Here is a 114,832-nt window from a genome sequence, read left to right as displayed (position 1 = left end):
ACATTGCCCAGTTACAGGCCAGCCACAGTTATGCTCAGCCGCTGGTGACTCGCGTCGAAGGCAACGGGCATTTTTACCCGGCAGAGAGTTATCATCAGAACTTTTTGACCGACCACCCTGATTCCATGTACATCATGATTAACGACCAACCGAAAATAAAACAGCTCGAGCATTTATTCCCGGCGCGTTACAGCCAGCAGCCGGTATTGGTGAAACAGTAGCGACGGAATTATTTTTCGAAGCGTTGGTAAAGGTAATCCACCAGGAGCATAGATACGGGGATATAGATGAGAATGATTTCCAGGGAAATATCATTCATTGAATCAATTTGAGAGCACAGATAACCCAATGGGAAACATGACAAAAATGTTATGGCTTGCAGTGCCAAATAAATCCTCTGGTGTTTGATAATCCGTTTATGCTGCCTTGGCATGATTGTTAACATTTTATTTGTTAGCCTGTTTTTTAGGTGAATATATAATGTTCAATCGTTAGTGAAAGTATTTTTTCTTTTTTAGGTTTTTTTAAATTTAATAAACACCTATTTCTTAAATGCTGGATTAACAAAGTTATAGAGTTTATATGCCAGATTAAAGGACCAAAATCACAAAATTTAGTCACGGCAGGCGGCAACGATCACATAGCTGAAGGATGCAGGGTCTATACTGGGTGACGACGAGCTGCCGGGATGATGATGCGCGCTCTTGAAGCGCGAACGAAATACGGCGATAATCTGCCGTATCAGCAGTACTAAACAGATTTCGAATGGATCCCTTTCTCGTCGGGCTAACGACGCGGGAGGGATTTTTTTTTGCCAGCGCCTGTGTGATTTTTCAACAGGCGAAACGTTGAAATATGAGGGTTTACTATGAGTACCTTAGGCCACCAGCCCGATAATTCTTTAGTGTCCAATGCCTTTGGTTTCCTGCGCTTTCCGCTGAACTTTATGCCTTACGACAGCGATGCAGAGTGGGTCATCACCGGCATTCCATTTGATATGGCAACCTCCGGCCGTGCCGGTGGCCGTCATGGCCCCGCGGCGATCCGTCAGGTTTCCACCAACCTGGCTTGGGAAGGCAACCGCTGGCCGTGGAACTTTGACCTGCGCGATCGTCTGAACGTGGTCGACTGCGGTGACATTGTGTTCAACTTTGGCGACGCTCAGAGCATGAGCGACAACCTGCAGGCGCACGCAGAAAAACTGCTGGCGGCCGGCAAGCGCATGCTCTCATTCGGCGGTGACCACTTTGTTACTTTGCCGCTGCTGCGCGCACACGCCAAACATTTCGGCAAAATGGCGCTGGTGCACTTCGATGCCCATACCGACACCTACGCGAACGGCAGCCAATATGACCACGGCACCATGTTCTTCCATGCGCCGAACGAAGGCCTGATCGATCCAAAACATTCGGTGCAGATCGGCATTCGTACCGAATACGATCATGACAACGGCTTCACGGTATTGGACGCTGCGCAGGTTAACGATCGTAGCGCGGACGATCTGCTGGCCCAGATCAAACAGATCGTCGGCGATATGCCGGTGTACCTGACCTTCGACATTGACTGCCTGGATCCGGCATTCGCACCGGGCACCGGCACACCGGTGATCGGCGGCCTGACTTCCGATCGTGCACTGAAACTGGTACGCGGCATGCAGTCACTGAACATCGTCGGCATGGATGTGGTGGAAGTGGCTCCGGCCTATGATCAGTCCGAGATCACCGCGCTGGCCGCAGCGACCCTGGGTCTGGAAATGCTGTATCTGCAGGCAGCAAAAAAACAGGCCTAAATATACCCGTCGTCTTTCAAGCTGCAGCGTTGTTACCTGCACTCATTCACCTCAGTCACTTACTTGAGTAAGCTCCTGAGGATGAATGAGCTGGGCGCCTAGCTGCAACTTGAAATCCATAGGGTATAGCGGGTGATGAATTTAGAATGGAAAATATAGTCTAAAACACTCTATTCACCGTTCGTTACCGCACTATGAAAATGCCTGTATCTGTTGCCTTGAAGGTCTATAATCCGGGCTTACGGAGAGAATATGTTGACCAAACAATCTACACGTCTTAACAAATATATAAGCGAGAGCGGTATCTGCTCGCGCCGTGATGCCGATCGTTATATCGAACAAGGCAATGTTTTTATCAATGGCAAGCGCGTGACGCTTGGCGATCAGGTGTTTCCAGGCGACGTCGTCAAGGTCAACGGTCAGCTGATTGAACCGCGCAACGAAGACAATCTGATCTTTATTGCGCTGAACAAGCCAGTCGGTATCGTCAGCACCACGGAAGAAGGCGAGAAAGACAACATTGTCGATTTCGTTAACCACAGTACCCGTATCTTCCCGATCGGGCGGTTGGATAAAGACTCACAGGGCCTGATCTTCCTCACCAACCACGGCGATCTGGTGAACAAAATCTTGCGGGCGGGAAACGACCACGAGAAAGAATATCTGGTCACGGTCAACAAGCCGGTGACCGACGATTTCATCCGTGGCCTCGGTGCCGGTGTGCCGATGCTGGGTACCGTGACCAAAAAATGCAAGGTGAAGAAAGAAGCGCCCTTTGTGTTTCGTATCGTGCTGGTTCAGGGGCTTAACCGTCAGATCCGCCGTATGTGTGAGCATTTCGGCTATGAGGTGACCAAGCTGGAGCGTACCCGCATTATGAATGTGGGCATGGCCGGGTTGCCGCCGGGAGAATGGCGCGATTTAACCGACGATGAGTTGGTCGAACTGTTCAAATTGATCGAGGGTTCATCTTCAGAAGCCAAACCGACCAAGAAAGCCAAACCAGCAGTGAAAAAACCTGCCGCCAGCGCACCGAAAAGCGCCGAAAAGCCCAGCGGTAACTCGGCTGCACGCAAGCGTTTTGCCCAGCCGGGCCGTAAGAAGAAAGGGCGCTAAGCCGCAGTAACATGAATATGAGTTGGGGCGCATTATGCGCCCCTCTTGTTTTATGCCCGCTTTGCCTCACGCGTCATCAGCATCCGGCTGAACAGTACGGCACCCGCCAACAGTGTCACTCCCTGCGACACGATCAGCACCGTAAACCCCGAAGACACCTTACCTTGGCTGGCCATCACCATGCCCATGATCATCGGCACAAACGCCGAGAACATATTGCCGACACCGTTAATCAGCCCATAGGCGCTGCCGACGGCCTGCGGCTGTGCATAATGCTGCAGCAGGGTAGGGATCGCGGCACCCTGAGCGCCCCAACAGGCATTGGCCGCCAGCAGGAAAAAGGCAATCCAGCCGAGCTGATGGCTGTGCATCACGCCATAGATGCACAGTGCCGTGGCCGCACCACCAAAGGCGAAAATCAGCGGTGCCTGATAAGGGCGAATGCGATCGAGCAGTACGCCGCCAAGGTATTTTGAGCCGATGCTGACAATAAACGGCAGCGAGGCCATCCAGCCCATCTGTTTGATGGAAAAACCTTTCTCGTCGGTCAGGTAGGCCGGCAACCAGGAGCTGGATCCCCACAGGTAGCTGAGGGTGGCGATCTCGATCAGCATGATCCAGCCGAGCATCGGGGTACGCCAGGCCAGAGCGAAGGTTTGCCAGACGCGGCTCATTATCGGCCGTGGGTCGAGGGTGCGCGAAGGCTGGGTGGCGGGATGGATAAACAGCCGTACCAATGCCAGCCCCAGCAGCAGGTTGATCAGCGCCAGCAGATAGAAAGAGGTGGCCCAGCCGAAGTGCGCCATCAGGAAACTCACCAGCGGAAAGCCAATCACCAGCCCCAGCGAGACGCCCAGGGTGCTGACCGCATTGGGTTTGCCGCGCTCATCGGCGGCGAAGTGATCGCCGATATACATGGTTTTCAGCGAGAATAACGGCCCTTCACTGACACCCAATAGTGCGCGCACCGCAAATAACAGCAGTACCGAACCGGCCAGCGGCGAGGCGGCGGTGAGCAGCGCCCACAGCACAATACTCAACGTCAGCGCGCGGCGATACCCCATCAGGGTTTCCAGGAACGGCGTTAGCAGCATGGCGGAAAGTCCGTAACCGAGCAAAAACACCGTCATCAGCATGCCCTGATGTGCGCGACTGTTGCCGAGCTGAAAGTGCTGCAGAAAGTCGGGGTTGACCAGCATCACGGCGATATTGACCCGATCGGCATAGGCGATGACGATCAGAAACAGCAGGGCCACGACCCCGGACCAGCGTTGACGTTGTTGCACCATGGGCTCCATGTGCGCTCCTTTAGCGGGCGATGAAAGAATTCAGGCAGCAGAAAACTAACCCGCTGATTTCACAGAGCTGAAAAGCGGGATTGAGCGGGCTGAATGTAAATTTATTGTTATTTAAAAGGGTGTTTTAATCAGTGAGAGGGAACTTGTACTCTCATTAAGCCAGCCAGATCAACGTGTTTTCACCCATGATTTCGTGATGCAACGCACAACTTTCATAGGTTTTTCATCTCGGTGCATTTTTTCGTGATCCTCCCCGCATTTGTCATGTTTAAACAACTTTCCATTAACAATTGCCGCTTTGCTCTCTTGACGAAAGTTTCGCCATACTTATAGTGGCTGTATTAAATAAGAAACTGAGTTTCATATATGAAACAATCAGATAGAGGACAGAAGCAATGAGCTGGAAGAAAGTGTGTGAAGTGTCTCAGGTGAAAGAAGATTTTCCTTTCTCCGCCAACGTGGAAGGGAAAGAAGTCGGGGTGTATCTGATCGACGGCAACTATTACGCGCTGGAAGACGTCTGCCCACATGCCTATGCCTTGCTCAGCCAGGGGTTTGTTGATGACGGTAAGGTCGAGTGTCCGTTGCACGAAGCATTGTTCGACGTACGTACCGGCCAGTGCCTGCGTGAGCCAGGCGGTCGCGATCTGCAAACCTATGCCACCCGGGTGATCGACAATCAAATCCAAATCACCTTTATTGCGGAGGAGTAATCATGCAGCACATCACCGATTTCAATCCCTGGCTGCCGGACACCCAACAGGTGATCCCGGCGCGCGAAGGCGGCAACGGTCAGATCCATCAACCTGGTCAATTCCAAAACGTCATCTGGCAGAACCGTGCCCGGGTGCCGGACGGTTTTGAGAGCGCGCTGGTGGCGGCGTTGGAAGAGATCTTCGATCAGGGCGCGGAAGAGCTGGAGCAGATCGTCAGTGCGCTAAATCAGCGCCGCCTGTTTGATCGCAATGGCCAGCCGTGGAATGAGACGGCGTTCCGCGAGTTCCTGCACGTTAACGGTTTCTGATCCACACCCGGGAGAAGACAATGACAGCAAACACAACATCCTCCGCACAGGCCTTACAGGATTATCTCGATCAGGGGCTGCGTGGCATGTGGTATCCGGTGCTGGCCAGTTGGGAAATTGGCAATAACCCGGTCGGCATTACGCGCCTGGAGCAGCAGATCGTGGTGTGGCGTGATGGTGAAGGCGCGATCCATGCGCTGGAAGATCGCTGCCCGCACCGCGGGGCACGGCTTTCCATGGGCTGGAACCTGGGCGATCGCATTGCCTGCTGGTATCACGGCGTGGAAGTGGGCGGTGACGGTACGGTTAAAGACGTACCGGCGGTTGATCGTTGCCCGCTGGTGGGGCAGAAATGCCTGCGTTCCTATCCGGCCAAAGAGGCCTACGGCGCGGTGTTTCTCTATTTCGGCGTGACCGCAGATGAAGAGCCGGCCGAGCTGACCTTCCCGCCGGAACTGGCGGACGAAGCGTCCTACAGCAACTTCCTGTGTACCGCCAGTTGGGACTGCAATTATCAGTACGCGTTGGAAAACGTGATGGACCCGATGCACGGCACCTACCTGCATTCTTCTTCGCATTCAATGGCGGAAGGGGATCGCAAGGCAGACATGGCGCTGGAGCCGACCGACAGCGGTTTCATCTTTAAGAAGAATGGTCAGATCGGCGTTAACTTTGACTGGGTAGAATTTGGCAGCAGCGGTGCCTACTGGATGCGTCTGTCGATCCCGTACAAAAAACGTTTCGGACCGGGCGGCCACTTCTGGATCATCGGCATGGTGGTACCTGAAGACAAGGATCACTGCCGGGTGTTCTTCTGGCGTATCCGCCAGGTAAAAGACTGGCAGCGTGACATGTGGCGCTTTATGTACCGCAATCGCCTGGAGTCGCTGCACTGGGATGTTCTGGAGCAGGATCGCATCGTGCTGGAAAACATGGCACCGAACGCACGTGGTCGTGAATATTTGTATCAGCATGACGTCGGGCTATCCCGCCTGCGCCGCATGATGCAAAAAGAAGCACAGAAACAGCTGGCGCAGCTCAGTGAACAGGAGGCGGCACAGTGAATGGCCTGCTGACAGGGAAACGGATTGTGGTGACCGGCGCGGCGCGTGGGCTGGGGCGTAGTTTCGCCGCCGCCATTGCTGCCGCCGGTGCCAGCGTGGTGATGTGCGATATTCTGGCGGATGAACTGGCGGACGGCGCCGCCAGCCTGCGTGAGCAGGGGGCACAGGTTGAAAGCCAGGTGATCGATCTGGCCGATCCGGCCTCGATCAGCGCTGCGTTTAACGCCATAGCCGAAGGTGGGGCGATCGACGGGTTGGTGAACAACGCGGCCCTGGCCACCGGCGTGGGTGGCAAAACCATGATGGAATACGATATCGATCTGTGGGATCGAGTAATGCAGGTCAACGTGCGTGGCACCTGGCTGGTGAGCCAGGCGGCGGTACCGCTGCTGGCACAAAACCCGCATGCCAAGATCGTTAACGTGGCTTCGGATACTGCACTGTGGGGCGCACCGCGCTTAATGGCCTATGTGGCCAGCAAAGGGGCGATTATCTCGATGACCCGTTCGATGGCGCGGGAACTGGGCCCGCAGGGGATCTGCGTTAACGCCATTGCCCCGGGCCTGACGCGGGTGGAGGCCACCGAATATGTGCCTGCCGAGCGTCATCAGCTGTATGAGCAGGGCCGGGCACTGGCCGGGGCTCAGCATCCTGACGACGTCAACGGGACGGTGCTCTACCTGTTGTCACCGCTGGCGAACTTCGTGACCGGTCAACTGTTGCCGGTTAACGGCGGTTTCGTCTTTAACTAATCTACCTTTTAGCCAGGAGCAGCACATGGCAGACGACCAAGGGTGTAAATATCTGATCCCAGGACTGGATCGCGGATTGCAACTGTTGCTGGCGTTTGGCGAGCAGCACAAGGAAATGACCTTTGCCCAATTGCATCGCCTGGTCGACATGCCAAAAGCTACCGCCTATCGCGTGGTGCAGACGCTGGAGCATCTGGGTTTTCTGGAGCGTAACCCACGCACCAACACCTTCTCGCTGGGCATCAAGGTGCTGCGTCTCGGCTTCGAATATATTGCCTCGCTGGACGTGGCGCAGGCCGGTCAGCCGGTAATAGAACAACTGCGCGATCGCAGCCAATGCAGCAGTCATCTGGCGATCCGTGATGGGCGCGACGTGATCTACATCGCCCGCGTCAGCGCCGCCGGTTCGCAAATCAACCAGGTTAGTGTCGGCACTCGCCTGCCGGTACACCAAACTTCGCTTGGCCGCATGCTATTGACCAGTGCCACCCGCGAAGAGTTTGAGCTGCTGTATCCGCAGGAACAACTGCCGGGTAGTGGCCCAGGTACACCGGCAGATCGCGAAACGCTGTGGCAGATGGTGCAGCAGGACAAGGCGCGGGGCTATGTGATCGGCGAGTCGTTTTTCCGCCACGGTATCTCTTCCATCGTCTATCCGATCTTCAACCGCGAGCAGCGGGTTGAGGCAGTGATCAGCATTATGGTGCCGTCCGATGAGATCCCGAAAGCGGATCGCGAGCGGTTACGCATGGAGGTGCGGGACGCCGCGGTGAAAATCTCCGGCTTCCTGGGTGCACCGCCGCAGGCTAACGCCGGTTAACTTATTTCCCAGGGGCGCGACAGGCGGCCCCCGCATTAATCGGGACGAATAGAGTCGTCCCCTACCAATGACTCAGGCAGGGATAAGGCCCATGGCAAACAGGGGCCCGGGTTTGTCATGCCTGAAAAACGCATTCAGCGAGAACGTGAGGCACAATTAATGAGCGTAATCGGAATCGAAAAACTGGAATTTGGCGTCGAAGATCTGCCAACTTGCGAAAAGTTCATGCAGGACTTCGGCCTGCAGGCGGCGCAACAGCACTGGGGCGAAACCCAGCGTGAATTCACTACTCTGAGCGGGGCGCGCGTGGTGCTGCATCCATTGCAGAGCGAGGCATTACCGACGGCATTTGAGGGCGGCTCGACGCTGCGTCGCATGACCTGGGGCGTTGGCAGCCCGGCCGAATTGGCGGCGTTGCAGCCCTTGTTGGCGCAGATGCCAGGCTTCCGTCAGGTAGGCGAAGAGCTGGAGTGTCTCGATCCGAACGGTATGACGGTGCGCTTTAGCGTTAGCCAGCAGCGTGAAGTCGATTTACCGGTGTCGCCGATCAACCAGTGGGGCGACGTGCGCCGCATCGATCAGCCAAGTCCGGTGTATGCGCAGGCGCAACCGATCAATATCGGCCACGTGGTGTTCTTCGTCGAAGATCTGGCCGCGACCGAGCGCTTTTATTGTGAAGTGCTGGGGTTCCAGGTGTCGGACCGCTATATCGACCGAGCGGTATTCCTGCGTACTCAGGCTCGCGGCGGCCATCACAACCTGTTCCTGCTGAAATTACCTAATCGCCCACGGGGCCTGAATCACGTGGCCTTTACCGTACGCGACATCCACGAAGTGATCGGCGGTGGCATCGCCATGAACAAAGAGCACTGGAGCACCTTTATCGGCCCCGGTCGCCACCCAATCTCCTCGGCCTATTTCTGGTACGTCAACAGCCCGACCGGCGGGGCGTTTGAATACTACACCAACGACGATTACCTGACCGAAAACTGGCAGCCCCGCGAGCTGGAACACTCACTGGTGTCGTTCACCGAGTGGGCGGTGGAAGGGGGGATCGACCACGACACGCGCCGCCAGCATAAAAAGCCGGAGGCGTTATGAGCCAGCCACAACCGGCAGGCATCCTGATTATCGGCGGCGGTCAGGCCGGCGGTTGGGCGGCGAAAACGCTGCGTGACCGGGGCTACACCGGCAAGCTGACGGTGGTCAGTGACGAGCCCTATGACTTTTATGAACGTCCACCGCTTTCCAAGGCGGCGTTACTGGACGGCAATGCGCCGCTCAGCCGACTGTTCAGTGAACAGGTGGTGGACGGGCTGAACATTGATTGGTGCCGCCCACTGCGTGCCGAAGCCATTGATGCACAGCAACAAATTGTCAGCCTTAGCGATGGCCGACAGTTGCAGTTTGATCAACTGTTGATCGCCACCGGTGGGCGACCGCGTTTGCCGGATGCTCGCTGGGCCAGTCACCCACGGGTGATGACGCTGCGCTCCTGGGATGATGCGACCCGACTGCGCCAGGCGCTGCAGGGTTGCCATAAGCTGGCCATCGTCGGTGGCGGCTGGATCGGCCTGGAAATTGCCGCCTCGGCACGGCGCATTGGCGCTGAGGTCAGGGTATTCGAGCGCCAGCCCGCACTGTGCATGCGCAGCGTCGGCGCGGACGTTTCCCAGGCATTGCTCGAACTTCATCAGCAGCAGGGCGTGACGGTGCATTGCGGCTGTGGTGACATTCAACTGGAAGATCGTGACGGCAGCGCCTGGATCGGCAGCGACATCAGCGATCCTCAGCCGTTTGATCTGGTGGTGGTGGGGATCGGCGTGGAGTTGAATCTGGAACTGGCGCACGGTGCCGGGCTGAAGGTGGACGCCGGTATCGTGGTTGACGGTCAGGGGCGTACCAGCCACCCGGCGATCTTCGCCGCCGGTGACGTCGCGCGCCATCCGACGCTGGGCCTTTGCCTGCAATCCTGGGCCTACGCGCAGAATCAGGCGATCAGCACTGCCTGCGCGATGCTGGATGCCTTCGCCTCTCCTTACGATGACGTGGCCTGGCTGTGGTCGGATCAATACGACGCCAATATCCAGATCCTCGGCGTACCGACCGGCGGTGTGCATCACATAGTGCGGCGTACACCGCAGTCACAGGTGTTCTTTACGCTGAATGCCGATCGTCAGTTGGTGCAGATGGTGGCGTTTAACGACGCGCGCACCATCAAGCTGGGCAAACGCTGGCTGGCCAGCGGACGAGTGTTGGAACCGCAGCAGTTGGCGGACGCAGAGTTTTCTTTGATGGCGTTGAAATAACGCCCGTAACCTCGGGAGCGTTTCATGACTACGCAAGAGATTGACGCCCGTGCTGAACGGGTGGGGGACGCCGTTGCCGAAAATCCGCAGCAGCGGGTTCGCTGGTCGGTGCCTATCGCGCTGTTTGCCTGTGTGCTGCTGGCGTTTTTCGACAAGATCAGCATCGCGGCACTGTTTTCCGATAGTGAATTCCAGCAGGCGCTGGGCATCAGTTTTGACCCGGCGCGACTGGGCTTGCTGATGAGCGCGTTTTTGTTCTCGTACGGCATTTCTTCGATGCTGTTGAGCGGCATTGGCGACCGGCTGAACCCGGTAAAAGTCTTGATCGGCATGATGGTGGTGTGGGGCGTGTTGATGGTGCTGATGGGCCTGGCCCGTTCTTATCACACCATGATGACGCTGCGCATTTTACTCGGCATTGCCGAAGGCCCGCTGTTACCGATGGCCTACGCCATTATCCGCCAGGCCTTCCCGCAGCGGTTGCAGGCGCGTGCCACCATGCTGTGGCTGCTCGGTACCCCGCTGGGTGCGGCGCTCGGCTTCCCGGTCACGCTGTATATCCTCAACACCTTTGACTGGCAAACCACCTTCTTCTTTATGGCGTTCCTGACGTTGCCGGTGATGCTGTTGGTGTTGTTTGGCATGCGCCATCTGAACGTGTCGCGTCCGGCTGCCGTTGCCGTTTCACCTCCGGCAGTCGCCGAACGCAAGCAGCATCGCCATGAGCTGCTGCGCAACCCGAATTTCTGGATGATTTGCCTGTTTAACATCGCCTTCCTGACCTACCTGTGGGGCATGAACGGCTGGCTGCCCAGCTACCTGATCAAGGGCAAAGGCATTCACCTGGAACACGCCGGTTACCTGTCATCGCTGCCGTTTATCGCCATGCTGCTGGGCGAAGTGCTCGGGGCCTGGCTGTCGGACAAACTGGATCGCCGTGCGCTGGCCTGCTTTATCTCGCTGTGCGGCGCCGGGCTGGGGTTGGCCGTGGTGCTGCATATGCAGGGGACCTACAGCGTGATCGCTGCCATGGCCTTCAGCACCTTTATGTGGGGGGCCGGTGCGCCGAACGTATTTGCCCTGTTGGCGAAGGCCACCAGCAGCAAGGTCAGCGCCACCGCCGGCGGTATTTTTAACGGATTAGGTAATTTTGCCGGTGCACTGGCACCGGTGCTGATGGGGGCGCTGATCGCCGCCACCGGCAACATGGATAACGGCTTGCTGTTCCTGGTGGTGATGGCCTTTATCGGCTGCATCATTCTGCTGCCGTTGCTGAAGAAATATTGATATCCCATTGATTCACAGAGGAGTACCAACATGTCCCAGGTTGAGAAACAAGCTGCCGTCAAGCCGCAGGATCAGTCGATAGAGAATTGGGTGGAATCACGTATCGCCCGTTTTGAAGGCCGCAAATATGACTGGAATGCGTTGAAGTTCCAGGCCGATTACGACCCGAAATACCGCCGCGCGCAGATGCGTTACATCGGCACCGGGGCTACCGGGGTGGTTAATGACACCAACACCATTCCGGCGGGTAATTTCACCTTCTCCACCATGGTGCTGCCGTCGAAATGCGAAGGCCCGTTGCACCTGCACGACGATGTGGAAGAGGTGTTCTTTATGCTGAAGGGCAGCATCACGCTGATGATCCAGGACGGCACGGAGTACTACGAAACCAAGCTGAAAGAGCGCGATCTGATTTCGGTTCCGGCCGGGGTCTACCGTGGGTTGTTTAACCACGGTGAGGAAGAGGCGCTGATGTGCGTGATGCTCGGCACCGCCAAACCGGAAACGCCGACCTACCCGGCGGATCACCCCTTGTCCAAAGTGAAGCGCAACTGATGAACGGCCTGGTTCAACGTCAGCAGGCGCGCTGCGGGGGTTACACCCTGAGCTGGCGCGAAGCGGGGCACGGCCGCCCGGTGGTGTTGCTGCACGGCATCAGCTCCGGTTCGGCCTCGTGGATCAAGCAGTTTAACGATCGCGGGTTGGCCGACGGCCACCGCCTGCTGGCCTGGGATGCCCCGGGCTACGGCGGCAGCCTGCCGCTGACGGTGAGCCGGCCGGACGCCGCCGCTTATGCTGCTGCTCTGGCGGCGCTGGTGGCCGAATTGCAGCTGGAGCAACCGCTGATTGTCGGCCATTCGCTCGGCGCATTGATCGGCAGTGCCTATGCCGCCGCGCATCCTGATGGGTTATGTGGGCTGGTGCTGGCGGATCCGGCTCAGGGTTATGCCACTGCGTCGGAAGAAAAACGCCAGCAGGTTTATGGCCAGCGCAAACAGATGATTGAAAAGCTGGGGCCGCAGGGCTATGGCGAACAGCGGGCGGCTGCGCTGTTGCGTGATGGCGCAGATCCGCAGGATATCGCCTGGGTACGCAACGGTATGCAGCAGCTGGATCCAGAAGGTTTTCTCAGCGCGGCGTGGATGCTGGCCAATGACGATATCGGCTGCCATCTGGCGCAGTACCGTGGCCCGCTGCAGGTGTGGTGCGGTGACTGCGACCGGATCACGCCGCCTGAAGCGGCGGCAATACTGGCGCAACAGCAGGACGCGCCCCTGCGGCTGATTGAGCAGGCAGGGCACGCCAGCTATCTCGACGCGCCGGTGCAATTTAACCGTTATCTGCAGGATTTTACGGGAGCAATCCAATCATGAATTTTCAGCTTGAGCAACGGATCGCGGTAGTCACCGGCGGTTCGTCGGGCATCGGTTTTGAGACCCTGCGCCTGCTGTTGGCGGAGGGGGCAAAGGTGGCCTTTTGCGGCCGCGACCCGGACAAACTGGCGGGAGCCGAAGCCGGCCTGCGTAATGAGTTTCCACAGGCGGAGATCCTGGCGCTGTGCTGCGACGTGCTGGACGAGGCACAGGTGACACAGTTTGCCGCTCAGGTGACGGCACACTTCGGCGGGGTGGATCTGTTGATCAACAACGCCGGTCAGGGGTTCGTCGCGCATTTTGAGCATACGCCACGTGCGGCCTGGCTGCATGAAGCGGAGCTGAAGCTGTTCGGCGTGATTAACCCGGTGCAGGCGTTTCTGCCGGCGCTGGAACGTTCGGATATCGCTTCAATTACCTGCGTGAACTCGCTGCTGGCCTTGCAGCCGGAAGAACACATGATCGCCACCTCGGCGGCACGCGCCGCACTGCTCAACATGACGCTGACATTGTCGAAAGAGCTGGTGGGCAAAGGGATCCGTGTCAATTCGATCCTGCTGGGCATGGTGGAGTCCGGCCAGTGGCGACGCCGTTTCGACGAGCGCAGCGATAAGGATCAAAGCTGGGAGCAGTGGACGGCGGCGATTGCCGAACGTCGCGGCATCCCGATGAAACGCCTCGGTAAACCGCAGGAGCCGGCGCAGGCGCTGTTGTTCCTGGCTTCTCCCCTGGCGTCCTTTACTACCGGTGCGGCGCTCGACGTCTCCGGTGGCTTTAACCGCCATCTTTAACCGCAGGGGCTGAAAAGATGAAGAAGATCATGATGATTGGCTACGGCGCAATGGCCAGAGAAGTGCTTTCCCGCCTGCCGGATGGGGTGAGCGTGGGCTGGATCGTGGCGCGTGCGGCTCATCATGCAGCGATTGTCAGCGCCTTTGGTGGTCAGGTGCAGGCGTTAACCCATCCGGATCAGTGTGCTGAGCAGCCGGATCTGGTGCTGGAATGTGCCAGCCAGCAGGCGGTGGTGGAATTTGGTAAGGCGGTGGTAACGCGTGGCTGGCCGTTGGCGGTGATCTCCACCGGCGCGCTGGCGGATGCGGCACTGCAACAGCGGTTGCAGCAGGCCTGTCGGCAGCATCAGGGTCAGTTGATCATTTTGTCCGGTGCGGTGGCGGGGATGGATGGGCTGGCGTCGGCGCGCGAAGGCGGGCTGGACAGCGTTACCTATCAGGCCTGTAAAAGTCCGGCAAGCTGGCGCGGCAGTATGGCAGAGCAACTGATTGACCTCGATGCCGTGAACGAGGCGCAGGTATTTTTTGAAGGGTCGGCGCGCGAGGCGGCACGCTTGTTCCCGGCCAACGCCAACGTGGCGGCGACCATTGCGCTCAACGGGTTGGGGATGGACGCCACCCAGGTGCGATTGCTGGTCGATCCCGCCACCCGACGTAATACCCACCGGCTGCAGGTGTGCGGCAATTTCGGTGAATTTCAGATTGAGCTGAGCGGTAATCCGCTGGCGAGCAATCCCAAGACATCAACCCTGGCGGCGCTGAGCGCGGTACAAGCCTGCCGCCGTCTGATCGACGGTGGTTTTATTGCCTGAACGGCAGGAGCGAGCATGGAAAGGTTAAAGATTTTTGTGGCTGGGCGCTGGTGCGAAGGGCGCGGCGATGAGATGACCTCGGTGTTTCCGGCCGATGGCAGCGTCAATGCGCGGCTGCGTGCCGCCAGCGTTGAAGATGTCAATGATGCGGTAGCCGCGGCGGAACGCGCCTGGCGTGCGCCCGAGTGGCGTGGGCTGGTACCGCATCAGCGCGCCAGCATTCTGTACCGCGTCAGTAACCTGATTATGGCGCAGCAGGCAGAGTTGGCGCAGTTGCAGACCCGCGACAACGGCAAACCGCTGGCGGAAACGCGTGGGCTGGTGGCCAGTGCGGCGGCGACCGCCCGTTACTTTGCTGCCGCCTGCGAAGTGCTGGAGGGCGAACTGCCGACCCAGCGCAGCGCCGAGGTGATGACGCTGAGCCAGTATCAACCGCTGGGGGTGATCGCAGCGATTACGCCGTGGAACTCCCCGATTGCCAGCGAAATGCAAAAGGTGGCCCCGGCACTGGCGGCGGGCAACGCGGTGATCCTCAAACCGGCCGAAGCCACACCGTTGATGGCGCTCAAACTGGCGGAGCTGTTTGAACAGGCGGGGCTGCCTGCCGGGCTGCTCAGCGTGTTGCCGGGCAAAGGCTCGGTGATTGGTGAAGCGCTGGCTCGTCACCCGTTGGTGAAAAAGATTTCCTTTACCGGTGGCACCAATACCGGCCGCCATCTGGCACACATTGCCGCCGAGAAGCTGATCCCCACCTCGCTGGAACTGGGCGGCAAGTCGCCGACCATCGTGCTGGAAGACGCGGATTTGGAACAGGCGGCACGCGGTATCTGTTACGGCATTTTCAGCTCTGCCGGTCAGGCCTGTATCGCCGGTTCGCGGCTGTTTGTGCACCGTTCTCTGTACCAGCCGTTGCTGACGCGCCTGAGTGAGCTGGCGGCCGGGTTGCGGGTCGGTAATCCACTGACGCCGGGTGTGCATCTCGGTCCGCTGATTAACCAAAAGCATCGCCAAAGCGTGGCGGATTACGTGGCGCTGGCGCAGCAGGAAGGGGGGCGGGTAGTGATTGGCGGAGAAGCCCCGGCCGATCCGCTGCTGGCGCAGGGCAGCTATTACCTGCCGACGATAATCGAAGGGTTGAGCAACAGCGCCCGCGCCTGTCAGGAAGAGATTTTTGGCCCGGTGCTGGTGGTGCTGCCGTTTGACGATGAGCAGCAGTTGATTGAACAGGCGAATGACTCGGTATACGGGCTGGCGGCCGGTATCTGGAGCCGTGATTTCCCACGGGCCATGGCGCTGGCGGAGCAATTGGAAACCGGCACGGTGTGGATCAACACCTACAAAACATTTTCTATTTCTACGCCTTTCGGCGGTTTCAAAGAAAGCGGTCTGGGCCGCGAAAAGGGCCTGCACGGCATCAAAGCCTACATGCAGCAAAAAAGCCTGTACCTGGCGCTTAGCCATCAGGTGAATCGCTGGAGCGATTAGCTTTGGTCGACGGTGCGTACCCCTACAACGAACACAATAAGAAGGCAGATGATGAGCGATAAAATAACGGTTGGCGAGGCGATAGCCCGGACTCTGGAACAGTATGAAGTGTCGGCGATGTACGGCATCATTTCGATTCATAATCTGCCGATTGCCGATGCGGTGGGGCAACGTGGCAACATTCGCTTCGTGCCGGCGCGCGGTGAAGCGGGGGCGGTGACCATGGCCGATGCCCACGGCCGTTTCTCCGGTCTGGGCGTGGCCTTGACCAGTACCGGCGCAGGTGCCGGCAATGCGGTCGGCGCGATGATCGAAGCGCTGAACGCCAACACGCCGCTGCTGCACATTACCGGTCAGGTGGAAAAAGCCTATCTGGATGCCGACGCCGGGTTCATTCATGAAACCCGCGATCAATTGGGTTTCCTGCGCGCCTGCTCCAAACGCGCTTATCGGGTTAACTCTGCGGAACAGGCCGTGGCGGTGATCCAACGGGCCATTCTCGACGCGCAGACGGTGCCTTGCGGCCCGGTGGCGGTAGAGATCCCGATCGATATTCAAAGCAGCCTGGTCTCCAGCGCGGTGCTGAGCCAGCCGGTGGCCCCTGCGCCGCTGCCGCCGGCCAGTGACGACGCGGTTGAGCGGTTGTATCAGCGACTGAAACAGGCCAAACGCCCACTGCTGTGGTTGGGCGGCGGTGCGCTGGCCTGCGGCGATGCGGTACGTAAACTGGCGGATGCCGGTGTGGCGGTGATCTCCAGCACCCACGGACGCGGCATTCTGCCGGATAGCCACCCGCGCAGCCTGCGTGCATTCCATAATTCACCGAGCATTGAGGCGATCTTGACGCAGTGCGATCTGACGCTGGTGGCCGGTTCGCGCCTGCGCAGCAATGAAACCCGTACCTGGACGCTGCCGCTGCCGCGCCCATTGGTGCAGATTGATATTGATCCGGCGGCGGCCAATCGCAACTATCTGGCCGACGAACAAATCAACGGTGACTGTGGCGCTTTGCTTAACGCACTGGCGGCACGACTGAGCTCAGGTGAGAAGGTCAGTGCCGAGTGGGATGCCAAGATTGTCGCTGCGGTGCAGCAGGCGGAAAGTGCGCTGCGCCAGCAGTCGGGAGAATATGCCAAATTGAACGACGCCATTGCCGCCGCGCTGCCGCAGGATGGGCTGCTGGTGCGTGATATCACCGTCTCCGGCAGCGTCTGGGGCAGTCGTTTATTCCGGGCTATTTCTCCGCTATGCAACATTCACTCGCTGGCCGGGGCGATTGGCATGGGCTTGCCGATGGCGATCGGTACCGCGATCGCTAACCCGCAGCGCAAGGTGGTCGGGTTGGTGGGTGACGGCGGGCTGGCGTTAGGCCTGGGCGAACTGGCGACGATGGCGCAGGAGCAGGCCAATATCACTTTGCTGATCATGAACGACGGTGGCTACGGCGTGATGCGCGGCATTCAGGATAAATACTTTGCCGGTCGTCAGTACTATAACGAACTGCACACTCCATCCTTTACGCTGGTGGCCGAAGCCATGGGGCTGAAAGCCTGGAAGGTCGACAGCGCAGCACAGTTCAGCGGCGTGTTGGCGGAGGCGATTAACTATCCGGGGCCGTCGGTGGTGGAGGTGGATATGAACAGTATCGGGCCGCTGACCTTCGCCGGGCCACCGCAAAAGTCTTTGTACTAAGCCGTGACAGGTTGAACGGCACCTTACTCAGTCGAGGTGTCGTTCAAAGGTAATCAATTTTTATTAAAAATCCCCAGGGCGTCGACTATCAGTGAAATGGATACTCGAAGCCCAATAATAGCAAGAACCAGCGTGACCAAGTCCACGTAGCTGGTCGCCGGTTGTAATATTTTTAATGATGATTTAACGCCAATAAAATAACAGCCTGGCATCCAGACAATGGAAATTAACGAGTATCTTGCTTTATTCATGAGTTGACGCCTTAATCGCCCCCATTGAGCGAGGGGGCATATACAGAGAAATATTACCAGCGGCATTGCCCATTTACGCTATTTGGGGAGCGGTTACCCGCTAGTGCATCTCTGTTATTATTGTTGTTATTTCTATATGGGCTTTTATCAGGGCAACCGAGACTTGCCGTCGCAGCCCCCGCAACGGCAAAGCCAATCATCGTCCATGGCCCACCAGCCATACCTGTTAGCGCGCCAGTGATGATGCCAACGCCAACATCATTTGCGCATGTTTTTGGGGCTCCGCCTCCGTTGCGGCCATTATTCCGACTTCTTCTTCCGCCATTATCGCTACGGTCACCGCCATTATTTCCACGACCGCCAGATATTTGATCGAGTAAAGATGTATCAATGATTTTCATAAATAACTCCATTCCATAGTGTTGTTTTATGTCCATAAGGAGGCTTAGTATTATATTGTTTTCAGAATACTTTCAATGCTGCATAGGTGAGTTTTCGTTAAAGATCACAAAAAATAAATGGTTATTATGTGTTGCTATAAGTTGTTCTGTTTATATAAGTCTATAAGTAGAGTTGAGTGGTTTTTAAAACTGGATTTAATATTAATACGTTTTTTTATTTTCTGAAAACGGCACCTTAATCAGTGAGAAACCCACTTTGGGGTGCCGTTGTTCGGTAGGGCAATGAGGGTTACTTGCCTGCCGCGATGCGGTCGCGAATGTGCTGCGCACGCGCTTCGGAGGCTGGGTGGTCGTCGAACATGCTGCTCTGACGACCGGCTTCCATTTTCGCCAGTTTTTCAAAGCTGGTGACCAGGCCGTTCGGATCGATGCCGCGTTGTTTCATCAGATCGAACGAGTAGTCATCGGCTTCACTTTCCTGCTTCTGGGAGAACTGGGCATTCACCAGTTTTTCGCCCATGTCCGCCAGTTGTGACTGCGACAGCGAACCTATGATGCCACCGGTTGAGGCCGCAGCGGTACGCAACGCCACGGTGCCGTAAGCCACCTGCATGGCTTTACGCGTATGCCCCAGTGCCACGTGGCCCATTTCATGGCCCAGCACGCCTTCCACTTCATTGTCGGTCATCATGTCCATCAGCCCGCTGTAAACGCGGATACAGCCGTTAGCCATTGCCCAGGCATTCACGTCTTTAGTGACGTAAACCTTGTAGTTGGCCGGCGTGCCGTTGATATTATCCCCCAGTGCGGCAGAGATTTTGTTCAGGCGCTTGGCATAGGTACTGTCAGCCGGCGCGATTTGTGCCTTGCTGTCCATCTCTGCACAGGATTTATCACTCAGGGTTTTTACGTCGTCATTGCTTAATGTCGCCGCCTGAAACGCCTGTGCACCAGACTGCATCAGGGTATCGGTATTCAGGTTTTGACAGCCGCTTACCAAAGTGGCAATGCTTAATGCAATCAAAGAGGTACGAATTTTCATAAAGCCATCTTCCTGTGATAGTAACAAGGGGGGAGTGCCATTTTAAATTAGAGAAAACTTGCCGCCTGAGACTAGTGTACGCTGGCCATTGGGAAAATAGTGTTATTCCGAAAAAACGACCAATTGTGCTAATAAGTTGTGAACTCGCTCTCATTTGGCATTAGGGATTGCCGTTTTAATGCTGAGTCTGAGAAAATAGAAAACTTGACCGATTTTTTAATCCGACCTGGAGTAAAACATGTCCTCTCGTAAAGAGCTTGCCAACGCCATCCGCGCACTCAGCATGGACGCCGTACAAAAAGCAAATTCCGGCCACCCGGGTGCACCTATGGGCATGGCGGACATCGCCGAAGTCCTGTGGCGTGACTACATGAACCACAACCCGACCAACCCGCACTGGGCTGACCGTGACCGCTTCGTCCTTTCCAACGGCCACGGCTCCATGCTGATTTACAGCCTGTTGCACCTCACCGGTTACGACCTGCCGATGAGCGAGCTGGAAAACTTCCGCCAGCTGCACTCCAAAACCCCGGGTCACCCGGAATACGGCTACACCCCGGGCGTGGAAACCACCACCGGCCCACTGGGTCAGGGCATCGCCAACGCCGTCGGTTTCGCCATTGCCGAACGTACCCTGGGCGCGCAGTTCAACCGCCCTGGCCATGACGTGGTCGACCACCACACCTACGCCTTTATGGGCGACGGCTGCATGATGGAAGGCATCTCCCACGAAGTCTGTTCACTGGCCGGTACCCTCAAGCTCGGCAAACTGACCGCGTTCTACGATGACAACGGCATCTCCATTGACGGTCACGTCGAAGGCTGGTTCACCGACGATACCGCCGAGCGCTTTGAAGCTTACGGCTGGCACGTGGTGCGTCACGTTGACGGTCACAACCCGGACGCCATCAAGGCCGCGATTGAAGAAGCCCGCAAGGTCACCGACAAGCCGTCGCTGCTGATGTGCAAAACCGTGATTGGTTTTGGTTCCCCGAACAAGGCCGGTACCCACGACGTGCACGGCGCGGCACTGGGTGCCGCCGAAGTGGCTGCCACCCGTGAAGCCCTGGGCTGGAAATACGCCGCCTTCGAAATCCCGCAGGACATCTATGCCCAGTGGGACGCCAAAGAAGCCGGTAAAGCCAAAGAAGCGGCCTGGAACGACAAGTTCGCCGCCTACGCCAAAGCCTTCCCGGAACTGGCTGCCGAGTTCAAACGCCGTGTGAACGGTGAACTGCCGGCCAACTGGAAAGCTGACGCCAAAGCCTTCGTTGAAAAACTGCAGGCCAACCCGGCCAACATCGCCAGCCGCAAGGCCTCGCAGAACGCGCTGGAAACCTTCGGCAAGGTGCTGCCTGAATTCCTCGGCGGCTCCGCTGACCTGGCACCGAGCAACCTGACCCTATGGTCCGGCTCCAAGCCGCTGAATGAAGACCTGGCGGGTAACTACATCCACTACGGCGTGCGCGAGTTCGGCATGACCGCCATCACCAACGGCATCGCGCTGCACGGCGGCTTCCTGCCGTACTCGGCGACCTTCCTGATGTTCGTGGAGTACGCCCGTAATGCGGTGCGTATGGCGGCGCTGATGAAAATCCGCAACGTGTTTGTCTACACCCATGACTCCATCGGTCTGGGCGAAGACGGCCCGACGCACCAGCCGGTTGAGCAGATTGCCAGCCTGCGCGTGACCCCGAACATGAGCACCTGGCGTCCGTGTGACCAGGTGGAATCGGCGATTGCCTGGCAGTACGGCATCGAGCGCAACGACGGCCCGACCACGCTGATTTTCTCGCGTCAGAACCTGACCCAGCAGCCACGTACCGCAGAGCAACTGGCTAACGCCTACCGTGGCGGTTACGTGCTGAAGGATTGTGCCGGTACGCCGGACGTGATCCTGATTGCCACCGGTTCGGAAGTGGGCATCACCGTGGAAGCGGCAGACCAGCTGACCGCAGCGGGCACCAAGGTGCGCGTGGTCTCCATGCCGTCTACCGATGCATTCGACAAGCAGGATGCGGCCTACCGTGAATCCGTGCTGCCAGCGGCGGTAAGCGCCCGTGTGGCCGTGGAAGCGGGTATCGCAGACTACTGGTACAAGTATGTGGGCCTGAACGGCGCCATCGTGGGCATGACCAGCTTCGGCGAGTCAGCCCCGGCGGAGCAGCTGTTCAAAGAGTTTGGTTTCACCGTGGAAAACGTGGTGGCCAAGGCGCAGGCACTGCTGAAATAGTCATTCCCTCTCCTTTGGGAGAGGGTAGGGTGAGGGGAAACAGGCAGAACAGAGGCTAAAGCCCCTCACCCCGGCCCTCTCCCCCTGGAGAGGGTGACGCCCATCAGCCCGGCAAATTGCCGGGTTTTTTATTGCCTAAAAATCGGCCAACCTCACAAAACCCGAAGATAAAAAATCAACGGCGTTGCTTAGGAACACTTATTAACTATATGTTAATTTTTAGTTTCTTAAATGTAACCAGGAGTTGATCATGTTGACAAGAATCGGCGCGTCGGTGGTGGCGATGGCGGTACTGGGTGCAGTGCCTGCTTACGCTGAATTTCCGGCCGGCTATCCAGCCGACTATCAGAAAATTGTGGACGGCGCGAAGAAAGAGGGCAAGGTGGTGGTGTACTCCACTACCGATACCAAGGCTGCCGGCCCGCTGATCCAGGGGTTCGAAGCGCAGTATCCGGGCGTGAAGGTCGAATACAACGACATGAACAGCACCGAGCTGTACAACCGGTATATCAGCGAACAGGCGGCGGGTGGCACCAGCGGCGACGTGGTATGGAGTTCGTCAATGGACACCGCGCTGAAGCTGGCGACCGACTATGCGCAGGAATACGCTTCGCCGGAGCAGGGTCAACTGCCCAAGTGGGCGGTATGGAAAGAGAAAGCCTACGGTACCACCTACGAGCCGGTAGTTTTCATCTATAACAAACGGCTGATCCCGCAGGGGGATGTGCCGGACTCGCACGCCGCGCTGGCCAAGCTGATCGCCAGCCAGACCGACAAATTCAAAAAGAAAGTCACCACCTATGACATTGAAAAGTCAGGGCTGGGTTTCATGCTGTCGGTGCAGGACTTCAAGGCCGATCCTAACTATTTCGCCACGCTGGCTGAGGTCGCCAAAGGCGGTCTGGCGGTGCAATCCTCCACCGGTACCATGATGGAAAGGGTGTCATCCGGTGAGAACCTGATTGGTTTCAATATCCTGGGCTCCTACGCCGAGGCCCGCGCCAAAACCGATCCTTCACTGGGTATCTCTTATCCGAAGGATTACACCCTGGTGCTGTCGCGCGTGTCCTTTATCAGCAAAGAGGCGGCCAACGCCAATGCGGCAAAACTGTGGCTTAACTATGTGCTGTCGGAAAAGGGTCAGAGCATTCTTGCCAACCAGGCCGACATTCCTTCGATTCGCAATGATATTGAAGGCAAAAACGACATTGAAGGCATGACCAAAATGCTTGGCAATGCGTTGAAACCGATCCCGGTAGATGAAAGCCTGCTGGAGTATCTGCAACCGGCCAAACGCCTGGATTACATCAAGCAGTGGCGTACCGCCGCCGCTAAATAACACAGGATCCGGACGCGCGTCTGCCATTGTGGCGCGCGCCCTTTGGTCGTCGTCGTTTACAACCATCGGGATATATTATGGAAGCATGGCGCAGAAAGTGGCAGAGCCTGCCGCGTGGCTTGGTGGTGCTGATAACCGCGCTGGTTATCTATGTACCGTTGTCGTTTATCGTGATTCAAAGTTTCCTCTCCGCTCCCTTTTTTTCCCCCTCCAAGGTCTTCAGCCTTGAGGCGTTCCAGTTTATTTTCACCGATCCGGACTTTTACAAAGCGCTGAAAAGCGGGTTTATTCTGGCTTTCGGCCTGGTGGTGATCGCCATTCCGCTAGGGGGTATTCTGGCCTTTTTGATGGTCAGAACCGATTTGCCGGGCCGGCGTTTTATTGAGCCGCTGATCCTGGTGCCGATCTTTGTCTCGCCGATGGTTCTGGGCTTTGGCTACGTGGTGGCCGCCGGGCCGGTCGGCTTCTTTTCGCTGTGGGCGGAAGCGCTGTTCGGCTTTGTGCCGTGGAATATCTACTCGATGGCCAGCATCGTGGTGATCGCCGGGTTGACGCACGTACCGCACGCCTATCTTTATATTTCCTCGGCCTTGCGCAGCGTCGGTTCTGACGTGGAAGAGGCTGCACGAACGGCGGGGGCTTCGCCTTTGCAGGTGATGACCGCGGTCAGTTTGCCGATGGTGCGACCGTCGATTTTGTACGCCGGGGTACTGCTGTTTTTCCTCGGGCTGGAAGTGTTTGGCCTGATGTTGGTGCTGGGCGATCCGGAAGGCAACCTGGTGCTGGCGACCTACCTGTGTCAACTGACCAATAAGCTGGGCACGCCGTCTTACCATCTGATGGCGGCGGTGGCGGTGGTGCTGATCTGCATCACCATACCGCTGGTGATGTTACAGCGCCGTCTGATGCGCACCGCTAACCGCTTCGTCACCGTCAAGGGCAAGGCGTCGCAGGCGCGGGCGCTGCCGCTGGGTAAATGGCGTTGGGTTGCCGGTGCAGTAGTGGTGTTCTGGCTGACGGTGACCATCGGCGTACCGCTGGTAGGGGTAGTACTGCGCGCCTTTATCTCCAACTGGGGCGTGGGCGTTTCAATCTGGGACGAGCTGTCGCTCAATACCTTCCGCACCATTTGGCAGCAGCCGAACCTGCTGCGGGCGATCGTCAACTCGATGGCGATTGGGGTGTTCGGCGGCGCGCTGGCGGTGGTTTGCTACCTGTTTATCGGCATTGCCATGCACCGCAAACCCGACGGTGCCACCCGATTCCTCGATTACAGCGTACTGGTGCCGCGTGCGGTGCCCGGCCTGCTGGCGGGGCTGGCGTTCCTGTGGGTGTTCCTGTTCCTGCCGATGTGGCTGGATAAGTCTTTGAAAGAGGGCTGGTTGTCGGCGTTGCCGGTGGCCGAATGGCTGCGGGAGCACCTGATCGTCTGGTTGCGGTCTTTGCGCAGCACCATCTTCAGCGTCTGGCTGGCTTACACCGTAGTGTGGATGGCTTATGGCCTGCGGCTGATCTCTTCGACGCTGCTGCAGGTGGGCCCGGAGCTGGAAGAAGCAGCGCGCAGCGCTGGCGCGACCCGGGGACAGATCACCCGTCACGTCACCATTCCGCTATCGCGTTACGGCCTGATTGGCTCGTGGCTGCTGATGTTCCTGATTTTCGAACGTGAGTATTCCACCGGGGTGTATCTGTTGTCTCCGGGTACCGAAACCATAGGCTCGATGCTGGTTTCCCTGTGGGCGGCGGGCGCCATTGATATCGTTGCCGCGCTCTCGTTTATTAACATCCTGCTGGTGGTGTTGGGTCTGGGTATCGCCCTGCGCTTTGGAGTGAAATTACATGATTGAACTTTCGGTAGAAAACCTGCATTTGACCTACGGCGACAACCCGGTGTTGAAGGGGGTCTCGATGGACTTAAAGCGCGGCGAGGTGGTTTCACTGTTGGGGCCGTCGGGCAGCGGTAAAACCACGCTGCTGCGTGCGGTCGCCGGGCTGGAGAAACCGACCCAGGGGCGCATTATCATCGGCAGCAATACCGTTTACGACGGCAGCGCGCGCAGCGAAATCCCGGCGGAAGAGCGCAATCTGGGGCTGGTGTTTCAGTCTTACGCGCTGTGGCCGCATAAAACCGTGTTTGAAAACGTCGCCTACCCGCTGAAATTACGCAAGGTCGCCTCGGCGGAAATCAACCAGCGGGTACAGGGCGTGCTGGACCAGCTTGGGCTGGGACATTTGGGCAAGCGTCACCCGCACCAGTTGTCCGGTGGTCAGCAGCAGCGCGTGGCGATTGGCCGGGCGCTGGTGTACAACCCGCCGGTGATCCTGCTGGATGAGCCCTTGTCGAACCTCGACGCCAAGCTGCGTGAAGAGGCGCGGGTGTTCCTGCGTGAGCTGATTATCAAGCTGGGGCTTTCGGCACTGATGGTCACTCACGACCAGAACGAGGCGATGGCGATCTCCGATCGCATCCTGTTGCTCAACAACGGAAAAATCGAACAACAGGGCACGCCGCAGGAAATGTACGGTTCGCCGTCGACCCTGTTTACCGCCGAGTTTATGGGCAGCAATAACCGTCTGCACGGCAAGATCAGCGAGGTGAGTGAGGGTAAAGCGCGTATCGAAGGCAAAGACTGGACGCTGTGGGGCATGGCGGGCGCAGGGGTAAAAGTCGGCGAAGAAGCCACGGCGGTGATCCGTGTAGAGCGCGTGCGGCTGGGGGATAATCCGCAGGGCAATCAGCTTGAGTTGCCGCTGTTGACCAGCATGTATCTCGGCGATCGTTGGGAATACCTGTTCCGTACCGTAGCCGAGGATTTTGTGGTACGCGCTTATGGCACTGAAGTGCGTGGTCAAACCCTGTGTCGGCTTTCCCTGCCGGCCGAGCACCTGTGGATTTTTCCTAAAATTTAAGGCTGCGAGCCTGGTTATTGTCAAAATATCTGGCGCACGACCAAGGATTGGCTATGAAAAAGTGTGCGCCAGATCATCTTATTCTCGCAAAGTGTCGTTCCGTTGTCGGGCAGGCTGCCGCACCTGTTCCTTTTGCTAAAACTTTGGTTTATGCTCGGCTGAAGCGTTTCAGTTGTGACGGTGTTCAACAGAAACGGCGGAGTGAGACCGGAGAAACAGCGCCGGACCGAAGGAATAATGTGATGTGCCGATTCACAGCAGGTGGTGCGCTAAAGTACTCTATGCGGGTTAGCTTGGTAACCAGTCAGCGCCCTCTTGAACACGGTGATTATGCCCGGTGAGAGAAGGCCCTTTTTCAGGAGCAGCATGACAATCCGCATAGCGATAAACGGCTTTGGCCGCATAGGCCGCAGCGTTTTACGCGCACTGTATGAATCGGGACGAAGAGCGGAAATTTCCGTGGTGGCGATCAACGAATTGGCGAATGCCGAGGGGATGGCCCACCTGCTGAAATACGACTCCAGCCATGGCCGCTTTGCCTGGGATGTCCGCCAGGAATGCGACATGCTAACCGTCGGGGACGATACCATTCGTTTGTTGCATCAGCCGGCGGTGGAACAGCTTCCCTGGGGCGAGCTGGGCGTCGACGTGGTGCTGGATTGCAGCGGTGTGTACGGCAGCCGGGCGGATGGCGAAGCCCATCTGGCGGCGGGGGCGAAAAAAGTGTTGTTCGCCCACCCTGGCGGTAACGATCTGGATGCTACTATTGTGTTTGGGGTCAACCATCAGACGCTACTGGCAGAACACCGCATTGTTTCCAATGCGTCATGCACCACCAACTGCATTATTCCGGTGATCAAGCTGCTGGACGATGCCTACAGCATCGAATCGGGCACCCTGACCACCATTCACTCTTCGATGAACGATCAGCCGGTGATAGACGCCTATCATCAGGATTTGCGGCGTACCCGCGCGGCGAGCCAGTCGATTATTCCGGTCGACACCAAGCTGGCCGCGGGCATTACCCGTATCTTCCCGCAGTTTTGCGATCGTTTCGAAGCGATTTCGGTGCGCGTGCCAACCATCAACGTGACGGCCATCGATCTCAGCGTCAGCGTTAGCTCGGCGGTGAAGGTGACAGAGGTCAACCAGCTGTTGCAAATGGCCGCACGGGGATCATTTCGTGGTATAGTTGACTATACGGAACTACCATTAGTCTCGATCGATTTTAACCATGACCCGCACAGCGCTATCGTCGACGGTACGCAGACCCGGGTCAGCGGTCAGCACCTGATCAAGACCTTGGTCTGGTGTGATAATGAATGGGGCTTTGCCAACCGGATGTTGGATACAACACGGGCAATGGCCGCTAGCGGTTTCTAGTACGGCGGCATTGGCATGACCGATGCGCCGCCCAGGCAACTTTATAGTTTATAGAGAATCAACCAAGAGGGTTCACCATGTCTGTAATTAACATGTCCGATCTGGATCTGGCCGGTAAACGCGTTCTGATCCGCTCCGATCTGAACGTTCCAGTGAAAGACGGTAAAGTGACTTCCGATGCACGTATCCGTGCCTCCCTGCCGACTATTGAAGCTGCGCTGAAACAAGGCGCCCGCGTGATGGTAACTTCCCACCTGGGTCGTCCTACCGAAGGCGAGTACAACGAAGAATTCTCCCTGCTGCCTGTTGTCAACTATCTGAAAGACCACCTGAAAGCTCCGGTTCGTCTGGCTAAAGACTACCTGGAAGGTGTTGACGTTGCAGAAGGTGAACTGGTCGTGCTGGAAAACGTCCGTTTCAACAAGGGCGAGAAAAAAGACGACGAAACCCTGTCCAGGAAATATGCGGCGCTGTGTGACGTGTACGTGATGGACGCCTTCGGTACTGCACACCGTGCGCAGGCATCCACTCATGGCGTGGGCAAGTTTGCTCCTGTCGCCTGTGCGGGCCCGCTGCTGTCAGCAGAACTGGAAGCCCTGGGCAAAGCGCTGAAAAGCCCGGCTCGTCCGATGGTTGCCGTGGTGGGCGGTTCGAAGGTTTCTACCAAATTTGATGTGCTGAACTCGCTGGTGAAAATCGCCGATACGGTGATCGTGGGCGGCGGTATCGCCAACACCTTCGTGGCTATCGATAACAACGTTGGTAAATCCCTGTACGAACCTGACTTCGTCGATGCAGCGAGAAAACTGCGTGACGAGTTTAAAATTCCGGTTCCTACCGATTCTCGCGTAGGCACGGAGTTCTCTGAAACTGCCCCTGCTACCTTGAAAAAAGTCAGCGAAGTGAAAGATGATGAAGAGATCATGGACTTCGGTGACGAAACCGCGCTGGCTATGGCCAAGTTGCTGAAAGAAGCCAAAACCATTCTGTGGAATGGCCCGGTTGGCGTATTCGAGTTCCCTAACTTCCGCCGGGGCACCGAAATTGTCGCACGCGCTATCGCAGAGAGTGATGCATTCTCTATCGCTGGTGGTGGTGATACGCTAGCGGCTATCGATCTGTTCGGTATTGAAGATAAAATCTCTTATATCTCTACCGGCGGCGGTGCTTTCCTGGAATTTGTGGAAGGTAAAGCGTTACCGGCAGTAGTCATGCTGGAAGAGCGCGCCAAGCAGTAATTCAGACAGCGGGAGGCGAAAGTCGCCCGTTTATTTTATACCGCGCGGCTTAGGCGGCGCGGCATGAAAAAATCGATTTACATCCATCTACGGCCGACGAAACAGGACAAAGTAACATGTCTAAAATTTTTGATTTCGTAAAACCGGGTGTCATCACTGGTGATGACGTTCAGAAAGTATTCGCAGTAGCTAAAGAGAACAACTTTGCTCTGCCAGCAGTGAACTGTGTAGGTACCGACTCTATCAACGCCGTGCTGGAAACAGCCGCGAAGGTACGTGCTCCGGTTATCGTTCAGTTCTCTAACGGCGGTGCCGCGTTTATCGCCGGCAAAGGCGTGAAGACTGACGTTCCACAGGGTGCAGCAATTCTGGGCGCTATCTCCGGTGCACACCATGTTCACCAGATGGCTGAGCATTACGGCGTGCCGGTTATTCTGCACACCGACCACTGCGCGAAGAAACTGCTGCCATGGCTTGACGGCCTGTTGGACGCTGGCGAGAAGTATTTCGCGACTACCGGCAAACCACTGTTCTCTTCCCACATGATCGACCTGTCTGAAGAGTCTCTGGAAGAAAACATCGAGATTTGCAGCAAATACCTGACTCGCATGGCGAAAATCGGTATGACCCTGGAAATCGAACTGGGCTGCACCGGCGGTGAAGAAGATGGCGTGGACAACAGCCATATGGACGCATCCTCCCTGTACACTCAGCCAGAAGACGTGGCCTACGCTTACGAAAAACTGAATGCGATCAGCCCACGCTTCACTATCGCGGCGTCCTTCGGTAACGTGCACGGCGTTTACAAGCCAGGCAACGTGAAACTGACCCCGACTATTCTGCGTGATTCTCAGGACTATGTTTCCAAGAAATATAACCTGCCGCACAACAGCCTGAACTTCGTGTTCCACGGCGGTTCTGGTTCTAGCGATGCAGAGATCAAAGAGTCCGTAGGTTACGGCGTGATCAAAATGAACATCGATACCGATACCCAATGGGCAACCTGGGACGGCATCCTGCAGTACTACAAAAAGAACGAAGGCTATCTGCAAGGCCAACTGGGTAACCCAGAAGGTGCTGACAAGCCGAACAAGAAATACTACGACCCACGCGTATGGTTGCGTTCAGCCCAGACTTCGATGATTACTCGTCTGGAACAGGCTTTCAAAGATCTGAACGCAGTAGACGTTCTGTAATCTCGGTTAGCTGCTGATATCAAGGCTCCCCTCGGGGAGCCTTTTTCGTTTCTAGCTCAGCAGGCTGGCGCCAACGTTAATTGACAGCCCCAGGATCACCAGGTTGAAGACAAAGGAAATCACCGATTGTAGCAGGGCGATTTTGCGCACTTCGGCCGCGCCGACCGCCACGTCGGCGGTTTGCGACGCCACGGCAATGGTGAACGAGAAATAGGCGAAGTCCCAATAGGTCGGTTCTTTGAGATCGCCGGGAAACAGCAACGGCAGCGGATCTTGCTGTGCGTCCTGACGATAAAATTGATGAGCATAGTGCATGGTGAATGCGGTGGGCAGCAGTAGCCAGGACACCACCAGCGTGGCACCGGTCAGCACCAGATGCAGCGTTTTCAGCGAGTCGCTGACCTGCTTGGCGGTACTCAGCTCGAACAGAATCGACAGAATGCTCACCAGACAGCCGATGCTGACCAGCGCCAGCACCATGCTGGCACTTTCATCCTGCCTGCGGGCGAGCTGGCGGATGTGCTTCGGCGTACTGATCAGCATCAGCCGCCAGAGAGACAACAGATAAATCCAGGCCAACATGTTCCAGCCGAGCATCAATCGTTGCAATTCATTGAGCCGGTGCGGCAGCAGCAGATAACACAGGATACCCGCAGCGACGGAAAGCAGCAGCCTGGGGCGGACCTGCCAATAGTGTTTAATCGATGAGGAAATGTGCATAACGAGCGAAGTTCCTTATCCTGATAAAGGTGATAGCGCTGTGTTCAGCATAGAGGAAGTTCGGCTATTTTTACCGCTTACGGTTGGCATGCTGCGGAAATGTTAGTTAACCTAGGGCGGTGGTTTCCGACTGACGCCCTATGTCAGTCTTTTTTGCGAGTTTATCCCCTTAGGGAAAAGTTAGGACGACACGAATGAAAGATCTGAACGTAGTAGACGGCATCAACGGTGCCGGTAACTGGCTGGTGCAGAACCAGGATTTATTGATTAAGTATGCGGTGAACATCGTCGCGGCGATCGTTATTTTCATCATTGGTTCGATCATTGCCCGTATAGTCAGCAATGCGGTAAACCGGGTGATGAAGCTGCGCGGCATCGATGCCACGGTAGCGGATTTCCTGTCGGCCATGGCGCGTTACGGCATTCTGGCCTTCACCTTTATCGCTGTACTGGGGCGCGTTGGCGTACAGACCACCTCAGTGATCGCCGTGCTGGGTGCCGCCGGTTTGGCCGTCGGTTTGGCGCTGCAGGGCTCGCTGTCCAACTTCGCCGCAGGCGTGTTGCTGGTGGCCTTCCGTCCACTGCGTGCCGGTGAGTATGTTGATCTGGGCGGCGTAGCCGGTACCGTGGATCAGGTGCAGATTTTTTCCACCACGCTGCGCACCGCAGACAACAAAACCATCGTGGTACCGAACGGTAAAATCATCGCCGGTAACATCATCAACTATTCCCGCGAGCCGAACCGCCGTGTGGATATCGTGGTCGGCGTGGCTTATAACGCCGATATCGATGTGGTGAAAAAGGTACTGGGCGATGTGATCGCCGCCGACAAGCGCATCATGCACGCCAAAGGCGTGACCGTGCGTCTGAACGAGATGGCGCCTTCTTCACTGAACTTCGTGACCCGCTCCTGGACCACCAATGCCGAGTACTGGAACGTGTACTTCGATCTGATGGAGAACTTCAAGCGCGCGCTGGATGCCAACAACATCGGTATTCCGTTCCCGCAGATGGACGTTCATCTGTATCGCAACGATGCGACCACCGCGAAAGCGGAATAACGAACAGGGGCCCAGGCCCCTTTTTTATTGCCGGCCGAGACGACATCACTGAGATGGGTCTCGGCTTTTTTATTGGGTCAGTTGGGTCATGCAGAGTCAGCCGCAGGTGCCCGACGATTCAAACTGAGGCGGTAGAGCAGGAAGATGGCGGCAGAGCCCACCAACACCGGCAGCGCCAGCCAGATAAAGAACACTTCAGAGGAACCCGCAGCGGCAATCATCCAGGCTCCGAGCATCGAACCGACGATGGAACCGAAGCGGCCGCTGGCCATCGCCCAGCTTACCCCGGTGACGCGAGCCGCAGTGGGGTAGATAGTGGCGGAAACCAGATTCAAACCGTTCTGTGCACCAGCCACGCCGAAACCGATGAGGAACACGGTGGCGGCCAGCGTATAGACATCACCCATTAAATAGCCGGTGGCACCGACAACCAGCGCTGCACCCAGGTAGGACAGGGCCAGCACCCGGTAAGGCCCAACGCGGTCCATCAGCAGCGCCATCAGGATTGCCCCGAGAGTGCCGCCCAGTGGCACCATCGCCCCAATGCGTGATGCGTGGACGATATCGTAACCGGCATCCTTGAGAATGCTCGGCAGCCAACTGGTGAGTTGGTAAAACACGAACAGCGAGCAGAAGAAGGCCAGCCACAGCAGCAGGGTACGCACCGCGCGGCCTTCGATGAACAGGTGCGATATCGGCGATCTGACCTGCGTTGGGCGCTCGTCATCAATAATCGCCACGCCGGCCCAGCTTTTACCAGTAATGCGTTCGACCACCAGACGTAACCTATCGGCATGTTTTGGGCTGGAAGTCATAAAGCGCACGGACTCGGGCATCTGCCAGGCCAGCAATGGCAGCAGCAACAACGGCACAATACCACCGAGCATCAGTACGCCACGCCAGCCGAACGCCGGGATAATCTGCCCGGCAAGCAGACCGCCCAGAGCCAGACCGGCGGTGAAACCGCTCCAACTCAGAGTGACCATGATCATCCGCCGACGTGCCGGGGAGTACTCCGAACTGAGGGTGATACAGGTGGGCATTGCGCCACCCAAACCGATGCCAGTGATTAAACGCAGCAGGGTCAGCGACTCGATGGAATAGGTATAGGCCGAGGCCAGGGTACCCCCGCCAAAGATCAGTATCGAGACCAGCAGCACGCGTTTGCGGCCAATGGCATCGGCGACCGGACCGAAGATCAGACTGCCGATTAACAGGCCCAGCAACCCCGCGCCGAAGGCAGGAGATAACTGTGCAGGCAGCAGGCCCCACTCTTCACGCAGGGCAGGGGCAATGTAACCAATGACGGCGGTATCAAAACCGTCCAACAGGACGATAAGAAAGCACAGGCTGAGGATCAGGATCTGGTAAGGCGAGATCTTCGCGTTATCGATGATCTCACTGATACGAGCGGTGTTTTGGCTCATGGAGGTTCCACTTGAATAGACGAGTGTGGAGCTGGCTGGAGGGCAATGTAGGCGTCAGGTTCTTGCTGAAACGGGCCTGATCCAAAGCCGCTTTGGCTTGCATGGCGTAGAACCCCGAGTATACACCAGAGCCTGGGGCTTGCGGGGGGATGCCGTGAGGGAGATGTTGATGAGTTTTTCAATGGTAAGAAGCTTAACCGCTATCTCCATCGTTTCCGCATCTTCGATGCTCATACTCAGGGACCGGCGCTACTGGGAATAATGTTCCTGAAAAAACCAGGAGGATGGCGTCTTGGCCACCTCCTGGCGTTTCTAAAATGCTGATATTTAGCTTACGAATTTGCTGAAAACGACGGTAAAACATCCTCAATCAGTTCCTGTAACACCTCTTTCGCCGGGCGCTTGCTTGGCTTGAGATTCAGCGCGATATGAGATACGCCAACGCTCTCCTGCTGCTTCCAGTATTCCATCAGGGTGTTTCGGCCCGCGCTCATGAATACATTATTGAACAGGCGTAAAGGTTCATCCGGGTTTTCACTTAAATCCAGGAAGTTCGAATAGCCAAACGGATGCCATGTCTTGCCATCTCCAAGTTCGGCAATTTCATTCACGATATCACCCGAGCGTTTAGGATCAACGCCATGCCAAATCCAGGCATCAGATTGATTGGCGAACCAGGACATCTCCTGACGGGCACGGCCAATGGTGATCATTGGCAGGCGTGGAACGGTCGGTTTTGGCACTAAATCAATCCCGCCGTTGAAGTTGCCGTAATATTCTGTCGAGCCTTTGGGGAAACTGTTTTCAGTCAGCAGACGAACAACATCCCATGCTTCTCTGAAACGATCGGCTCGATTGTTAAATTCATAACCAAAGGCTGGATACTCAACCGGACGGTCACCACTCGACATTCCCAGAAGAAAGCGCCCACCTGACAGACGATCCACACTCGCCGCCTGCTTGGCGGTAAGCACAGGATTACGCAGTGGAGATACAATCCCGGCACTGCCTAATGCGATATTTTTGGTGATCGCAGCGAGGTAGCCTAAATCTACCATCGGATCATAGACCTGACCGACATCACCAAAATTAGGATCGTAGAAAGGAACATCGCGTACCCACAAGGCAGAAATCCCACCCTCATCGGCCATTTGCGCTAATTCGCGGTGATCGTCCATATTTGGAATCGGGCCTTCAGGATATCCTTTAAAGGGGGCAATAAGACCAAAGGTCAGTTTACCCGGCTGAAATACACGTTTGAAAGCAGTATGTTGTTGGAGGTGCAGCGGCAGTGTAAGTTTTGACATATTAATACCTGCTAATTAGTTTAATTAAGTCTGTCGCAACACAATAAAACAAAAATTCGGGAATGTGCTTCCCATATGACGGGACGGAATTGCTCAGAAGGATTTTAAATAAAGGCAGCTCGCTATATGAACGGGTTTGGTATATTGATAATTAAAGATAATTTTGGTGTGTTGCACGCAGGTGTTACTATCAGAATTAATATAAACATGTCATTAATGCTGGCGCAGTTAAATAAAAAACAAGTATGTAATCAACGCCCTTTCCAGGGGACGCCGTTGCTTTGCCAGTCTTCCGCAATCATGTCAACAAAACCACGAATTCTTGGGGATAAATGGCGTTTACTGGGGTAAATAATTCTTACTGGCTCAGGTTCCGTTTTATACTCGGTGAGAATGGCTGTCAGTTCCCCCTTTTCGAGAGACTGAAATACCAGGTAGTCAGGAAGCTGTATGATACCAAAGCCGGAGATAGCGGAGGAGAGCATGGCCTCTGAACTGTCGATATCCATACGGCCTGGGCCGTCGTAAATGAAATACCCCTCTGGTGTCTGATAGCGCCATGAACGACGTTTTTCAGCACTGCGTAAGAAGATGATGTCGTGTCTGGAGAGATCTTCCGGCACAACAGGCACACCGTGCAGGGAAAGGTATTCCGGCGAAGCGCAGGTGACCATGTGCTGAGTGGCGATAGTTCTGGTCAGTATCCGCGAGTCATCTTTCGGCTCTCCAATGCGGATGGCAATATCGAATCCTTCCTCGATCAGGTCAACATAGCGATCGGTAAAAACGATATATGCCCGCAACTCAGGCCACTTTTTCAAAAAACTGTCGATAACAGGAAGTATGTGACGCTGTCCCAGCGATAATGGTGCCGTCAGGCGAAGCGTTCCAGTGGGCTTTTCCCTGCGCAGAGCCATGGTTGCATCAACTTCCTCCAGGTCTTCCAGTATTTGCTTACAGCGATCGTACATAATCCGCCCCTCTTCCGTCAGACTGAGCTGACGAGTGGTCCGGTTAAGTAATCTCACGCCCAATTGTGCCTCCAGGCGTGTAATGCTTTTGCCGATAGCTGAACGAGAAAGACCAACGCTTGGCGTGGCACGGGTGTAACTCCCGGCGTCAACGGCTGCGACGAAGGCCGCAATATCACCAATACGATTCAGTTCCATCATTTTACTCTTTGAGTGAAAGCCTGTGTTTCCCGTGATATGGGAAGCACATTCCCCAAATTATCGATTAATCTTCGCATTAGCTTAACAACATGTCGTTAATAGGGCAGTTTTATTTTTGTAGCTCTGCTCCAGGTACATCAATGCCGTTTCTACCGCGTTCAGAACGGGCTGGCATTATGGGCTTTGATCGGCTCTTGGCTGACAGGATGAACAAAATGCAGCTCACTGGCGTGCAGCATCAGCCGCGGGGTCTGTTCGGTACCCGGCAGCAGGCGACCGCCATACAGGTCGCAGCCCAAAATAGGGTGGCCCAACTGCTGGCAGTGGATGCGCAGTTGATGGGTACGCCCGGTTTCCGGGGTTAGCTGTACCCGCGTCAATGGCAGTGATCTCCCGTCTTCCAACTCGTGGTAAAAGCGTTCAATGACCCGATAGCCAGAGCGAGCTGGCTTGCCGTGGATGGCGCAAATCGACATCAGCGGGAACAGCGCCGGATCTTTGGCAATCGCTGCGTCTATCACCCCTTCGTTGTCGTCCAGATGCCCACACAGCAGTGCGCTGTACACTTTGGTCACTGTGCGCTGGCTGAACTGTTGGCAGAGGGCGGCATTGATAGCCTTATTGCGGGCAATCACCATCAGCCCGGAAGTGCCGAAATCCAGGCGGTGGATCAAAGTACAGCCGGGGAATTGCTGTACCAGCCGATGATGCACCGAATCGAGATTTTGCGGATTCTTCCCCGACAGGCTGAGTAACCCGGTGGGCTTGTTGATCAGCACCAGACTCTCGTCCTGATAGAGGATCTCGATCTGGTCATGGCACGGTGGGGCAATAAAGGTATCGATAATCTTGGACATCAGGCCAACCAGAGGGAGAGTGGGTGCGGATGATAACGAATTTTAAACCGACAGGCGAATGACGACCCTGTATCGTTCAAAACCGCCTGTGGGCAGCTTGCTGTCATAAGCTGGCGTTGTGACGAAAGCATTATGCCAACAATTTTAGAGCCAGAAGGGTTATCCCAATTCTCTGTTTCATTTGATTAAATTTGCCGGTTGTCGTTTCCGGGATATGCGCAGGGCATCAACCACCAATGAAAACGCGGGGGAGACTTGCTTGCGACTGGGGTAGTAGAGGTAGTATCCGGGAAAAGGCTGACACCAGGCTTCGAGGACACGGAGCAGCCGGCCCTCTCTGATGTGTGAGCCAAACTCTTCTTCCGGAAGAAAAGCAATGCCCAAGCCTGCCAGCGCCGCATCGACAATATGTTCGGATGTATTGAACGTAAGCTGTCCGCTCACCCGCACATTCAGATCGCCCCCATCCTGATCGAAATCCCAGACGTAGAGCCCGCCAGATCGGACCATGCGCTGATTAATGCATTGATGTTGCGTCAGTTCATGAGGCGTTTGCGGGATGGGATAACGTGAGAAATAGTCCGGCGAGGCGACGGCCGCCATGCGTAATTTCGGGCCGATGGGCAGGGCAATCATATCCTTATCGATGGTATCTCCCAGGCGAACCCCGGCATCAAAACGGTCGGCGACGATATCGCGGAAGCCGTGGTTAGCATCGAACTCGATACGGATATCCGGGTATTCATGCAGCAGCGGCGTCAGCTTTGGCAACAGTGTGGTGCGCAGGACATCCGGGCCGCAGGTGATTCGCACGGTGCCTGCGGGTTTATCGCGCAGCTCCGTGAGCATATCCAGCTCAGCTTCAATCTCGTCGAAGCGATTACCGATAGCCTGCAAGAGACGTTCTCCGGCAACCGTAGGCGAGACGCTTCGGGTGGTTCGGGTGAGCAGGCGGATCTGCATACGCTCTTCCAGGGCTGAAATTGCCTGGCTGAGAGCCGGTTGCGTCACACCCATATGAGCCGCTGCACGCGTAAAGCTCCCTTCACGGGCCACGGTAACGAAATAAAGCAGGTCATTCAGGTTACGTTTCATTAGCGAGGCCCTCAGGATTAATAACCACAGCTTATAAGCCCATTAAGTATTCATTAGCTAGTCAGGCTACACCTGTCGTGTGAAAATTTCAGTAAGAGATAACTCTGGCGATAAACAACTATCGCTCTTCATTCTTGATACACATTTTGAGTCGCTATTCCCGTGAATAGCGTCGGCCCCCGGCTTGCCTGCATTTGGCCAGGGGAGCGTCAGAGAGGTTGATTATGTCCACATTGAGCCGTGAAACACCGCATAACCAAGAGCGCGCATGCTGGAGCGGCGTTTTTGCCATGACCCTGTGTGTGTTTGTGCTGATTGCATCGGAATTTATGCCGGTCAGCTTGCTGACACCCATTACCAGGGACCTGGGCGTGACTGAGGGCTTGGCAGGGCAGGGCATTGCCATTTCTGGGGGGCTGGCGCTATTGACCAGCCTGACCATGTCCAGCGTTGTCGGAAATCTGAACCGTAAAGTTCTTCTGTTGGGGATGACGGTTCTGATGGCAATGTCGGGGATGATTATCTCCCTGTCCTCCAGCTACCTGGTCTATATGGTGGGGCGAGCGCTGATTGGTATCGCTATCGGGGGATTCTGGTCGATGTCCGCTGCGACCGCCATTCGCCTGGTCCCTCAGCGTCTGGTGCCACGCGCTTTAGCCATTTTTAACGGCGGTAATGCGCTGGCTACCGTTGTGGCAGCCCCTTTGGGTAGCTATCTGGGGGCAACCATCGGCTGGCGCGGGGCCTTTTTCTGCCTGTTGCCGGTGGCGATAGTGGCCTTCATCTGGCAGTGGTTCAGCCTGCCTTCAATGGAAGCCGATAAAGGCCGCCAGTCATCCGGCTCGATTTTCCGTCTGTTCAGCTACCCCGGTGTACCTACTGGCCTGTTGGCTTGTGGACTGTTCTTCATGGGCCAGTTCGCGCTATTTACCTACCTACGCCCGTTCCTTGAGACGGTGACCCGAGTCGATGTCAGCACCTTAACCCTCATTCTGCTCATCATTGGCGTGGCGGGTTTTATTGGCACGCTGGTCATTGGCGCATTTTTGAAAGCCGGGTTTTACCCGACACTGATTGCCATTCCTCTGCTGATGGCGAGCATTGCCGGGATGTTGATCCTGGTCGGGCACAGCGTTTGGGTAGTTGCCCCCTTGCTGGGTATCTGGGGACTGATTGCGACAGCCGCGCCAACCGGGTGGTGGGCATGGGTCGCACGAACGCTGCCGAATGATGCGGAGGCGGGGGGCGGGCTGATGGTGGCAGCCATTCAGCTTGCCATAGCACTGGGATCCACCGCCGGTGGCTTTGCATTTGACCATCTCGGCTGGCAAAGCACATTTGCCCTGAGCGGCGGGTTGCTTCTCATCGCGGCCGCACTGACCTTTCTCACCGCACGTCAAAAACACAACACACATTAGAGGATTAGCTTCATGAAAAATATGACCCTGGCGCTGGGGCTGTTAATCAGCTCGTTCGCCGCCACTGCTGCCGATATGTCCAATGGCGCGGACAACTTCTACCAAAGCGATAAGGTCATACTGGAAAAAGTGACCTTCAAAAATCAGTACCAGATGAACGTTGTCGGCAATCTGTTTATTCCGAAAGAGATCAACCGTCATGTGAAAAATCCGGCGATCGTTATTGGCCATCCGATGGGCGCAGTGAAAGAGCAGAGTTCAAACCTGTACGCGCAAAAACTGGCGGAGCAGGGGTTTGTGACGCTGGCGATTGATCTGTCATTTTGGGGGGAAAGTGAAGGTAAACCGAGGCACTTAATCTCGCCGGAAATCTATGCTGACGACGTCAGCGCGGCAGTCGATTACCTGAGCACGCAGCCGTATGTGGATCCAGAGAAAATCGGTGTGTTGGGTATTTGCGGCAGTGGCAGTTTTGTTATTAGCGCCGCCAAAATAGACCCTCGCATGAAAGCGATCGCCACGGTCAGCATGTACGATATGGGCTCAGCTTTCCGTAATGGACTGAACCATTCTCAGTCGTTAGCACAACGCCAGGCCTTTATTAAGTCTGCCATCGAACAGCGATTTGCCGAATTTAAAGGCGGCGCTACGGTTTACATCCCTGGAACGGTTAATAAGCTGGATGATTCTACACCGGCAATCCAGCGTGAATTCTTTGACTTCTACCGGACTGAGCGCGGCGGCTACACGCCTAAGGGCGATAAAGAGGAACTGACTACGAAGCCTGTGTTGAGCAGCATCGGCAAGTTTATGAATTTCTATCCGTTCAATGATATTGAAACCATTTCACCACGCCCAATGCTGTTTATTACTGGCGACCAGGCACATTCGAAAGAATTCAGTGAAGATGCGTATAAACGCGCCGGGCAGCCGAAGGAACTGTTTGTGGTTCCAGGGGCTGGCCATGTCGATCTGTATGACCGCACTGACCTGATCCCTTTTGCTAAGCTGACATCGTTCTTCAAGACTAACCTGAAATAATGACAAAAGCCGCGCCCGAAAAGGCGCGGCATATTTCGGAGGAGACGGAATGAATAAACCGTGCTTTCTGTTACTTTGCCTGGTCGCGAATGGCCTGTTTCCCGTTTATGCCATTACCCCAGGTCAGACGGAAAAGGAAAACCCTATGACAATCAATATGAGTATCAATCAGCAGACATACGAAATTTCGTTATCGGATACAGCGGCGGCCAAGGCTTTTGTTGAACAACTCCCTCTGACGCTGAACATGGAAGAGCTTAACGGCAATGAGAAATTTGCCGATCTCGCTCATAGCTTACCCACCCGCCAGAGCAGACCGGGTGCCCTCCATGCAGGGGATCTGATGCTCTACGGCCACCAGACCCTGGTACTTTTCTACGAAACGTTTCAGACATCCTACAGCTACACCCCCATTGGCAAGGTTATTGCGCCAGAGGGGCTGAAAAAGGCGGTAGGTGATAAAAACATTGCCGTGCACTTTTACCGCGATTAGAGAGTGTTAAGCCCCGAAAACCATCATGGGGTCCCGGCCAATCTACTGCCCATAGTAAGCATTCTTGCCGTGCTTACGCAGGTAGTGTTTGTCCAGCAGCGCGGGCTGCATGCTGCCGATGCCCGGCGTCAGCTGACGCGAGAAAATCCCCATATAGGCAATTTCTTCCAGCACCACCGCGTTGTGCACCGCGCTGTGTGCGTCCTTGCCCCAGGCAAAGGGACCGTGTGAGTTGACCAGCACCGCCGGAATGGCGTTCGGGCTGATGCCACGGCGACGGAAGGTATCGATAATCACCTTGCCGGTCTCCAGTTCGTAATCATGCTCAATCTCGGCCTCGGTCATTAGCCGGGTGCAGGGAATGGCACCGTAGAAGTAGTCGGCGTGGGTGGTGCCCCAGGCGGGGATGTCCAGCCCGGCCTGCGCCCAGATGGTGGCGTGGCGCGAATGGGTGTGCACGATGCCGCCAATATCGGCAAATTCGCGGTACAGCGCCAGGTGGGTGGCGGTGTCCGAAGAGGGTTTTTTGCTGCCCTCGACGGTTTGCCCACTGGCAAGGTCGACCACCACCATGTCCCCGGCCGCCATGTGTTCATATTCCACGCCGGAAGGTTTGATTACTACCAGCCCGCGTTCGCGATCCACCGCGCTGACGTTGCCCCAGGTGAAAGTCACCAGATTGTGGCGCGGCAGGTCGAGGTTGGCTTCCAGTACCTGTTGCTTCAGTTGCGGCAGCGTTAGCATGTCATACCCCCTTGTTGCATTTTTTGTTCGATCCAACGGCGTGCCTGAACGATTTCGGCCACCGGCTCTTCGGCTTTTTCTGTCCACATTTCAATCAGGAAAGCGCCGCGATAGTTAAGCTGTTTCAGCGTGCGGAACACGGCGACAAAGTCGACACAGCCTTCGCCAAAGGGCACATCGCGGAACTGTCCCGGCGAGCTTTCGGTGACCGGATAGGTGTCTTTCAGATGGATGGCGGCAATGCGATCAATACCCAGCGCCAGCTCCTGCGCCACGTCATTGCCCCAGGCGCTGAGATTGCCGACGTCCGGATAGACCGTGAACCACGGCGATGCCAGGCAGGCGTCCCAGGCTTTCCACTTGCTGATCGAGTTTATAAAAGCGGTGTCCATGATTTCCACTGCCAGCATCACCTGGGCGGCGGCGGCGCGTTCGACCGCCCATTGCATGCCTTCGGTAAAGCGGGCGAGGGTGCTTTCGTCCTGCTGCTCGTAATAAACGTCATAACCGGCGAGCTGGATGGTGCGGATACCCACGTCCTTTGCCAGTTGAATCGCCTGTTCCATCACCTCGAAGGCGCGCTGGCGCAGCGCATCGTCATGGCTGCCGAACGGAAAGCGCCGGTGGCCGGACAGGCACATCGACGGGATGCTGATGCCGGTTTCCAGCATGGCGCTGACCAGCGACAGCCGCTGTTCCTTGCTCCAGCTCAGGCGTGCCAGCCGTTCGTCACTTTCATCCACCGACATTTCGACAAAATCAAAACCGCAGGCCTTGGCCAGTGCCAGCCGCTCGGGCCAGGTCAGGTGTTTCGGCAAGGCTTTTTCATAGATTCCCAACGGGTGCTGGCGCATATCAACTTCTCCAGATGTCATCAATGACGGTGCGGAACTGACCGGCGGCGGCCAGCGGATCGTCGGCCTCCGCCAGCGCCCGGCCGACGATAAAGGCGGTGACGGCGATGTCTTTAAACAGCGGTAAATCGGTCGGTGTGATGCCACCGGTGACCGACAGCTCAATACCCAGATCCGACAGGGCTTTCATCAGATCCAAATCTTGTTGGCTCCAGGTTTGCCCGCTGGCCTGCGCGTCGCGGCCACGGTGGTAGATCGCCTGGCGGATACCGAGTTCGCGCCACTGCCGGGCGTCGTCCAGCGTCCAGCGGCCGAACAGCTCAATCTGGATCTCCCCCTGGTGTTGTTGCGCCACTTCCAGCGCACTGGCCATGGTGGCTAACGGGGCGGCGCAGATCACCGTCATCCAGTTGGCACCGTGGCTGAAGGCCTGCTGCGCCAGCGTGCCGCCGGCATCGGCTACTTTCAGGTCGGCCACCAGAGTATGTTGCGGGCAGCGTTCACGCAGCGCGCTCACCGCCTGAATACCGGCGCTGATGCATAAAATGGTACCGGCCTCGATGATGTCGACGTGCGGTTGCAGGCGGTCTGCCGTCTGCAGGGCGGCGTCCAGCCGGGTGTGATCGAGCGCCAGTTGCAGGCGCGGTTTATTGCTCATAGAGCCTCCTGACCGGGTTGATTGAGCGTTTGCAGCGTTGCTACCAGCGCCTGATAACGCTGATATTTTTTACCGTAAGCCTCTGCGGCGGCGGCATCCGGCAGCACCCGTTTGATGCGCGGTGCCAACGCCCGCTGGGCAGCGGTGAAATCGCTGAAGGCGCCGCTGCCGACCATCGCTGCCATGGCCGCACCCAGGCAGCCGGTTTCTTCCACCTGCGGCAGTTCCACCGGCAGGCCGCTGACGTCGGCGAACATTTGCATCCAGGGAGCGGATTTGGTCGGGCCACCGGTGACGCGCAGAGCGGTGGCCGCAGGGAAGCGTTGCCGCATGCGGGTAAGGTGGGTCATATGGCAGAACACCACGCCTTCGTAAATTGCCTGCACCAGATGTTCGCGCTGGTGGAAGGCCTGCAGACCGTGGAAGCTGGCGCTCAGGCCCAGCCCGGCGTTGGAGCCGTACAGGAAGGGAACAAACAGCAGGCTGCTGTCGGCCTTCGGCAGCGTTGCCACCCAGTCGTTGAGCTGGGCGTAGTCCTGCAAGCCCCATTGGCGGCAGAACCATTCCAGGTTGGCGGCCGAGGTCGGGCTGGCTTCGTGCATAATGTATTGACCGGCTTCAGCGTGGCGGCCATAGACAAACGGGTAGTCGAACCCTTCGGTGATTTTGTCGGTAATGCCGCTGGTGACCGACCAGGTGCCCATCACCGCGTTGAGCCGCGTTTCGTCCCGCAACCCAGCACACAGAGCGGTGGACACCACGTCGAACAGCCCGCCGACTACCGGCGTACCCGCCAGCAGCCCGGTTGCCGCCGCAGCGGCCGCGTTAACTCGCCCGGCGATCTCGGCCGAACCCACTATCGGTGGCAGTGCCGGCATGATGTCGCCGATGCCCAGCAACTGTGCCAGCGCCGGGTCATAGCGGCCAGCGGCCATCTGGTACAGGTTGGATTCGGAGATATTGGTTTCTTCACAGGCCAGCTCGCCGGTCAGGCAGTAGCGCAGGTAATCGTGCGCCATCAGCACGCTGCCAATCTGGCGATAACGTTCCGGCTGATGCTGCCGAACCCAACGCAGTAACGACACCGGGTGACCGGTCCACAGCGTTTGCCGGGTCTGCGGATACAGCGCTTGCGGCACGCCCTGTTTTTGCCATTCCTGCACCAGCGTCAGCGCACGCTGATCGGAAGACAGCATGGCGTTGCCCAGCGGCAGCCCCTGCTTGTCCAGCAGAAACGCGCCTTTGCCCTGCGCCGAGATGCCGACCGCCTGAATATCTCCGGCGGCAATCTGGTTGCGGGTCAGCAGCTCACGGATCACCTCGGCAGCGGTGTGCCACAGCGCAGGCATCTCCCGTTCCGCCCAGCCGGGCTGGGGCGAGATAATCTCCAGGTTGCGGCGAGCGATACCCAGCTCAGCGCCCTGACGGTCATACAGCCCGGCCTTGATAAAGGTGCCGCCGCAGTCCAGTCCCAGCCAATAGTCCATTATTCGGCCCTCGCACTTTGGTCGCATTTGTTCGGCAGCATCAGCGCCAGCACCGAGGCGATGGCCAGCGATACCGCCAGGCTGTAAACGCCGACGTCCTTGCTGAACAGGCTGATCAATACCCCGACCATATAGGGGCCACAGAAGCCACCCAGATTACCCAGCGCGTTGATCACACCGCGTGCGCCACCGGCGACTTCGGCGTTGAACAGTTTGGGTGGAATGGTCCAGAACACCCCGGCTGCCGCCTGGATGAATACGCCGCAGCCGACCAGCGCGGCATAGGACCACCAGATGTGATCCTTCAACAGCACTGATAGCGCCATACAGATGGCGAAGCAGGCCAGCGGCAGTGCGACGAAGATTTTGCGTTTACCGGTACGATCAGAAAGTGAGGAAATCACCAGCATGCCGAAGATGGCGCCGATATAAGGCAGGATCGCCAACATCCCCACCTGCTCCATATTGCCGTTGGTCAGCCCCTTGAGGATGGTGGGCAGCCACAGGGTGTAGCCATAAATCCCGGTTTGGTAGAAGAAGTTCACCAGGATCAGTTGCCACATGATCTTGTCGCCCAGTACCCGGCGCAGCGAGGCGTTGCGCACCGTTTTGCCTTTGATCAGCAGTTGTTCGTCATGCAGCGTTTTAATCAGGTAGTCTTTTTCCGCTGCTGAAATCCACCTGGCCTCCTGCGGGCGGTTGCTGATGGTGAAATACCACAGCACCATCACCACCAGCGACAGCGCGCCTTCCACCAGGAACAGCATGCGCCAGTCCCAGACGGTGATGATCCAGCCGGACAGCGGGGCGGTGAGAATACCGGCAATCGGCACGAACATGATGACGATGGCATTGGCGCGCCCGCGTTCCTTGTCCGGGAACCAGTTGCTGATCATGGTCAGTACCACCGGCAGCATGCCGCCCTCGGAGACGCCCAGGGCAAAGCGCAGGAACAGCAGTTGGTATTGGTTACTGACCAGCCCGGTCAGCACCGAAATGATCGCCCAGGCCAGCAGCGACCAGCCGATGAATTTTTTGCCGTTGCCGTACACCGCCAGCTTGCCGCCGGGCACCTGCAGGAACAGATAACCGATAAAGAAGATGCCGCCAGCCAGTCCGGCCATCGAGGCGGTGATACCCAGCTCGGCATCCATGCCGCCGGGCATGGCGAAGGCGATATTCACCCGGTCCATATAGGAAATGATGCAGGTAATCAGGATCGGCGGTACGATCCGCAACCAGCGTAATTTAGGGATCGCCTGGCTTTGAGTGACAGAAACAGAGGCAGTGTTCATATGTACACCTGTAGAGTCAGATTTTATTGTTTTGGTGGTTTAAGGCGTAGGGGCGCCCGCAACGGCCCGCAGGCCGATGTTTTTTTATCTTTAATTTCTTTGCTGTCGGTTAGGCGCTAAATAATTCCAGCGGTATTTTCACCACCACTTTACGAATAGCGCCGGGCTGTTGATTAATGCAGGCCGGGCGATGAACGTCCTGCGGGAAAAATACCGCAAAGTTACCGGGCTGCATGGTTAACCAGGATTCATCCGCGACCTCCTGATAAAAAATGATGTCGCGCTGCGCCAGTAACTCCTGGTGGATCAGGTTATCGCCGCGATCGGCCGCTACGCCGATCAATTCGGTGCCGCTGACCAGAAACTGCACGTCGACATTTTTGCGGTGCACTTCGGGCCGCAGATCGCCCGGCTGCTGGGTGTGCAGATCCAGCACCTGCACCACGTAGCCAGTGGCGGGATCCTGATAGCGTCCGGCGGGCAGGGCGCCAAAGTCGGTGCTTTGCAAATAGGCGATGGCGCTAGCCACCGGTGCCGGATACTGCTCCGGTGAGGTATGGGCGATATGGCCGAAGATCATGGTTATTCTCCTGTTACAGCGCCTGAATGCGCGCCCAGATGCGCTCATCCACCGGGATGCCGTCACGCATGTTTTCTGCATGAATGCGCGGGAATTTATGGCCCGGCAGGCGGATAGCCACCTCCGGGTTATCGCGTTCGGCGCTGGTGATATAGTCCATGATGCGCTGCAGTTTTGCATCGCGAGTGGCACCGTCGATCAGCCGTTCGATCTCAATGGCGATAAACACCTGCGACACGCCGTACTCATCGCGGTTGTCTTCGGTCACTTCCGCCACCGAAGAGCCGCCGGACAGCAGGGTGGCAATCATATCCAGCACGATAGACAGCGCCGATCCTTTCCAGTAGCCCATCGGCAGAATGCGCCGGTTTTCTTCAATGGTGGCGGGATCGCGCGTCAACTGTCCGTCGTTGTCAAAGCCGCCGTCCACCGGCAGGGTTTTGCCCGCCAGCCGGTTCAGCTCCAGCGCGCCATAGGAGAACATCGACATCGACATATCCACCATGGTGATTGGGTTGCCCGGTACCGCCACGATCAACGGGTTGGTGCCGATACGGCAGTCTTTGGCCCCCCAGGGCGGCATCACGGCTGCCGAATTGGTCCAGCAAATGCCGATATACCCTTTCTCCGCCGCTTGCCAGCCGTAGCCGCCACCGCGCATCCAATGGTTGGCGTTACGCAGGGCCACCAGGCCGATGCCGTGACTGTCGGCTAACTGCATGGCGCGATCCATCATTTTGCGGGCGGTGAGGTTACCGATGCCCTGATGGGCGTCCCACTGCTCAATGGCACCCAGCGACAGCAGCTTGCTGGGTTCGGCGTCCGGCACGATATCACCCGCGTCCAACTGCTGGATAAAGCGTGGGAAACGGTTAACGCCGTGGGAGTAAACGCCGCTGGCGGAGGTGTCGGCGAACATACCGGCACAGTCATCGGCGGTGGCTTCGGCCACGCCCCGCGCCAGAAGTACGCGTTTGAATTGCTGTTTCAGATCGGGGTAACTCACTCTCATGCTGATTCTCCGCTACGGCGCATTTGTTTGTTTTATGTTCTTTAAATTTCATTATGCGAAATTGCATTTCAAATAAATGCTATACCTGCGGTTAGATGAAGTCAAAGTGAGGGGGGAGAAAGTTATTTATATAAAACAGTGTGTTAAATTAACTTGGTGAATTTGTGATCGGCGGCACGTTTTGGCCTGCTGGTGCGTTTCAGACGTGGCAAAGCAGAGCGGAACAGGCCCGCTCTGCGATCTTCATTTTTGCCCATTATCCGCGAGTATTCAGCACCATGCGGTATAACGAGGTGGTGGCGGTAATGTATAACTCATTGCCGTCCGGCCCGCCGAAGGTGCAGTTAGAGACGCGTTCCGGCAGATTGATTTTACCGAGCTGTTTACCCTGGCTGTCGAAGATCAGCACCCCGTCGGCACAGCTGCAAAACAGGTTTCCGGCCCTGTCGACACAAAAACCGTCCGGGAAACCGGGCGCAACCTGGGCGAAACGCCGACCGGCTTCCAGTTCACGTCCGTTGACCTGATACACCCGCAGTTCACTGCGCCCGAGGGTCGGGAAATCGACGATCGACATGTCTGCCACATACAGCAGCGACTCATCCGGTGAGAACGCCAGGCCGTTCGGCCGCTGTAGATCGCTGGCGGCAATGTTCAGCGAGCCGTCGCGCGGATCAAAACAGTACAGGTAGCAGCCGATCACCTGGCTTTCCGACTTGTAACCCTCTTCATCACCGGTAATGCCATAGGGCGGATCGCTAAACCAAAGGGTGCCGTCGGAGCGAACCGCCAGGTCATTGGGGGAGTTGAAACGCTTGCCATCCACCCGATCGACCAGCATCTGTACCTCGCCGTTACTTTCGGTGCGGCTGACGCCGCGCCGCCCGTGCTCGCAACTGACCACCCGACCTTCGGCGTCGCGCGCATTGCCATTGGCGTAGTGCGACGGGGAGCGCCACAGGCTCAGTTCCCCCTGTCGTGACCAGCGGAACATGCGGTTGCCCTTCACATCGCTGAACACCACCGCATCCTGCTGCGGCAGCCATACCGGCCCCTCGGCCCAAATGGCCGGTGAGCACAGGCGTTCAAGCGGGTGGTCCGCCATCAGTTCATTCATGCTGACCTCCGCTTACTTCACGCCCCAAATGGCTTTGTAGTGGCCCTGATAATCATTCTGCGGGTCATACAGATTGCTGCTGCCACCGTCGGCAGTGATATTGTCGCGGGTCACCAGATGCGCCGGGGTAACGTAGCCGGAAGGCGATTGTTTGGCGAAGGCGCGGTTGAACTCGTCCAGCAGCTGCCAGCCGTGCAGTTTGAGCGGTTCCGGTACCGTGGCCGACTGGCTGCCCCCGGAACGGATGCGCTGGTAGGCAGAAATAGAGCCGTCGCCGGCGGAGATGCTGTAGGGCGCATTCTTGCCGCCTTTACCGGCGGTTTTCAGCGCCGGTGCCATGAAATCAAAATACAGATCGTTGATGGCCAGCGCGTACTGGAACTGGTCGCCGTATTTTTGCAGCAGGCTGAAGGTCATGGTTGGCATGCGGTTGGCGGTATCGGCCAGCGGGGTGTCAATAAACTCGACCACCTTGCAGCCGCTGCATTTACCTATTTCCTCTTTCATCACATTGGCCTTGTCCAACGCGATTTGGTACAGCGAATCGGTAAAGATCAGCACGCTGGCCTTGCCGCCGGACTGCACCACCGCATATTGGGCAGCTATGCGCGCCACTTCGTTGGAGTCGGAGGTGACATTGTAAAACACGTTGTACTTGGCGATCGGTCCCGGCTCAGGCACCGCATGCCAGGCGGTCAGCACTATTCCTTGCTGGATGGCTTTCTTCAGCGGGATCTTGGCCACGTTCGGGTTCCAGCCGCCGATGACGATGCCGTCCGGCTTCTGGGCAATCGCCTGGTTCAGCGACGCCAGCTGATCTTTTACCGAGCCGCCGCCGTCCAGGGTTTCCAATTTCCAGCCGGCCGCTTTCGCCGCTTCACTCAGCCCTTCCTGCACTCCCTGCACACCGCCGTTTTTCATGTCCGAAGCGATAAAGATGATTTTCTTGTTGGCCTGTAGCTTCGGTCCGCTGGTCGGCCCGTCCCATTGGGTCACGCTGGCAGTGGCCTTGGTGACCGCCGCCGTGGCTTGATCAAGATAGGCATCGGCCCAGGCGGATGAGGCTGCGCCGGCCAGCAGTAGGGTAGTCGGTAATATCCAAAGACGTTTCATAGGGTGAACTCCTGGTTAAGGATTGATCGCTTTTTGGTTATTTTTATCAGCCGGAGTGGCTGGGATGCGTTGTACCGCTTTTTGGTTGAGTAACCGGCGGCGCTGGGCATAACCCGCCAGGGTGATCGACAGCAACAGCGTCGCGCCGTTAAACAGCGGTTCGACCCAGAAATCGCCGCCGAACTGCTGGATACCGGCGATGCCGATGGCCAGTATGGCGATGCCGACTACGGTGCCCCAGACGTTAACCCGGCCGGGACGAATAGTGGTGCTGCCGAGGAAGGCGCCAACCAGCGCCGGTAACAGGTAGTCCATGCCGACGCTGGCCTGGCCAACCCCTTGCTCGGCGGCGATCAACACTCCGCTAAAGCCGGTCAGCACGCTGGAGGCAATAAAGGCGCCGATGGTAAAGCGATTGACCGAAATGCCATTCAGCCGCGCGGCCGCCGGGTTACCGCCCACCGCGTACATGCAACGGCCCAGTGGGGTGTGTTCGGTGATCAACCACAGCACTACCGCGACGATCAACACGTAGAAGGCCACGATCGGGATCCCGCCGATCTCGGTGTGGTGCAGGGCGGTAAAGGCGTCAGGCAGATCGCCGACGATCTGTCGCCCGCCAGAGTGCCACAGCGCAATGGCGTACAGCACGGTGCCGGATCCCAGCGTGGCGACAAAGCTGTCGATATCCGCCAGCGCCACCAGAATGCCGTTCAACAGGCCGTACAGCGCGGAGAGTACCAGTACCGTCAGCACCGCCATCTGCCACGAAAAACCGTATTCCACCTGCAGCGTGATGGCCAGGATATGCCACAGCACGATGCCGAAGCCGACGTTAAGGTCAATCTTGCCGACGATCATCGGGATGGTCGCCGCCAGCGCCAGCAGGGCGATCTTGGCCTTGCTGGAGAGGATCGCCTGCAGCGTTAGCATTGAAGCGAACGAGGGGGAGATCAGCGAAAACAGGATCACCAGCGCAATGCACAGCAGCAGCAGGCCGTAGCGGGTGAGAACCTGCATCAGCCACGGGCCGGTACCGTCCTGTGACAGGCTGACTCTTTGCTCCAGTGCCGTTGATTTAACAGATGTTTTAGACATGACCCACCTCAGATTCTAACGTTGTCGCGAGGGTTTCCCCGGAGCTGGCGGAGGCCAGTTCCAATAAATTGGCGAATGACACCTGCTGATTTTTCAGCTCGCCGACCACTTTTCCCCGGTTAAACACCAGTGCGCGGTTGCAGATATGGGCGATCTCCTCAAAGTCGTTGGAGATCACCAATACCGCCACGCCTGCTTCCAGGGATTTATTTAATAGATGATAAATTTCCGCCCGTGCGCCCACGTCTACACCGGCGGTGGGGTCTTCCAGGATCAGCAGCGGGGCGCCCAGGTGCATCCAGCGCGCCATCACCACCTTTTGCTGGTTACCGCCGGACAGGGCGCTGATATCGATATTGACGTCCTTGGGCCGTACGTCGAACAGCTGTACTTTCCACCAACTGGCGCCAATCTCGGCCCGGCGGCTGTAGCGTGACAGCAGTTTGTGGCCGCTGGCCACAGGGTTGATAAACAGGTTTTCACGCACGCTCATCGACATCACCAGGCTTTCGCCGGTGCGATCCCCCGCAACCAGCGAGACGCCACAGGCCATGGCCTGCTGTGGGCTGCTGGCGGTGTAAGGCAGGTCGCGAAAGCGGATTTCGCCCTCATCGGCGTGACGCAGGCCGAACAGCAACCGGCCAATCTCTTCCTGACCGGCACCGCGCAACCCCGCCAGTGCCAGCATTTCTCCGGGCTGCAGAGTGAAGCTGACCGGGCCGATATCGCCCACCGCCACGTTATTGAGCTGCAGCACCGGTGGGCGATCCTCCGGTAAGGGTTCGCGCTGATCGTCCGCCATCGCTTCACCCACGATCATCTGCACCAGATCGCGCAGCGAGTAGTCGGCAGTATTGCCGCCCGCCACGTAGCGCCCGTCGCGCATGACACAGACCCGATCGGCGATCTCGATCACTTCATCCAGCCGGTGGGTGACGTAAATCATGCCGACCTTTTTGGCACGTAGCCGGTTAATCACCGCGAACAAATGGCGCACATCGTTGGCGGGCAAGGACGCGGTGGGTTCATCCAGCACCAGCAGTTCGGCGTTAACCGCGACCGCCCGGGCGATCGCCAGCAGCGATTTTTCGGTGCGTGACAGCTCAAAAACTCTGGCATCGGGATCCAGCGCTATGCCGACATCCTGCAGTGCCTGAACGGCGCGGCGGCGGTTGGCACGCCAGTCAATCAGGCCGAAGCGGCGCGGGAAACCCATCACCAGCGCCATATTTTCCGCCACCGTCATCCACTCGATCAGCCCGAGATCCTGATGAATAAAGGCAATAGGCTGGCGGCTGTCACTTTTTATTGCCGCGGCGGAGGCTATGCTGGCCCCTTGAAACTGAATATCGCCCCCGTCGCGTGGGTAAACCCCGGCCAGTACTTTGATCAGCGTCGATTTGCCCGCGCCATTTTCGCCCAGCAGGGCCAGGACTTCGCCCGGCATCACCTGCAGGCTGACGTCATTCACCGCGACGTTGCCGCCAAAGCGTTTAACAATATGGCTGAGGCTAAGAATGGGTTGTTCCGCATTATCTGGTGTCATGTGATGCGCCCCTGGTCCCTGCATCCGCGATCGGCGAGATGCTGATTGGTGGTTATATCGCCTTTAAATTTCAATATGCGAAATTCAATTTCAAAAATAATATGCCGATTGCCGATCTAAAGCAAAGCCGGAGAGGTTTTAATTGTCCTTTTAAAACAATCTGTTATTTATATCTTTGCGGAATTGTGACGCACAACTCACTTCGGAAGTTAGCGGAATGTTGCGGATTTTTAACCTGCTACCGACAATGAAACGGCGTTCCGTCTTCACCTGATGCGGGCCTTGGGGTAACATTCCCGGCAAAGGGTCCGTTTACCACGCCGTGGCGTTGGCTGGCGGCTCGACACTGGAGAAATTGCGCTATGAGCCTGAAAGCTGTCGACGAGAAAGATGACAAGAAAGACAAACCCCTGGGCAGCCAAAGCCTGTTCCGCGGTTTGCAACTGATTGAGATCCTGAGTAACTTCCCTAACGGCTGCCCATTGGCGCACCTGTCTGAGTTGGCCGGCATGAACAAAAGTACCGTCCACCGCCTGCTGCAAGGGCTGCATACCAGCGGCTATGTCACCCAGGCCCCGTCGCCCGGCAGCTATCGCCTGACCACCAAGTTTATTTCTATCGGTCAGAAGGCGCTTTCCTCGCTGAATATTATCCATGTCGCTGCGCCGCACCTGGAGCAGCTCAATCTGGAAGTGGGGGAGACGGTCAACTTCTCCAGCCGCGAAGACGACCACGTCATTTTGATCTACAAGCTGGAGCCGACTACCGGCATGATGCGTACCCGTGCCTATATCGGCCAGCATATGCCGCTGTACTGCTCGGCGATGGGCAAGATTTTTATGGCCTACGGCAACAGTGATTATCCCGATCGCTACTGGCAAACCCATCAGCATGAGATCCAGACATTAACGCGCAATACCATCACCGAGCTGCCGAAGATGTATGAAGAGCTGGCCGATATCCGCCTGCGCGGCATGGCGATGGATCGCGAAGAGAATGAGCTGGGAGTGTCCTGCGTGGCGGCGCCGGTGTTTGATATTCAGCAACGGGTGCCCTATGCGGTGTCGGTTTCGCTACCGACTGCCAAGCTGCAGCAGATTGGCGTCAAAGCCCTGATTAAGCCAGTGCTGGCGACCGCGCAGCGCATTTCTCAGGAGCTGGGGTTTGTTACTCCGGCCTGATTATTAGCATTGCTGATAGTTGATTAGAAATATCAATTTCACCTAATAATTTTTTCCTCCTATGATGCGCGTATTGACCGATACGCGCCGCTGCCCGGCGCTTTGTTCTCTGTGAGGAATACCATGTTAGCTGTCTTTTTACAGGGCTTTGCCCTGAGTGCCGCGATGATCCTGCCGCTGGGCCCGCAAAATGTTTTTGTCATGAATCAGGGCATTCGCCGTCAGTACCACCTGATGGTCGCGTCGCTGTGTGCGTTGAGTGATATCGTGCTGATCTGCGGGGGGATTTTCGGCGGCAGCGCCTTGCTGAGTCGTTCGCCGCTGTTGCTGGCGTTGGTAACCTGGGGCGGCGTCGCCTTTTTGCTGTGGTACGGCTGGGGCGCGTTTCGCACTGCCTTCAGCCGGCAACTGGCACTGGCAACCGCTGAGGAATTGAAGCAGAGCCGCTGGCGGCTGGTGGTCACCATGCTGGCGGTGACCTGGCTGAATCCGCACGTCTATCTCGACACCTTTGTGGTGCTGGGCAGCCTGGGGGGGCAACTGACGCCGGATGTTCGTTCCTGGTTTGCGTTGGGGGCGGTGAGCGCTTCCATCGTTTGGTTCTTCGGGCTGGCGCTGCTGGCTTCCTGGCTGGCACCCTGGCTGAACACCCGAATGGCGCAGCGCATCATCAATACGCTGGTCGGCGTGGTGATGTGGGGCATCGCTTTGCAGTTGGCCTGGCAGGGGGCAGGTTTATAAGAATTTGTCACTAATCCGAATTCAAAAGCCCGCGCGATATGCTACGTTTGATGCCAAGGAACCGGCTGTTCTCAGTAGAGAAAGGCCGGTAAATCAGTTACAGCCTGTCATCAAGGAGACACTGTGAAGCTTAAAGCATTGGCTATGGCCGCAATGGTTGGATTAGGGACGTTACCTCTGGCGCTGCAAGCGGCAGAAGTGCCGGAAGGGCCACACGTGGTGACCTCGGGCACATCCAGCGTTGACGCGACACCTGATATCGCCACCCTGGCGATCGAGGTCAGCGTCTCTTCCAAAGACGCCGCACAGGCGAAAAAGCAGGTTGATGAGCGCGTAGCGCAATATTTTGATTTCCTGCAGAAAAATAACATTGAGAAGAAAGACATCAGCGCCGCCAACCTGCGCACCCAGCCGGAATATGACTACCTGAAAACCGGTGAATCGGTGCTGAAAGGCTACCGTGCGGTACGTCAGGTGCAGGTGACGCTGCGTCAGTTGGATAAGTTGAACGAGCTGCTGGACGGCGCGTTGAAATCCGGCCTGAATGAGATCCGCGCCGTTGAGCTGGGCGTGGCGAAACCGGACGTTTACCGTGAGCAGGCGCGTCAGAAAGCCATCGAGAACGCCACTCAGCAGGCAGCTTCATTGGCGAAAGGCTTTAACGCCAAGCTGGGGCCGGTTTACAGCATTCGTTATCACGTTGCCAACTACCAGCCGATGCCGGTAGCACGCATGTATAAATCGGCGGGTGCAGCGGCGGAAAGCGACGCGGCGCAAACCTACGAACAGCAAAGCATTCACTTTGACGATCAGGTGGATGTGGTGTTTGAGTTGCAGCGCAACGCGGCGCAATAATTCAGACTGGCTGACAAAGCCACGCAAGGGCTAAATCGGTAGGGGTCGAACATGTTCGACCCGATTTAACCCATTGATTCTGCACTAGGGCGCAGCTTGCAGCGCCCCTACCATGAAATAACAGATCACGATGTCCGCAACCTTTTCTATTTAATCCTGGCGCAGAACCTGGCGGCCATGCTCGAGCAGGGCATCGGTCACTTTACGCATCATGCGGCTCTCTGGCGCGAAGCGGTGCCAGAACAGCATGCGGCGCTGGAACAGGCCCGGCGTCAGATCGATCAGTTCGCCCGAGGCCAACTCTTTCTCAATCTGCAGATGCGGGATCATACAGCAGGTGGTGCCCTGACGCGCCAACTGCACGAAGGCTTCCGATGAGTTGACGATATGGCAGGGCACGCTACCCGGCGACAGATCAAAGTTCTGCTGCAGGAAAGCCTGGTGCATGTCGTCGAGATGGTCGAATGCCACCGCCGGCGCTTTCAGCAGCGCGGAGCGCGTAACCCCGTTCGGGAAGTAGCGCTCGGCAAAACCTTTCGAGGCGACAAACAGATAATCCAGCGCGCCCAGTTGGTCCACCAGACAGCTTGGCAGTGGCTGCGGCTGGATACTCACCGCACCCACCACTTCACCGCGGCGCAGGCGTTCCTGAGTCCGGGTCTCGTCTTCTACCTGCAGGTTCAGACGGATCGGAGAATCGGTCAGCACCGGCTTCAGCGCCGGCAGCAGCCAGGTTGCCAGGCTGTCGGCGTTAACCGCCAGCGACAGCAGCAGCGGCGTATCAATACCGGTGTCGTTGCCCAGCCACTCTTCTTCCAGCAATTCCACCTGGTGCAGCAGCGCCAACAGCTTCTGGCCCTGTTCGGTCGGGCGTGGCGGCACGGTACGCACCAACAGCGGTTGGCCAAACAGGTTTTCCAACTGCTTGATGCGCTGGGATACTGCCGATTGTGTGATGCAAAGTTTTTGCGCGGCGCGCTCAAAGCCACGCTCACGGATCACCGCGTCCAGCGCTTGTAGCGTTCGATAGTCTGGGCGTTTCATCGGAAAGATATCCCTTAAAGTAAATTGATACTGGCACTATGCCACATCTCTGGTGTTTTACAGGTGGAAAATCACCGGGCCATCTTGCCGCGGCGCGCCTAAAAATGCGGCTCAGGGTGAAGAAGTGTGATCCTGCCTAAGTGAAAAATAGCGATTTACCCTATAATACGCACACGTTTTCGTACAGAGGCAATGGACATATTATGACGCAGGATGAACTGAAAAAAGCGGTTGGCTGGGCAGCGCTGGATTACGTGACCCCGGGCACCATCGTCGGGGTGGGTACCGGCTCGACCGCCGCCCACTTTATTGACGCGCTCGGCTCGATCAAACACCAGATCGAAGGGGCGGTGTCCAGCTCCGACGCCTCCACTGCCAAGCTGAAAAGCCTCGGTATCCACGTGTTCGACAGCAACGAAGTGGATTCGCTGGATATTTATGTCGACGGCGCGGATGAAATCAACCGCCAGATGCAGATGATCAAAGGCGGCGGCGCTGCGCTGACGCGTGAAAAAATCATTGCTGCCATCGCGCGCAAGTTTATCTGTATTGTCGACTCCACCAAGCAGGTCGACGTGCTGGGTAAATTCCCGCTGCCGGTAGAAGTGATCCCAATGGCGCGCTCCTACGTGGCGCGTGAGCTGGTGAAGCTGGGCGGACTGCCGGAGTATCGTCAGAATGTCCTGACCGATAACGGCAACGTGATCCTGGATGTGCATAATCTCAGCATTCTCGATGCCATTGCGCTGGAAAATAAAATCAATGGCATCGCCGGTGTAGTGACCGTGGGGCTGTTTGCCAACCGTGGCGCCGACGTGGCGCTGGTCGGCACGCCTGATGGCGTGAAGGTCATCGGATAATGTAGAACCCTCTACAGGTATGCGGTCTTGGATCCCACCGGGCCGCATAATTCACTGGTTAAAATATCTTTTATTAAAAGCGCTAAATTTGGTGACATATGTCACATTACGAGCGATAGCTCCACGAAGCTTCTGCCTATTTCTTTCCCTATGGCATTTTCTGCCAGAAACCAGCAACAACGCTGAGCCTTGTCCTGACGGGCGGGCAATCGTTTGTATTGCCGCCTGCGTTATTTTTGTTATGTTGGATGCGTGCTGTTTCACAACAGCCGCTTCTGAAGTCTGAACATAGGGTCGGGTAAATGGCAAAAGTATCATTGGAGAAAGACAGGATTAAATTCCTGTTGGTGGAAGGGGTTCATCAGAGCACGGTAGATAATCTGCTGGCAGCCGGATATACCAACATTGAATATCACAAAGGTGCGTTAGACACCGAATCGCTTAAGGCATCGATCCGCGATGCTCACTTCGTCGGCATCCGATCGCGTACGCATCTGTCCGAAGAAGTTTTCGCCGCTGCAGAAAAGCTGGTGGCGGTAGGGTGTTTCTGTATCGGTACTAACCAGGTTGATCTGAAGGCGGCGACCAAGCGCGGCGTTCCGGTGTTTAACGCACCTTTCTCTAATACCCGATCCGTGGCCGAAATGGTGCTGGGCGAGTTGCTGCTGATGCTGCGCGGCATTCCGTCCGCCAACGCCAAGGCACACCGCGGTGAATGGCAGAAACTGGCCGTGGGCTCGTTTGAGGCGCGCGGTAAGAAGCTGGGGATTATCGGCTACGGCCATATCGGCACCCAGTTGGGTATCCTGGCCGAAGGCCTGGGCATGAAAGTGTTCTTCTACGATATCGAGAACAAGCTGCCGTTGGGCAATGCCCAACAGGTACGCCACCTGTCCGATTTGCTCAACATGAGCGACGTAGTGACGCTGCACGTGCCGGAAACCCTGTCGACCAAGAATATGATGGGTGCAGAAGAGCTGGCGTTGATGAAGCCGGGCTCAATTCTGATCAACGCCTCGCGCGGTACCGTGGTGGATATTCCTGAACTGTGCAAAGTATTGGCCAGCAAGCATTTGGCCGGTGCGGCGATCGACGTCTTCCCGGAAGAACCTGCGACCAACAGTGAGCCGTTCAACTCACCGTTGTGCGAGTTCGACAACGTGATCCTGACCCCGCACATTGGTGGTTCGACTCAGGAAGCGCAGGAGAACATCGGTGACGAAGTGGCCGGTAAGCTGGCGAAATACTCCGACAACGGTTCGACGCTGTCGGCGGTTAACTTCCCGGAAGTGTCACTGCCGGCGCATGGCCCTAATGCCAGCCGTCTGCTGCACATCCATGAAAACCGTCCTGGCGTACTGACGCAGATTAACCAGATCTTCGCTGAAGAAGGGGTGAACATCGCCGCGCAGTACCTGCAAACCGGTCCGGAAATCGGCTACGTGGTGATCGACATCGAAGCTGAAACCGAACGTGCCGACGCGGCACTGCAACGTATGAAGGCGATTGCCGGCACTATCCGTGCTCGCTTGCTGCTCTGATTGAACGCGTTGTAATAACCAAGGCCGGATTTATCCGGCCTTTTGCTATTCGGCTATCCGCCATACCCAATTCTGCGATGGGGTAACGATCTCCGGCAGCGGGATATCCCAATGTTCCACCGGCAGTTGTTCCACCTGCTGGCAGTCATGTGCCAACCCGATCGGGTAGGGGCCGAGATGTTGCCAGTTTTGCAGAGTGCGATCGTAAAAACCGCCACCCATTCCCAAACGCTGACCCGTACTGTCAAACGCCACCAGTGGCGTCAGCACCACGTCGAGTGAGCCGATCGGCAAGACGTTGCGCACATCGAGCTGTGGCTCAAGGATATTGAAGCGGTTGTTAACCAGAGGCGTTTCCGGGGTATAGCGCAGGAACAGCAGATTGCCGGGGCTAAACGGGTGCAACACCGGTAGATAAACCTGTTTGCCTTGCTGCCATAACCGTTCAATCAGCGGACGGGTATCGAGCTCGCCATCGAACGACAAAAACACCGCAATGCTTTGTGCCGCCTGGATGCGCGGATGCGCAGCGATGCGTTCAACCGTCTGCAGGGCGAAATTATTTTGTTGTTCGGGTGTTAGGGCGCGTCGAAGTTGACGGATTTGGTTTCGGATGTTTTGCCGCTGTTGGGCATACTGGGCTTGAAAAGACATAGTCAGCACACTTACCGCTGAGGAAGGGGAATCTCCGAGATGCCGTCGCAGGCTGTAACCCTTGAACCCATGGTTCAAGGTGAACGTGCTGTCGCAATCTTAAGGCTTCTCGGCGGGCCGAGCATGCACACCGATCGCGGATCATCACATTCTGTTGGTACTAATTATCGGCTCAGGGGACTGGCCCGCTGGCGAACATCTCAGAGAAATTTTTTACTCATTGCCAAAATCCAGGATTTCAGCAACTTAAGTTATTCGAATTGTGCATCCTGACGTTCAGAGATGCGACCCTGTTCAAGCAAAGCCTGTTCAATGGTCTGTTGTAGCATGCGAATGCGTTGTTCCATATTGGACGCATAATCACGGGTTTTCAACCGTTCTTGAGCAAGTTCGTGACAAACATTCAATGCTGCAATGAAAACGAGCTGCTCAGTATTTGTGACTCTAGTGCGAACTTTAAGATCTTGCAACCGTTCGTTAAGATCGACCGCTGCCATGTTCAACGCATCTTGTTGTTCTGGCGGGCAATTGACTCTTAAAGAGCGACCAAAAATTTGAATATCTACTGGTTGTGCAGACATGCCACCTTCCTGCCTAAATTTCGCGCCAGCCCCAGTCTACCCTTACCGGGCCACCAAAGCGGGCGCCACTATATATACCTCGGTACCAAGATACAACCCCTTTTTCAGTACCTGGTTGTAATCTACCGCGACAGACATTACCAGTCAAAAAAGGGTTTCAAAATGCGTATTTAGCTTCATTTTGTTCCCTGCCGGTACTGTGTGAATTCTGACGCATCACGATTATAACTAGCCACTGAGGTGTCGTGCTTATCTGGTACAGCGACGGACCTTGGTGGTAGCATAACACGAACTTATCCTGCCAACGATGACGAATGCGCATGTCTATACAGAATACATTTCCAAGTTACCAATCTTTGACCCTTGCCCTTAACCAGCAAGCGGTGGCGTTGACCGCAGCAGAAATGCACGGCCTGATCAGTGGCCTGTTGTGCGGTGGCAGCCGTGACGCCGGCTGGCAATCACTGGTCTATGATCTGACTAATGAAGGCGTGGCCTTCCCGCAGGCGCTAAGCTTGCCGCTTCAGCAACTTCATGAAATTACGCGTGAAACGCTGGAAGACGACGATTTCATGTTCCAACTGATGATGCCGGAAGGCGAAACGGTCAGCGTGTTTGATCGCGCCGATGCGTTGAGCGGCTGGGTGAACCATTTCCTGCTCGGCCTTGGCATGATGCAGCCGAAACTGGCCCAGGTGAAAGACGAGCTGGGTGAGGCGATCGACGATCTGCGCAACATCGCCCAACTCGGTTATGAAGAAGATGAAGACCAGGAAGAGCTTGAGCACTCTCTGGAGGAAGTGGTGGAGTATGTGCGGATGGCGGCCATTTTGTGCCACACCGAATTTACTCGCCGCAAGCCGACGGCGCCGGAAAATGCCAAACCGACCTTGCACTAAACATCCTATTTCACGTCCTTGAGGCCGTGAGCACAGGCAGATTGATTTCAGGAGAAGGTGATGACTCAGCAGGAATTCAACAACCGCCGTCAGGCGCTGTTGGCGAAAATGGCTCCGGCCAGCGCGGCGATTATTTTCTCTGCGCCGGAAGCAACGCGCAGTGCAGATACCGAATATCCTTACCGTCAGAACAGCGATTTCTGGTACCTGACCGGCTTCAACGAGCCGGGCGCGGTATTGATTCTGGTGAAGAGTGACGAGACGCATAACCACAGCGTGCTGTTCAACCGGGTGCGCGATCTGACGGCGGAAACCTGGTTTGGCCGCCGTCTGGGCCAAGAGGCTGCCCCGGCGAAGCTGGGTGTGGACCGCGCGCTGCCGTTCGATGAAATCAACGACCAATTACCCCTGTTGCTTAATGGCCTGGACGTGATCTACCACGCGCAGGGCCAATACGACTATGCCGATCAAATCCTGTTTGCTGCGCTGGACAAGCTGCGCAAGGGTTTCCGCCAGAACCTGCAGGCACCGGCAACCCTGACCGACTGGCGTCGGTGGCTGCACGAAATGCGTCTGTTCAAGTCATCGGAAGAGATGGTGATTATGCGTCGCGCCGGTGAGATCAGCGCGCTGGCCCATACCCGTGCAATGCAGAAATGCCGTCCCGGCATGTTCGAATATCAGCTCGAGGCGGAAATTCATCATGAGTTTACCCGCTTCGGTGCCCGCTACCCGTCTTACAACACCATTGTCGGTGGCGGTGACAACGCCTGTATCCTGCACTACACCGAGAACGAAAGTGAATTGCGCGATGGCGATTTGGTGCTGATCGACGCCGGCTGCGAGTATAAAGGCTATGCCGGCGACATCACCCGTACCTTCCCGGTCAATGGCAAATTCAGCCGACCGCAGCGCGCGGTGTATGACATCGTGCTGGCGTCGTTGCAACGGGCGCTGGAAATGTTCAAACCGGGCATCAGCATCCGTGTGGTCAACGATGAGGTAGTACGCATCATGATTACCGGGATGGTGGAGTTGGGGATCCTGAAAGGCGAAGTCGAACAGCTGATTGCCGAACAGGCACATCGTCCGTTCTACATGCATGGCCTGGGTCACTGGCTGGGGCTGGATGTGCATGATGTCGGCCATTACGGTACGCCAGATCGTGACCGTACGTTGGAACCGGGCATGGTGCTGACCGTCGAACCGGGGCTGTACATTGCGCCGAATGCTGATGTGCCGGAAGAATATCGTGGCATGGGCATTCGTATTGAAGACGACATCCTGATCACCGCCACCGGCATTGAGAATCTGACGGTCAGCGTAGTGAAAGACGCAGACGCCATCGAAGCACTGATGGCGGCGGCAAGGTAACAGCATGAGTGTAATCATCGTTGGCGGCGGTATGGCGGGGGCGACTTTGGCGCTGGCCATTTCCTCGCTGACTCAGGGAAGATTGGCGGTTGATCTGGTCGAAGCGACCCGACCGGACGACCGCAGCCATCCGGGATTTGACGCCCGCGCCATTGCCTTGGCGCAGGGCACCTGTCAGCAGTTGACGCGCATTGGCGTTTGGCCGGCGCTGCGCGACTGTGCGACGGCCATTACCCAGGTGCACGTTAGCGATCGCGGTCATGCCGGGTTTGTTAATTTGCACGCGCAGGATTACCAGGTCGATGCGTTGGGGCAGGTGATTGAGCTGCACGATGCCGGTCAACGGTTGTTTGCGCTGCTGGCCAAGGCACCGGGTGTGACGTTGCACTGTCCGGCCCGGGTGGTCGATGTGGTGCGTACAGCAGAGCAGGCCGAAGTACTGCTGGATAACGGTCAGCGTATCAGCGGGCAACTGCTGGTGGCGGCGGACGGCTCACGTTCGGCGCTGGCACAGGCCTGTAATCTGCAGTGGCAGCAAAGTGACTATCCGCAGTTTGCTACCATTGCCAACGTCACCACTGCAGAGCATCCACAGGGGCGCGCTTTTGAACGCTTCACCCGTCACGGGCCCTTGGCTTTACTGCCGATGTCTCAGGGGCGCAGCTCACTGGTGTGGTGTCATGCGCGTGAAGATCGCGAGCAGGTCGACGGATGGGACGATGAGCGTTTTATCAGTGAGTTGCAGCAGGCATTTGGCTGGCGTCTGGGGCGAATTCTTCGCGCCGGCAAACGCCACAGCTACCCGCTCAGCCTGCTGACCGCTAATCAGCATGTCAGCCACCGGCTGGCACTGGTGGGCAATGCCGCACAGACGCTGCATCCGATCGCCGGGCAGGGGTTCAATCTTGGCTTGCGTGACGTGATGTCGCTGGCGGAAACGCTGGCCGAGGCGCAGCAGGCCGGAGAAGATCCCGGTGGCTATGCGCTGTTGGGGCGTTATCAACAACGGCGACAGCAAGATCAGCAGGCTACCATTGGTGTGACAGACGGCCTGATCCGGCTGTTTGCCAATCGCTACGGTCCCCTGGTGGTCGGTCGTAATCTGGGTCTGATGGCGATGGCCCAGTTACCGTCGGTGCGGGACGCCTTTGCCAAACGTACTTTGGGCTGGGTGGATCGCTAAGCGGTGTATAAGCACAGGCGCAGCATGCTGTGCCCAAAGCGCTGGGCAATGGCACAGCGAGTCATTTAAGGAAATTAAGCAGCATGCAATCATTTGACGTGGTTATCGCCGGCGGCGGTATGGTGGGGTTGGCATTGGCCTGTGGTTTGCAGGGCAGCGGTCTGCGCGTTGCGGTGCTGGAACAGCAGCAACCGGATATGACGCCGCCGCAACCACAGCCGGAACTGCGCGTTTCCGCCATCAATGCCGCCAGCGAGCGCCTGCTGCAGCACATTGGCGTGTGGGACGAGATCCTCTCCCTGCGCGCCAGCGCCTATAACGCCATGGAAGTCTGGGATCGCGACAGCTTCGGCAAAATAGCCTTTCGTGGTGACGAATGCGGTTTTAATCATCTTGGCCATATCATCGAAAACTCGGTGATCCAGCAGGCGTTGTGGAAGCGGGCGGAAAGCCTGAGCGACGTCACGCTGATGACGCCTGCGGCGCTCAAGCAGGTGGCCTGGGGCGAGAACGACGCTTTCATCACTCTGGAAGACGGCCGCATGCTGACCGCCCGACTGGTGATTGGGGCCGATGGTGCCCATTCCTGGCTGCGTCAGCATGCCGATATCCCGCTGACCTTCTGGGATTACCGCCACCATGCGCTGGTGGCCACGATCCGCACCGAAGAGCCGCATTTGGCGACGGCGCGTCAGGTGTTCCACGGCGATGGCATTCTGGCGTTTCTGCCGTTCAGCGATCCGCATTTAAGCTCGATCGTCTGGTCGGTGGCACCGGAAGAGGCTGAACGCCTGAAACAACTGGAGCCGGATCAGTTTAACCGTGAGCTGGCGATGGCTTTTGACCTGCGCCTCGGTGCCTGCACCCTGGAAAGTGAACGTCAGACCTTCCCACTGACCGGGCGTTATGCCCGCAACTTTGCCGCGCACCGTTTGGCGCTGGTGGGCGATGCGGCGCATACCGTGCATCCGCTGGCCGGGCAGGGGGTGAATCTGGGCTTTATGGATGTGGCAGAGCTGATCGCCGAACTGCGCCGTCTGCAACGGCAGGGCAAGGATATTGGCCAACACCTGTATCTGCGCCGCTACGAACGCCGTCGCAAACACGGTGCTGCGGTGATGCTGGCCAGCATGCAAGGGTTCCGCGAACTGTTTGATGGTAACCACCCGGCGAAGAAACTGTTGCGTGATGTCGGGCTGCGCCTGGCCGACAGCTTGCCGGGCGTGAAGCCCAAGCTGGTGCGTCAGGCGATGGGCCTGAATGACCTGCCGGAATGGCTGGCCTGACGGCAGCCTGAGAGAGGTCGTCAGGCCTCTCTGCCTCATTTTCCCCGCGATATCATCGATTCTCAAAGGCGCAGCCCTGCGCCTTATACCCATAGCTTTTTCTTATATAACCCTTCATTTGAAATAATCTAATTCCAGGCCGGTTTTGCCATTAGTTTTTCTAATTCCATGTTCGGTTATCAAAAGTCGAAATTCCGTATCCGGCCTTGGGTTTGTTATATAACTTCGGATTTTTGGTGCTTTAATTGTTGGTTTTGTGCCTTAAAGCGCATTTTTCCAGTCAAAAACTCTGCACACTAGCCCGGCATTTTACTGGCCCTGAGCGACGCCAAGCCTATTTTAACTTATGGTTAATGGGGTCGTTCGGTGATAACGTCAGGACAAAGGTATCGTTTGCGTCGCGGCGGTTAGCCGCAGTTTTTGCACGTTCGGCGCAGCGTTTCTGTTGGGCAGTCAGTGCGCCACGCAATCCGGCCGCGAGCCATTATCTGATGTATTGCGTAGCAGCACCCTATCTTCAGCTTCTGAGTGAAATGAGGGAAAAGATGGCAAAGCAAACCCCACTGTACGACCAGCACGTGGCGTGCGGTGCGCGCATGGTAGATTTTCATGGCTGGATGATGCCGCTGCATTACGGCTCCCAGATCGATGAGCACCACGCCGTGCGTCAGGATGCCGGTATGTTCGACGTCTCCCATATGACCATTGTGGATCTGCGCGGTGCCCGCACCCGCGAGTTCCTGCGTTACCTGCTGGCGAATGACGTCGCCAAGCTCACTCAACCTGGCAAAGCCTTGTACACCGGCATGCTGAATGCGTCTGGCGGTGTGATCGACGACCTGATCGTTTACTTCCTTACTGAAGACTATTTCCGCCTGGTGGTGAACTCCGCCACCCGCGACAAAGACCTGGCCTGGATCGAAGAACACGCAGCTCCGTACGGCGTAGCGCTGACGGTGCGTGACGATCTGGCGCTGGTTGCGGTGCAGGGCCCACAGGCCAAAGAGCGCGCCGCCACCTTATTTACCCCGGAACAAAAAAGCGCGGTTGAAGGCATGAAGCCGTTCTTCGGCGTACAGACCGGGGATCTGTTTATTGCCACTACCGGTTATACCGGCGAAGCGGGTTATGAAATTGCCCTGCCGAAAGAGCAGGTGGTCGATTTCTGGCAGAAACTGCTGGCGGCGGGCGTGAAGCCGGCTGGCCTGGGGGCGCGTGACACCCTGCGCCTGGAAGCGGGTATGAACCTGTACGGGCAAGAGATGGATGAAGGGATTTCGCCGCTGGCTGCCAACATGGGCTGGACCATTGCCTGGCTGCCGGAAGACCGTCAGTTTATCGGCCGTGAAGCGTTGGAAAAACAGCGCGAAGTGGGCACCGAACAACTGGTCGGCTTGATCATGACGGAAAAAGGCGTATTACGTAATGAGCTGCCGGTGCGTTTCACCGATGAAGCAGGTCAGACGCATGAAGGGGTGATCACCAGCGGTTCATTCTCACCGACCCTGGGCTTCAGCATCGCCCTGGCCCGCGTACCCGCCGGTATCGGCGAGCAGGCCATCGTTCAGATCCGCAACCGTGAAATGCCGGTCAAGGTCACCAAACCTGGATTTGTGCGTGCCGGTAAGCCACTGACTAATTAATTTTTTGTTTATTGATTCTTTATTTCTTCGAAGGAGTAGCTGGCGATGAGCAATGTGCCAACAGAATTGAAATACGCAACATCCCATGAGTGGGTGCGTGACGCAGGCAACGGCGAATACGTGGTAGGCATTACCGAACACGCGCAGGAACTGCTGGGCGACATGGTGTTTGTCGACCTGCCTGACGTGGGCACCGCGGTTAACGCTGGCGAAGACTGCGCAGTAGCGGAATCGGTGAAAGCCGCTTCCGATATCTATGCACCTATCAGCGGCGAAATCATCGCTGCCAACGATGCGCTGGAAAGCTCTCCGGAGCTGGTTAACAGTGACCCGTACGGCGAAGGCTGGCTGTTCCGCATCAAGGCTTCTGACAGTGCCGAACTCGGCAACCTGCTGGATGCCGGTGCGTATCAGGCTTCTATCGACGAGTAACTGTTGTAACGCCCCAGGCCCATTGGCCGGGGCGTTTTAGTTATAGATCAGGCTATATCCCGTACCCCGTAAGCATTCAGGAATTTGTAGCAATGACTCAGACACTCAGCCAACTTGAACACAGCGGTGCGTTCATCGAACGCCATATCGGCTCTTCTGCAGAACAACAGCAGCAGTTGCTGGAAGCGGTGGGCGCACGCTCGCTCAACGCGCTGATCCAACAGATTGTGCCGGCAGACATTCAACTGCCTGCGCCGCCGCCGGTGGGCGATGCGGCTACTGAACATCAGGCGCTGGCCGAACTGAAGGCGATTGCCTCGCAGAATCAGCGCTACAAATCCTATATCGGTATGGGCTACAGCGCGGTGCTGACACCGCCGGTGATCCTGCGCAACATGCTGGAAAATCCGGGCTGGTACACCGCTTATACCCCTTATCAGCCGGAAGTGTCGCAGGGCCGCCTTGAGGCGCTGTTAAACTTCCAGACCGTGACGCTCGATCTGACCGGTCTGGATCTGGCATCGGCTTCATTGCTGGACGAGGCGACCGCGGCCGCCGAAGCGATGGCGCTGGCCAAACGCGCCAGCAAGCTGAAAGACGCTAACCGTTTCTTCGTGGCTGACGACGTGCATCCTCAAACGCTGGACGTGGTACGTACCCGTGCCGCCACTTTCGGTTTTGAAGTGATCGTCGATAAAGCCGAGAAAGTGCTGGAGCTGCAGGGCGTGTTTGGCGTGCTGCTGCAACAGGTCGGTACCACCGGTGAACTGCACGACTACAGCAAACTGCTGGCCGAGCTGAAAACCCGCAAAATCGGTACCAGCGTGGCTGCCGACATTATGGCACTGGTGCTGTTGACCGCACCGGGCAAACAGGGCGCCGACGTGGTGTTCGGCTCCGCACAGCGCTTTGGCGTGCCGATGGGTTACGGTGGCCCACACGCGGCCTTCTTCGCCTGCCGTGACGAATTCAAACGCTCGATGCCAGGTCGCATCATTGGTGTTTCTCGCGATGCTGCCGGTAACACTGCGCTGCGCATGGCGATGCAAACCCGTGAGCAACATATTCGCCGCGAAAAAGCCAACTCAAATATCTGTACCTCGCAGGTACTGCTGGCCAACATCGCCAGCCTATATGCGGTGTACCATGGCCCACAAGGCCTGCAACGTATCGCCGGGCGTATCCATCGCCTGACCGACATTCTGGCCGCCGGGCTGCAACAGGCCGGGCTGCAACTGCGTCACAAAACCTGGTTCGATACCCTGACGGTGGAAGTGAAAGACAAGGCCGCGGTGCTGGAACGCGCCTTGAGCTTCGGCATCAACCTGCGTACCGATATTCACGGTGCGGTGGGCATCACGCTGGACGAGGCGACCTCACGTGAAGACGTGCAAACGCTGTTCGCCTTGCTGGCGGGTGACGAGCACGGTCTGGACATCGACGCGCTGGACGCGACGGTGAGCAAAAATAGCCAATCGATCCCGGCGGGCATGGTGCGCCAGGATCCGATCCTGACTCACCCGGTATTCAACAGCTACCACAGCGAAACCGAGATGATGCGTTATATGCACCGTCTGGAACGCAAGGATCTGGCGCTCAACCAGGCGATGATCCCGCTCGGTTCTTGCACCATGAAGCTAAATGCCGCGGCGGAAATGATCCCGATTACCTGGCCTGAGTTCTCTGAGCTGCACCCGTTCTGCCCGCCAGAACAGGCGGCAGGCTATCAGCAGATGATCGGTCAGCTGTCACAGTGGCTGGTGCAATTGACCGGCTACGACGCGGTTTGCATGCAGCCGAACTCCGGCGCGCAGGGTGAATACGCCGGGCTGTTGGCGATCCGTCATTACCATGAAAGCCGTAACGAAGCGGGCCGTCACATCTGCCTGATCCCAAGCTCCGCACACGGTACCAACCCGGCCTCTGCCCAAATGGCGGGCATGAGCGTGGTAGTGGTGGCCTGCGACAAGAATGGCAACATCGATCTGCACGACCTGCGCGTCAAGGCCGAGCAAGCGGGTGAAGAGCTGTCTTGTATCATGGTGACTTACCCGTCGACCCATGGCGTGTACGAAGAAACTATCCGTGAAGTGTGCCAGATCGTTCACCAGTTCGGCGGCCAGGTGTACCTCGACGGCGCCAACATGAATGCTCAGGTGGGCATCACCACCCCAGGTTACATTGGTGCGGACGTCTCACACCTTAACCTGCATAAAACCTTCTGTATCCCGCACGGCGGTGGCGGTCCAGGCATGGGGCCAATCGGCGTCAAAGCGCATTTGGCACCTTTCGTTCCGGGCCACAGCGTGGTGCAGATCGACGGTGTGACCACCCAGCAGGGCGCAGTTTCTGCTGCACCCTTTGGTAGCGCCTCAATTCTGCCAATCAGCTGGATGTATATCCGCATGATGGGCGCAGAAGGGTTGAAGCAGGCGAGCCAGGTGGCGATCCTGAACGCCAACTACATCGCAACCCGTCTGAAAGACGCTTACCCGGTGCTGTATACCGGCCGCGATCACCGCGTGGCGCATGAATGCATTCTCGACATTCGTCCGTTGAAAGAAGAGACCGGCATCAGCGAAATGGATATCGCCAAACGTCTGATTGACTACGGTTTCCATGCGCCGACCATGTCGTTCCCGGTAGCGGGTACGCTGATGGTTGAACCTACCGAATCTGAAAGCAAAGCAGAGCTGGATCGCTTTATCGACGCGATGCTGGCTATCCGCGGCGAGATTGATCGGGTGGCGAAAGGTGAATGGCCGCTGGAAGACAACCCATTAGTCAACGCGCCGCACATTCAGGCCGAACTGGTCAGTGATTGGCAGCACGCCTATAGCCGTGAGCTGGCGGTGTTCCCAATCGCTGGTGTGCGTGAGAACAAATACTGGCCGAGCGTGAAACGTCTGGATGACGTGTACGGCGACCGTAACCTGTTCTGTTCTTGCGTACCGATGAGCGAATACGAATAAACCCTTCGGCGGGGAGTTGATAAACAGGCAGCGCATTTTGCGCTGCTTTTTTTTGTCCATCATGCACATGGTTTTCTTGCTTATATATTTGATTAATTGCTAATTATCTTCTTTTTTGTGCGATCCCCCGCAGTTTGCTTCCAACCTGATTTAAGACACTGTCCGGTTTACATTCCGTTTAAACACGCGTGGTTAAATTGACATCAGCAAAATATTTTGCAGGGAAGATTGACTCACAAGGAGTGCTCTATGAAAAGGTTGGCTATCGCAATCATTGCGGCTTTACCCTTCTGCTCCGCGCAGGCGGTTGAAAGTTATGAAGTACGAAATAACAGCGGGCAAACGGTATTTAAACTGAATTTCTACACCCCCACCGATGACGGCTATTTTACTGATGAAGGTGTCCCTCAGCACTCATCCTGGGTCCTGGACGAGGCGCAAAAGGCACAGGTGATCAGCGCCGCACAACGCTGGGCCGATATTATCAAACCCAAGCCTGGCCAATTGCCGGGGGTGATCAACGTCGGTACCTTTGATGAGAAAAATGCCGGCGCAATGAGCGCCAACGTCAGTGACGACAGCTTTAGTTTGACCCAGCTTCAGGCAGTGTTACAGGGGCAGGAGGCGGGGGTATTGGACAGCGGTGCCCATGCCATCGTCCGTATCGGCAAGCTGGACTTTACCCCTACCCAGGCCTCGCCGGCACAGATCCCCACCGATCATCGAACCGATCTGGAAGTCACGATATTTCATGAAATTGCCCATGCGTTAGGGATCAGCGCTGATGCCGGGGTAGCCAATGGCGTAACGCAATTCGGCCCGACGCAGGGGAGCTGGACATCGCATCTGTTTGACGACAACGGTAATCCTGCTCAGCCGGACCAGGCGATTTTGTGCAAAGGCTGTGAGGGACCGGACGATCCTTCAGGTTTCGACGTGCGCAAGGATCAAGGTTATTTCGCCGGTAGCCACGTCAAAGAAGTGTTGGAAGGGGCCATGCCGGGGGTTCCGGTACGCATCCTCGATGTATTTGGCGATCTGGATGAGGATTACATGTCTCACATCGAACTGGATCGCAGCCTGATGAGCCACCAAAACTACCGTAATTACACCTCGATGATGGAAGCCGAATTGGCGCTGTTACAGGACATGGGGTACGACATCGATCGTCGTAACTTCTTTGGTCGTTCTGTTTATGGCAGCGGTCTGGATGTGGTTAACCAGCAAGGGTATTTCGCGCGTAATGCTGACGGTACCGATTATATCGACGGCAAAGCCAATACTGCTGCCCGGGGTGTCGGGTTGCACATTTACGGCAGTAACAATCGCATAGAGCAGGGCGGCGATCTGTTGGCAGATGGCGTAGCCGCCGCCGGTATCCGCATTGATGGTGCGGGCAACACGCTCAGCATCGCGCCGGGTACCCGGGTGCAGGCCAACGGTGATTACGGCACCGGCTTATTGGTGGCGTACGGGGATCGGCACAATATTATCCAGCGTGGCAGCCTGGAGGCGACTGGCAAAGAGGGTATCGCTGCCCGTCTGGACTTTGGTAACAACCTGCTGGGCAATGATGCCGAATACCGTGGCTCGTATATCTGGCAATGGGATGGGGTCGACCTGTCCAAATATCGGGCAGCCCCGCTGGTGTCCAATTTCGATATTACCGGCTCATTGAAAGGCAGCAAAGCGGCGATCTACCAGTCTGAGAATGCACTGGCCGGCGCAATCAACGTGATGCGTGGTGCTGACATTCAGGGCGATATTATCTCTGACTATGCGCAATGGGACGAAAATAATCAGGCACGCCTCACCCGTTTAACCTTCGGCCTGCAGCCGGATGAACTGGGGCAGGTCACCGCAGCGGCGGATAGCGGTTTTGACTTCACCTATAACGGTAACATTCGCGGTAAGGATAATTTTGCGCTGGTGGCTGAGGGCGGTAAAACGACTCTCAACGGCATGCATCAGGTGTATAGCGTGGATATTGAGCCAGGGGCCCAACTGGCTGGGAATAGCCGTTATGAGCTGTCGGATGCCGGGTTGTTTACCAATAACGGTTTGCTCACCACCGGTTCACCTTTTGGTCTGGTTTCGATCGTCGGCGATTACTCGCAGGGGCCGCAGGGGCGTCTGCAACTGATGTTCGACAACCTGGGGCGTGGGGACCAGGTGATAATCAGCGGAAAATCCAGTCTGGGCGGTGCCTTGGCGTTGATGCCGGTCAAAGGCTGGTATGCATCAGACTGGAAGCTGAACAGCACTTCCCTGTTGCAACTGGGGCAGGCCAGCGGTGAGTTCGATCAGATCAGCGTGCAGACGCAGTCACCGACCTTAAGCTTCAGTGCGACAGCATTGGCGGCCGGGGAATATCAAATCAGCGCCAGCCGTGGTGCATCGGCCTACAGCCAATATGCACAGAGCGTGAATGAGCAGAACGTCGGTCTGGCGTTGGCCCGTGCAGCGGTGACGGCGGGTAATGATATGCGCCCGTTGCTGACTGCGCTGGATTTCTCTGCCCCTGATGGCAAGCAGGTCAACAATGCTTTGGCCCAGTTGGAGCCGTCGGCCTATAACAGCCTGATCCAGGCTTCATTCGATCGCGAACGTCAGTTAACCCGTGCGTTGACGGCACCGGAACGCAATCTGACGCTGGCTCCGGTTGACGACGAACAAGATTGGATTAGTTTTGCCCTGCCTTATGGCGGCGGTAACTGGCAGCGTAATTCGGGCAATATCACCGGTTACAACGCATCGCGTTATGGCGTGCTGTTCGGCGCAGAGAAACGTAATGTGCTGGTGCCTGGGCTGACCACCGGTTTCCACGCCGCGGTGGGCGGACAAACCGTCAATGCCAAAAGTGCCGATCGGGCGCGGGCGCACAGCACTTCATTTGATGTCGGTTTGCAGTTCAACTTTGCACAGGATGCCATGGCCGGGCCGTTTGCTTATGGCCTGGGCCGGGTGGGCGCTGAGGATAATCATATGAAGCGTCAGTTTGATGTCGCCGGTGTGAGCGGCACCAGCAAGAGCGACTGGACGGCCTGGAACGGTTCATTGACTCTGGGCGGCGGCTATCATTTTGCATTAACCGATTCGTTCAGCTTTGGCCCGGTAGCGGCACTGGATTATACCGCCACCACTCATCGTACGATTAAGGAGACCGGTACTGGCACCTTGCCGATGCAGATTAAAGGGCGCTATGCCGACTCTCTGCAAAGCACGCTGGGTGTAGAGGCGCTGTTCCAGGGGACAGAGGCTTTGTCCGCGACCCTGCGCCTTGGCTGGCAGCATGAGCTGCTGAGCAACAATGTCACCCAGCGTGCGCAGTTCGTTGGTTATGACGCCTCGGCTTTTGATAGCAAAAGCACCTTGGCGGGGCGTGATGGGCTGGCGGCGCAAGCGGGTGTGCAGTATCAGTTGAACAAAGATGTTTCAGTTGGGGCCGGGCTTTCCAGCGAGTTGTTCCGCCAGGGCAGTAATTCATTAGAGGGCAATATGTCTGTGAGCTGGCGGTTCTGATTTCTCCAACAAAATGCCGGTGAGTCAATATCAATAACACGTTCGGCAAAGCGTACTCTCAAGGGACACTGCATGATGCAGTGTCCCTTTTTTACTGTCGCCGCACCGCAACCCCAACGGATTAAGGAGCAATGATGAGAGCTGCAATAGTTAACGCGTTAGGCCAGGCACCCGTAGTCGGTGATGTGGATGAGCCGATAGCCAGAGAAGGGGAAACCCTGATCGAAGTGATTGTCGCCGGTATCAAACAATTGGATCGCGCCATAGTGGCGGGAACCCATTACTCCAGCCCGAAGGTGTTGCCGATCGTGCCCGGTACCGATGGCGTTGGCTATGCACCGGATGGCCAGCGGGTTTATTTCGCCTCTTTCCGGCAGCCTCACGGCGCACTGGCAGAGCGTACTGTCGCTTCCTGGAGCGTGCCGGTGCCAAAGGGCGTGGATGATGCCACTGCGGCGGCATTGATTAATCCGGCATTTGCCGCCTGGCTGCCGCTGCACTGGCGCGCTGAGCTTCAGGCGGGTGAAACGGTGCTGATTATTGGTGCGACCGGCACCTCGGGCAAGCTGGCGGTGGCCGCTGCACGTCAGGCGGGAGCCGGGCGGATTGTCGCGGCTGGGCGTCGGCAGAGCGTACTGGATGCGCTGGACGTCGATGCGACGGTGGACCTCAGCCTGGAAGGAGATGCACTGGTGCAGGCTTTCGCTGCTGCTGCAGGCCCGAACGGCTATCAGGTGATTGTCGATTACATTTGGGGGGCGGCTACCGAAGCGCTGCTGGCCACGCTGAACAATCACGATCTGTCTTCCTATGCCGGTGGGCGCGGTATTCGTCTGGTCAACGTAGGTTCAATGGCCGGGCCAGACATCCGCTTGCCGGCAGCGGTACTGCGCAGCAATCAGCTGCAGATTTTGGGCAGTGGCACCGGCAATTTTCCTCCGCCGGCTGAGATGCAGCGATATGCCAGTGAGATCCTGGCGTTGGCGGCCGCAGGGCAGATCTCGGTTGAAACTCAGGAGCACGGCTTATCCGAGATCGCCGAAGTGTGGGATCTGAACAAGAAAAGCGATGTGCGATCGGTGATCCGTATTGCCGGATAACTGTTCTCAGGTTTATGGGCAAACACGTTTTTGCCCATTGATCTGTCACAGTCAATCAAGCCGATACCGCGGCAGTAAAATAGCGGCTTTCATGCCGGTTTAACTTTCTTCTGGCGGTGCGAGGTAGTTTTCCGGTAAGTCGATAACAAACCCGATACCGCGTTCATCGAGTCCTTCGGTGAGCCGCAGCTGCGCACCGATTTTATCGGCCAGATTTTTGGCTATCGCCAGCCCCAGACCGCTGCCAACTTGCAGGGTGCCCGGCACGCGGTAAAAGCGCTCGAACAGCCGTTTGTGGTATTCCGGGCCGATGCCAGGGCCATTGTCGCGCAAGGTAATGTAGCAACCCAGCGGTGACAGCGAGCGAATATTGGCTTCGATTCGCCCATTCTCCGGCGCGTATTTGATGGCGTTTTCCAAAAGGTTGGTGAAGATGGTAATCAGTGATTGGCGATCGGTATCAATCATCACATTTTCACTGCCATCCAGCGAAAGTTCGACGTTCTTTTCCAGCGCATAGGGCACGTGTTGGGCAATGCATTTGCTGATTTCCGTGTGAATATTCACGGTTTCAATCTTCAGCGGAAAGTCTTCTGACTCCAGCTTGGCCAGGTCAATCAGTTGGCGCGAAAGCGATGCGGCGCGATCCAGCCCCTGCTGCATGTCTTCAATGATTTCCTGTCGTTCGGTTTTATCCGCCACCTGGGTCAGCAGATGCAACTGTGCCAGTACGGCGGCGATCGGGGTGCGTAGCTCATGCGCCGCGTCAGCCATAAAGCGTTTTTCGCGCTGATTGGCGGCATCGATACGTGCCATCAGCTTATTGATTTCCAATACTATTGGCCGGATTTCCTGATATTGCTCGGTCGCATTGATCGGTGACAAGGTACCGGGCTTGCGGTCAGAGATCATTCTGGCGATTTGCCGTAGCGGCCTCAGACTGAAATAGGCGGTGATCAACAGGGCGGCAATGGTTGCCGCCAGGGTTAACAGCAGTGGGATAGCGGTGCTTTCCGCCGGATTACCGAAAATGGTGGTGCGGTTGTCAAAGGATTCGCCGACGATCACCCTAAATTGCTGCTTGTCGCTCCAACTGCCGGCGATATGCCACTTCATATTGGCGTAGCTGATAGTGCCGGACAGCACGGAAGGTGGCAGGAACAGCGGTATTTCCTGCGCCGGCGAGGCGTAAAGCATCTTATTGTTATGATCGTAAACCACAAATAAGGGGCGATAGTCTATTTCATCCTGCATGCCGTTTTTGATCGAGTCGATATACATTATTTCGATGTCTTTAATTACCTCTATAAAATTGTGGTCGTTGACGTCAGTCTTATCAAGAATATTGGCAATTCCGCGTGCGACAATGCGTTGCTGATTATCCAAGTATTTTTCGGCGTCGGGGTAATAAAAATATTTTACCCAGCCCATCAATACGCCCCACAGCAGTAATATGGCTAATACCTGGAAAATAATGGTGCGCATAAAAAAGGATTTAAAACTAATCATCCCAGCGTCTCTTTTTTTAATAAATAGCCAATGCCGCGCACGGTAATAATTCGCTCTCTACCTATCTTGCGCCGCAAATTATGCATATGTACCTCCAGCGAGTTACTTTCCACGCTGTCGCCGTGACCGAAAAGACTTTGCTCCAGTGCGGTTTTACGCACCACGGTGCCGGCACAGCGCATCAGTTCATGCAACAGCCGGTACTCCTTTTTCGATAACAGCAGCAGTTCACCATCCAGTGTCACCTGGTGGTTCATTGGGTCCAGATACAAATTGCCCAGGCTCCAGGTTTGGGAGGCAAACCCGGCCATGCGGCGGTTCACCGCCTTCACACGAGATATCAGCTCAGGCAAGGCGAAAGGTTTGGCCAGAAAGTCGTCCGCACCGGAGTCCAGGCTATTGACCAGGCTCTCAATCCGGTCGCGGGCGGTCAGAACAATGATCGGGATATTTTGTCCGGCGGCCCGCCACTCGACCAATTTTTTTAAGCCATCGCCGTCAGGCAGGGTCAGGTCCAGCAGCATTAAATCGAAGCTGGCTTGCGAAAGTTTACTTTGAGCATCATGGACCAGCCGCACCCAGCACAACTCAAAGCCCGCCAGCTCCAATGCGCGGCATAAGGCCTTGCCTAATTGCAGGTCGTCTTCCACCAACAGTATGTTCACGTGCCATCCGATTAATATCGATGTGTCGACGGCTATATAACTACAACCATCGGATGAAGACAACGGCGTCATCCTTTTTGCTCACCCGTTCTTAAGCAAACCTTAATCTGGCATTAATTTGGCGTTAAGGGAGCCTCGGTTTGTTTCTAGTACGCTCATCCCTGCAAAAATCATTCGGGTGGGGAAAAATGCGAGCAGATAAATTTTCAACGGTGGCTACATGCGCTGTCGCGATTTTATTTTTGGCGCTGACTACGCTGCCTTCCCCTATCGGCTTGCAGAGTGGCAAGCATGCCACTCCACTTTCATCGACCCTGCCGTTTATTCAGCATGCTGAACCCCTGGTTGTTTATAAAAGCTTAAAACCTCGTATTAAAAAACAGCTGCGTCGTCTGGTGCAGCTACAACATTTAATTTAATAAGGCTGACCAGTTGAAAAATATCCTGGGTTATTCCGTAGCGACGTTGTTGACAATATTTCCCCTGCAGGGCTCTGCACAACAGGGCGGGCAAGCTTCATTGACTCTCAGCGGTGGTATGGCGGTAGCGCCGCTGTATCAGGGGGCATCTATCTATAGCGCTGTGCCGCTGTACGATATGCAGGCTAGCTATGATGGGGCGGCCTGGGGGGATTTCAGTATTGGGTTGGGGGGCGCCAGTTGGCAGTTGCCGTTGTCGGGGCCGTTCGGCATCGCCTTATTGGCCGGTTATGACGGCGGACGAGACGAGAAAGTGAAAACGCTGAGAGGGCACAACAATCGGCTGAAAGGTATGGGCGATTTGGACGGTGCGTTTGAGGCCGGCATTGAACTGAGCTATAAACTCGAGCCTTTCCGCGCTTATGTCAGGGGCATGCAGGCGACCAAGGCGCGTCGCTACGGCGATGAAGATCTGGGTCATACCGCCTATGTTGACCTGGGTGTGGCGGCGCTGTATCCCTTAACCGATGCTCTTAGCCTCTCTGCCGATCTGACCACCACCTGGGCCAACAGCGGCTATCAGCGGGGCTACTTTGGTGTTACCCAGCAGCAGGCACAGCAAAGCGCTTTCGAAACTTATCGGCCAGGCAGCGGTTTTAAACAGGTGATGCTCAACACGGCGCTGAATTATCAATTGACGCGGGAAATCGCTTTCCAGGGTGGAGTCGGTATCTATACTCTGTTGGGCGATGCGGCTAACAGCCCAATCGTCGAGAAAAAGGTGGCCGGGGTGGCTTTCCTGAGCGCCAGCTACCGTTTCTGATTCCCTAACCAGAGAAAGGAACAGCATGACTAAAGTTGCATTGGTCACCGGTGCCAGCCGGGGTATTGGCCGCGCCACGGCACTGCTGCTGGCCCGTCAGGGCTACGCAGTGGGCGTTAACTATCTGAAGGATGAGGCTGCGGCGCAACAGGTGGTCGAAGAGATAACCTCCCTGGGCGGCCGGGCGCTGGCGTTGCAGGCCGATATTGGTGATGAAAGCCAGGTGGTCGCGATGTTTGCCGAACTGGATGCCACCCTCGGTCCTATTAGTGCGCTGGTCAACAATGCCGGTATTCTGTTTCAACAGACCAGCATTGAGCAATTGACCGCCGAACGTATCAACAAAGTGCTGAGCACCAACGTCACCGGCTATTTCCTTTGCTGCCGCGAAGCGGTGAAGCGCATGGCGCAGCGTCATGGTGGGCAGGGCGGGGCTATCGTCAACGTCTCTTCCGCCGCCTCTCGCTTAGGGGCACCCTGGGAGTATATCGACTACGCTGCCTCGAAGGGGGCGGTCGACACACTGACCACCGGACTGGCGTTGGAAGTGGCAGCGCAGGGGATTCGCGTTAACTCGGTGCGACCGGGCTGTATTTACACCGAGATGCATGCCAGCGGCGGTGAGCCGGGCCGTGTTGATCGGGTGAAGGGCAACCTGCCGATGCAGCGTGGTGGCACGCCGGAAGAAGTGGCGGAAGCCATCGCCTGGCTGCTGTCCGATGCCGCTTCTTACGTCACCGGCAGCTTTATCGAGGCCTCCGGCGGCCGCTGACGGCGACGTTATTGAGGTTATCCGTATCATTTCAGCCCGCAAAGCGGATGCACGAGAAAGGGGGAAGTATGAAACGCAAAAATTCGGTTAGGAATGTGCAGCATAGCGTGCTTCCTCCCCTGACGGAGGAGCAAAAAGCGCAGATAGCCTCCTTGAGGGTTATGCCGGATGATGGGATTGACTATGGTGACGCCCCCGCGCTTAGCGATGAGCAATGGGGAACGGCATTACAGGGGCGGTTCTACAAACCGATGAAGGTATCAAAAACAGTCAGAATTGATGCTGACATTTTGGAATGGCTCCAGAGACCGGGTAAGGGCTACCAGAAGCGTTTGAACGCGGTCTTGCGTGCCGCTATGTTGAAAGGCCAAGAGCTCGAAGAGTAAAATTATCTATCCGTAGCTGTTTATCCTGCAGTTTAAAACCCGGTAGCTTTAGGCGCGCCGGGTTTTTGATACGACATTACCTCTCTCCAATCAGCCCTCATGCAGCAGCGCACTGCGGAAAGACAGAATGTGCGCCTCTGCCGCATTGGCCGCGGCGGCGTCGTCCTGTGCTGCCAGAGCGGCGATAATCGCCCGATGTTCTTCGATCACCTCCCGCATATGGCCTTCGCGTGACAGCGTGCTGGCCCAGAAACGCTGTGCTCTGGCGTGCAGCACGCTCAGGATGTCCGCCAGCATATTATTCCCGGCGATCTGCGCCAGCTGCTGGTGGAACTGGTGGTCCAGCGTCATCATCTGTACCCGGTCACGGCGCTGGCTGGCGGCTTCGATCTGTTGATTGAGGGCCGTCAGTGCGGCGATCTGCGGTTCGGTAATTCGCTTGCTAGCCAGTCGCATACACAGCATTTCATTGGCCAGTCGCACTTCAATCAGTTCCAGTGCGTCATCCATCGACAGCGGCGAGACCATCACCCCTTTACGCGGGATCACCTGTAGTAACCCTTCATTGGCCAGCCGGTGGATCGCCTGATTGATCGGCGTTCTGCCCATATCCAGCTCACTCATCACCTGCGCGGTATTGAGATATTCACCAGGTTTGTAGCTTAACGTCACCAGCGCCTGCTTAAAGCGCCGGTAGGCCAGTTCATTCAGCGATATTCCGGCTTCCTCTGCCGTCGGGAGTTCCTGGCTCTCTGCGTCAAGGGTCATCACGTTCTGCTCCTGCAAGAAGAAAGTTTTTAGACATAGTACACAAAAACATGGCACGGAAATCGCTTATTTGGTAACTAAAGATATAGTGAAATTTCACAGTATTTTAACCAAAGAGGCACAAACGCCATGAGACTGACCTTCACTTTACCTGAATCCAGCGGTGCCGGGGTGCTGGATGTTGAGATCGATCATCTGGTGATTGCCGGCTGGACCGGCCGCGATCGCGAGGCAATCCTGCACCATATTAGGGAGTTGGCGGCGCTGGGTGTGCCCCAACCCAGTGCAATCCCACTGTTTTATCGGGTGGCTGTTAATCAGCTTAGCCAGAGCGACTGCATTGAAGTGATCGGCAATGCCAGCTCCGGCGAAGCGGAACCGCTGATCTTCACTCATCGCGGCGAGCTGTTTGTTTCGCTGGCCTCGGATCATACCGATCGTCAACTGGAGGCGCACAGCGTAGCGCTGTCCAAGCAAATTTGCGTCAAGCCAGTAGCACGTGCCGCCTGGCCCTTGCGAGAAGTGATCGCACATTGGGACTCGTTGATCCTGCGATCCTGGATCAAAGAGGACGGTGAGTTCCGGCTTTATCAGCAGGGTTACCTTGCCAGCCTGCGTACTCCTGGCGATCTGCTGGATCGTTATCTGAGTGGTCAGCAGGTGCCCGAGAGTGGGCTGACGGTACCTCAGCCGCGTGACGGTCTGGCGATGGCCTGCGGCACGGTGGCGGCGATTGGCGGTATCCGACCGGCGGTCGAATTCCGTATGGAACTGGTGGACGAAGTGCTGGGGCGAACTATCAGTCATAGCTATCGCAGTATTGAACTGCCGGTGGTGGCGTGATGGAAAAACTGACTTTAACGCAGGTCGTTGCCGGGTTGACCAACGGTGAATTAACGGCTGTGCAGTTGGCTACCGCTGCGCTGGCGCAAATTGCCGACGACCAGGGTGAGGGCTCTCGCACTTTTACCCATGTTTATAGCGACTGGGCACAGCAGCAGGCACTGGCGGCCGATCGACGGCGTGCGGCGGGTGATCCTCTGTCGACACTGGATGGCGTACCGGTGTCGGTCAAAGACCTGTTTGACGTCGCCGGGGAAGTCACCACCGCCGGGTCGCGGGTGCTGGCCGATGCGCCGGTGGCTAACCGCCATTCCGCCGTGGTGGCGCGGTTGTTGCAGGCTGGCGCGGTGGTGATCGGCAAAACCAACATGACCGAGTTTGCCTATTCAGGGCTGGGGATCAATCCCCACTACGGCACGCCTGCCAATCCTTGGGATCGCTCTGCTCGCCGCATTCCCGGTGGTTCGTCTTCGGGGGCGGCGGTTGCGGTGGCTGACGGCATGTGTTGGGGCGCGATAGGCAGCGACACCGGTGGCTCGGTACGTATTCCGGCGGCCTTCTGCGGCCTGACCGGCTATAAACCCACCGCCCGTCGTATCAGCAGCCACGGTCTGCTGCCGTTGTCGCCCTCACTGGATTCGATCGGCGTGATCGCTCATGACGTTGCTGGTTGCATAGCGCTGGATGCGGCGATAGCCGATCTACCACTGCATCCGCAGCAGAAAACCTTGAGTCAGGCGCGTTTTGCCGTGCCCCAAACATTGGTGCTGGATGGCCTGGACGATGAGGTCACCGCCGCCTTTCATCTCAGCGTCCAGCGGCTGGAGCAGGCCGGGGCACAGATTGAATTTATTCCCTGTCATGAGTTTGGCGAGCTGGCGACGATCAACGCCGCCGGTGGTTTCAGTGCGCTGGAGTCCTGGCGCTGGCATCAGCCGCTGATTGCCGAACATGCCGATGGCTATGACCCACGGGTGCTGTCACGTATTCGTCGCGGACAGTTGCTCGATGAGCAGGATCTGCAGCAATTGCAGTTGCTGCGTGCCGATTGGCAATGGCGGGTGACGGCTGTAGTGCAAGGGTTTGACGCACTATTGATGCCGACGGTGCCTATGGTTGCGCCAACCATTGCCGAGTTGGAAGCGGATGAAGACGCTTATTTTCGTATCAACGGCGCTGCGCTGCGTAACCCTTCGGTGATCAACTTTCTCGACGGTTGTGCGCTGTCGCTGCCCTGCCAATCGCCCGGAGCGGCGCCGGTTGGCCTGATGCTGGCCGGGTTGCCCTTGCAGGACGAGGCGCTGCTGGGTTGGGCGCTGGCGATCGAACGTTGCCTCACCGAGGTGTGATTTTCCGGTGGGGTGCGACCCCGCCTTACTTTGAGCTAACAGGAGAGTACCCATGACCGGTTCCCCGAACGGAATGCTGTTTGTTGCAACAGATGTCGCCGCGCAGGACGAGGCGGATTTCAATCAGTGGTACGACCGTGAGCACGTGGAAGAGCGGGTGCGGGTGCCCGGCTTTTTGTCGGGCACGCGTTATCAGGCGCTACAAGGCGGGCGTAAATACCTGGGGCTGTATAAAACCGAATCCCTGGCCAGTTTTACCTCGGCGGCTTACCGCGCCGCGTTTAACCAACAGACCCCCTGGTCGGTGGCGAGCCTCGACAAAATGCGCGACCCAATGCGCCGGGTCTGTGCGGTAGAGGCGGTGACCGGGCAGGGCTGCGGCAGCCATTTGGCCATTGTTACCCTGGAGCCGGCGGCACCGGAAGTCCTGAAAGCCGGTATTCATCATTTGGGGACTATGCTGGCCGAGCAACCCGGTTTTGTGCGCAGCAGCCTGCTGTCGCCGGATGTTGAACTCAGCTCACCGCTGCCGAAAGAGTCGCGGGAAAATCGCCAGTTGTTGCCGATGCTGTTGATCGAAAGCAGCAGTGCCGAAGCCGGCCAGCGGCTGAATGAGCTGGCCTGTCTCCACTTGAAAATCCCCGCCACCGATGCGGTGCATTATGCCCTTGGCTGGCAACTGACCACGCAGGAGCTGTCATCATGAGCACTTCAACCACGGAAACACCGACCGCGGATTTATCTGCCGACGATACTGCCGCGCATCCACCTAATACCGGCAAGCTGGCCGCGGCCAGTTCGATCGGCACCGCACTGGAATGGTATGACTTCACCGTCTACAACATCATGGCGGCGCTGATTTTCAACCACGTGTTTTTCCCGTCATTCGATCCGCTGGTGGGCACTATTTTGGCGTTTTCCACCTACGCGGTCGGTTATGTTTCACGGCCGATTGGCGGCATCGTGTTTGGTCATCTCGGCGACGTGCTGGGGCGCCGTTTTGTCCTGGTGACCACGCTGGTGATCATGGGCGTGACGACCGCGCTGATGGGGCTGCTGCCGGGTTATGCCAGTTGGGGCATTTGGAGCCCACTGCTGTTGGTCACGCTGCGCTTTATTCAGGGGATTGCGCTGGGGGGCGAATGGGCGGGGGCCGTATTGCTGTCGATGGAGCATGGCAAACCTCATCAGCGTGGGCGTAACGCCTCCTTTGCTCAGGTCGGTCCTTCCTGCGGTACCTTGATCGGTACCGGCTTGATTACGCTGGTGACGGTGGCTATGTCGGCAGAAGATTTCCAGCAGTGGGGTTGGCGTATTCCTTTCCTGCTTAGCCTGGTGTTGGTGGTATTTGGCCTGTGGCTGCGCCGTGGGGTGGGGGAAACGCCGGCGTTTCTGAAACTGGAGGCATCCAAAGATGTTACCCATTCGCCGATCCGCGAGGTCTTCAGCCAGTATCGGCGTCCATTGTTGATCGCCGGTGGTTCGCGTATCGGTTCCGATGTGCTGTATGCGCTGGTGGTGGTCTTTACCCTGACTTATGTCACCACGGTACTGAACCTGCCGCGCCCGCTGGCGTTGGCCGCTACCATGTTGGGGGCGATCGGTAACGCGATTACTGTACCGATGTTTGGCGCACTGTCCGATCGCTTTGGCCGTCGACCGGTGTATATCGGCGGGGCGCTGGCGGCGATGGTTTGGGCATTTGTGTTCTTTATGCTGCTCGACAGTAGCCAGCCGGTGCTGATCTGCCTGGCGGTGGTGGTGGGGTTGTTGATCCATGCGGCGATGTACGGCCCGCAGGCGGCTTTTATCACCGAACAGTTCCCGACCCGGGTGCGCTATGCGGGATCGTCGTTGGCTTATACGCTGGCAGGTATTATCGGTGGTGGTTTTGCACCCTTGATTATCGCATCGTTATTCAAGTCTTACGACAGCACGCTGGCGATCTCGGCCTATGTGGTGGTGGCGTTGTTGATCACGCTGTGGGCGGTGATTGCCGCAAAGGAAACGGCCCACAAGCCGTTGTGAATGGCTTGCCGGGTGAGAGGATCACCCGGCTTGTCTCAACAGCAGCAGCGTTACTTCAGCCAACCTTTGCGCTGAGCGTCCTGCAGGTGTTGCAGCAGGTACTTCCACAGCTCTGGCTGGACATCGGCAATGGCCGCGTTACGCGACAGCACCTGCTCCAGACTGATGCCATTTTCGACCCAGCTTTGGCCTTCGTTATGCAGGTTCATCAGCATCGGCATGGTGCGATCCAGCACCAGTGCGAAACGTGCGTCGGCGCTCTCGCCATCTTCATATTCCTGCCATAAAGCGGTGAAATACTCGCGCTGAGTGTCTGGCAGCATACCGAACAACCGGCGGGCTGCCGCCACTTCTTTATCATGGATCGCTGCGCGGGCCGCCAGATCGTAGACCAGCACGTCACCGGCATCGATCTCAACGATGTCATGCAGCAGCGCCATCTGGATCACCCGTTGGATATCCACGCCTTCACCGGCGTAAGGCGCCAGGCTCAGGGCGCCAATAGCAAAGTGCCAGCTATGTTCGGCGGAGTTTTCCTGGCGTTGGGTGCCCAGCACTTTGGTGCGGCGTTGCACGCTTTTCAACTTGTCGATTTCCATCAGGAACTGGATGACCTGGGTCATGGAGCCGAAATCTAACGCGGGTACAGCGGATGACATGGTGTAAACCTCAAGGTAGATGGGTTGAAGCCGAACGATTGTAGACCAGAGGGCGAGGGATTTCGATGGTTACACGCGCACACAGTTTTATTTTAGCGTACACGTGTACACTGAAATTATTCTCAGTTAAGCTGCTTTGCGGTAATTTCGAACAATGTTGGCTGTTTTGAGGGGTTGTGCTTTATGGGAAAAACGGGCGTAGTAAAAGCCGGTAGCGAAAAAATTGCCGCTGCGGCCTATCCGTGGGCGGAAGAGATCGCTAATAGTATCAGTCATGGCATCGGTCTGGTTTTCGGCATTGTCGGTCTGGTTCTGCTGTTAGTTCAGGCGGTCGATACCGGCGCTGATGTGACGGCCATCGCCAGTTACAGTCTCTATGGCGGCAGCATGATCCTGCTGTTCCTTGCCTCCACGCTCTACCATGCCATTCCCCACCAAAAGGCCAAGCACTGGCTGAAAAAATTTGACCACTGCGCCATTTATCTTTTGATTGCCGGTACCTACACGCCATTTTTGTTGGTGGGGCTGAACTCACCGTTGGCAAAAGGGCTGATGGCGGTAATCTGGGGGTTGGCGCTGCTGGGCGTATTGTTCAAGCTGGCCTTTGCCCACCGTTTTGAAGCGCTGTCGTTGGTGACCTATCTGACCATGGGCTGGCTGTCGCTGATCGTGATTTATCAGCTGGCGACCCGTCTGGCGTTGGGCGGCGTGACGCTGTTGGCGGTGGGGGGCGTGGTTTATACCCTGGGAGTGATCTTCTATGCTTCCAAACGTTTCCGCTTCGGTCACGCCATTTGGCATGGTTTCGTGCTCGGCGGCAGCCTGTGCCATTTTATGGCTATTTATCTGTACGTCTGATCTCCGCTGATATCTTTCGCACCGCAGCGTTGCTGGCTGCAGTGCGAAATCTATTGCGGATAGGTTAAGAAGCTCTGAACTGCCCCTATTTTTCTTCTATCAACGAATACGGCAGCGGTTTGATGGCCAGTTGGCTGGCGGCATCATCGCGAACCCGTAGCTTGCTGTCGGCATCCAGATCGTTATTCAACACTACCTGTACCCACAGGGTGCCGTCGGCCAGCTTGGCAGCACTCAGCACCGTACCGGTACGGCGCCAGTTCTCACCCAGTTGCAACTCCACGTCTTCAGCGGCCTGTGGCACTCGCCCGGCTTTGCCTTCCAGCCAGTACAACGCACGCTTGTTGGCACCGCGGAACTTGGCACGAGCCACCATTTCCTGACCGGTGTAGCAACCCTTGCTGAAACTGATGCCTTCCAGCGCCTGCAGGTTGGTGGCCTGTGGGATCAATTGCCCGCTGTTGGCGGTATCAATTACCGGGTAACCGGCTTCGATATCCAGCGTCAGCCACTGTTGACTGTCGTTCAGTTCTGCCTGTTCGTGCAGCTTGTCAGCCAACTGTTCGGCAATGGCAGCGGTGGTAACCAGCAGAAAACGTTCCGCCGGTAAAGAGAAGTGCAACAGCGTGGTTTCACCGTCCTGCACCACCTGATGTTCAGCATCCGGCAGGCTGTTGAACACCCCCGCCAGCGCCGCACGTGCCTGAAAACCGGCGACGCCCAATAAGACGGCTTCGTTGTCGGCGGCAATGGTGAGTTTGGAAAACACTGCGTACTTCTTGATTTCTGCCAGTTGGCTGTCCAGCACGCTGCGGCGTTCCAGATAGGCAAAGCCTTCACCGCGATGGAACAAACGCAGATTGCTCCACATTTTGCCCTTGGCATCGCAGTGGCCGCACAACACATGACTATCGGCCGGCAGCGCTTCGATATCGGCGGTCACCTGGCCCTGAAGGTATTTCACCGTATCCGGCCCGTTCAGAGTCACCATTGCCCAATCTTCCAGCGAGATCAGGGTCAGGGGTAGATGGGAAGAAGCGGAGGGCTGACGGGGTGGAAATGGAATTTTATACGCCATAGTAAGATCCTGCTTAACGTTTAGCTTACCTGAAGGTGTGTTGACCCCATGGTAAAAGAGGCGGCGGGCTTTGCAAACTGTTATTCACGCTTGCTTCTCTGGCAGCGCTTTTTTTGACATTTAGCGCCTTATTACGCTTTACACAGAGAACGTCCTTCCCGGCGAGTATGTCAAATTGTTACTCTATAGGCTTGCGGCCAAGGGTTACCCTTGCAGACAGATCTTTGGCTGATGGAATTATATCGCGCCGGTGTTGCCATACAGTGTGTCAGTTGAACCCTGCGATGGCGTTGCCACGCTGAAAAGAGGTTAGTCATAACAACATGGATATTAATAACAAAGCACGCATCCACTGGGCTTGTCGCCGTGGTATGCGCGAGCTGGACATCTCCATCATGCCGTTCTTCGAGTATGAATACGACCAGTTGAATGACACAGACAAAGCGCTGTTTATCCGCCTGCTGGAGTCCGACGATCCCGATCTCTTCAACTGGCTGATGAATCATGGCGCTCCGCAGGACAGTGAACTGCAGAGAATGGTGACACTGATCCAGACGCGAAATAAAGACCGTGGCCCAGTGGCGATGTGACGTCCGTATTTCCTGGCGCACCCAGTTACTTTCCCTGCTGACACATGGCGCACTGATCCTGCTGATCCTGATTTCACCCTGGCCGGAAGGCTACGGGCCGATCTGGCTGGTGTTGCTGACGCTGGTGGTGTTTGAGTGCATTCGCAGCCAAAAGCGCATTGCGTCGCGGCAGGGCGAACTACGCCTGCTGGAAAACCAACGTCTGGGTTGGCACGGCCAGGAATGGCAACTGGTGAAGCAGCCCTGGATGCCGCGTTACGGCATTCTGCTGACCTTGCAACCCGTGGGGGGCAAAAAGCGCCGTCGACTGTGGCTGGCATCCGATGCCATGGCCAAAGCCGATTGGCGGCATCTGCGCCAGCAGTTGCTCTATCCGCCGGCCAGTGATGACGAGGAACCCTGATGAAGCCGACGCTCTGGCTGGTGGAAGATGAACCCAGCATTGCCGATACGCTGATTTATACCCTGGAAAGCGAAGGCTTTCAGGTGCGCTGGTTCGAACGTGGTGAGCCGGCATTACAGGCGTTGGCGCAAGGGGCACCTGCGCTGGCGATCCTCGATGTTGGCCTGCCGGACATCAATGGTTTTGAACTCTGCCGTCGGCTGTTATCACAGTCGGCGGATTTACCGATTTTGTTTCTCACCGCCCGCAGCGATGAGGTTGATCGCCTGATTGGGCTGGAAATCGGCGCCGATGATTACGTCGCCAAACCCTTCTCTCCACGAGAGGTCAGCGCCCGGGTGCGCACCATTCTGCGTCGTCTGCAAAAACAGCAGCGCCTGCAGCAGCCTGCTCTGTACAGCTTCGGTCCTTTTGGCCTGGATGAACAGGCCGCGGCCATCTATTACCATCAGCAGCCACTGCCGCTGACCCGTTACGAATTTCTGCTGTTGAAAACCCTGTTGCTGGCACCCGGCCGGGTATTCTCACGCCAACAATTGATGGAAAGCGTCTGGGCGCTGGCCGAAGAGAGCCTGGATCGCACCGTCGACACCCATATCAAAACGCTGCGCGCCAAGCTGCGAGCCATCGACCCTGCGGAACCGCCGATCCACACCCACCGCGGTCTCGGCTACAGCGTGAGCCGCCAGTCATGAGAATAGGCCTGCGGCTGCTGTTGGGGTATTTCCTGATCGTGGCGGTAGCGGGCTATTTCGTGCTGAGCATTTTCGTGCAGGAAGTGAAGCCCGGCGTGCGGCGTGCGACCGAAGGCACGCTGGTGGATACCGCCAACCTGCTGGCGCAGATCGCGCGTCTGGATATGCAGCACGCCGACGTGGCACACGGGCAACTGGCACAGGCGTTTGCTCAACTCAATCAACGGCCGATTGGTGCCAATATTGCCGGTATCCGCAAGGATCGCAGCGAATACCACGTTTATCTCACCGATCAACAAGGCAAGGTCATTTTTGATTCCAGCGGTAAGGCACTCGGCCAGGACTACTCCCGCTGGAATGATGTTTATTTGACGCTGCTTGGCCAGTATGGCGCGCGCAGTACGCGCAGCGATCCGCAGGATGAAGACAGCTCGGTGATGTACGTCGCCGCGCCGGTAATGGAGCAGGGCAAAATTATCGGTGTGCTCAGCGTCGGTAAACCGAACAGCACCATGGCACCGGTGATCAAGCGCAGCGAGCGACGCATTCTTTGGGCGGGAGCGCTGTTGTTGGGCATTGCCTTGCTGATCGGTCTGGGTTTTGTCTGGTGGATCAACCGCTCAATTGGCCGGCTGGTGCATTATGCTGACGGCGTGGCAAAGGGCGAAAGCGTACCGTTGCCAAAAATGGGCGGTCATGAGCTGACACAGCTGGCGCAGGCGTTGGACAGCATGCGGGTGAAGCTGGAGGGCAAGGCCTACATCGAACAGTATGTGCATACCCTGACCCACGAGCTGAAAAGCCCGCTGGCAGCCATCCGTGGTGCAGCCGAGCTGTTGCAGGAACAACCGCCAGCGGCCACCGCCCAGCGTTTTCTGACCAATATCGAACAACAGAGTGCGCGCATTCAGCAACTGGTTGATAAATTGCTGGTGCAGGCACGGCTGGAGAGCCGGCCTGGACTGGAGCTGGCTCCGCTGGCGATGGCGACGCTGGTGCGTCAGGCGGTGGTAAGCAAAGAGGCGCAGGCAGAGCGACGCAGCGTTCTGCTGCAGGTGAATGTGGCAGAAGAGATCACCCTGAGCGGAGATGGATTGCTGATCAGCCAGGCGCTGACTAACCTGCTCGACAATGCGCTGGATTTTACGCCTCCGGGCGGCAGTATCAGTGTCCGTGGCGAACGCCTCGATGGTCACTACCAGGTTACCGTCAGTGACGACGGCAGTGGCATTCCGGATTACGCGCTGGACAAAGTGTTTGAACGTTTTTATTCGCTGGCCCGATCGGACAAGCCGAAAAGCAGCGGCCTGGGTCTGAACTTTGTGCAGGAAGTGGCGCGTTTGCACCGTGGCAGCATCCAGTTGAACAACCGTCAACCGCAGGGCGTGACAGCTATTTTCACCTTATCGCTCTGACTTCACCGTCCCTTCACATAACCACATCCGGCTTTCACCTGAGGCTTTTATCGTAGCGCTATTACCTACATGGAGCGCGGCGATGATGAAATCGGTACTGTTTTGGAAAATAACCACTCTGCTGGGATTGATGATTTTAATGATCATCCCGGTAACGCAGTTAATGAATGTGATTGATGAGCGCAGCGGCTACCGCCAGAGCGTGGTCGGGCAGGTCAGCGAAAGCACCAGCCGGGCGCAGCGTATTTTGGGGCCGTTGATTGTCATCCCTTATAGCGAGCGGGAAGAGAAGACGGATGACAAGGGGCAGAAAGTGGTGCAAATGGTTCGCCATCATCGTTATCTGCTGCCGGAGACTTTACAGGTTAACGGCAAGCCGAACGTGGAGGTGCGCAAGCTGGGCATTTACCAGACTCAGGTGTATCAGGGGCCGTTGCAGTTTAAGGTGAAGTTTGGCCAGCCGGATTTGACGGACTTGCAGCGCACTAACGTGACGGTGGGTCAGCCTTTCCTGCTGGTTTCATTGAGTGATTCACGCGGTATCAAGAGCATCTCACCGCTGACCGGCACAGAGTCTCAAACGACCTTTGAGCCGGGCACTCAGGTCAATGTGTTGCATCAGGGGATCCATGCGCCGCTGACGCTGGCCGCATTGCAAAAAGCGGGGCTGGATGCCGAGTTCACCCTGACGCTGGCGGGCACCAGCAGCCTGTCGCTGGTACCACTCGGCCGTAGCAGTGAATTGACGTTGCAGAGCAACTGGCCACATCCGAACTTCCTCGGTAATTTCTTGCCGGACGAACGCAAAGTGACGGAAAAAGGCTTCAATGCCCGCTGGCGCAGCACCTGGTTTGCCAACAACATCAACAGCGCTTTCCATTACGACGATGAAATTCTTGGCGAAGACAAGTTACCCACCTTCAGCACCAGCCTGATTGAACCGGTGGATCACTACCAACTGACCGAACGCGCGGTGAAATATGCGGTGTTGTTTATCGGCCTGACGTTTATGGCGTTCTTCCTGTTCGAGACCCTGACCGGCCTGCGTGTGCATCCGATTCAGTATTTGCTGGTTGGCGCGGCACTGGTGTTGTTCTACCTGATCCTGCTGGCATTCTCCGAGCACTTCGGTTTCGCTACCGCCTACCTGTTGACCAGTATCGCCTGCAGCGGACTGATCGCCTTTTACCTCAGCGCGGTACTGCGCGGCAGGTTGCGGGGGGCGCTGTTCGCCGCCAGCCTGTTGATGTTGTATGGCGTGCTGTATCTGTTGCTGCAGTCGGAAGATAACGCACTGGTACTGGGGGCAGGGCTGTTGTTCGCTATTTTGGCGGGAATTATGCTGCTGACGCGCAAGCTGGACTGGTATCAGGTGGCCGAACCGGCACGCCTGAATAGTGAAACACCGAGCGGCGAGGGTGAAAATCGCTTCCGGTTGTGGAAATAAGTACCAGATTGGGCGCGGTTCATTGCCGCGCCCATGGGCATTACAGCAGCGGTTCCATCTCCAGCAGGATCTGTTCGCACCACTGTTGCAGCCGGTCTTCGCTCATGTCGTATTGATTCACATCATCCAGCGCCAGGCCGACAAAGTGTTTGCCGTCGGCGCTCAGCGGTTTCGGGCTGGTAAATTCGAAGCCTTCGATCGGCCAGAAACCGATAAACTGCACCCCGAGCGGGGCAATGTGATCGTGCAGCATGCCGAGCGCATCGAGGAACCATTCGCCGTAACCGAGTTGATCGCCCATGCCATACATGGCAACGATTTTCCCCTGCAAATCCAGCGTGGTCAACTGTGGCCAAATCGCTTCCCAGTCTTCTTGCAACTCACCGAAGTCCCAGGTTGGCATGCCGAGGATCAGGATGGAATAATCTTCCATCAGCTTGGGGGAGACGTCTTTCAGGTTGTGCAGGTCGACCAGGTCTTCACCCAGAATCTCACGGATTTTTTCTGCTGCCATCTCGGTGTAGCAGGTGCTGGAGCCGTAAAACAGACCAATCTTCATGTTTAAACCGTTTATATTGCCGTAGGTAGAATTGCAGCGAGTATACCCGATTTGTCCCGGCTTAAGGCATAATGCCTGTGGCATAAACGTAACAAAGAGAGGACCGCGTGCAACAGCAAGAGAGTGCGTTGATTGAGCAATTCCTGGATGCGCTATGGCTCGAACGCAATCTGGCAGAAAATACGCTGGCCTCTTATCGGCTGGATTTGCAGGCGCTGGCCGCCTGGCTGAACCAGCAAAACACTTCGTTGTTACAGGCGCAGGCGCTGGATCTGCAGGCTTTCCTCGCCAAACGGGTGGAGGGCGGTTACAAGGCCACCAGCTCCGCGCGTTTGCTGAGCGCCATGCGTCGTCTGTTCCAGTACCTGTACCGCGAAAATATGCGCATCGACGACCCTACCGCGCTGCTTGCCTCACCGAAACTGCCGCAGCGGTTGCCGAAAGATCTGAGCGAGGCGCAGGTCGATGCGTTGCTGCAGGCGCCCTGTGTCGATCAGCCATTGGAGCTGCGTGACAAGGCCATGCTGGAAGTGCTGTACGCTACCGGGCTGCGGGTCTCCGAGCTGGTCGGGCTGACCATCAGCGACGTCAGTCTGCGCCAGGGCGTGGTGCGGGTGATCGGCAAGGGCAATAAGGAACGGCTGGTGCCGCTGGGCGAAGAAGCGGTGTACTGGATCGAAAACTATCTGGAGCACGGTCGCCCGTGGATGGTCAACGGCCAGGCGCTGGATGTGCTGTTTCCCAGCAACCGCAGTCAGCAAATGACCCGACAGACATTCTGGCATCGCATCAAACACTATGCGATCCTAGCGGGCATTGACAGCGAGAGGCTGTCGCCGCACGTGCTGCGCCACGCGTTTGCCACCCATTTGCTGAACCATGGGGCCGATCTCCGTGTCGTACAGATGTTATTGGGGCATAGCGACCTCTCGACCACACAAATTTACACGCATGTAGCGACCGAAAGACTTAAACAGCTACATCAACAGCACCACCCGCGTGCCTGACACGCCGGGTTCAAAAGGATTGGAAGAATGAAGAAAGGTTTAATGCTGCTCTCCCTGCTGGTGGCTTCAGTGACCGGCGCGGCCCATGCCGACGATGCGGCAATCCAAAAAGCGCTTGGCAGCCTGGGCATTCAACAGGCGGACGTGCAGCCTTCACCGGTGACCGGTTTGAAAACCGTGTTGACCGATAACGGCGTGCTGTATGTGACCGAAGACGGCAAACACATTCTGCAAGGCCCGCTGTACGACGTTAGTGGCAAAGAGCCGGTTAACGTGACCAACCAACTGCTGACTGGCAAGCTGGAAGCGCTGAAAGATCAGATGATCGTCTACAAAGCGCCAAAGCAAAAACACGTGATCACCGTGTTTACCGACATCACCTGTGGCTACTGCCACAAGCTGCACCAGCAGATGAAAGAATATAACGATCTGGGGATTACCGTCCGCTATCTGGCGTTCCCGCGTCAGGGGCTGAATTCTCAGGCCGAGAAAGACATGCAGTCAATCTGGTGTACTGCCGACAAGGCCAAGGCCTTCGATACCGCCATGAAAGGCGATGCGGTTTCTCCGGCGACCTGTAAAACCGACATCAGCAAACACTACGCGCTCGGCGTGCAGTTCGGTATTCAGGGCACTCCGGCCATCATTTTGGAAAACGGCATGATGATCCCTGGCTATCAGGGGCCGAAAGAGATGGCCGCCATGCTGGACGCGCATCAGACCGCAACCAAAACCGGTGGTTAATCGCCGGTGAGCATCAAAACACAACTACGCCGCCGTGCGGCGACGGACGACAGCCATTTGCCTGCCAGCCTGCACCCGTTGCTGCGCCGTTTATACGCGCTGCGCGGCGTTCAGGCTGAGCAGGAGTTAGAGCGCAGCGTCAAAGGCATGCTGCCCTGGCAGCAGTTGGACGGCATAGATACCGCCGTTGGGATCCTGCAACAGGCGCTAGCCGCGAGTCGCCGCATTATCGTGGTGGGTGACTTCGACGCCGATGGCGCCACCAGTACCGCGTTGACGGTACTGGCGCTGCGCAGCATGGGTGGCAGTGCGGTCGACTATCTGGTACCGAATCGCTTCGAAGACGGCTACGGCCTGAGCCCCGAAGTGGTAGAGCAGGCGGCAACGCGCGGTGCGGAATTGATCCTCACCGTGGATAACGGCATCTCTTCCCACGCCGGTGTAGACGTGGCTCACGCCAAAGGTATGCAGGTGCTGGTGACCGACCACCACCTGCCGGGGGAAACCCTGCCGGCGGCGGAGGCGATCGTCAACCCAAATCTGCGTGGCTGTGAGTTTCCGTCCAAATCTCTGGCCGGTGTCGGCGTAGCTTTCTATCTGATGCTGGCGCTGCGTGCCCGACTGCGTGACGACGGCTGGTTCGAACAACGGGCATTGGCGATGCCAAACCTGGCGGAACTGCTGGATTTGGTCGCGCTCGGTACGGTGGCCGACGTGGTACCGCTCGACGCCAATAACCGTATTCTGGTGTATCAGGGGCTGAACCGCATCCGTGCCGGCAAATGTCGGCCGGGCATCAAGGCGTTACTGGAAGTGGCTAATCGTGACGCACGCCAACTGGCAGCCAACGATCTCGGCTTTGCGCTGGGGCCGCGGCTGAATGCCGCCGGGCGACTGGATGATATGTCGATCGGCGTGGCGCTGTTGCTGAGTGACGACATCGCGCAGGCGCGTATGCTGGCCAACGATCTGGATGCGCTTAACCTGACCCGGCGTGAGATTGAGCAGGGCATGCAGGTTGAAGCTTTGCAACTGTGCGACGAACTGGAGCGCAGCAGCACGGCCTTGCCTTACGGGCTGGCGATGTACCATCCGGAATGGCATCAGGGCGTGGTGGGTATCTTGGCTTCGCGGATTAAAGAACGCTTCCATCGCCCGGTGATCGCCTTTGCACCGGCAGGCGAAGGCATTCTGAAAGGTTCCGGGCGTTCGATAGCCGGTCTGCACATGCGCGATGCGCTGGAGCGGCTGGATACCTTGAACCCAGGGCTGATGATGAAGTTCGGTGGCCACGCCATGGCGGCCGGGCTGTCGCTGGAAGAGGCCAAATTCGATGAGTTCCGCCAGCGCTTTGGCGAGTTGGTGGGGGAATGGCTCGATCCGGCGATGCTGGAAGGGGTTATCTGGTCTGATGGCGAACTGGCTATGCAGGAACTTTCGCTGGAAACGGCGGAGCTGTTACGCGAAGGGGGCCCCTGGGGGCAAGCCTTCCCGGAACCGACCTTCGACGGCACCTTCCGTATCCTGCAGCAGCGGCTGGTGGGTGAGAAACACCTGAAGCTGATGGTAGAACCACTCGGCGGCGGCCCGCTGCTGGACGGCATCGCTTTCAATGTCGACACCACTTTGTGGCCCGACAGCAGCGTGCGTGAAGTGGAGCTGGCCTACAAGCTGGACGTCAACGAGTTCCGTGGCAACCGCAACGTGCAGTTACTGATCCAGCACCTCTGGCCGCGTTAATTTGTGGCTGCTTTTGCCCGGGGTTTGCTCTGCCAAACCCCGGCATGTTTTCTTCCCCCACAAAAACTAACCAACTCGCTATAAACTGACGTCTGGATCCGCTAGAATTACCGGTTCCAATGGCATTTCGCCATCGACGACATCAACGTAAAAGAACGCAAAAAACATGTTTGAAATTAACCCGGTAAAAAACCGAATTCAGGACCTGTCCGTGCGGACTGCCGTTCTTCGGGGGTATCTTTGACTATGATGCCAAGAAAGAACGCCTAGAAGAAGTTAACGCAGAGCTGGAACAACCTGACGTCTGGAACGAACCCGAGCGCGCACAGGCGCTGGGTAAAGAGCGCGCGGCGCTCGAAGCCATCGTTGAGACCATCGATCAACTCGAGCAGGGGGGCGAAGACGTTACCGGCCTGCTGGAACTGGCGATTGAAGCCGACGATGAAGAAACCTTTAACGAAGCCGTCGTTGAGCTTGATCAACTGTCTGCCAAGCTGGAGCAATTAGAATTTCGTCGTATGTTCTCTGGTGAATACGACAGTGCTGATTGCTACCTGGATATCCAGGCCGGTTCCGGCGGCACAGAAGCTCAGGACTGGGCCAGCATGTTGCTGCGCATGTACCTGCGTTGGGCCGAGGCCAAAGGCTTCAAGACCGAAGTGATTGAAGAGTCCGACGGTGACGTCGCAGGGCTGAAGTCCGCCACCATCAAGATCATCGGTGACTACGCGTTCGGCTGGTTGCGTACTGAAACCGGCGTACATCGCCTGGTGCGCAAGAGCCCGTTCGACTCCGGCGGTCGTCGTCATACCTCGTTCAGTTCGGTGTTTATCTACCCGGAAGTGGACGACGATATTGATATCGACATCAACCCGGCGGACCTGCGTATCGACGTTTACCGCGCCTCGGGTGCGGGTGGTCAGCACGTGAACAAAACTGAGTCGGCGGTGCGTATTACCCACTTACCGACCAACATCGTAGTGCAGTGTCAGAACGACCGTTCTCAGCATAAGAACAAGGATCAAGCGTTTAAACAGCTGCGAGCCAAGCTGTACGAGTTTGAGATGCAAAAGAAAAATGCTGATAAACAGATGCTGGAAGACAACAAGTCCGACATCGGTTGGGGCAGCCAAATCCGCTCTTACGTGCTGGATGACGCCCGTATCAAGGATTTGCGCACTAACGTTGAAACGCGCAACACGCAGGCCGTATTAGATGGCGACCTGGATAAATTCATTGAGGCAAGTTTGAAAGCCGGGTTATAAGGAACAGAAATGTCTGAGCAACAACCACAAGGCGCCGAACAGGCGCTGGATCTCAATAACGAGTTGCAGTCACGCCGTGAAAAACTGGCTGCGCTGCGCGAGAACGGCATTGCGTTCCCGAATGATTTCCGTCGCGACACCACGTCCGACAAGCTGCACGCCGCGTACGGCGATAAAGACAACGAAGAGCTGGAAGCACTGGGTGTAGAAGTCACCGTTGCCGGCCGTATGATGACCCGCCGTATCATGGGCAAGGCATCCTTTGTCACGCTGCAAGACGTTGGTGGCCGCATCCAGTTGTACGTCGCGCGCGACGATCTGGCGGAAGGCGTTTACAACGAAGAATTCAAGAAGTGGGACCTTGGCGATATCCTTGGTGCACGCGGCAAGCTGTTCAAAACCAAGACCGGCGAGCTGTCTATCCACTGCACCGAACTGCGCCTGCTGACCAAGGCCCTGCGTCCGCTGCCGGACAAGTTCCACGGCCTGGCCGATCAGGAAACCCGTTACCGTCAGCGTTACCTGGATCTGATCGCCAACGAAGAATCGCGCAAGACCTTCAAGGTGCGTTCTCAGATCATGGCGGCGATGCGTAACTTCATGGTGGAACGCGGCTTCATGGAAGTCGAAACCCCTATGATGCAGGTGATCCCGGGTGGGGCTTCTGCTCGTCCATTCGTGACTCACCACAATGCGCTGGACATCGATATGTACCTGCGTATTGCCCCAGAGCTGTACCTGAAGCGTTTGGTTGTGGGTGGCTTCGAACGTGTGTTCGAAATCAACCGTAACTTCCGTAACGAAGGCGTTTCTCCGCGTCATAACCCAGAGTTCACCATGATGGAACTCTATATGGCTTACGCGGATTACAAAGATCTGATCGAACTGACCGAGTCGCTGTTCCGCACCCTGACCCAGAACGTGCTGGGCAATACTCAGGTGCAGTACGGTGATGAAGTGTTCGACTTCGGCAAGCCGTTTGTGAAGCTGACCATGACCGAAGCGATCAAAAAATACCGTCCGGAAACCGATCTGGCCGATCTGGCTGATATGGGCAAAGCGGTGGCTATCGCTGAATCCATCGGCATCAAGATTGAGAAGAGCTGGGGTCTAGGTCGCGTTGTGACCGAGATCTTCGAAGAAGTGGCGGAAAGCCATCTGATTCAGCCGACCTTCATTACCGAGTACCCGGCAGAAGTGTCTCCGCTGGCACGTCGTAATGATAACAACCCGGAAATCACCGACCGCTTTGAGTTCTTCATCGGCGGCCGTGAAATCGGTAACGGCTTCTCCGAGCTGAATGACGCAGAAGACCAGGCGCAGCGTTTTGCTGACCAGGCTAATGCGAAAGACGCCGGCGATGACGAAGCGATGTTCTACGACGAAGACTACGTTACCGCGCTGGAGCACGGTCTGCCGCCAACCGCAGGTCTGGGCATCGGTATCGACCGTATGGTTATGCTGTTCACCAACAGCCACACCATCCGCGACGTGATCCTGTTCCCGGCAATGCGCCCGCAGAAATAACTTCGCAGTAATGAATATCAACCGGCACAGGTGACTGCGCCGGTTTTTTTTCGTCTGATGAGTGATAACCGAGGGGAACGCGGCTAACTGCTTAAAACACCAGCAGTTACGCGTTATCTCCGCTTGCCCGACGGGGATAACCGGTTATAATGGCAGCCGCACACCGATGCGGGTGTAGTTCAATGGTAGAACGGCAGCTTCCCAAGCTGCATACGAGGGTTCGATTCCCTTCACCCGCTCCAAGTTCTCTTTTAGCTACACTATGTGGCTAAAATAGCCCTCTACAGAGGCGTAGCCTCTCTGATTGCTACCATTAAACTACACGCTCACCTGTTGCGACAGGGTGTGTTGATTGGTTAGAGATCATACCCTTTTGCTGGCGGTCGTTCCAGCGTCTTACCGCGATAGTCCAACAAGAACAGCATGCCGCCAATCACGGCTTAAAACCTCTCTAAAGCTCACTGCAAGGCGCATTTAAGCCCGATGTCACTAAACAGGTTCATGGTGGTTTTCGTCCCTGCACACGATATGCAGGCTCTGCCAGCGTTTCAGCCACGCTTCCCTTAGGGGATACACGGTTATCCTGATAAGACCTTGCTCTGAGTAGATCACTGATGCTGTCGCTAACGCTCCGCTTTGTGTGTTACCACCAACGGGGCTTTATGGCTTCTATTGCCTTTACTTAGTTGAAGATAGCGTCTAGAGGTACTAGGCTGAGATATTTATATGAAAATAATAAAAATAGATACAAGTTATCTTTTATAAAGGAAATAATCATCATTATGAATTAGGAGAGTAACCATTATTGGTAAATAACTATCTGCCTCCAGCTAATTCCACTCTTAAACCCACATGAAAACAGATAAGCCAATCACAGGCTATTTTTAAGTTTTTTAATTCGTTCTGGAAAATCTCTTTCTCATAATTAAATGCTTCATTGATGTTGCCATTTTCATCCACAAGTAAAAAAGCTTTAATATAACCCTTTGATTCTTGATCCCAGTTTAGTATTTCTTCAGTTTCTATTTTTTTATTTTTAGATTTAAAATCGTTTTGTTGTTTGTCTTTCGTGTTTGGATATCTAAAGAAAAAGCTACTGTCATCTAATGCATCAATTGCATTTATTGCATCAGTAAGTTCAGGAGGAAGAGGAAGCCAGCTTGTTCTACATAGCTTGTTTAGCCTTTCTGAGTGACCATTTAAAATAGCTGATAACTCTTCATAAAGAATTTTTAGACTATGAACGCTTGTTAGAGGTTTCTTTTTTCCATTGACTGTTATTTCCGGTCTGGTTTCTTTTTTTCTTTGAAGTAAATATCTATGTGTCACTATTAGCAATGATTTTAAGTATAACTCACATGCATGCCTTAAAAGATAGCAAGCAGATAGCTCGATGCCTAAAAAATTTTCTTCCGGATGTTTTATTAAAATATTAGCACTATCCTTGAATGAGTCCGCCATTGCACCAAAACCATCATCAGAATGCTTGTCAAAAGGAAGCATCAGCCATTCCATAAAACCTCACTTATCTCAATAGGAAAATTTTTACATCATAATAACTTCATTATTACGGAAATAAAGGGAAAGGGCGCATTACACGCCCTCTGTATGACTTAGACAGCTTGACGATACGAGTCCTGAACACCATCGCGATAGCCTTGTGCAAAAGCTGCCTGAGGGCTTTTATGCCGAACGGTGCCAGCTTGGCTTTCAGGTAGTGCCTCAAGGTTTACCCATGCTTGAGAACTACGAAGTAAACCTTGCCTGTAGCCTTGCTGATAGGCACATCCACAGCACTTGTGACGGCCTTCACCACCTTGATCTTCAGGGAGTTGGGCGAATACCGGTGAATAACGATGACTGTTGTAGCAAATACTCATTTTATTACGGCCTTAGCCCAGATAGGGCACAAAAGGTTTTGCAAGGCCCGTCTATGCTGTCTACAATCCGTCTGGTCATTAGTACGAAAAGTAGCAAGCTAACGGTTAGCTTTGAGTCGCCAAACTCTCAGCGGCCTTGCTTCTAGGAAAGCCGAGTTCACTATGTGGATTCGGCTTTTTTGTTGTCTAGAGAATACAAAAACACTATATGTAGTGTCTCTTGCCTCTGACTCAATCAAGATAATTAGAAAATGAGAGATTGGCAAGTGAACAAAAGTGGCTTAATTTGTGGATAACTTGGGGGCGAAATGTGGTTTTTTTTTCGCAGTGCGCGCTGTGACTGGCGCGACAAGCATGTCAATAAGCTTGAGGAGAATTTCCAGATTATGTGGAAAAGAAAATCGTTTGGCGGTTTATCGAACGTTAGAATGATTAGTAATGTTAAGTGTAGTTATTATTACCCCGAAAATTCTAGAGAGGTGCTTAGTAGATAAATACGAACGGTTTTCATTTCTATTTGAGTTTTTGAAATATCATAAGAACAAATAGAAGAAGGTTAAAAAGAAAAATGTTTATAAATCAGTGTATGCATACTGTATAAATGATCAATTTTTAACATAATGGATCTTATGCGCACCTTTGTTACACATTGGATATTGCAGATACAAGCCTTAGTCACTCTCTGGAAGGGTGTAGGCACCAAATCAATGATTAAAAGCTAAAGTTAAAACAGAGATAATCGATAGAAAAGCCCGTCTTTTGATCCAACAATTTCACTGAACAAGTAAACCATAACTCCCCACCCAAAACGCGCACTTTGTCCCTTTCAGGCATTCCAGCCACAAAACACACCAACTGTCAGCATGACCATTCTATATGAGAATCCATATCAACTAGGCGGCCAACATACCGTTCATGGATGAGAATGAATGCCATTCAATAATACACCAAAATGAGGCTAAAAATTAACAATAAATCGAATCATTAAAAAAGAGATAATTCTGTTTGATGGGTATTCCTGCGCCATATTGCACGGATGCTGATGGGGTAAGGGTTTGATGTGGTATGTGCAGTATCTAATGGTTGGAATGTACATAATCCCACTCGAGATTATAGTCTGATTAATGAGGATTAACCCTTTGTTTAAAGGGTATTTAACTAGCCTCTATGTAGCAGGTAAATGAAAATTCTGTAGAGGAATAATCTGCTTTATTGATCGGTAAAAGTGATCAATAATTGATTTATGATCGTTTTTATCTATTAATTGTAATGTGGGTGATGATGTGAGGGATGTTAAGCGCTGGGCATGGCTGGCTGTGTTCATCGGCTGTGGGGTGTTCTGGCTGTTGGTCGGTTTGTCGTTATGGTCGTGGCTGGGATGAACTGCAAGGGCGAAGAGGAGGAAGAGGGTATTCAGGGAGGTTCTGAGGGTATCCCAGAGCATTGGCAACTGACTCCAGAACAACGCAGATTCATTGATGATCTTCTTGAACAAAAGACGGGAGAATGTGATAGTTAACCCTATTATTTTAAAGTGTTTATGGGGTTTTGAAATGGCAGGGACTATTGCGAGTACAGCGGCGGTTATTGGGATTATTGATAAAGCGGTTGGTATTGCGAAGAAGCTTTCTAACGAAAATAAAGAGTTTGATAAAGCGACATTGAAGTTAGAGCTAGCTAATCTCATGGTTGAGCTTGCAAATGTTAAACTTGAAACTATTTCTCTGCAATCTCTGTTGGTGGATTCTGAATATAAGCTTAAGAAGCTTGAAATGGATTTAGAAGATAAGGCTAAATTCACTCATTTAAATGACGCATATTGGAAAGAAGGGGATGGCACTCCATATTGCCCACAATGTTACGAAAATAGTAATAAAAAAATACACTTGAAATGTTATCCGAATAGTTGGTGGGTTTGTTCTGTTTGCCGCAGGGGGGTGGATTTAAAAGGAGTACTCCATAGTTCCAATAGAGCTTAGGCCATGGTTCATGATGATCTTAGGCCAAGGATCATATTGAGCTTAGGCCATGGTTCATGGTGATCCATTATATAAACCTATTGCTTATATAAACCAATTAATTATTAAAATCTGTTATTTATTATATATATTTTATGGTCGGTGCCGACCATGATCTTTATGCCTTCGGCAATGGGACACTATTTACAATATTGATCTTTTATTGGCTGATAGAGGGTTAATAGTAATCAGCCATAATCATGATGTTTTTGTATGTTGTCTATGCCCGTTCCGGTCATGCTGTCTATCGGCATGACTATACTAGTATTGATGTGCCTACAATTGGCAATCATGCCGATGTATTTTATTGTGCTCCACACTACGACTATGTAACAGGTTCAGCAGCTCAACCAACTGACCCTTAACACTCATAAACAATAATTCATTACATTCATTATTGATTCGTGTTTGATGTGTCTACGGCATGGCACAGCCAGCCACTTCCTCAGCTTTTGCGCGGCGAGGGATTATTAAACTGCGAGAGTAGCCGCCATAGCCCCTATATCGGCCTGTATGCCTCTGTAAGCGTTTTTTGTGCATTAGGTAGGTCGATGTATATCTATAAACAATTAACCGATCAGAATGGCTTGTAGAGCGTTTAGAGACTTTGATAATTTACCTTGCAATTTTTATAAATAAAAAATATTATAAAATAGGTTATTTATTTACTGTAATATATTGACATTATCACCTGTTCATGTTATATTAATCATAGGTAGTAAATAAAACCAACCTTTATATATAGCCTGCCGGGTTTTTGCTCGGTGGGCATCTTTACATCCAAAATCGGAGGAATATGAATAAAAATAGAAAATTTAAAAGCGCGCAGGATGTCGCTAACGCCATTCATGACGGATCCCAAAACCTACGCCGACTGATTAATAAATTGTCCCCGACCAGCGCAACATCCACCGAGTATAAAGATCTCATCCGGTTTGGCATTGCATTATACAGAGTACAGGAAAGCGCAAGACAACTTGCGGCATTGAAAAATGGCGAGAGTGAATGAGTCACTCGTTCAATATTAACCTCACTGAGGGACAGGTAAACGCCCTAGAGGCAATGGCCGATATGTCCGGCATGACCACTGATCAATTCGTTACCTACGTGCTCAAAAAGGAGATCATCCAGTTTATCGAATGGTACAATAAAAGATTTAATATTAACAATTCAACTATTGAGGAATAATGACAGATAGAAAATACGAGAAGAACTTCACGATACCATACCCAGACGATGTTCTACCAACCCGCCGCGATATATTCCTAGGTCTACTCAGGGATAAAATCCTAACCGTTGATGAAATGCTATCTCGGATTCCCACATATCCAGAATATACCCATGCCGCAGCATATCGGGCAATTGAGATTTATCAAAATCAGTAGCGAGGAGTGTAATTATGGAATTAAAACTATTACTAAGCGCAAGCGTGTTGGACTATATCGATTCTCAGCGTGGTGAACATTCCCGTGCTGGTTTTATCAGGTACTTACTAAAAGATCTAGCGAATAAAAACTCAAGCGAACAGAGGGACGATGACAAAGAAAGAACACCACGAAGTAAATCAACCAGCTAACCAATATATTGATGGAAGTAAAACTATATACCTAAATGTCGAAAAAATACTACGGGCAGCAACGAGTATTACTCGAAAATTGGATGGTATCTCCCTCGAGATATCGCTATCAGATAAGGCCGTATATGAGGTTATGCGTGATTCATATTTTGGCTATCACTCCGCCGGGTTAACCTATTACGAAGATCAGGGAATGATTGCAGCAAAGGCAGGGGTGAGTGTTCCAACCATCAAACGGGCTATTAAAAAATGGTGTGATTTAGGTTTAATCGAGGTTAACACAATTCGGACAGCGTTAGGCAATAAATCAAACTCATATAAAATCACTTCGCTATCCCACGTTATTGATGATTATGTGTTGACCACCCCAGATTTAGCGGGATTTAATCAACATGAGCATAAAACTGATCGCGCTACACAAAATCTAGCCGTTCAACCAGCACCTGAACCAACAGAAATCCCTGGGAGCAGTCCTGAGGAACCAAAGGAAGATCCATCTACCGCCACGCTAAACGATATTCGAGAGTTTGCCTACCAACATAAGGCCGAATTCAGGGGGTCCTGTATCAACGTCCAGCGACTTATTGACGTGTATGAAACGGCAACGGGAAGGGTATTTAACCGGCAGCATCATGCGGCCCTCGTTAACGATGGGCAACTGGAGAGATATCTATCCGATGATGGGGATATCTACGATTACGCAACATCGAGCGACGATATAGTATTTTGAGAGGTATGCATGTTTATGCTCTATATAAATGTTTTAGTACTAATGTACATTTTATTTTCAATCTACAATATCAAATTTAAAACTAAACAATAATTGGAGGTGTTATCGCAATCGGACTGTTCGGTCAATCAAATTCGAATCAATTAGATGATTACTCGATATTCAACAACGTTAAAAAGAAGCGCAAGGCAGAACACGAAAAGCAGGGTAAGGAAAAGGTAAAAATTCGGCGTGAACCAAAACCACATTATAAATTATCCCCAGTTCTATCAGAAGAAGAAAAAGAGATAATTTCATCTATGGACGGTGTCTATTTTAAACCCCGTCCGCGCCTAGTAGGTTATAAATACCTTGATGATGTGGAGCGTTGGGAAATTCTTGGCTTTACCTCTCTCTACCACTACGAGACTTACAACTATTTGCACCGTTTGAGTAATGAGGAATGGGCAGGTAATGAAGTAGATATCTTGGGGATGACTGTAGGCGGTAAAAATGAATAATAACTATCAACTACTATCTAACCTCGAAACCATGTTCAGTATCCTGTTGAGGAAGAAACTGGTAAAGAATAACATAGCTATTCTTGATGGGCTGGACGAGATTATAAAAGATCTTGAATACCTTTATAAAGTATCTGACCTACAAGATCAATTCATCGAGGAACGAATGATTAAATTATTAACCTCAATTGGTGAACTTAGGTCAGCAGTAAAAACAGTCAGAAAATTATCTATTGAATACCCGCAGGATATGACATTGACCAGCTCAGCATTAGAAAAATTAGAAATTAATTACAAGGCAATTTAAAGGAGGTGAAAAATGAATGACATTAATAATCTATTCCAAATTAAACTACAAAAATTTCAAGCTATCTACCTAACTAACCTACAGCAACGAATTGCTACGTTGGTAGGTCGGACGGTAGTTTACCCAGAGCAGGTGGAAATGGTGCTAAACGCATATTGTGAAGCTAACGACAGGTTGCTGGGAATATATGAAGAGTTCGAGGAGTATCAAGATGTTATCGACCCCTCATTCCTATCTGTCGCTGTTATGGAATATATGAAATCAGCGAGTGAGTTGGTCGAGTACTTATCACGGAAGTAATTACAAGTCAACCATATTAATTGACAAATACAATGAAAACTGTTAAAATAATATAAGAGGGGATAAATAATATATCTCCTCACGTTATTAAACGCCGTTGTATGTTCTAACCAGTTCTGGGCGAGTGTTAATGCGTATAGTGTTGAATTTGTCACTGGCGGATTTATCACTGAAAAAATTATTCTGGAGCTTCTCAGAAGGGCGAGAGAGTAAGACACCGTTATTGGAAAGTAGGCTTTCCGCTCCGGGTAGGATATTGGCATTGACTACCCAACCAAATTTTAGCTTGTCCATCGGATGATAATTCCCGGTGGAGAGTAACCCGATTAGGGATATTAACGCGATAGCCTGAACAACTCCACCGCGTTTTTACTCCCTTCCCAAAACAATAATTCTTCTTGTTGATGTTTTTCTTTACTTTAATTACTTTTAGTTAATATATGCCCTCAGTGAGGGCTATATTTTTATTTGTATCCGTGAAAGTTAATGAAAGTCACTTCGAAAGTAACATTTAACAATGAGAAATTATATATAAATCAATAAATAAAAGTTAAAAGTAACTTTGAAAGTTATTCAAAAGGATACGAAATATGAAATCAATTGAAATTAAAAAAACAGCAGTAGCTGGTAAGGTGGCGGTAACACTATTAACCGATCCGGATATTGCTAATGATCTATTCATCCTCGCACGTGAAAATGGTGTTGAGGTTAGCGTAGAAAAGGATGCCCTAAAAGAGCATCAAGAAGAAATAAAACCAACATTTGAATATTTATTAAAAGAAAAAATAAAACAGAAAACAATTAACAAGGAGTAATAATAATTATGATTAATCTAAATCAGATCTATGGTGAGCCAAGCCAAACTATGACTAACGTAGTGAGTTATGTAGGTGATTTTATGACAGTGAAACGCACACGTCTGTTTGCTAATCTCCCTCAAGATGTTGAGGCGGGAAGCATCGTGAATGCATCAGGAGCATTGTTTACCGCATCTGATAGCAATCCATACGTAGTTTTGGAACCGTTTGTTGGCGCTGGAGCTAGTAAATATGTAGTGGTGCATGAAGCGGGTGCCGCTGGCTTATTTTTTAAAGCTGAAGGGCTTAAAGCTGCTGATGCTGCTGGACTGACTGCGGCTATTTCTGCACTGGATGCACAACCGGGCGTTCAGGTAATGTTCACAGATAACATCCCAACCACCTAATAATAACAATAAGGAATAATAATATATGTCAACAATTTTTGCATACGATGTGATAGACCTCGCACCGCTATTTGAGGTTTCACCTGTTAACAATTTCCTCCTGCAAGCACTGAATATCTTTGATTATGATACAAGCGACACACCGAAAGTTGAACTTGAGCGAATTCTAACTGATAACGCTACTCTAATGAATGATAACGTTAAGCGTTACGGCAGTGAGCACAATACTACTCAGCTTGATAAAGCTACTGGATATCTGGTAGAGATTCCACATTTTGCACGTATCGATCAAATTAGTGCTCAAGATTTCCAAGGCCGCAAGGCGACCCGTGAGAATCGCGAAGCAACTCTGATGGATATTTCAGAGGAGTATGTTCGTAAACATAAGCTGGCGCATTCACGCACTACTGAGGCCTATCTCGCTAACTGCCTGTTCAATGCACGTGTTAACTCACCGAAAACAGATGATCAAATTATCGATTATGCAGCACAGTTTGGCACGGCTCAAAAAGTAGAGACTTTAGCTTTATCGGATACATCACTTGATGTTATGGAAGCGTTTGACGGTTTTGTAAATACTATCGCTGCTGAATCTGAATCTTTGGTTAGTTCAGTGCGTCGCTACGTGCTATTCGCTGGCGCGTCTATGTTCAGCAAAATCCGTTTCCATGCATCAATGAAAAGCGCCTTCCAATATGTTAGCCCGTTGGATGCTGGCAACGTTGTGTTCAATGTTCGTGAGGTTCTCCCCAACGTTCAATCATTCACAATTCCAGGAACAAATATTGATGTGGTTAAAGTAGCTGACCCAATCCTGAATGCTTATATCGGTGTTGATGAGGGCATTCTTCTCCCGATCTTTGTTGATGGTACTAATGCTTATCAGCGTATTGCTGGCCCTGCATCCCGTGATATGGATCTGGCACTTGGAGATACTTCAGAGTATTACATGACAATGCATAAAGATTCAAAATGGAACGATATTAGCATTCGTTTTGAGGCTGGTCTGTTGCCTGTAACCCATGCATTTAACCTGAGTATGAAAATCACGGCAGCATAATTTATTGATTAAAGAAGGTCGCATTGCGACCTTCATCAATGATGAAACCTGTGGAGCAGGCAAAGATAAGGAGCAGCTAAGCTCCTTTCTTTTTAATAATGTTCGTTATATTTATCGATAGAGGTAGTTTATCATTATGAGATTTGTAATAGAAAAAAGTAACCATGCTAAATTTATGAATATTTCCTTGGAAGAAGCGCTTAATAAAAAGGTGCTAAACCTCAATGCACTATGCAAATGTTTCGAGATTGCCAGAAGCACCGTTATTTCCCGAATGGAACAGGGAATGGATTTGGCAACAGCGTTGACCATTGAAGATCAAAGAATAAAATAATAGGGGGATGGATGGCAGTAAAGGTAAATGCAGCAACGCTGTATAATAAAGTTGTTTATACCACAGATGCCCAAAGCTTCAAAAAAGCCATGGCTGAAATGAAGCGTTTCAAAGAGGGCATGGCTAAAGGAATGGGCAAGGGATCACTAATTAATGCTCAGGCAGCTATTCAGGACGCCAAGAAAGTTACAAAAGCTGTTCAAGCTGAGGCGGTTAAACAACAGAAGGCATACAAAATCACTATGCCCAAGCAGTCAGGTTCTGGCCGTGGAACTGGCATGGTTGGTAATGCCACGTGGAGCGCACAGGACAGTGCCACATATGCGAGGCAAACACAGCAAATGTACAACAGCCGTGCGGCAGCTGAGAAAGCGTTAGCCGCGCAGCAGGCCAAACAGGCACAGGCGGCAGCCAAGAAACGCAAGGAAGATTTGAATCGCGATTTAAAAGCAAGCATGGCGATGCGCAAAGCGGCATTCGACCTTAATCGCCTACAGGGGCAATCAGGGGCTGAAAGGTATAAGAACATACAGGCCGCCAGAGACATCACCAAAGCCTACAGGGAAGGCCGAATTGAACTGGTCGAGATGAATGAGGCTATGCGCCAACTCAGGGCAAACTCTTCAGCAGCAGCCCGCAACGCAAGAAACATTTCACGCAAGCAAGGAACACCACGCAAGGCGGGCAGCTCCAACTACCTCCTAGGTATGGGACTCGCATCTACAGGTGCAGCTGTTGCCGTGGGTGCGGGGTACGCAAGCTACAGAAACCTTGATACTGCATCCACCAAGGCGCACACACTCAACTCGCTACAACAACAGAACGGTGTTGATCCGAATACCCTATTAGCAATGGTTCAGTGGGGCCGGCAGAATGCGGTTGACTCGGCATCAGTGGAAAAGTTGAGCGACAATATGAAAGATATTGACGAACGCAGTGGTGAGTTCGTGAATACCGCGAAGAAAAATAAGCAGGGCGAATGGACGGGGGGCGGGCAATGGACTGAGGCCGCTAACGCTCTGAAGCTCACAATGGATGATATTAAAGAGTTGCAAGGCAAGCCGATTGAGGCACTCAATCTAATCGCTAACCGTGGTCAGCAAATAGGCCTCTCAGAGAGCACTATCAAGCACCTAATGGAAAACATGGCAGATGATGCGAGCCTTTACTACAATATGTATAAAAATGATGGTAAGGCGCTGATCGATACTATGGCTCAACGCAATGCAACTGGGGTGTCCTATCGCCCTGGGGATATGGATTCTCTCGAGAGCATGTATAAATTCAACCAAGCCCTGCAACAGGGTGCTGAGAGTTTGCAAAATCGGTTTGTTGTTGGGATGGCAAAATCTATTACTGGCACTGAGGATTTAAACGAGGCATTCCGTGTTATGCGTCCACAGGTTGAACAGCTCGGTACTGCAATGGGCGGGTTGTTTAATGCAATTATGAAACTGATTGATTGGTTACCCACTACCAAAGTTAATGAGATGCAGAATCAGTTAAAAACTGGTGGTGTAACTATGGCTGATGGCTCTACAGTTCGGACTGATGGTTCATGGAAGGATTGGATACCAGTTCAAGTCCAAGACCTGTTTGGTTTCGGTGCTAATAGTTCTGCTGCAAGCACTATGTTTAATAAAGAAAATCTGGTTATGGGAGCACTCGCACCTACACAGTATGCTAACCCCGTTCAACAACTGGTGTTTAATCCGACCCTCAACGTGACACCTAGTATCAGTGTTACCCCTGATGGATACGGATTTAGTAATCTGATTGATGTGAAGACATCGGCAGCGATTGCATCCTATGAACAAAACACAATCTTGAACATGATGGCGACAACATCGAATAGCAACAATTGATTGTTTTGCTCGTGTCATTTGGACATAAAAAAGCCCGACATTTGATAGCCGGGCTTAGTCTACAGGAACACTATCAACGCATTGGATAAGAGCGATAGTGATCAGTTACGTGTTCAAGCTCACCGTAACGCATACGGCAGTAGCTACGTACGTAAACTGGTTTGTCATGCTCGTAGATGTAATCATCACGAGTAATATCATGTACCTTCATCGCGTTCTCCTTTATCTGCGCACAACACTGTATACCCGCACAGGTTGCACTCTGTTGGGAGAACCGGTAGTGTATATATCCAATATATCTGCGATAGATATACGTGTACCGGTTGGGTAACCTCCATACACACCGGGATATGTTGACGCATACCCCGACCCTAAGCCCTGTTGACGCAGGGCTATTCTTTTAGAATTCATCATCCCTTGCATACGCTTCAATGATCTTACTAATTTTTGCAGCTTCTTCTTTTGTGAGATCAAGGGGCAGGTTTTCTATTCTCAAAAGCAAATCGTTACGTAGCGGAATAGGTAACTCAAACGTCTTTGTATCACACTCTTGGTTTACAATTTTCCGCTGCGGTATCATTCGTGTTTTCCCCATCTGCGTATTTTGGCGCATTTCATCTATCGTTGGTGTTAGAGCATAATTCTCAAACGCAATGAATTTCTCAAGAGCACTTTGAAAGCGGCTTTTATAGGCTCGCATTGATGCTGATGACACGGCTCCTTCGCTGGATAAACTTAATCTTTCGATTAAGTCTTCGACTTTAAGGAGTCGTACATCTTCAATTTCGTCTAGGTCGCTGATGTTACTCAGCAGACGGAGTGATGCATCACGGAGGTTACGTGCGGTTGCCTCACTAACAATGTTTGATTTTGGGAGATTGTGGAGGAATCGCTCAAAGTTCTGAGCTGAGTATTGTGCATCTGACATAGGGTGTCCTCCAAGGATAACTAATGTAAGCAGCATACATCTTCCATTTCTTAGAATCAACATGGATTCATCCAAGGATCGTTCTTTTTTGCTTGATTACCAAAGTGGTGATTTTTTTGAATCTTATTGCATCTTATTGCATCCTATTGCACTCGTTTGAGGTGTTTAGCATAGGATTGCGAACGAAGAAGGAAGTAAATAAATGCTAGGTATGAACCTGAGTGGGGGGAGATGGAGAGACTAAAGTTTAGGCTATTGTTCTGTAAAATCTTACCTGTGGGAGGGGGAGGGATTTTCAAATGGCGTAAACGTCATTGATTTCCCTCCCAGCAGGTGTCACACCATTATTGTGACACCCATGCGTAGTGCATTGAATTAAATCGGCTTTTATCTTTCAGTGTAAGCAGGCAGGGCCTCCATGAATAGGATGCTAACTCCAAGTCCCGGGATTTTCAGCGCATTACTGAATGCCAAATTACAAGCCTTCATAATCCACCAACTCTATGATATTCCTTAACTCTGCAAGCTCAGCTCCTTGGCTGTAAACCTGTTTCGCCATTGTTCTCTGTGTGTGGCCTACAAGTGCCGCTATCCGGCTGTCATCTATGTTGTACCTGTCCAAACAGGTGATGAACATTCCCCTCAGGCTGTGAAAGCATTGCCTATCGCTCGCAGCTGGCAAGACACGATTTCTCAAACGGGTAAATTTTTGACTGAAATAAGGGGCTTTCTTTCCATCGCTGCGGGTAACGTTGTTTGCGCTTGGCAAAAGATATTCATTACCCCGGCTCAGATACTTTTCTATCACTCCCACAATTAGCGAATGCACCGGAATTGTGCGAATCCCCGCCTTTGTCTTGCTCTTGCTAATGTGGAGCGATAACCCACCGCCATCCCTGATAACATCGACACACCGCATGCTACAAATCTCATCCAACCGCATCCCCTGATACAGTCCGATTAGGATCACATCCCTCAGTTCATCGTCTGCCGTGTTAAGCAGTTTAGTTGTGTCTTCAATAGTAAAAGGTTCGTAGCTCTCGACTGTGGATTTAGCCTCCAACGCATGACCTTTGAAGGGGCAATCAGCAGGGATACCGTCATAGCAGCGCCTTGCATACTCATAGACAGAAGACAGGCTTGAGAGGTAGTTCTGGACAGTTTGAGCGGATTTCTCTCTCTTCTGTTCCCTAATGAAGCCTGCAACCTGCGTTCGTCTAATATCACTCAGGGGAATATCGGCAACGCCCAGAGACTCAATGAACAGGTTAACGCTCAGCAGGGTTTTAGAGAGGGTGGTTAATTCCCGCTTATCCTGATATTCGGATAGGTACTCGTCCCGGATTCGGGCAAGCGTAGGTGAAATGGAAGGTTTGGCCGCATAGGTATTCTGCGGTTTGTTGGCCTGCTCTTTAATTAGACCGTGCAAGGCTGCTATGCCGCGCTGGATCTTCAACTGGTGAGTATCAGGTTTAAGCTGATTTTTGATTTTGTTGAACTCAATGATCATGTGGTCACGAAAATTGATTGCCTTCTCTATGTCACGCTCGCCGCTCGAACGGCGGAAAATTCGCTTACCGTCCGTTAGGTGGCGCATGTAGGAAGGGACAAACACCTGAAAAAGCCATATCCCATCATTTCGCATGAATAAATATTTTGTGTTGTGCTTGATCGCCATCTTAATGATCCTCTAAGATGCCGCAATCAGGTGATCCGTCTGGTTACACTGGTGAGATACTTAGAACGGCAGCTTCCCAAGCTGCATACGAGGGTTCGATTCCCTTCACCCGCTCCAAAAAATTCCTGTCACTACCTTCCGCTGGCCAGTATCTCAAACAGAGTGTCGATTTCCTGTAGGGTATTGTAATGCATCATTCCGACGCGTAGTACACCGCCGCAGTCCTGCAGATTCAACCGCTGAATTAACCCTTGCGCATAGAAATGTCCGCTGCCGACGCAGATATTGTGTTCGCCTAATCGGCGGGCGATCTGTTCGGGGGAGTGCTGCTTAAAGGTCAATGCAAACGTGGGTGTGCGGCGTTGGGTGTCCGCCACGGGAGAACCGTAGAGCTGCACCCCGTCGATTTGCTGTAAGCGCTGCAAAAAATACTCACACAGGGCTTCTTCATGCCGGTGATAGTCGGTAAAACTTTCCTGTAAACGCTGCCTTAAAGAGGCCCCCGGCGTTCCCCATTGCGCCAGGTAGTCAATGGCCGCCGAGACGCCAACCAACCCTTCAAAACTTTGCGTGCCCGTCTCAAAACGCCCTGGCCCGACATCGGTGGCCGGTTCGACCTTGTAAGGCTGCAGTCGTTGCAACCATTGCGGCGCGATATAGGCCATGCCGATATGCGGACCAAAGAATTTATAGGCGGAACACACCAAAAAGTCGCAGCCCAGCGCCTGCACATCGATCAAGTTGTGCGGGGCATAATGCACCGCATCGACGTAAACCTGCGCGCCGACGCGGTGGGCGGCTTCGGTGATGGTTTTAATATCGACGATACTGCCCGTGACATTAGAGGCGTAGGTGACCGCGACCAGGCGGGTTTTGGCCGTGATCTGCTCGCATAGCCGGGCAACATCCAAAGAACAATCCGATTGCTGCAGGGGGATTTGATGCACGGTGACGTGTTTGTCGTTGGCCGCCTGCTGCCAACTGGATACGTTGGCGTAGTGATCCAACTCGGTGACGATAATTTCATCGCCGGCTTGCCAGTTGCGACTAATGATCCGGCTGAGGTGGAACGTCAGCGAGGTCATATTCATGCCAAAAACGATATTATCGGGCGAGGGCGCATTCAAGAAGGCGCGCACCGATTCCCTCGCATGATCCATCACCTCGGTTGTCTTATGACTGGAAAAATAGTGCCCGCCCAGGTTGGCGTTATATTTCCCCAGATAGTCGGTCATTTTTCCCAACACCGCTTGTGATACCTGAGAACCACCGGGGCCATCGAAGAAAATAACCGGTTTATCATTATAGTGCTGATTTAGCGCGCTAAATTGGGTTCGGGCGAGTTCAGGGGAGAAGGTCATGCTTTTTCTCCCCGTGCGGTCAGAACAAACAGATCAAGATGCCCTTCTTGTTCCGGGACAATGGGGCTGATAGGCGTGGCGTTATGCCATAGCTTGCTGTCCGCCAGCAAAACGGCCTCACCATCCGCCAACACTTTTTTAAAGAAAGGGGGCTGGTGATTATCGGCGTATAACATGATTTCGCCGCCGACAATATTTTGCCGATGGATACCAATCATCGCGATATGATCAAAGCCATCCTGATGGATCCCTTCCGGTGCTACCTGAGTTTCATGATGAATGGCGACGACGCGCATCTGATGAATTTCTATCTCCGCACCTTCTGGCAGTGCGTTGCTTTCTGCAAACAGATTGCACATTTCTTCCATGCCGGCGCTTTGCAACACGGCATCGTCAATGGGTTCGAAATGGCGCACCACGTTGCCCTGGAAATGGTTGATCTCATCGGACTGAACGAAATTACGTCGGCCAATCTCTACCACATGGCCATTGAGATGTTTGACGACCGAATAGCGGCGTAAACGGTACTTGCCGTCGGCGTGTTGTGTATGGGGCAATCCAGAAAACGACGGCATCAATTGTTGGGTGGCCTGATGGCTAAGTGCAGTCATACTTATTACGTTTTCGTGTTTCTGTAACATAATCACCTCAAATATGAATCAATATTGATTTTGTAGGGAGGTATTTCGATTGAATTGTAGTCGACACTATTGCCAACGCAATTTTTAGCCAGCGCCGACTACCTTCAAGCGATATGCTGCTGTAAACAAGAATGAACGTAGGACGGCATTAACCGTCGGTTGAGCGGCTGACAGCTTCCCAGGTATCGATATCGCTGTTCATTTGATTCAGTTTTTCCCTGACATACATGACGGCATCGCTGCCCAGTAGCAGTGATGCCGGGGGCTCAGGGCTGTTAATGAGTTGCAGAATGGCTTTGGCGGCCTTAACCGGGTCACCGGGCTGATGGCCGCTGCGTTTTTCACGTGTTTCACGGATCGGCCCGAAGCTCTGATCGTAATCGCTGATACTGCGCGGCGAACGCACCATCGAACGCCCAGCCCAATCGGTTCGAAAAGACCCCGGCTGAATGGCGGTGACCGCAATATTAAAGGGCTTTAGTTCTTTGGTCAGCGTTTCGGAAATGCCCTGCAAGGCAAATTTGCTGCCGCAGTAATAGCTGATCCCCGGCAGGGTAATGAAGCCGCCCATGGAGGTCACATTGATAATATGGCCGGCCCGGCGATCCCGAAAATAAGGCAGAAAGGCTTTAATCACGGCCACGGCACCAAACACATTGACCTCAAACTGATGGAGCGCTTCACTCAGCGGCGATTCTTCCATAATCCCTTCGTGGCCATAACCGGCATTATTGACCAGTACGTCAACTGCCCCCAGTTCCTGCTCTACGGCATCGACCAGCGGGGCAACCGCGGAAAAATGGGTGATATCAAGAATTCGGCCAAAGCAGCGGCCTGGTGCCAGGGCTTCAAAGTGATCTTTGGCCTGCTGATTGCGGAGTGTTCCGACCACGCGGTGGCCCGCTTTTAGCGCTTCTTCTGCCAGTGCGCGACCAAAACCGCTGCTGACCCCGGTGATGAAAAATAATTTTGATTGGTTCATGGCTTTATCCTCAGTAGGGTGGATAGGCAGAATAGGGCGGGCAGAGTAAAACGCGTAGCCCGGATCCTCTCTGATGTTTGCCTATTCCTCTGAGTGTCTGGACGGGCCCGTTGCTGGCTGCCACACTTCAATGACTTTCCACTTCTCTTTGCAGGCGTCTATGACCCTTTTCATGCCAACGGCGACCGACCAGATGATTGAGCTTTTGGACCGGTTGACACCGCATGAAGGCTACAATCTTACGGTTCTGGCGGACGTGCGTTTTTTACGTTCCAACCGCCCGTTGCTGCGCACACCGGTTTTATATGAACCTGGGATCGTCATTGTGGTGCAGGGGAGAAAACGCGGATT

109 protein-coding genes, 1 tRNA gene and 1 other RNA gene (2 of these 111 running past the window's edge) are annotated in these 114,832 nt (G+C 54.8%); 75 read left to right on the top strand and 36 right to left on the bottom strand.

The features are described from left to right. From msrA to rluF, 3 genes are all read left to right on the top strand, one after another. Positions 1-221 carry the final stretch of a peptide-methionine (S)-S-oxide reductase MsrA gene (gene msrA, locus NHG65_RS21665; protein WP_099065267.1) on the top strand. It extends 505 nt beyond the left edge of the window, so 221 of the gene's 726 nt are visible here — the last part of the coding sequence; the start codon falls outside the window, past its left edge; the stop codon is at positions 219-221. Positions 222-868: 647 nt separating this feature from the next. Further along, positions 869-1,789 (top strand): agmatinase, encoded by a 921-nt coding sequence (gene speB / locus NHG65_RS21660; protein WP_207977573.1) that lies wholly within the window; start codon positions 869-871, stop codon positions 1,787-1,789. 252 nt (positions 1,790-2,041) lie between these two features. After that, on the top strand, positions 2,042-2,905 hold the full coding sequence (rluF, locus tag NHG65_RS21655; protein ID WP_261258746.1) for a 23S rRNA pseudouridine(2604) synthase RluF: 864 nt from the start codon (positions 2,042-2,044) through the stop codon (positions 2,903-2,905). 50 nt (positions 2,906-2,955) lie between these two features. Here rluF and NHG65_RS21650 read toward each other — a convergent pair whose 3' ends face one another. Further along, positions 2,956-4,203 (bottom strand): MFS transporter, encoded by a 1,248-nt coding sequence (locus NHG65_RS21650; protein ID WP_499182668.1) that lies wholly within the window; start codon positions 4,201-4,203, stop codon positions 2,956-2,958. A gap of 395 nt (positions 4,204-4,598) precedes the next feature. Between NHG65_RS21650 and NHG65_RS21645 the strand changes: the two genes are divergently transcribed. The 14 genes from NHG65_RS21645 to NHG65_RS21580 all read left to right on the top strand — a co-directional run bounded on the left by NHG65_RS21645 (position 4,599) and on the right by NHG65_RS21580 (position 17,612). Further along, the gene (locus tag NHG65_RS21645) at positions 4,599-4,916 is read left to right on the top strand and encodes a non-heme iron oxygenase ferredoxin subunit (RefSeq protein WP_012146671.1); all 318 of its coding nucleotides are present in this window, start codon (positions 4,599-4,601) and stop codon (positions 4,914-4,916) included. Positions 4,917-4,918: 2 nt separating this feature from the next. Beyond that, a complete protein-coding gene (locus NHG65_RS21640) occupies positions 4,919-5,227 on the top strand; it encodes a recombinase-like helix-turn-helix domain-containing protein (protein WP_099065261.1) in 309 nt (102 codons plus the stop codon). Positions 5,228-5,247: 20 nt separating this feature from the next. Further along, on the top strand, positions 5,248-6,291 hold the full coding sequence (locus NHG65_RS21635; RefSeq protein ID WP_099065260.1) for a Rieske 2Fe-2S domain-containing protein: 1,044 nt from the start codon (positions 5,248-5,250) through the stop codon (positions 6,289-6,291). Further along, on the top strand, positions 6,288-7,043 hold the full coding sequence (locus NHG65_RS21630; RefSeq protein ID WP_099065259.1) for an SDR family oxidoreductase: 756 nt from the start codon (positions 6,288-6,290) through the stop codon (positions 7,041-7,043). Before NHG65_RS21635 ends, NHG65_RS21630 begins: the two co-directional genes overlap by 4 nt. Before the next feature lie 25 nt (positions 7,044-7,068). Further along, positions 7,069-7,863, top strand: coding sequence for an IclR family transcriptional regulator (locus NHG65_RS21625; protein ID WP_012146667.1), 795 nt, complete (start codon positions 7,069-7,071; stop codon positions 7,861-7,863). Between the two features lie 159 nt (positions 7,864-8,022). After that, entirely contained in the window at positions 8,023-8,964 is a 942-nt protein-coding gene (locus NHG65_RS21620) for a VOC family protein (protein ID WP_261428031.1), read from the top strand. Beyond that, entirely contained in the window at positions 8,961-10,172 is a 1,212-nt protein-coding gene (locus NHG65_RS21615) for an NAD(P)/FAD-dependent oxidoreductase (RefSeq protein ID WP_499182667.1), read from the top strand. Before NHG65_RS21620 ends, NHG65_RS21615 begins: the two co-directional genes overlap by 4 nt. A 24-nt stretch (positions 10,173-10,196) precedes the next feature. Beyond that, positions 10,197-11,459 (top strand): MFS transporter, encoded by a 1,263-nt coding sequence (locus tag NHG65_RS21610; RefSeq protein ID WP_099065257.1) that lies wholly within the window; start codon positions 10,197-10,199, stop codon positions 11,457-11,459. A 30-nt stretch (positions 11,460-11,489) separates the two neighbouring features. After that, positions 11,490-12,014, top strand: a complete 525-nt coding sequence (locus NHG65_RS21605; RefSeq protein WP_085119009.1) for a cupin domain-containing protein — start codon at positions 11,490-11,492, stop codon at positions 12,012-12,014. Continuing rightward, positions 12,014-12,832 (top strand): alpha/beta fold hydrolase, encoded by an 819-nt coding sequence (locus tag NHG65_RS21600; RefSeq protein WP_499182666.1) that lies wholly within the window; start codon positions 12,014-12,016, stop codon positions 12,830-12,832. Before NHG65_RS21605 ends, NHG65_RS21600 begins: the two co-directional genes overlap by 1 nt. Beyond that, positions 12,829-13,623, top strand: a complete 795-nt coding sequence (locus NHG65_RS21595; RefSeq protein WP_499182665.1) for an SDR family oxidoreductase — start codon at positions 12,829-12,831, stop codon at positions 13,621-13,623. The genes NHG65_RS21600 and NHG65_RS21595 overlap by 4 nt, the downstream gene beginning before the upstream one ends. A gap of 17 nt (positions 13,624-13,640) precedes the next feature. After that, a complete protein-coding gene (locus tag NHG65_RS21590; RefSeq protein WP_499182664.1) occupies positions 13,641-14,435 on the top strand; it encodes an aspartate dehydrogenase in 795 nt (264 codons plus the stop codon). A gap of 15 nt (positions 14,436-14,450) precedes the next feature. Then, entirely contained in the window at positions 14,451-15,920 is a 1,470-nt protein-coding gene (locus tag NHG65_RS21585; protein ID WP_499182663.1) for an aldehyde dehydrogenase, read from the top strand. Between the two features lie 51 nt (positions 15,921-15,971). Further along, positions 15,972-17,612 carry a thiamine pyrophosphate-binding protein gene (locus NHG65_RS21580; protein ID WP_413502869.1) on the top strand — a complete coding sequence of 547 codons (1,641 nt, stop codon included), beginning with the start codon at positions 15,972-15,974 and terminating at the stop codon, positions 17,610-17,612. 304 nt (positions 17,613-17,916) lie between these two features. Here the strand turns inward: NHG65_RS21580 and NHG65_RS21575 are convergent, their stop codons facing one another. Both NHG65_RS21575 and loiP read right to left on the bottom strand, forming a co-directional pair. Further along, positions 17,917-18,264 (bottom strand): hypothetical protein, encoded by a 348-nt coding sequence (locus NHG65_RS21575; protein WP_099065250.1) that lies wholly within the window; start codon positions 18,262-18,264, stop codon positions 17,917-17,919. A gap of 289 nt (positions 18,265-18,553) precedes the next feature. Then, positions 18,554-19,306, bottom strand: coding sequence for a metalloprotease LoiP (loiP, locus tag NHG65_RS21570; RefSeq protein WP_099065249.1), 753 nt, complete (start codon positions 19,304-19,306; stop codon positions 18,554-18,556). Positions 19,307-19,544: 238 nt separating this feature from the next. On the opposite strand from loiP, the gene tkt reads away from it, so the two are divergent. From tkt to fbaA, 7 genes are all read left to right on the top strand, one after another. Next, positions 19,545-21,539: a transketolase gene (gene tkt / locus NHG65_RS21565; RefSeq protein ID WP_499182662.1), complete on the top strand. Its 1,995-nt coding sequence runs from the start codon at positions 19,545-19,547 to the stop codon at positions 21,537-21,539. 250 nt (positions 21,540-21,789) lie between these two features. Next, entirely contained in the window at positions 21,790-22,878 is a 1,089-nt protein-coding gene (locus NHG65_RS21560) for an ABC transporter substrate-binding protein (RefSeq protein ID WP_261428360.1), read from the top strand. A 77-nt stretch (positions 22,879-22,955) separates the two neighbouring features. Beyond that, on the top strand, positions 22,956-24,725 hold the full coding sequence (locus tag NHG65_RS21555) for an ABC transporter permease (protein WP_499182661.1): 1,770 nt from the start codon (positions 22,956-22,958) through the stop codon (positions 24,723-24,725). Beyond that, complete coding sequence (locus NHG65_RS21550) at positions 24,718-25,788, top strand: ABC transporter ATP-binding protein (protein WP_413502470.1); 1,071 nt, start codon at positions 24,718-24,720, stop codon at positions 25,786-25,788. Before NHG65_RS21555 ends, NHG65_RS21550 begins: the two co-directional genes overlap by 8 nt. A 366-nt stretch (positions 25,789-26,154) precedes the next feature. Continuing rightward, on the top strand, positions 26,155-27,171 hold the full coding sequence (epd, locus tag NHG65_RS21545) for an erythrose-4-phosphate dehydrogenase (RefSeq protein ID WP_012146648.1): 1,017 nt from the start codon (positions 26,155-26,157) through the stop codon (positions 27,169-27,171). 77 nt (positions 27,172-27,248) lie between these two features. Beyond that, the gene (gene pgk / locus NHG65_RS21540) at positions 27,249-28,409 is read left to right on the top strand and encodes a phosphoglycerate kinase (protein ID WP_099065299.1); all 1,161 of its coding nucleotides are present in this window, start codon (positions 27,249-27,251) and stop codon (positions 28,407-28,409) included. A 116-nt stretch (positions 28,410-28,525) separates the two neighbouring features. Then, positions 28,526-29,605 (top strand): class II fructose-bisphosphate aldolase, encoded by a 1,080-nt coding sequence (fbaA, locus tag NHG65_RS21535; RefSeq protein ID WP_099065300.1) that lies wholly within the window; start codon positions 28,526-28,528, stop codon positions 29,603-29,605. Between the two features lie 51 nt (positions 29,606-29,656). On the opposite strand, the gene NHG65_RS21530 is transcribed toward fbaA, so the two are convergent. After that, positions 29,657-30,325, bottom strand: coding sequence for a DUF1345 domain-containing protein (locus tag NHG65_RS21530; protein WP_099065301.1), 669 nt, complete (start codon positions 30,323-30,325; stop codon positions 29,657-29,659). Positions 30,326-30,519: 194 nt separating this feature from the next. Between NHG65_RS21530 and mscS the strand changes: the two genes are divergently transcribed. Continuing rightward, the gene (mscS, locus tag NHG65_RS21525; protein WP_499182660.1) at positions 30,520-31,386 is read left to right on the top strand and encodes a small-conductance mechanosensitive channel MscS; all 867 of its coding nucleotides are present in this window, start codon (positions 30,520-30,522) and stop codon (positions 31,384-31,386) included. A gap of 86 nt (positions 31,387-31,472) precedes the next feature. Here the strand turns inward: mscS and NHG65_RS21520 are convergent, their stop codons facing one another. From NHG65_RS21520 to NHG65_RS21500, 5 genes are all read right to left on the bottom strand, one after another. Next, positions 31,473-32,813 carry an MFS transporter gene (locus NHG65_RS21520; protein ID WP_207979470.1) on the bottom strand — a complete coding sequence of 447 codons (1,341 nt, stop codon included), beginning with the start codon at positions 32,811-32,813 and terminating at the stop codon, positions 31,473-31,475. A 332-nt stretch (positions 32,814-33,145) separates the two neighbouring features. Then, positions 33,146-34,120 carry an LLM class oxidoreductase gene (locus NHG65_RS21515; RefSeq protein ID WP_099065304.1) on the bottom strand — a complete coding sequence of 325 codons (975 nt, stop codon included), beginning with the start codon at positions 34,118-34,120 and terminating at the stop codon, positions 33,146-33,148. Positions 34,121-34,371: 251 nt separating this feature from the next. Then, positions 34,372-35,289, bottom strand: a complete 918-nt coding sequence (locus tag NHG65_RS21510) for a LysR substrate-binding domain-containing protein (RefSeq protein WP_099065329.1) — start codon at positions 35,287-35,289, stop codon at positions 34,372-34,374. Between the two features lie 161 nt (positions 35,290-35,450). Further along, positions 35,451-36,149 carry an RluA family pseudouridine synthase gene (locus NHG65_RS21505; RefSeq protein WP_261425305.1) on the bottom strand — a complete coding sequence of 233 codons (699 nt, stop codon included), beginning with the start codon at positions 36,147-36,149 and terminating at the stop codon, positions 35,451-35,453. A gap of 177 nt (positions 36,150-36,326) precedes the next feature. Further along, positions 36,327-37,244, bottom strand: coding sequence for a LysR family transcriptional regulator (locus NHG65_RS21500; RefSeq protein WP_499182659.1), 918 nt, complete (start codon positions 37,242-37,244; stop codon positions 36,327-36,329). 224 nt (positions 37,245-37,468) lie between these two features. Here NHG65_RS21500 and NHG65_RS21495 point away from each other — a divergent pair, with 224 nt between their 5' ends. Genes NHG65_RS21495 through NHG65_RS21485 form a run of 3 tightly spaced genes read left to right on the top strand, consistent with a single transcriptional unit; the run spans position 37,469 to position 40,196 of the window. After that, complete coding sequence (locus tag NHG65_RS21495; RefSeq protein ID WP_499182658.1) at positions 37,469-38,662, top strand: MFS transporter; 1,194 nt, start codon at positions 37,469-37,471, stop codon at positions 38,660-38,662. 12 nt (positions 38,663-38,674) lie between these two features. Then, positions 38,675-39,703 (top strand): alpha/beta hydrolase, encoded by a 1,029-nt coding sequence (locus tag NHG65_RS21490; protein ID WP_499182657.1) that lies wholly within the window; start codon positions 38,675-38,677, stop codon positions 39,701-39,703. Between the two features lie 49 nt (positions 39,704-39,752). Next, the gene (locus NHG65_RS21485; RefSeq protein ID WP_207979462.1) at positions 39,753-40,196 is read left to right on the top strand and encodes a cyclophilin-like fold protein; all 444 of its coding nucleotides are present in this window, start codon (positions 39,753-39,755) and stop codon (positions 40,194-40,196) included. Between the two features lie 42 nt (positions 40,197-40,238). Here NHG65_RS21485 and araD read toward each other — a convergent pair whose 3' ends face one another. The 11 genes from araD to NHG65_RS21430 all read right to left on the bottom strand — a co-directional run bounded on the left by araD (position 40,239) and on the right by NHG65_RS21430 (position 51,700). Then, positions 40,239-40,940 (bottom strand): L-ribulose-5-phosphate 4-epimerase, encoded by a 702-nt coding sequence (gene araD, locus NHG65_RS21480; protein ID WP_219016909.1) that lies wholly within the window; start codon positions 40,938-40,940, stop codon positions 40,239-40,241. Then, positions 40,934-41,794 carry an L-ribulose-5-phosphate 3-epimerase gene (locus tag NHG65_RS21475; protein ID WP_085118762.1) on the bottom strand — a complete coding sequence of 287 codons (861 nt, stop codon included), beginning with the start codon at positions 41,792-41,794 and terminating at the stop codon, positions 40,934-40,936. Before NHG65_RS21475 ends, araD begins: the two co-directional genes overlap by 7 nt. A 1-nt stretch (position 41,795) precedes the next feature. Then, positions 41,796-42,452: a 3-keto-L-gulonate-6-phosphate decarboxylase UlaD gene (ulaD, locus tag NHG65_RS21470; RefSeq protein WP_499182656.1), complete on the bottom strand. Its 657-nt coding sequence runs from the start codon at positions 42,450-42,452 to the stop codon at positions 41,796-41,798. Then, positions 42,449-43,939, bottom strand: coding sequence for an FGGY-family carbohydrate kinase (locus NHG65_RS21465; protein ID WP_499182655.1), 1,491 nt, complete (start codon positions 43,937-43,939; stop codon positions 42,449-42,451). The genes ulaD and NHG65_RS21465 overlap by 4 nt, the downstream gene beginning before the upstream one ends. Further along, positions 43,939-45,234: an MFS transporter gene (locus NHG65_RS21460; protein WP_099065312.1), complete on the bottom strand. Its 1,296-nt coding sequence runs from the start codon at positions 45,232-45,234 to the stop codon at positions 43,939-43,941. The genes NHG65_RS21465 and NHG65_RS21460 overlap by 1 nt, the downstream gene beginning before the upstream one ends. Positions 45,235-45,343: 109 nt before the next feature. Next, positions 45,344-45,814, bottom strand: a complete 471-nt coding sequence (locus tag NHG65_RS21455) for a NanQ anomerase/TabA/YiaL family protein (RefSeq protein WP_129937029.1) — start codon at positions 45,812-45,814, stop codon at positions 45,344-45,346. Between the two features lie 13 nt (positions 45,815-45,827). After that, positions 45,828-46,826, bottom strand: a complete 999-nt coding sequence (gene yiaK, locus NHG65_RS21450) for a 3-dehydro-L-gulonate 2-dehydrogenase (RefSeq protein ID WP_207979456.1) — start codon at positions 46,824-46,826, stop codon at positions 45,828-45,830. Positions 46,827-47,082: 256 nt separating this feature from the next. Next, entirely contained in the window at positions 47,083-47,943 is an 861-nt protein-coding gene (locus NHG65_RS21445) for an SMP-30/gluconolactonase/LRE family protein (RefSeq protein ID WP_413502462.1), read from the bottom strand. Positions 47,944-47,955: 12 nt separating this feature from the next. Continuing rightward, the gene (locus tag NHG65_RS21440; protein ID WP_489844800.1) at positions 47,956-49,056 is read right to left on the bottom strand and encodes an ABC transporter substrate-binding protein; all 1,101 of its coding nucleotides are present in this window, start codon (positions 49,054-49,056) and stop codon (positions 47,956-47,958) included. Positions 49,057-49,071: 15 nt separating this feature from the next. Further along, on the bottom strand, positions 49,072-50,154 hold the full coding sequence (locus NHG65_RS21435; protein WP_085118751.1) for an ABC transporter permease: 1,083 nt from the start codon (positions 50,152-50,154) through the stop codon (positions 49,072-49,074). After that, complete coding sequence (locus tag NHG65_RS21430; RefSeq protein ID WP_489844799.1) at positions 50,147-51,700, bottom strand: sugar ABC transporter ATP-binding protein; 1,554 nt, start codon at positions 51,698-51,700, stop codon at positions 50,147-50,149. Before NHG65_RS21430 ends, NHG65_RS21435 begins: the two co-directional genes overlap by 8 nt. A gap of 362 nt (positions 51,701-52,062) precedes the next feature. Between NHG65_RS21430 and NHG65_RS21425 the strand changes: the two genes are divergently transcribed. From NHG65_RS21425 to NHG65_RS21415, 3 genes are all read left to right on the top strand, one after another. Continuing rightward, positions 52,063-52,881, top strand: coding sequence for an IclR family transcriptional regulator (locus tag NHG65_RS21425; protein WP_099065318.1), 819 nt, complete (start codon positions 52,063-52,065; stop codon positions 52,879-52,881). A gap of 123 nt (positions 52,882-53,004) precedes the next feature. Then, positions 53,005-53,622 carry an arginine exporter ArgO gene (gene argO, locus NHG65_RS21420; RefSeq protein ID WP_112347306.1) on the top strand — a complete coding sequence of 206 codons (618 nt, stop codon included), beginning with the start codon at positions 53,005-53,007 and terminating at the stop codon, positions 53,620-53,622. Between the two features lie 123 nt (positions 53,623-53,745). Beyond that, on the top strand, positions 53,746-54,477 hold the full coding sequence (locus NHG65_RS21415; protein WP_099065320.1) for an oxidative stress defense protein: 732 nt from the start codon (positions 53,746-53,748) through the stop codon (positions 54,475-54,477). Positions 54,478-54,627: 150 nt separating this feature from the next. Here the strand turns inward: NHG65_RS21415 and NHG65_RS21410 are convergent, their stop codons facing one another. After that, a complete protein-coding gene (locus NHG65_RS21410) occupies positions 54,628-55,521 on the bottom strand; it encodes a LysR family transcriptional regulator ArgP (protein WP_012146627.1) in 894 nt (297 codons plus the stop codon). Positions 55,522-55,724: 203 nt separating this feature from the next. Between NHG65_RS21410 and rpiA the strand changes: the two genes are divergently transcribed. Then, positions 55,725-56,381: a ribose-5-phosphate isomerase RpiA gene (gene rpiA / locus NHG65_RS21405; protein ID WP_085118743.1), complete on the top strand. Its 657-nt coding sequence runs from the start codon at positions 55,725-55,727 to the stop codon at positions 56,379-56,381. A 302-nt stretch (positions 56,382-56,683) separates the two neighbouring features. Further along, a complete protein-coding gene (serA, locus tag NHG65_RS21400) occupies positions 56,684-57,922 on the top strand; it encodes a phosphoglycerate dehydrogenase (RefSeq protein ID WP_099065321.1) in 1,239 nt (412 codons plus the stop codon). A 45-nt stretch (positions 57,923-57,967) separates the two neighbouring features. Here serA and NHG65_RS21395 read toward each other — a convergent pair whose 3' ends face one another. The 3 genes from NHG65_RS21395 to zapA form a co-directional block, all read right to left on the bottom strand. Continuing rightward, complete coding sequence (locus NHG65_RS21395; protein WP_499182654.1) at positions 57,968-58,576, bottom strand: 5-formyltetrahydrofolate cyclo-ligase; 609 nt, start codon at positions 58,574-58,576, stop codon at positions 57,968-57,970. 27 nt (positions 58,577-58,603) lie between these two features. Then, positions 58,604-58,786: non-coding RNA, 6S RNA (gene ssrS / locus NHG65_RS21390), on the bottom strand. A 41-nt stretch (positions 58,787-58,827) separates the two neighbouring features. Next, on the bottom strand, positions 58,828-59,157 hold the full coding sequence (gene zapA / locus NHG65_RS21385) for a cell division protein ZapA (protein WP_012146623.1): 330 nt from the start codon (positions 59,155-59,157) through the stop codon (positions 58,828-58,830). A 320-nt stretch (positions 59,158-59,477) separates the two neighbouring features. Here zapA and NHG65_RS21380 point away from each other — a divergent pair, with 320 nt between their 5' ends. The 9 genes from NHG65_RS21380 to NHG65_RS21340 all read left to right on the top strand — a co-directional run bounded on the left by NHG65_RS21380 (position 59,478) and on the right by NHG65_RS21340 (position 73,568). After that, entirely contained in the window at positions 59,478-60,056 is a 579-nt protein-coding gene (locus NHG65_RS21380) for a YecA/YgfB family protein (protein WP_099065323.1), read from the top strand. 60 nt (positions 60,057-60,116) lie between these two features. After that, positions 60,117-61,430, top strand: a complete 1,314-nt coding sequence (gene pepP / locus NHG65_RS21375) for a Xaa-Pro aminopeptidase (protein ID WP_499182653.1) — start codon at positions 60,117-60,119, stop codon at positions 61,428-61,430. Between the two features lie 4 nt (positions 61,431-61,434). Continuing rightward, entirely contained in the window at positions 61,435-62,613 is a 1,179-nt protein-coding gene (gene ubiH / locus NHG65_RS21370) for a 2-octaprenyl-6-methoxyphenyl hydroxylase (protein WP_207979445.1), read from the top strand. A gap of 83 nt (positions 62,614-62,696) precedes the next feature. Further along, the gene (gene ubiI, locus NHG65_RS21365; RefSeq protein ID WP_499182652.1) at positions 62,697-63,899 is read left to right on the top strand and encodes an FAD-dependent 2-octaprenylphenol hydroxylase; all 1,203 of its coding nucleotides are present in this window, start codon (positions 62,697-62,699) and stop codon (positions 63,897-63,899) included. A gap of 545 nt (positions 63,900-64,444) precedes the next feature. Beyond that, positions 64,445-65,542, top strand: a complete 1,098-nt coding sequence (gene gcvT, locus NHG65_RS21360) for a glycine cleavage system aminomethyltransferase GcvT (RefSeq protein WP_099065327.1) — start codon at positions 64,445-64,447, stop codon at positions 65,540-65,542. 45 nt (positions 65,543-65,587) lie between these two features. Continuing rightward, complete coding sequence (gcvH, locus tag NHG65_RS21355; protein WP_085118731.1) at positions 65,588-65,974, top strand: glycine cleavage system protein GcvH; 387 nt, start codon at positions 65,588-65,590, stop codon at positions 65,972-65,974. 92 nt (positions 65,975-66,066) lie between these two features. Further along, positions 66,067-68,946 carry an aminomethyl-transferring glycine dehydrogenase gene (gcvP, locus tag NHG65_RS21350; protein WP_499182651.1) on the top strand — a complete coding sequence of 960 codons (2,880 nt, stop codon included), beginning with the start codon at positions 66,067-66,069 and terminating at the stop codon, positions 68,944-68,946. A 249-nt stretch (positions 68,947-69,195) separates the two neighbouring features. Continuing rightward, positions 69,196-72,468, top strand: coding sequence for an autotransporter outer membrane beta-barrel domain-containing protein (locus NHG65_RS21345; RefSeq protein ID WP_219016896.1), 3,273 nt, complete (start codon positions 69,196-69,198; stop codon positions 72,466-72,468). Positions 72,469-72,602: 134 nt separating this feature from the next. Then, entirely contained in the window at positions 72,603-73,568 is a 966-nt protein-coding gene (locus tag NHG65_RS21340) for a zinc-binding alcohol dehydrogenase family protein (RefSeq protein WP_219016895.1), read from the top strand. Positions 73,569-73,667: 99 nt separating this feature from the next. Here NHG65_RS21340 and NHG65_RS21335 read toward each other — a convergent pair whose 3' ends face one another. Both NHG65_RS21335 and NHG65_RS21330 read right to left on the bottom strand, forming a co-directional pair. Continuing rightward, the gene (locus NHG65_RS21335) at positions 73,668-75,077 is read right to left on the bottom strand and encodes an ATP-binding protein (RefSeq protein ID WP_219016894.1); all 1,410 of its coding nucleotides are present in this window, start codon (positions 75,075-75,077) and stop codon (positions 73,668-73,670) included. Continuing rightward, on the bottom strand, positions 75,074-75,742 hold the full coding sequence (locus NHG65_RS21330; protein WP_085118723.1) for a response regulator: 669 nt from the start codon (positions 75,740-75,742) through the stop codon (positions 75,074-75,076). The genes NHG65_RS21335 and NHG65_RS21330 overlap by 4 nt, the downstream gene beginning before the upstream one ends. A gap of 188 nt (positions 75,743-75,930) precedes the next feature. Between NHG65_RS21330 and NHG65_RS21325 the strand changes: the two genes are divergently transcribed. The 4 genes from NHG65_RS21325 to NHG65_RS21310 all read left to right on the top strand — a co-directional run bounded on the left by NHG65_RS21325 (position 75,931) and on the right by NHG65_RS21310 (position 78,142). Next, the gene (locus NHG65_RS21325) at positions 75,931-76,161 is read left to right on the top strand and encodes a hypothetical protein (RefSeq protein ID WP_157765451.1); all 231 of its coding nucleotides are present in this window, start codon (positions 75,931-75,933) and stop codon (positions 76,159-76,161) included. A gap of 13 nt (positions 76,162-76,174) precedes the next feature. Continuing rightward, positions 76,175-76,984 carry a MipA/OmpV family protein gene (locus NHG65_RS21320; RefSeq protein ID WP_499182650.1) on the top strand — a complete coding sequence of 270 codons (810 nt, stop codon included), beginning with the start codon at positions 76,175-76,177 and terminating at the stop codon, positions 76,982-76,984. A 25-nt stretch (positions 76,985-77,009) separates the two neighbouring features. Next, positions 77,010-77,756, top strand: coding sequence for an SDR family oxidoreductase (locus tag NHG65_RS21315; RefSeq protein WP_499182649.1), 747 nt, complete (start codon positions 77,010-77,012; stop codon positions 77,754-77,756). A 68-nt stretch (positions 77,757-77,824) separates the two neighbouring features. Then, complete coding sequence (locus tag NHG65_RS21310; protein WP_261416262.1) at positions 77,825-78,142, top strand: BrnA antitoxin family protein; 318 nt, start codon at positions 77,825-77,827, stop codon at positions 78,140-78,142. Positions 78,143-78,232: 90 nt separating this feature from the next. Here the strand turns inward: NHG65_RS21310 and NHG65_RS21305 are convergent, their stop codons facing one another. Then, entirely contained in the window at positions 78,233-78,910 is a 678-nt protein-coding gene (locus NHG65_RS21305; RefSeq protein ID WP_129937109.1) for a GntR family transcriptional regulator, read from the bottom strand. Positions 78,911-79,039: 129 nt separating this feature from the next. Here NHG65_RS21305 and NHG65_RS21300 point away from each other — a divergent pair, with 129 nt between their 5' ends. From NHG65_RS21300 to NHG65_RS21285, 4 genes are read left to right on the top strand one after another with little or no spacing between them, the layout of a single operon-like run. After that, positions 79,040-79,753, top strand: a complete 714-nt coding sequence (locus NHG65_RS21300) for a DUF2848 domain-containing protein (RefSeq protein WP_219016890.1) — start codon at positions 79,040-79,042, stop codon at positions 79,751-79,753. Further along, positions 79,753-81,102, top strand: coding sequence for an amidase (locus NHG65_RS21295; RefSeq protein ID WP_499182648.1), 1,350 nt, complete (start codon positions 79,753-79,755; stop codon positions 81,100-81,102). The genes NHG65_RS21300 and NHG65_RS21295 overlap by 1 nt, the downstream gene beginning before the upstream one ends. A 52-nt stretch (positions 81,103-81,154) precedes the next feature. Then, on the top strand, positions 81,155-81,808 hold the full coding sequence (locus NHG65_RS21290; protein WP_219016888.1) for a DUF4286 family protein: 654 nt from the start codon (positions 81,155-81,157) through the stop codon (positions 81,806-81,808). Further along, positions 81,805-83,130 (top strand): MFS transporter, encoded by a 1,326-nt coding sequence (locus NHG65_RS21285; RefSeq protein WP_499182647.1) that lies wholly within the window; start codon positions 81,805-81,807, stop codon positions 83,128-83,130. The genes NHG65_RS21290 and NHG65_RS21285 overlap by 4 nt, the downstream gene beginning before the upstream one ends. Before the next feature lie 50 nt (positions 83,131-83,180). Here the strand turns inward: NHG65_RS21285 and NHG65_RS21280 are convergent, their stop codons facing one another. Next, on the bottom strand, positions 83,181-83,789 hold the full coding sequence (locus NHG65_RS21280) for an HD domain-containing protein (RefSeq protein ID WP_099063845.1): 609 nt from the start codon (positions 83,787-83,789) through the stop codon (positions 83,181-83,183). A 183-nt stretch (positions 83,790-83,972) separates the two neighbouring features. On the opposite strand from NHG65_RS21280, the gene trhA reads away from it, so the two are divergent. Beyond that, a complete protein-coding gene (gene trhA, locus NHG65_RS21275; protein ID WP_085118705.1) occupies positions 83,973-84,647 on the top strand; it encodes a PAQR family membrane homeostasis protein TrhA in 675 nt (224 codons plus the stop codon). Positions 84,648-84,732: 85 nt separating this feature from the next. Here trhA and ygfZ read toward each other — a convergent pair whose 3' ends face one another. Further along, complete coding sequence (gene ygfZ / locus NHG65_RS21270) at positions 84,733-85,725, bottom strand: tRNA-modifying protein YgfZ (protein WP_099063844.1); 993 nt, start codon at positions 85,723-85,725, stop codon at positions 84,733-84,735. Positions 85,726-86,048: 323 nt separating this feature from the next. Between ygfZ and sdhE the strand changes: the two genes are divergently transcribed. The 5 genes from sdhE (at position 86,049) to creD (ending at position 90,275) form a co-directional block, all read left to right on the top strand. Then, complete coding sequence (sdhE, locus tag NHG65_RS21265; RefSeq protein ID WP_037418284.1) at positions 86,049-86,315, top strand: FAD assembly factor SdhE; 267 nt, start codon at positions 86,049-86,051, stop codon at positions 86,313-86,315. Further along, entirely contained in the window at positions 86,296-86,718 is a 423-nt protein-coding gene (locus NHG65_RS21260) for a protein YgfX (protein WP_099063843.1), read from the top strand. Before sdhE ends, NHG65_RS21260 begins: the two co-directional genes overlap by 20 nt. Further along, complete coding sequence (gene creB / locus NHG65_RS21255) at positions 86,718-87,413, top strand: two-component system response regulator CreB (protein ID WP_085118700.1); 696 nt, start codon at positions 86,718-86,720, stop codon at positions 87,411-87,413. Before NHG65_RS21260 ends, creB begins: the two co-directional genes overlap by 1 nt. After that, positions 87,410-88,828: a two-component system sensor histidine kinase CreC gene (gene creC, locus NHG65_RS21250; RefSeq protein ID WP_499182646.1), complete on the top strand. Its 1,419-nt coding sequence runs from the start codon at positions 87,410-87,412 to the stop codon at positions 88,826-88,828. Before creB ends, creC begins: the two co-directional genes overlap by 4 nt. A gap of 82 nt (positions 88,829-88,910) precedes the next feature. Further along, positions 88,911-90,275 (top strand): cell envelope integrity protein CreD, encoded by a 1,365-nt coding sequence (gene creD / locus NHG65_RS21245; RefSeq protein ID WP_499182645.1) that lies wholly within the window; start codon positions 88,911-88,913, stop codon positions 90,273-90,275. Between the two features lie 40 nt (positions 90,276-90,315). On the opposite strand, the gene fldB is transcribed toward creD, so the two are convergent. Continuing rightward, positions 90,316-90,834 carry a flavodoxin FldB gene (gene fldB, locus NHG65_RS21240; protein ID WP_085118696.1) on the bottom strand — a complete coding sequence of 173 codons (519 nt, stop codon included), beginning with the start codon at positions 90,832-90,834 and terminating at the stop codon, positions 90,316-90,318. A 107-nt stretch (positions 90,835-90,941) separates the two neighbouring features. Between fldB and xerD the strand changes: the two genes are divergently transcribed. The 6 genes from xerD to NHG65_RS21210 all read left to right on the top strand — a co-directional run bounded on the left by xerD (position 90,942) and on the right by NHG65_RS21210 (position 97,359). Further along, complete coding sequence (gene xerD / locus NHG65_RS21235; RefSeq protein WP_099063840.1) at positions 90,942-91,841, top strand: site-specific tyrosine recombinase XerD; 900 nt, start codon at positions 90,942-90,944, stop codon at positions 91,839-91,841. Positions 91,842-91,868: 27 nt separating this feature from the next. Continuing rightward, positions 91,869-92,585, top strand: coding sequence for a bifunctional protein-disulfide isomerase/oxidoreductase DsbC (dsbC, locus tag NHG65_RS21230; RefSeq protein WP_099063839.1), 717 nt, complete (start codon positions 91,869-91,871; stop codon positions 92,583-92,585). A 6-nt stretch (positions 92,586-92,591) separates the two neighbouring features. Then, positions 92,592-94,325 carry a single-stranded-DNA-specific exonuclease RecJ gene (recJ, locus tag NHG65_RS21225; protein ID WP_099063838.1) on the top strand — a complete coding sequence of 578 codons (1,734 nt, stop codon included), beginning with the start codon at positions 92,592-92,594 and terminating at the stop codon, positions 94,323-94,325. Positions 94,326-94,491: 166 nt separating this feature from the next. Further along, a protein-coding gene (gene prfB / locus NHG65_RS21220) for a peptide chain release factor 2 (RefSeq protein WP_099063837.1) occupies positions 94,492-95,590 on the top strand; the annotation gives its coding sequence in 2 pieces (ribosomal slippage) (positions 94,492-94,566 and positions 94,568-95,590; 1,098 coding nt in all). A 9-nt stretch (positions 95,591-95,599) separates the two neighbouring features. Beyond that, entirely contained in the window at positions 95,600-97,117 is a 1,518-nt protein-coding gene (gene lysS / locus NHG65_RS21215) for a lysine--tRNA ligase (RefSeq protein ID WP_207979420.1), read from the top strand. A gap of 168 nt (positions 97,118-97,285) precedes the next feature. Further along, positions 97,286-97,359, top strand: a tRNA-Gly gene (locus NHG65_RS21210). A 574-nt stretch (positions 97,360-97,933) separates the two neighbouring features. On the opposite strand, the gene NHG65_RS21205 is transcribed toward NHG65_RS21210, so the two are convergent. Beyond that, positions 97,934-98,632 carry a hypothetical protein gene (locus NHG65_RS21205; protein WP_499182644.1) on the bottom strand — a complete coding sequence of 233 codons (699 nt, stop codon included), beginning with the start codon at positions 98,630-98,632 and terminating at the stop codon, positions 97,934-97,936. Between the two features lie 1,636 nt (positions 98,633-100,268). Between NHG65_RS21205 and NHG65_RS21200 the strand changes: the two genes are divergently transcribed. From NHG65_RS21200 to NHG65_RS21145, 12 genes are all read left to right on the top strand, one after another. Then, positions 100,269-100,379, top strand: a complete 111-nt coding sequence (locus NHG65_RS21200; RefSeq protein ID WP_499182643.1) for a YmiA family putative membrane protein — start codon at positions 100,269-100,271, stop codon at positions 100,377-100,379. Continuing rightward, complete coding sequence (locus NHG65_RS21195; RefSeq protein ID WP_499182642.1) at positions 100,361-100,516, top strand: YciX family protein; 156 nt, start codon at positions 100,361-100,363, stop codon at positions 100,514-100,516. The genes NHG65_RS21200 and NHG65_RS21195 overlap by 19 nt, the downstream gene beginning before the upstream one ends. Before the next feature lie 34 nt (positions 100,517-100,550). Next, a complete protein-coding gene (locus NHG65_RS21190; RefSeq protein ID WP_499182641.1) occupies positions 100,551-100,976 on the top strand; it encodes a hypothetical protein in 426 nt (141 codons plus the stop codon). A gap of 835 nt (positions 100,977-101,811) precedes the next feature. Beyond that, on the top strand, positions 101,812-102,024 hold the full coding sequence (locus tag NHG65_RS21185; RefSeq protein ID WP_499182640.1) for a hypothetical protein: 213 nt from the start codon (positions 101,812-101,814) through the stop codon (positions 102,022-102,024). Between the two features lie 526 nt (positions 102,025-102,550). Next, the gene (locus NHG65_RS21180) at positions 102,551-103,321 is read left to right on the top strand and encodes a hypothetical protein (protein ID WP_499182639.1); all 771 of its coding nucleotides are present in this window, start codon (positions 102,551-102,553) and stop codon (positions 103,319-103,321) included. A gap of 299 nt (positions 103,322-103,620) precedes the next feature. Continuing rightward, positions 103,621-103,821 (top strand): hypothetical protein, encoded by a 201-nt coding sequence (locus NHG65_RS21175; protein WP_499182638.1) that lies wholly within the window; start codon positions 103,621-103,623, stop codon positions 103,819-103,821. Then, complete coding sequence (locus NHG65_RS21170) at positions 103,814-104,128, top strand: hypothetical protein (protein ID WP_499182637.1); 315 nt, start codon at positions 103,814-103,816, stop codon at positions 104,126-104,128. The genes NHG65_RS21175 and NHG65_RS21170 overlap by 8 nt, the downstream gene beginning before the upstream one ends. A gap of 12 nt (positions 104,129-104,140) precedes the next feature. Next, a complete protein-coding gene (locus NHG65_RS21165; protein ID WP_499182636.1) occupies positions 104,141-104,428 on the top strand; it encodes a hypothetical protein in 288 nt (95 codons plus the stop codon). 590 nt (positions 104,429-105,018) lie between these two features. After that, entirely contained in the window at positions 105,019-105,243 is a 225-nt protein-coding gene (locus NHG65_RS21160; RefSeq protein WP_499182635.1) for a hypothetical protein, read from the top strand. 8 nt (positions 105,244-105,251) lie between these two features. Further along, positions 105,252-105,632, top strand: coding sequence for a hypothetical protein (locus NHG65_RS21155; RefSeq protein WP_499182634.1), 381 nt, complete (start codon positions 105,252-105,254; stop codon positions 105,630-105,632). A gap of 25 nt (positions 105,633-105,657) precedes the next feature. Next, positions 105,658-106,692 (top strand): major capsid protein, encoded by a 1,035-nt coding sequence (locus NHG65_RS21150; protein ID WP_499182633.1) that lies wholly within the window; start codon positions 105,658-105,660, stop codon positions 106,690-106,692. 345 nt (positions 106,693-107,037) lie between these two features. Then, on the top strand, positions 107,038-108,891 hold the full coding sequence (locus tag NHG65_RS21145) for a hypothetical protein (RefSeq protein WP_499182632.1): 1,854 nt from the start codon (positions 107,038-107,040) through the stop codon (positions 108,889-108,891). Positions 108,892-109,291: 400 nt separating this feature from the next. On the opposite strand, the gene NHG65_RS21140 is transcribed toward NHG65_RS21145, so the two are convergent. The 5 genes from NHG65_RS21140 to NHG65_RS21120 all read right to left on the bottom strand — a co-directional run bounded on the left by NHG65_RS21140 (position 109,292) and on the right by NHG65_RS21120 (position 114,481). Continuing rightward, a complete protein-coding gene (locus tag NHG65_RS21140; RefSeq protein WP_499182631.1) occupies positions 109,292-109,855 on the bottom strand; it encodes a hypothetical protein in 564 nt (187 codons plus the stop codon). Between the two features lie 439 nt (positions 109,856-110,294). Beyond that, entirely contained in the window at positions 110,295-111,497 is a 1,203-nt protein-coding gene (locus NHG65_RS21135) for a tyrosine-type recombinase/integrase (RefSeq protein WP_499182630.1), read from the bottom strand. Positions 111,498-111,628: 131 nt separating this feature from the next. Next, positions 111,629-112,858 (bottom strand): cysteine desulfurase-like protein, encoded by a 1,230-nt coding sequence (locus NHG65_RS21130; RefSeq protein ID WP_499182629.1) that lies wholly within the window; start codon positions 112,856-112,858, stop codon positions 111,629-111,631. Further along, positions 112,855-113,469 carry a 2OG-Fe dioxygenase family protein gene (locus NHG65_RS21125; RefSeq protein ID WP_232519095.1) on the bottom strand — a complete coding sequence of 205 codons (615 nt, stop codon included), beginning with the start codon at positions 113,467-113,469 and terminating at the stop codon, positions 112,855-112,857. The genes NHG65_RS21130 and NHG65_RS21125 overlap by 4 nt, the downstream gene beginning before the upstream one ends. Before the next feature lie 178 nt (positions 113,470-113,647). Further along, entirely contained in the window at positions 113,648-114,481 is an 834-nt protein-coding gene (locus NHG65_RS21120; protein ID WP_207979418.1) for an oxidoreductase, read from the bottom strand. Between the two features lie 160 nt (positions 114,482-114,641). Between NHG65_RS21120 and NHG65_RS21115 the strand changes: the two genes are divergently transcribed. Beyond that, a protein-coding gene (locus tag NHG65_RS21115) for an AraC family transcriptional regulator (protein ID WP_499183503.1) crosses the window boundary here: on the top strand, positions 114,642-114,832 show its start. The gene runs 751 nt beyond the window's last position; only the first 191 of its 942 coding nucleotides appear in the window; its start codon is at positions 114,642-114,644; the stop codon falls past the right edge of the window.

Source organism: Serratia myotis, assembly GCF_027474885.1.
Classification (GTDB): Bacteria; Pseudomonadota; Gammaproteobacteria; order Enterobacterales; family Enterobacteriaceae; genus Serratia; species Serratia proteamaculans.
Note: the sequence above shows the minus strand (reverse complement) of the source record. Positions and strands in the feature narration are given on the sequence as shown.

Coding starts and splice junctions, on each gene's coding strand:
- NHG65_RS21170 (WP_499182637.1), top strand. CDS start 103,814: ATGAATAATAACTATCAACTACTATCTAACCTCGAAACCATGTTCAGT.
- creB (WP_085118700.1), top strand. CDS start 86,718: ATGAAGCCGACGCTCTGGCTGGTGGAAGATGAACCCAGCATTGCCGAT.
- NHG65_RS21645 (WP_012146671.1), top strand. CDS start 4,599: ATGAGCTGGAAGAAAGTGTGTGAAGTGTCTCAGGTGAAAGAAGATTTT.
- NHG65_RS21430 (WP_489844799.1), bottom strand. CDS start 51,700: ATGACACCAGATAATGCGGAACAACCCATTCTTAGCCTCAGCCATATT.
- NHG65_RS21635 (WP_099065260.1), top strand. CDS start 5,248: ATGACAGCAAACACAACATCCTCCGCACAGGCCTTACAGGATTATCTC.
- NHG65_RS21145 (WP_499182632.1), top strand. CDS start 107,038: ATGGCAGTAAAGGTAAATGCAGCAACGCTGTATAATAAAGTTGTTTAT.
- NHG65_RS21505 (WP_261425305.1), bottom strand. CDS start 36,149: ATGTCCAAGATTATCGATACCTTTATTGCCCCACCGTGCCATGACCAG.
- NHG65_RS21560 (WP_261428360.1), top strand. CDS start 21,790: ATGTTGACAAGAATCGGCGCGTCGGTGGTGGCGATGGCGGTACTGGGT.
- pgk (WP_099065299.1), top strand. CDS start 27,249: ATGTCTGTAATTAACATGTCCGATCTGGATCTGGCCGGTAAACGCGTT.
- NHG65_RS21120 (WP_207979418.1), bottom strand. CDS start 114,481: ATGAACCAATCAAAATTATTTTTCATCACCGGGGTCAGCAGCGGTTTT.
- NHG65_RS21160 (WP_499182635.1), top strand. CDS start 105,019: ATGAAATCAATTGAAATTAAAAAAACAGCAGTAGCTGGTAAGGTGGCG.
- NHG65_RS21285 (WP_499182647.1), top strand. CDS start 81,805: ATGAGCACTTCAACCACGGAAACACCGACCGCGGATTTATCTGCCGAC.
- NHG65_RS21595 (WP_499182665.1), top strand. CDS start 12,829: ATGAATTTTCAGCTTGAGCAACGGATCGCGGTAGTCACCGGCGGTTCG.
- NHG65_RS21555 (WP_499182661.1), top strand. CDS start 22,956: ATGGAAGCATGGCGCAGAAAGTGGCAGAGCCTGCCGCGTGGCTTGGTG.
- NHG65_RS21140 (WP_499182631.1), bottom strand. CDS start 109,855: ATGCTGCTTACATTAGTTATCCTTGGAGGACACCCTATGTCAGATGCA.
- ubiH (WP_207979445.1), top strand. CDS start 61,435: ATGAGTGTAATCATCGTTGGCGGCGGTATGGCGGGGGCGACTTTGGCG.
- NHG65_RS21195 (WP_499182642.1), top strand. CDS start 100,361: ATGGTCGTGGCTGGGATGAACTGCAAGGGCGAAGAGGAGGAAGAGGGT.
- NHG65_RS21435 (WP_085118751.1), bottom strand. CDS start 50,154: ATGTCTAAAACATCTGTTAAATCAACGGCACTGGAGCAAAGAGTCAGC.
- rpiA (WP_085118743.1), top strand. CDS start 55,725: ATGACGCAGGATGAACTGAAAAAAGCGGTTGGCTGGGCAGCGCTGGAT.
- NHG65_RS21185 (WP_499182640.1), top strand. CDS start 101,812: ATGAATAAAAATAGAAAATTTAAAAGCGCGCAGGATGTCGCTAACGCC.
- NHG65_RS21605 (WP_085119009.1), top strand. CDS start 11,490: ATGTCCCAGGTTGAGAAACAAGCTGCCGTCAAGCCGCAGGATCAGTCG.
- NHG65_RS21515 (WP_099065304.1), bottom strand. CDS start 34,120: ATGTCAAAACTTACACTGCCGCTGCACCTCCAACAACATACTGCTTTC.
- yiaK (WP_207979456.1), bottom strand. CDS start 46,826: ATGAGAGTGAGTTACCCCGATCTGAAACAGCAATTCAAACGCGTACTT.
- NHG65_RS21490 (WP_499182657.1), top strand. CDS start 38,675: ATGAAAAATATGACCCTGGCGCTGGGGCTGTTAATCAGCTCGTTCGCC.
- NHG65_RS21135 (WP_499182630.1), bottom strand. CDS start 111,497: ATGGCGATCAAGCACAACACAAAATATTTATTCATGCGAAATGATGGG.
- NHG65_RS21485 (WP_207979462.1), top strand. CDS start 39,753: ATGAATAAACCGTGCTTTCTGTTACTTTGCCTGGTCGCGAATGGCCTG.
- NHG65_RS21150 (WP_499182633.1), top strand. CDS start 105,658: ATGTCAACAATTTTTGCATACGATGTGATAGACCTCGCACCGCTATTT.
- NHG65_RS21500 (WP_499182659.1), bottom strand. CDS start 37,244: ATGAAACGTAACCTGAATGACCTGCTTTATTTCGTTACCGTGGCCCGT.
- NHG65_RS21295 (WP_499182648.1), top strand. CDS start 79,753: ATGGAAAAACTGACTTTAACGCAGGTCGTTGCCGGGTTGACCAACGGT.
- mscS (WP_499182660.1), top strand. CDS start 30,520: ATGAAAGATCTGAACGTAGTAGACGGCATCAACGGTGCCGGTAACTGG.
- NHG65_RS21345 (WP_219016896.1), top strand. CDS start 69,196: ATGAAAAGGTTGGCTATCGCAATCATTGCGGCTTTACCCTTCTGCTCC.
- NHG65_RS21425 (WP_099065318.1), top strand. CDS start 52,063: ATGAGCCTGAAAGCTGTCGACGAGAAAGATGACAAGAAAGACAAACCC.
- NHG65_RS21475 (WP_085118762.1), bottom strand. CDS start 41,794: ATGCGCCAGCACCCGTTGGGAATCTATGAAAAAGCCTTGCCGAAACAC.
- NHG65_RS21380 (WP_099065323.1), top strand. CDS start 59,478: ATGTCTATACAGAATACATTTCCAAGTTACCAATCTTTGACCCTTGCC.
- NHG65_RS21495 (WP_499182658.1), top strand. CDS start 37,469: ATGTCCACATTGAGCCGTGAAACACCGCATAACCAAGAGCGCGCATGC.
- NHG65_RS21340 (WP_219016895.1), top strand. CDS start 72,603: ATGAGAGCTGCAATAGTTAACGCGTTAGGCCAGGCACCCGTAGTCGGT.
- NHG65_RS21315 (WP_499182649.1), top strand. CDS start 77,010: ATGACTAAAGTTGCATTGGTCACCGGTGCCAGCCGGGGTATTGGCCGC.
- NHG65_RS21600 (WP_499182666.1), top strand. CDS start 12,014: ATGAACGGCCTGGTTCAACGTCAGCAGGCGCGCTGCGGGGGTTACACC.
- NHG65_RS21455 (WP_129937029.1), bottom strand. CDS start 45,814: ATGATCTTCGGCCATATCGCCCATACCTCACCGGAGCAGTATCCGGCA.
- argO (WP_112347306.1), top strand. CDS start 53,005: ATGTTAGCTGTCTTTTTACAGGGCTTTGCCCTGAGTGCCGCGATGATC.
- trhA (WP_085118705.1), top strand. CDS start 83,973: ATGGGAAAAACGGGCGTAGTAAAAGCCGGTAGCGAAAAAATTGCCGCT.
- gcvP (WP_499182651.1), top strand. CDS start 66,067: ATGACTCAGACACTCAGCCAACTTGAACACAGCGGTGCGTTCATCGAA.
- NHG65_RS21280 (WP_099063845.1), bottom strand. CDS start 83,789: ATGTCATCCGCTGTACCCGCGTTAGATTTCGGCTCCATGACCCAGGTC.
- creC (WP_499182646.1), top strand. CDS start 87,410: ATGAGAATAGGCCTGCGGCTGCTGTTGGGGTATTTCCTGATCGTGGCG.
- NHG65_RS21130 (WP_499182629.1), bottom strand. CDS start 112,858: ATGACCTTCTCCCCTGAACTCGCCCGAACCCAATTTAGCGCGCTAAAT.
- NHG65_RS21550 (WP_413502470.1), top strand. CDS start 24,718: ATGATTGAACTTTCGGTAGAAAACCTGCATTTGACCTACGGCGACAAC.
- NHG65_RS21335 (WP_219016894.1), bottom strand. CDS start 75,077: ATGATTAGTTTTAAATCCTTTTTTATGCGCACCATTATTTTCCAGGTA.
- sdhE (WP_037418284.1), top strand. CDS start 86,049: ATGGATATTAATAACAAAGCACGCATCCACTGGGCTTGTCGCCGTGGT.
- rluF (WP_261258746.1), top strand. CDS start 2,042: ATGTTGACCAAACAATCTACACGTCTTAACAAATATATAAGCGAGAGC.
- zapA (WP_012146623.1), bottom strand. CDS start 59,157: ATGTCTGCACAACCAGTAGATATTCAAATTTTTGGTCGCTCTTTAAGA.
- NHG65_RS21305 (WP_129937109.1), bottom strand. CDS start 78,910: ATGACCCTTGACGCAGAGAGCCAGGAACTCCCGACGGCAGAGGAAGCC.
- NHG65_RS21175 (WP_499182638.1), top strand. CDS start 103,621: ATGGACGGTGTCTATTTTAAACCCCGTCCGCGCCTAGTAGGTTATAAA.
- NHG65_RS21640 (WP_099065261.1), top strand. CDS start 4,919: ATGCAGCACATCACCGATTTCAATCCCTGGCTGCCGGACACCCAACAG.
- lysS (WP_207979420.1), top strand. CDS start 95,600: ATGTCTGAGCAACAACCACAAGGCGCCGAACAGGCGCTGGATCTCAAT.
- NHG65_RS21395 (WP_499182654.1), bottom strand. CDS start 58,576: ATGTCTTTTCAAGCCCAGTATGCCCAACAGCGGCAAAACATCCGAAAC.
- NHG65_RS21530 (WP_099065301.1), bottom strand. CDS start 30,325: ATGCACATTTCCTCATCGATTAAACACTATTGGCAGGTCCGCCCCAGG.
- tkt (WP_499182662.1), top strand. CDS start 19,545: ATGTCCTCTCGTAAAGAGCTTGCCAACGCCATCCGCGCACTCAGCATG.
- ubiI (WP_499182652.1), top strand. CDS start 62,697: ATGCAATCATTTGACGTGGTTATCGCCGGCGGCGGTATGGTGGGGTTG.
- pepP (WP_499182653.1), top strand. CDS start 60,117: ATGACTCAGCAGGAATTCAACAACCGCCGTCAGGCGCTGTTGGCGAAA.
- loiP (WP_099065249.1), bottom strand. CDS start 19,306: ATGAAAATTCGTACCTCTTTGATTGCATTAAGCATTGCCACTTTGGTA.
- NHG65_RS21325 (WP_157765451.1), top strand. CDS start 75,931: ATGCGAGCAGATAAATTTTCAACGGTGGCTACATGCGCTGTCGCGATT.
- NHG65_RS21125 (WP_232519095.1), bottom strand. CDS start 113,469: ATGACTGCACTTAGCCATCAGGCCACCCAACAATTGATGCCGTCGTTT.
- NHG65_RS21580 (WP_413502869.1), top strand. CDS start 15,972: ATGAGCGATAAAATAACGGTTGGCGAGGCGATAGCCCGGACTCTGGAA.
- NHG65_RS21205 (WP_499182644.1), bottom strand. CDS start 98,632: ATGGAATGGCTGATGCTTCCTTTTGACAAGCATTCTGATGATGGTTTT.
- NHG65_RS21575 (WP_099065250.1), bottom strand. CDS start 18,264: ATGAAAATCATTGATACATCTTTACTCGATCAAATATCTGGCGGTCGT.
- NHG65_RS21610 (WP_099065257.1), top strand. CDS start 10,197: ATGACTACGCAAGAGATTGACGCCCGTGCTGAACGGGTGGGGGACGCC.
- gcvT (WP_099065327.1), top strand. CDS start 64,445: ATGGCAAAGCAAACCCCACTGTACGACCAGCACGTGGCGTGCGGTGCG.
- NHG65_RS21520 (WP_207979470.1), bottom strand. CDS start 32,813: ATGAGCCAAAACACCGCTCGTATCAGTGAGATCATCGATAACGCGAAG.
- gcvH (WP_085118731.1), top strand. CDS start 65,588: ATGAGCAATGTGCCAACAGAATTGAAATACGCAACATCCCATGAGTGG.
- NHG65_RS21310 (WP_261416262.1), top strand. CDS start 77,825: ATGAAACGCAAAAATTCGGTTAGGAATGTGCAGCATAGCGTGCTTCCT.
- ulaD (WP_499182656.1), bottom strand. CDS start 42,452: ATGAGCAATAAACCGCGCCTGCAACTGGCGCTCGATCACACCCGGCTG.
- serA (WP_099065321.1), top strand. CDS start 56,684: ATGGCAAAAGTATCATTGGAGAAAGACAGGATTAAATTCCTGTTGGTG.
- creD (WP_499182645.1), top strand. CDS start 88,911: ATGATGAAATCGGTACTGTTTTGGAAAATAACCACTCTGCTGGGATTG.
- fldB (WP_085118696.1), bottom strand. CDS start 90,834: ATGAAGATTGGTCTGTTTTACGGCTCCAGCACCTGCTACACCGAGATG.
- NHG65_RS21300 (WP_219016890.1), top strand. CDS start 79,040: ATGAGACTGACCTTCACTTTACCTGAATCCAGCGGTGCCGGGGTGCTG.
- fbaA (WP_099065300.1), top strand. CDS start 28,526: ATGTCTAAAATTTTTGATTTCGTAAAACCGGGTGTCATCACTGGTGAT.
- NHG65_RS21180 (WP_499182639.1), top strand. CDS start 102,551: ATGACAAAGAAAGAACACCACGAAGTAAATCAACCAGCTAACCAATAT.
- NHG65_RS21620 (WP_261428031.1), top strand. CDS start 8,023: ATGAGCGTAATCGGAATCGAAAAACTGGAATTTGGCGTCGAAGATCTG.
- NHG65_RS21590 (WP_499182664.1), top strand. CDS start 13,641: ATGAAGAAGATCATGATGATTGGCTACGGCGCAATGGCCAGAGAAGTG.
- NHG65_RS21465 (WP_499182655.1), bottom strand. CDS start 43,939: ATGGACTATTGGCTGGGACTGGACTGCGGCGGCACCTTTATCAAGGCC.
- NHG65_RS21625 (WP_012146667.1), top strand. CDS start 7,069: ATGGCAGACGACCAAGGGTGTAAATATCTGATCCCAGGACTGGATCGC.
- NHG65_RS21650 (WP_499182668.1), bottom strand. CDS start 4,203: ATGGAGCCCATGGTGCAACAACGTCAACGCTGGTCCGGGGTCGTGGCC.
- epd (WP_012146648.1), top strand. CDS start 26,155: ATGACAATCCGCATAGCGATAAACGGCTTTGGCCGCATAGGCCGCAGC.
- NHG65_RS21190 (WP_499182641.1), top strand. CDS start 100,551: ATGGCAGGGACTATTGCGAGTACAGCGGCGGTTATTGGGATTATTGAT.
- NHG65_RS21460 (WP_099065312.1), bottom strand. CDS start 45,234: ATGAACACTGCCTCTGTTTCTGTCACTCAAAGCCAGGCGATCCCTAAA.
- NHG65_RS21585 (WP_499182663.1), top strand. CDS start 14,451: ATGGAAAGGTTAAAGATTTTTGTGGCTGGGCGCTGGTGCGAAGGGCGC.
- NHG65_RS21445 (WP_413502462.1), bottom strand. CDS start 47,943: ATGAATGAACTGATGGCGGACCACCCGCTTGAACGCCTGTGCTCACCG.
- NHG65_RS21155 (WP_499182634.1), top strand. CDS start 105,252: ATGATTAATCTAAATCAGATCTATGGTGAGCCAAGCCAAACTATGACT.
- ygfZ (WP_099063844.1), bottom strand. CDS start 85,725: ATGGCGTATAAAATTCCATTTCCACCCCGTCAGCCCTCCGCTTCTTCC.
- NHG65_RS21165 (WP_499182636.1), top strand. CDS start 104,141: ATGAATGACATTAATAATCTATTCCAAATTAAACTACAAAAATTTCAA.
- speB (WP_207977573.1), top strand. CDS start 869: ATGAGTACCTTAGGCCACCAGCCCGATAATTCTTTAGTGTCCAATGCC.
- NHG65_RS21410 (WP_012146627.1), bottom strand. CDS start 55,521: ATGAAACGCCCAGACTATCGAACGCTACAAGCGCTGGACGCGGTGATC.
- NHG65_RS21510 (WP_099065329.1), bottom strand. CDS start 35,289: ATGGAACTGAATCGTATTGGTGATATTGCGGCCTTCGTCGCAGCCGTT.
- NHG65_RS21290 (WP_219016888.1), top strand. CDS start 81,155: ATGACCGGTTCCCCGAACGGAATGCTGTTTGTTGCAACAGATGTCGCC.
- NHG65_RS21615 (WP_499182667.1), top strand. CDS start 8,961: ATGAGCCAGCCACAACCGGCAGGCATCCTGATTATCGGCGGCGGTCAG.
- dsbC (WP_099063839.1), top strand. CDS start 91,869: ATGAAGAAAGGTTTAATGCTGCTCTCCCTGCTGGTGGCTTCAGTGACC.
- NHG65_RS21440 (WP_489844800.1), bottom strand. CDS start 49,056: ATGAAACGTCTTTGGATATTACCGACTACCCTACTGCTGGCCGGCGCA.
- araD (WP_219016909.1), bottom strand. CDS start 40,940: ATGCTAACGCTGCCGCAACTGAAGCAACAGGTACTGGAAGCCAACCTC.